The organism is Sphingomonas fucosidasi (genome assembly GCF_036663855.1).
Classification (GTDB): domain Bacteria; phylum Pseudomonadota; class Alphaproteobacteria; order Sphingomonadales; family Sphingomonadaceae; genus Sphingomonas; species Sphingomonas faeni_B.
This window is the reverse complement of the sequence record NZ_JAXOJR010000007.1, coordinates 56,886-172,228: the sequence shown is the minus strand read 5'-3', so window position 1 is coordinate 172,228 and position 115,343 is coordinate 56,886. Positions and strand designations below refer to the sequence as shown.

The following is a 115,343-nucleotide window of genomic DNA, read 5'->3' as shown; positions in this document are numbered from 1 at the left end:
CCGCAGGTGGTTGAAGAATGCCTGCAGATCGCCCTGGAACTTCACGCTGCGCATCACGCCGTCCATCCGCCCACGGATCTTGGCGATCTCGGCGAGCCCGAGCGCGTGGATCTGCTCGGGGGTGATATCCTGCGTCGTGTATTCGCGGATTTTTGACAGGTAATAGGCCTTGCCGTCGGGCAGGTCGTACGCCGCCAGCCCCTCGCGGGCATGCGGGATATACTCCGTGCGCAGGAACTTCAGCAGCGTCGCATAAGCCGGCACGACCGCCTGCGAGATCGCCGCCGTCCCTTCCGCCCTGAGCGCGGCCTGCTCGGCGGCGGGGATCGTCGACGGGAAGGTCTTGAACGGTTCGTAGAACGGCGAGTCCTGCGGCGTCTTAGCCTCGGCGACCTGCGCGACACCGTCGTCGCGCCCCTTCAGTGTAACCCGCGCCGGGGTGAACCCGCGTGCCAGCCCAGCTCGCATATCGCCCGTCTGCTGGTCGAAATAGCGCGGGATCTGACGCATCACCGCGATGTAATCGCGATAGTCCTTCACCGACTTGAAATTGCCGCGCGCACTCTCCGCGACATCGCCCCAGAAGCTCGTATCCGCAGTCAGCGGCTTCTCGTAATCGCGATAGCGTTGCTCGGCGAGCAAGGCGTCGATCTGCTGCGCATAGACCGCGTAGTTGATGCGGTTGGCGGGCGACAGGCTGGCCGGTGCGATCGCCGCGAGTTGCCGCGATACGTCGGTCCAGCGCGCGAGCCGCTCGGCCTGCGCTTTTGGGCCGACATCGGGCAACCGCGCCGCGGCGGTCGGATTGTCCTCGCCCTGCGCGAACTGAAGCTGCCGCCACGCATATTCCGACGTGTAGAGCGCCTTGAACCGCGCGTCCGCGGACATCGCAGCCGCCGCCTTCGGAGTTCTTGAAGGCGCCGCCCCAACAGCCGTCGAACCGAGCGCGAGCAACAGGATAAAAGCCTTCATCGTCATTCTCCTGGAACCAGCGCCATGATGTCGCGGTACAGGGCGGCGGGTATAACCACCCCCTCGGTCAGACTGCGCGCCCGCGCCGCATACCGCCGCTGCGACGGCAGCCGAGCGCCCTGCCCCTCGATCGCCGCGAACATCGCTTCCGCGCGCGCGAGGTGCTCGGCAACCGCATCGCCGAGGAACCCGGCAGGATCGATCGCGATGATCAACTCCCCACCAATCGGCGATCCGTCACGCGCGGCGTCGGCCTCCAGCGATTCCCGGCTGGTCATGTCACCGATCAGCGGCCCCGCGAGCAACTCGACCATAGCCGCCAGCGCCGATCCCTTATGCCCGCCGAACGTCCGCATCGCGCCGTTCAACACCGCCGCCGCGTCGGTCGTCGGCTGCCCGTCCGCATCATAGCCCCAGTCATCGGGAACAGGCTTCCCCGCGCGCCGATGCAGCTCGATCTCGCCGCGCGCGACCGCGCTGGTCGCGAAGTCGAACACGAAAGGATGCCCACTCGCCCGCGGCCAGCCGAACGCGATCGGATTGGTCCCGAACACGGGCAAGGTACCCCCCGCCGGTGCGACCCAGGCATGGCTCGGCGTGACCGCAAGCACGACCAGCCCGTCCTCCGCCAGCGCCTCGACCTCCGGCCACAATGCCGCAAAATGCACGACGTTGTTCAACGCCAGCGCAGCGATCCCATACGCCCGCGCCTTCTCCGCCAACCGTTGCCGTCCCCGCTCGAACGCGAGTTGCGCGAACCCGCCGCCGCCATCCACCCGCACGAGTGCGCGCGCCGGTTCGCTCACCACCGGTTCGGGATCGAGCGCGACGACACCCTTGGCGATGCTGTTCGCCGCGACCAGCAACCGGTAGATGCCGTGGCTCGCACAGCCGTCGCGCTCGCCCGCAACCATCGTCTCCGCAACCGCCTCGGCATGCGCCTGCGACAGGCCCGCGCCGAGCAACACCTTCCGCGCAAGCCCCCGCACCTCGTCGAGCGTCAGGTGAACGCCGTCGCTCACGCGGTCGTACCCGGCTTGGCGGTCACCATCCGCACCCCGAACGCTGGCCCGGCGGACGACCGGTCATGCGGCACGAACCGCACCTTCACGCTCGCCTTGCCCTTGGTCACCCCGATCGGCAGCGGATAGTCGACATCGAAGAACTTGCCCGGCTGGTCCGCCTCCAGATGCTGCGTCGCCACCTTCACGTTATCGACGAGGATATCGAAATCGCGCGCGCGTTCGTCGCCCCAATAGGTCGCCTGCAACACCAGCAGTCCGGCGCGCGTCTTCATCGCGAACTCGAAATACCCGCCCGACCGCGCGTCGCGCCCGTTCCGCCCGCGATAGCTGACCGGATACGAGATTTCGGACGTCAGCGCGTGATCGCGCTCGGGCTGCATCTCGCCGAGGTGCATCACGTCGACTGACCTCGCGGCGAGATCCTTCAGCCGCGCCTGATCGGTCAGGAACGCCGCCTCCTGCGTCTTCCACGCCGCCTCGCTGAAACGCTTGAAATACACCGCGCTGCGCCGGTCATGCTGGCTGTAGAACGGTACGAAATTCAGGTCCGCCGGACGGATGATCCCCTTTGTCGCATAGGTCGCGCGATCGGTTGGCGTGAACGCGGCAAGCAAATCCGCGCCGACCATCGCCGGATCCGCCTGCTCCCATTTCGCCTCGGTCGGCCCGAGATCGGCGGCCATCACCAGCGGCCCGCGCAGCACCGCGACCGTGTCGACGTCGCCCGGTGCACTCTCCAGCCGCAGGTCGAGCGGCACGCTGATCGCGACGACATCGCCCGCCTTCCACCGCCGCTCGACGATCGCATAACCCTTCGCCAGCACCGGCTCGACCGCCTCACCGTTGACCGTCACCGTCGCACGCCCAGCAGCCCACCCCGGCACGCGCAACGCGATCGGAAAGCGCCCCGGCTTCCCCAGCTTGGTCAACGTCACCCGCGATTCCGGCTCGAACGGATAGCGCGTGTCGAGCGTCAGCACCGCACCCCTGGTTTGCCAGCGCGCCTCCGCCGGGATGTAGAGATTGACCAGCAGCGTGCCGTCGCCCTCCCAGAAGATCGCCTCGCCGTGCTTGGCATGGCTCTCCATCCCGCTGCCGACGCAGCACCAGAACGCATCGTCCTTCGCCGTCGAATACTCGCGGACCGAGCCCGTCATCAGCGGCGTCATATAGCTGAACCCCGCAGTCTTCGGGTTCTGCGCCGCCATCACGTGGTTCAGATGCGCGCGCTCGTAATAATCGAACAGCGCGCCGTCCGGCTGCCAACCGTACAGATGCTGCGTCAGCTTGAGCATGTTGTAGCTGTTGCAATGCTCGCACGTCTGCTCGGTGATGTGGTTCGCGATCGTATCGGGCCCGGAGAAATACTCGCGGTCGGCATTGCCGCCGATCACATAGCTGTGATGCTGCGTGACGGTTTTCCAGAAGAACCGCGCGGCGTTGGCAGGCGCGGGCTTGCCGTTCAGTTCGTGGATCCGCGCCAGCCCGACCAGTTTCGGCACCTGCGTATTAGCGTGAAAGTTGGCGAGCCTGTCCTCGCCCGCGACCATCGGATCAAGCATTTTCCGATCGTACAGCCGCTCCGCAACGTCGAGCCATTGCTTGTCGCCGGTCCGCGCCGATAGCTCGGCATAGCTCTCGTTCAACCCGCCATATTCGCAACCCAGCAAGGTCTGCATCTGCGCATCGTCGAGCGCCGCGAACACTTTGGCGAAATACGTCGCGAGGCCCGTCGCCACGGTCAGCGCCTGCGTGTTGCCCCACGCGCCATGCACGTCGAGCAGCCCCGCGAACACCTTGTGCACCGTATACAGCGGCGACCATGACCCGTTTAGATCGAACCCGCCCGACTTGATCTCGCCGCGCATCACTTCGGGGAAGATCTCCTCGCCGTCGACGATTCCGCCGTCCTTCCGCTTGCGCCCGAGCGCACCGACATAGCCCGTCCCGCGCTTCGCCTGCGCCCGCGCCAGTTCGGCAACGATATAATCCGCGCGAGTACGGCACTCCGCATCGCCGGTCTGCGCGTGCATCAGCACCAGCGCGGTCAGATAATGGCCGAGCGTATGCCCGGCGATCGTGTCGCTTTCCCATCCGCCATAGATTGGCGCCTTCGCGGGCAGCCCGGCATAGACCATGAAATTGTGCAGAAACCGGTCCGCGCTCAACCGCAGCAGGTACGTGCGATTGACCTCGACCGCGGTCGCATAGGCCGAGGGCAGCAACCGCACCGCCGACAACGGCAGCGGTTTCGTTCTGGCCGGCAGCGTGGCCGTCCCCCTGCCAAACGCCTGTTCGCCCACCGACAACAGCGCCACAGCCGTCGTCCCCATCAACACATCCCGGCGGTTTGCGAACATCTTTATCTCCATTCGGATATCGTATACTATACCTCCGACAGAGCAGCGCAAGTGACACTTTATCCTAACCTTTGACCCGAGCGAGCAACGCCATGACAGCCTTCCGCCTCCTGACGCTGCTCCTGGCAACGACCACGACGCTGCCCGGCGATGCGCAGACCAAGCCCGCCAAGCCCAGTTACCGCCCGATCGCGCAGACAGCGATTCGCACCCCCGCTTTCCGCCTCGCGCTCCGTAGCGATACGCAGACGCTCGCCCGCCTCTCGCCCGCCGCCGAGCCCGGCTTCGACTTCGTCCCCGGCGCCCGCGAGGCCGAGCGCGCGGGCGACGGCTATGTCCATATCGGCGACATCCACCTCCGCGTGCGGCCACCCGGCGGCGCATGGACCGACTTCGCCTCCGCGCAGCATCGCAAAGCCATCCGCCGCCTGCCCGCGACCGGCACCACGCTCGCCGCCGCCGACATCACCGCGTCGCTCGGTGCTGCCAGTCCCTTGCGCGTCGAGCGCCGCTGGATCGACGACCACGGCGTCCTCGCGCTCCGCTTCACGCTGACCAACACCACGAGCGCCCCCGTCGAGATCGGCGCACTCGGCCTGCCGATGGTGTTCGACAACATCATCACCGGCCGTAGCCTCGAACAGGCGCATGCGCAGGCGAGCTTCGTCGACCCCTATATCGGCCGTGACGCCGGCTACCTCCAGGTCACCCGCCTCAACGGTGCCGGCCCCGCGTTGCTGGTACTCCCCGAAAAAGGCGCCCCGCTCGAGGCCTACCGCCCGATCGTCGAAGCCGCCAAGGCGCCCAAGGGCGACATCTTCACCGACCGCAGCAAGCGCGGCCAGACCTCCGAAGGCTTCTACGACTGGACCGTCGCCAGCAAAGCCTTTGCCGAGAAGGAATGGGCCAAGGCTGGCGAACAGTGGAACACGCCGACCAGCTTCACGCTCGCCCCCGGCGCAGCGCGCACGATCGGCGTCCGCTTCGTCACCGCGCCGTCGATCGCCGCGATCGAGGACACGCTCGTTGCCAACCACCGCCCGGTCGCGGTCGGCATCCCCGGCTACGTCGTCCCGACCGATCAGGAAGCCGCGCTGTTCCTGAAGACCCCGCAGCCGATCGCCAAGGTCGAGAGCATGCCGGTTGGCGCACTCGTCGCAACCCCGGTCGCCGGCGCGAAAGGCTGGGCCCGCTACACCGTCCGCAGCAAAGGCTGGGGCCGTGCGACGCTCGCGATCACCTACGCCGACGGCAGCGTCCAGACCGTCAGCTATTACATCACCAAACCGCTCGACCAAACGATGGCCGACCTCGGCCGCTTCTCGACGATGCAACAATGGTACGAGGACAAAGCCGACCCGTTCGGCCGCAACCCCGCGATCCTCACCTACGACCGCGAGGCCGGTAAGGTGGTCACGCAGGACCCTCGTGTCTGGATCTCGGGCATGAGCGACGAAGGCGGTGCCGGCAGCTGGGTCGCGGCGATTGCGAAGCAGCTCGACAACCCCGACCTCGCCGAGATCGCCAAGCTGCAACGCCTCGTCGACGAGACGATCCAGGGCGACCTGCAAGTCCCCGACGGCCCGCACGCCGGCGCGGTCCGGAAGAGCCTGTTCTACTACGATCCCGCCGCGCATCCCGGCTATTACGACTCGACCGTCGACTGGAAGACCTGGACCTCCTGGTCGAAGAAGGACGCCGGCGATCTCGGTCGCGCGTACAATTATCCGCACGTCGCGATCGGCCACTGGGTGCTGTACCGCGTCGCGCGCAACCATCCCGGTCTCGTCACCGCACATCCGTGGCGCTGGTATCTCGACCACGCCTACCAGACGACCACCGCGATGATGCGCGACGCGCTCTATTACACGCAGTTCGGGCTGATGGAGGGCGACGTGTTCGTCGACATCCTCAAGGACCTGAAGCGCGAGGGCCTGACCGCGGAGGCGACCGAAATGGAACGCCTTATGAAGAAGCGCGCCGATCATTGGCGCACGCTGCGCTATCCGTTCGGCAGCGAGATGGCGTGGGATTCGACCGGCCAGCCCGAGGTCTACGCGTGGATGCGCTATTTCGGCTATCAGCCGCAGGCGGACGTCACGCGGCAGGTGATCCTCGCCTACGATCCGACGATCCCGAGCTGGGGTTATAACGGCAATGCGCGGCGCTATTGGGACTTCCTCTACGGCGGCAAATACCCGCGGATCGAACGCCAGCTGCATCACTACGGCTCGACGCTCAACGCCGTCCCGCTGTTTGACGCCTACCGCGCCGACCCGACCGACCTTCGGCTGTTGCGGATCGCGTATGGCGGCATGATGGGCGGCATCACCAACATCGACCGCAACGGCTTCTCGTCGGCCGCGTTCCACTCCGCACCCGACATGATGCGATGGGATCCGTATAGCGGCGACTACGGCATGGGCTTCTACGGCCACGCGATCACCGCCGCGAGTTATCTGGTGAAGGACGCGACCTTTGGCTGGCTCGGCTTCGGCGGCAATGTCGACCAGACGGCGGGCGCGGTCAGCATCACCCCGAAAGACGGCGCCCGCACCCGCCTGTTCATCGCGCCCGCCGGACTGTGGATCACGCTCGAAGCCGGGAAGATCGCGCGCGCGGCGTATGCGCCGGGGACCGGCGCGGTCACGCTGACGCTCGATGCGGCGACTAAGATCAATCCGACCGCGCGTGTATTCGTAGAAACGACAACGAAGGCTGGCCGCCCGTACACCGCAAGGGGAGCGCAGATCGAACGCGGCAGCTACACCGTTCCGCTGGGATCGGCTCCGAGCGAGCTCACCCTGTCACCCAGTTGATCCTCCCCCACAGGGGGAGGTGGCTGGCGCTTGCCAGACGGAGGGGTATCGCGCTCTCGGTAGCGAGCCACCCCTCCGTCAGCCCAAGCGGGCTGCCACCTCCCCTCAAAGGGGAGGATTAAGCGACACCGCATTCCAATCCGGCACCTTCTCTCCCGCAAGCTCCCGCACGAAAAACCAAAACTGCCGCCGCGCGACATAGTCGATCGGCCCGGTCGAGCGTCCGACGCTATGCTCGCCCCCCGGTACCGCCAGCAGCTCGAAATCCTTCCCCGCACGGATCAGCGCATCGGCCACCTGCATCGTCGAGGCCGGGTCGACATTGCTGTCCTGCTCACCGACGATCATCAGCAGCTTGCCCGTCAGTTGCGCGGCATGATCGACGCCCGAGGCGGCGGCATAGCTCGCATCGACCGGCCAGCCGAGCCACTGTTCGTTCCAGCTGATCTTGTCCATCCGGTTGTCGTAGCACCCGGCATAGGCCACCCCGACCTTGTAGAAATCACCGTGGAACAGCAACGCGTTCAGCGTGCTCTGCCCGCCCGCCGACGCGCCGTAGATGCCGACCCGGCCGATATCGTAGGATGGGTCCTTCGCGGCCATCGCGCGGTGCCACGCGATCCGGTCCGGAAAGCCCGAATCCGCGAGGTTCTTCCACGCGACGTCGTGAAATGCCTTCGAGCGGTTGGCGGTCCCCATCCCGTCGATCTGCACGACGATGAAGCCGAGGTCTGCCTGCTCCTGCATGCCGATGACCTTGTCGCCGCCGGAATGGTACCCGAACGGCCAATATTGCTTGGGCACGAAACTGTCGTGCGGCCCCGCATAGATGTTCTCGATCACCGGATAGCGCTTGCTCGGATCGTAATCGTGCGGGCGGACGACGACGCCCCAGATGTCGGTCTTGCCATCGCGCCCCTTCGCGACGAACACCTCGGGCGGCCGAAACCCCGCCGTGCGCAATGCGCTGTCGTCGCCTTTCGTAACCGTCGCGACCAGCGCACCGTCGCTCGACCGATGAAGTTCGCTGACGGTCGGCAGGTCGACGCGCGAATAGGTGTCGACATACAGCGTCCCGTCCGGCGAGAACCGGGCGTCGTGATCCGCCTTGGCGGGCGTCAGTGCGGTCAGATGGCGACCGTCGAAATCGATCCGGTAGACATGGCGGAAATACGGGTCCTCACCCGCGTTCATCCCGCTCGCCGAGAACACGATCTGTCGCTTGGCATCGTCGACGGTGATGACGTCGCGCACGACCCAGTCGCCGGTCGTGATCCGGCTTTTCACGGCCCCGGTGCGACCGTCGATCAGGTACAGATGGTTCCAGCCATCGCGCTCGGACGCCCAGATGATCTCGCGACCGTCCGTGCCGACATCGTGCGCATAGCGGCGATCGGCATAGACGAACGTCTTCGCATCCTCGGTCACCGCGGCATGCGCAGCGCCCGTCTCCGCATCGACCGCGACGATCCGTGCCTGCCCAAAACCGCGCCGGACATAATCGAACGCCACGCTCCGTCCGTCACTCCGCCAGCGCGGCGCGGAGAGTTCGTACGCATTGGAGAAAAGCGCGGCGTCGATCACCGTCTGCCGTCGCGAGGCGACGTCGAACAGCACCGGCCGTTCCTGGTCGATCGCATCGCCGGGCTTGGGATAGAGCTGGCTTTGCAGCTTCGGCTGGAGTTGGTCGCGCGGCGACGACTCCGCGCGGAGGACGCGCCGCTGATACCCTGGACGAACGCGGTAGATCATGATGTGGCGACTGTCGGGCGACCAGCGCAGCGTCTCGGGATCGTAGAAATCGCCCGCGCTTCCATCGACGCTGAGCGGCACGATCGTGGTGTCGCCGGTCTTGCGCACGACGAGGTTGTCGCCCTGTACGAACGCGGTCCAAATCCCATCGGGCGAAGCCTTCGGGCTGTTGTCCGCCGGCACCGCCATATCGCGCACCACGCCAAATCCGCGCGGCCGGCTCCGATCGACCGCCGCCTCGCAGCGATACACAACGATCCCGCACTGCCACCGCGTCTCGTCCAGCGAGAACGCGATCGCCTTGCCGTCCTCCATATAGTCGAACGCGGCAAACGGCAGGTGCATCGGATCGACCGCCTCGTGCCGCGCATCGCCCAGCGCCGCCGCGAGCTTGGCCGTATCGAACGCCGCCGACTTGGCCAGCGTCTTCGCATCCACCGTCTCGAATGCGAACCCGCCCGCTGCCGTCTTGCGATACGAGAAGCGCCCCCCGTCCGGTGTCCAGCGCGCTGGCCACGCGACCTCGCGCGTCAGATCCTGCCACGCCTTACGCAGTCCGATCGACCGTCGAAACGCGGCCTCGTCGGGTGTGGCCTGCGCCGCCGCCGAAGCGCACAACAGGATCAGCGCGAGCGCCCGCGACGAACGACGTACAGTCATGGGATATCCTTGGTCAGACCGATGAGCGGCAGCATCGCCGGCGCGAGGCCGTCGCCACGCGCTTCGAGCCTAATCGGCCCGCCATTCGCACCCGCCTGCACCAGCGCCATGCACAGCCCGTTGAATGCCGAGCGCGACGTCGCATGATCGGGCTCCAGACTCCGCGGATCGCCGTTGCCGACGCCAAGCAGTGTCGCATCGCCCGTCAGCGTGAACGACACGCGATTGGACGCGGTAGGCATTTCGCGCCGTTTCGCATCGAGGATTGCCACGCGCACGACCGCGACCTCGCCCGGCGCCAGCTGCCGCCGGTCGCTCGACAGGCCGATCCGTGCCGGCGCGCCGGTGGTCTCGCGCACCGCGTGCATCACGCGTTTGCCGCCGCGATACCCGTGCGCCTCGATCCGCCCTGGCGCATACGCCACCTGCCATTCGAGATATGTGTTCTTCACCACCGCCTGCCGCCCGAGACTCCGTCCGTTCAAGACCAGCTCGACCGCCTCGCAATTGCTGTGCACCCACACCGAGACCGGCTGGCCCTCGCGCCCCACCCAGTTCCAGTGCGGGAACAGGTGCAGCACCGGCTCGCCGCTCCACCACGCGCGGTAATAGTGATAATTGTCCTTGGGGAAGCCGCAGAGGTCCATCTGCCCGAAGTTCGAGACATTCTCGGGCCAACGCTCGAACGGAGTAGGTTCGCCGCGATAGTCGAACCCGGTCCACACGAACCCACCGCTGAGGAACGGCCGCGCGTCGTAGAAACTCCACCAGGTCTCCGCGGTGGTCGCCCATTTGGGGAACTCGCGATCGTAGGCGGGCACGAAGCCCTGTTTGTCGTCGCGCGCATATTCGCCGCGGGTCATCACCGTGCTGCCCGTCTCGGTACCGATCATCGGCATGTCGGGATGCGCGGCGTGGTACGGATCGATCGCGTCGAGGTAATAATTGCACCCCATCACGTCGAGCACGCGCGACGCCCCCTCCCCGAACTTGCCGTTGAACGCCTCCGTCACCGGCCGCGTCCCGTCGAATTCGTAGACCTTGCGCTTCATCGTTTCGGCGATCCGCGCGCCGGTTTCGGTGCCGCGGTGGATTTCCTCGTTGCCGATGCTCCATATGATGATGCTTGGGTGATTGCGCCCCTGCCGCACCATCCGTTCGAGCTGGCCCAGCCCCTCGACATTGCTCGACATCTGCCGCGTCTCGTCGATCATCAGGATACCCATCCGATCGCACGCATCGAGGATCGCGGGCGACGGCGAATGATGCGTCGAGCGATAGGCGTTGCTGCCCATCGCCTTCAGCCGTTCGAGCCGCCAGACGTGCAGGCTGTCGGGCACCGCGAAGCCGACCCCGGCGTGATCCTGATGGTTGCAGGTGCCCTTGATCTTGACCGGCTTGCCGTTGAGGAAAAACCCGCGGTTCGCATCGAAGCGGATCGTGCGAATCCCGAAGCTGCACGTGTCGCGGTCCACCACCACGCCATCGACCAAGATCTCGCTGACCAGCGTGTAAAGATGCGGCGTTTCGAGCGACCAGAGCGCAGGCGCGACAATACGCGTCTCCTGCATCGCGGTCGTCTCGCCCCAAGCCGGCAGCGCGAGCGGATCCGCGAACAGCACCAGGCTCTTCCCGTCGGGGCCGGTGACCGTAGACCGTACCCGCGCTTCGCTTGCCGCACCGTCATTCGCGATCTCGGTCGCAATCCGAGCGCTCGCACCCCTGGCATCAACCGAACAGCGCACGGTCGCACCCCAACGCCGGACGTGAACCGGCGACGTTTTCACCAGCCGCACGTCGCGGTAGAGCCCCGCCCCCTCGTACGACCACGCCTCGCCCAGACTCACGTCGCAGCGGATGACGAGCACATTGTCCTCACCCGGTTTCGCAAAGTCGGTGACGTCGATCTCGAACGGCGCATAGCCACTTTCGTTGGATCCCACGACGAAGCCGTTGAGGATCATGACGCAATCGCGCGCCACCCCGTCGAACTGGAGCAGCAACCGCCGCCCCGCGTCCGCCTTGGCCAACGGGATCACGCGACGATACCAGCCCACACTGGTCGCCGGCCACATCCGCCCGACCGGCTTGAACCCCTGGAACGCACCGGTACGATCCGCCTCGCTTCCCGCCGGTCCGAACTGCGCGAACGGCAGGTCGACTGCCCAGTCGTGCGGCAGCGTCACTGACTCCCAAGCGCTGTCGTCGAATTTCGCTTCGGCAACCGGCGTGCCGACATCGCCCGACTTGGCATAGGTATCGTGCGAACGGCCGAAGCCGAAATCCTTCGCCGGATCGCTCGCGTGCCCCAGATGAAACCGCCACCCGGTCCCGAGCGAGACGATCTCGCGCGGGCCGACCGAGGGAGACGTCCCCGCCGCAGCGATCGGCATTGCGGGAACGATCGCAGCAAGCGCGGTCACGCCGCCCGTCTTCAAAACGTCGCGGCGGACCAAGCTCGTCATACCATTACCCCAGCGGTCACCGTCAGAAATTCACCGTGGCGCCAACGAACATCGTCCGCCCCAGCGTATCGTACACGCCGGGATAGGTATTGCCGTTACCGAACGACGACAGGATGCCGGCCGCGATCGCCGGTGGATCCTTGTCGAACAGGTTGTTGACGCCGGCGCGCAACTGGAGCCCCCGCCCGACTGCGACGGTACCGGCGAGATCAATGTAATTATAGGCCGAGATCTTCTTGTTAATGACGCTCGGCGTGCCGGCAAGGAAGCTGTTGTCGGACAGCGACGACAGCGTGACTGCATCGGTATGGCGCCACGACACCGATACCGATGCACCCTGCGGCATCTGCCAGGTCGTCCGCATCGCATGCCGCCATGTCGGATTGGGCTGGCCGCAGGTATAGCCGTACAGCCCCCTGCAATCGTAGCTGCCCAGCCCCGCCAAGGGTTCGGCGGCCTGCTCGATCAGGCGCGTGCCGACGAGGTTGAGGTTGATCTTGCCGAGCGCGCCGATGCCGAACGTGTAATCGGCGGTGATGTCGACCCCGGAGGTCGTCAGCGATCCGGTGTTGTACGTCGTCGAGACGATATAGCCATTGGTGCCGAAGATCGCGCCCGAGCGCGGATCGCGCGTGAACAGCCCGCAATAGAACGGATCGCCGCCGGCCACGCATTGACTGATCGCGAGCGATGGATCGACCGAGCTGATATAGTCCTTCACCTTCACGTGGAAATAATCGACGGTCAGCGTGAAGTTGCGCAGCATCCGCGGGGTCAGCACGATACCCGCGGTATAGGTGTCCGCCTTTTCGGGCTTCAGCGCGACGTTCCCGCCAAACTGTGCCGAACACGTATCGGACGGACATTCGATGATGCTGCCATATTGTGCCTGCGTCACCCCGGTCAGCCGGCACACGTCGAGCGATGCGGTCGGCGATGCGCCGGAGCACGGATCCTGCGCGGCGACGTTGCCGATCGATCGCGATCCGAACAGCTCGCCGATATTAGGCGCGCGGATCGCGCGGTTGTAGCTTAAGCGAAGACGCGCATCTTCGGATGGCGCCCAGCTCGCTTCACCCTTGTAGGTCCAGACATTGTATTTCGACTTCAGTCCGGTCGATTGCTGGTCGTTGCGATACGCCGAATAGCGAAGGCCGCCGTTGATGGTCAGCGCATGCGCGAACGGCAGGTTCTGCAGGATCGGAATTTCGATCTCACCATACGCTTCGTTGACGGTGATGCGGCCGTCGGAGTCGGTCGCGCCGCCCTGTTCAGCCACCGCGTCCGCGGTGTAGTTCAGCGTCTCGCGGCGACGCTCGGCGCCGATCGCGATATTGACGCCACGCTTGGCCCAGGGGCTGGTGATGCCGAACGTGCCGAGATCGCCGTTGACGTTCGCGGAGATCACCGTGAGCGCATTGCGCGACGCGGTGTTGCTCTCCGAAAACAGATAGGCGGCCTGCGTGTCGGTGATGGCGTTGGGCTGGAACACGTTGACGGGTATGCAGGCCGGATCGCTGCCGTCGATCACCGAACGACAGGTCGGTACGCCGTTGACGTTGACCACGTCGAGCGCGCGCTGCGCCTTCACATTGTCGACGTTGTTCATGTACGTCTCGTTGAACTTCACCAACGAATGCAAATAGTTCACGTCGTACTGGAAACCGTGGCCGAGATCGCCGCGCACACCGGCGGAGTAGCGGTAATCCTGATGGCGCAGGTCGTCGCGGCGTGACTGCCCGTCGCCGAGCCGGTAGCCGATCAGCGTGTCCTGCGTCGCCGATGTCCCGGCGGTCGCGCCGCACAACGACTGTTGTTGCGCCGCGCTCATCAGCGGGTTGTCGCACGGCACGGTGAAGCTCGTTCCCAGGAACAGCGCGGATGGTGCGACCTGCGAGAAGGTGTGGTCCTTCATGTACATGAAGCTGCCATAGACTTCGGCGATCGGCGCGATCTCGAACTTGGCGAACGCACCGCCGATGTAGCGATCGTCGGACCGCTGGAGATAGTTGGTCGGCGAGTAGTTATAGGCGTAGGCGGACGTGTAGGGCACCCAGGTCTGCGTGCCGTTCATGGCGTTGGTCAGCGTCTTGCCGGCATTCGGCCCACCGAGCGGGGCGAACGTGCCGTAGGGCGAGTTACTCGATCCGCCGCAGACCAGACCCGTGCCGGGATCGTCCGCCTGGTTCAGCGCGCAGGCCGAAACGTCGCGGTTCGCCTGCAACACCGGATCGGTGTGACGATACCCACCATAGACGGTGACGTTGCCGCGACCATCGGCGAAGTTCTTGCCGTACGCCGCGTTGATGTCCTGCTTGCCGCCATCGGCGACGCGGCGCGGCGCATTGGCATAGCCGCGCGTGTTGATGATATCGCGCACCGCGCCGTTGTCGTTGGTGTGCACGCCGAGCCCGGCCTGCACATCGATCCGCAACCCGTCGAGGTGATCCTTCAGCACGAAGTTGACCACGCCCGCCACAGCGTCGGACCCATACACCGCCGACGCGCCGCCGGTCACCACGTCGACCCGGTCGATCAGCGCGGAGGGCACGAAGTTCAGATCGATCGCCTGTTGCGGCAGCAAACGCTGGCCGTTGAGCAGGATGAGCGTCCGGTTGGAGCCGAGGTTGCGCAGATTGATGTTGGCGGTGCCGTCCGAGCCGTTCGAGACGTTCTCGTTAGCGTCGGCGGTGAACTGCGGCAGGCGGTTCAGCACGCTCTCGACGTTGACCGCGCCCTGATATTTGATCTCCTGGTCCGTCACCGACGTGATCGGACTGTTGCTCTGCAGATCGGGGCGGCGGATGCGCGTGCCGGTCACGACGATTACGTCATCGACGCTCGGCCCAGCGCTGGCTCCATCGCTCGGCTCCGGCGCAGGCAAAACCTGCGCATAGGCGCTGGACGAGAGCAGCATCGCGACCATGGCCCCGACGCCCGCCCGACCCCGTAGTTTCTTGACCAAATATGTCATGACTGCCCGCGTCCCTGTTTGGATGTTGCGCGCAGTCCATCACGTCACCGAAACTATGTCAAATATAATATACGGTATTCTATATTCAAAGTCTGTTGCGGGCTGCGTCAGGTGCGATGATGTCCACGGCACGCCTCAATCGAAGGCGACCTGCGCGAATATCACGGGGTGCCGACTGCCAGACTTGTTCGGGTAAAGGATCAACCGGATTGCTCGGTTACGTTGACCCTGCGTCGCTCCGGACGAACGCCAAGGTGGACGGCGCCGCATGCCAAATGCGAACGCGCCTGCGGCACGATGCATAACCGCGCGAGGCTCCGATGCTTAGTCGAAGACCCGGCGTGAAGACGATACGCGAGACGGCGCGCTTCCGGCCAACCTGCGTGCGATCGGCGGCAGTCTCAGTTCCGCTGCGTGCGCCTGCGCCAGGCTTTGCGCGGGGCGTGCGATCCGGCGTCGTAATAGTCGGTGGTAGTGGTCGTCGTGGTCACCATCGGCGCGGACTGGACCATGATGGTGGTCGAACCGGCCGGATAGACGCTGCCGCCGGTCGTCGTCACCGTCGTCATGCCGTCGGGCGAAACCCATGTGCCGCCCGGTGCTGCCGCATAGCCACGCGGTTGCGGATAATCGCCCCCGTAGGATTCCTCCGGCGCATAATCCGGTTCGTAAGCCGGCGGTTCCGCATAGCCAGCGTAAGCTGGCGGCGGCGCATAGCCAGCGTAAGCCGGCGGCGGCGCATAGCCAGCGCCGTACCCTGCCCTCGGCGGCGGCGCGGGACGGCGCCGGTCCTCGGTCTTGTCGATCGCATAGCCTGCCGCCGCACCGACGCCCGCGCCGACCAGCGTACCGCCAAGGCGATTGCCGCGCCCAGCGATGACGTTGCCCGCGACGCCGCCGGCGACCGCGCCGATCGCGGCACCACCGAACCCGGTGTCGCGCCGAGGCGCACCGCGGTCGTCGTAAGGTGAAGCGTAGCCGCGGTCGCCTGGGCCGGCATAGACCGAGTCGCTGGCCGCATAGTCGCGCGGGCTGATCGCGACGTACCCGTTCGAGTCGGAGCGATCCCAATCGATGTCGCTCGCCGTGTCATAGACCGATCCGCGCGAGTCGATCAGCACCGCGTCGTCGTAATAGCGCGCCCAGTTATAGCCCTGCGGCGGCTGCGAAAGGCCGTAGGTCGACCAGTCGCCGATGTAGAAGCGCGGTGCGTTCCAATAGGTCGGCACGGCCCAGCCGCGATGTGGGCGACGGTATCCCGCCCAGCCGCCGGGCGCGTTGGCACCACCCCACCAGCGCCCGCCGATCTTGCTGCCCCAACGCGGCTGGCGACGCGGTGCGACCTGCTGCGATTCGACCGGTCGAGAGGACGTGTGAACGATGGGCGGACGCGCGGCGATCGGTCCCGGCCGACGGGGATCTGCCATCGGTGCCTGCATCGTCGCGCCCGGCACGCCGTAGCTGGCGCCGGGGCGCTGCTGGGCCTGCGCTGCGCCGTCACCGGCGATGGCAAGCCCTGCGCTCGCGATCAAAAGGCTCCGCATGTCCGTCTCCCTGGTTCCGCCACCCGATCCCGCGCAAACGCCGGATGTCTTGACGGGTTGCTTACCAAAGCCGCAGGCGAGTCACCAGCAAGCGTACCGTCCCGAAACGGATCAGCGCTACAGCCGCTGGCCGAGCAGGGCTGCCAGCGCCTCGCAGCCTGCCGCGTCCTCCGCGTCGAACCGCGCCGGTTCGGGACTATCGAGATCGAGGACCGCGATCAGCGCACCGTCCTTCGTCACCGGCACGACCAGTTCGGAGCGGCTCGCGGCATCGCAGGCGATGTGGCCGGGGAACGCGTGCACGTCCTCGACCAGTTGCGTCGTCAGCGTGGCGGCGGCGGCACCGCAGACGCCCTTGCCGACTGGGATGCGAATGCAGGCGACCTTGCCCTGGAACGGCCCGAGCACGAGTTCGCCGCCCTGTGCCTCGGGGACGAGCCGGTAAAAGCCCGCCCAGTTCAAGTCGGGCAGATATTCCCACACCAACGCGGCAGCGTTCGCCATGTTGGCGATCGGATCGCGCTCGTCCGCGGTCAGCGCGTCGAGGGCGGCGAGAAGGTCGCGGTAGAGATCGGCCTTGCTGCCGGCTGAGATGTCGAACTGGTACATGGCGTCTTCCTTGGTCGGCTTCGCGCCGGATGATCGCGGAGATAGGGTTTGGGGAACTGGAAAACAGGGCTTGGGGGAATCGAGAGTGTTTGAGATCGAACACGACGCCTCCGACATCCAACCGACAATACCCAACGGTTACCCGCCCGTGACCATCCTCAACCACCTTCGTCACCCCAGCGAAAGCTGGGGTATCATCGAGGCGCGGGCGGCGCACACCACGGGGATACCCCAGCTTTCGCTGGGGTGACGGACTTGGGGTGACGGAGTTGGTGGGGGAGGACAAACCGACGGGCTAACGACTTTGCCGATCTGACGAGCTTGGCCGGGAATGACGAGCGTGGCTGAGAACAGCCCACCCCCCTCAATCGTCGCGGACCTTACCGCGCCCGGCCTTGACCCCACTCCGCACCTTCTTCGTGTCGACGCGTCGGGCCTTCGCCGCCTTGGACGGCTTGGTCGCGCGCCGCGCCTTGGGGACGATCGTCGCCTCCTTGATCAACGCCACCAGCCGTTCGCGGACTTCCTGCCGGTTGAGCAGTTGCGACCGCGAGCCTTCGCTCCGCAACACAAGCACGCCGTCGCGGGTGAGGCGCGATCCCGCGAGCACCGCGATGCGGTTCTTCACCGCCAGCGGCAGGCCGGGCGACAGGCCGACGTCGAAGCGCAGGATCACCGCGCTGTCGGTGGTGTTGACGTGCTGGCCGCCGGGACCGCCCGAGCGCGTGGTGCTCTCGATCAGCTCGTTGTCGTCGATCGAGATCGACCGGGTGATTGGGATCGCGACCATCAGCCCCTCCCCTTGGCTCTCAGCCGTCGGTGGGGTCGGGCGTCGTCACCGCGTCGGCATTCGGTGCGCCCTCCGCGACCGGAGCAGCCTCGTCCGCGAACCCGGCCTTGGCGAACCGCTCGGGCAACGGCGCTTCGGCGAGCACGTCGGGCTTGCCCGGACGCGGCACGATCAGGCGCTGCGCATGGAGCATCATGCCCAGCCCGTCCGCCTTGCCGTAGACGCCGTCGCCGACCACCGGCGCGCCGAGACCGCTCGCGGCATGCACGCGGATCTGGTGCGTCCGCCCCGTCTCGGGCAAGAACTCGACCAGCGAGCGGCCGTCCTTGATCTCCAGCACGCGCCACTTGGTCCGCGACTTCTTGCCGTCCGGGTCCTCGACCATCCGCCAGCCGGTTTCAGCCGTGCTGACCTTGCCGAGCGCCATCTCGATCAGGCCGGACGTCCCCTCGACCACGCCGTCGAGCAGCGCGACGTAGCGCTTCGAGACGAGGCCCTGCTCGAACGCCTGCTGCAACCGGGCATGCGCCTTCGGATTGCGCGACAGCAGCAGACAGCCGCTCGTGTCGCGGTCCAGGCGGTGGACGGCTTTCGGCCAGCGCTGGAAGCCGAACTTCAGGCTTTCGAGATGATTTTCGAGGCTCAGCGAGCCATCGCGGGGCGGATCGACCGGCAACCCCGCGGGTTTGTCGATTACCAGGGCCTCGCCGTCGAGGAAGAGTACGCGTTCACCATGCATGCCGCCGCCCTTGCCATCATTAGCGCCTGCGTGCCAGAGCCGTCGCGATGTTGCACCGTATAGTTGCCCTTGTGCTGGTCCTGGCACCGACCGTCGCCGAGGCACAATTGTGCGAAGGCCAGAGCGCCGCGATCAGCGCCGATGGCCGTGCGTTCGGGCATCTTCCCTACGGCGATGCCGCGGAAACCGAACTCGTCACGCTGCCCTCGGACTATTCGGTGGGCAACCCGTGCGTCGTGCGCGCGGACATGCTGCCCGACCTGTTGCGCCTGTTCGCGGCGGCGCAGGGCGATCCGTCGGTCATGGGGCAGTTGAAGGCGCTGTCGTGCCAGCGCTCGATCGCCCGGCAGCGCGCGGTATTCTGTCGCGGCGGCGGCAGCGATCCCGCCGACCGCGCCATCTCGGTCGCGCCCCCCGGCTATAGCGAGCACTCGACCGGCTATGCGCTCGACTTCGCGGTCCGCCCGGCGAACGGATGCCCCGATGCGGAAGCGTGCATGGCGGCAACCCCCGCTGCACGCTGGCTGCTGCGGAACGCGCCGCGCTTCGGGTTCGAACAGAGCTTTCCCGGCAGCAACAAACAGCACGTTAAGTGGGAACCCTGGCATTGGCGCTGGGTCGGCCCGACCGCGGCAGCGCCGGGTGCCGCCAAGGCGCGCTTCGTGTTCGCGCGGGCCCGGTCGCTCTATCCGGCGAGCCCAGCGGTGCAGCCGCTCGTCGTGAAGATCATAGCGCAGCCACCGCTACCGACGCCGACCGCGCCCCCGGCCACCACGAAAAAGAAGCGACGCCGCTAGCCTCGATCGTGGCGTTTCCCCCGATCAGTGCAGAACGAGGCTGCCGGCCGGCACTACGCCGTCCTGCAAGGCGTGATCGTACAGCAGCTTCGTCTCCAGCTTTACCTGCTCCGACAGCCGGTTCATCATCGACTCGGCCTGGATTCCGAACAGCTTCCAGTCGCCCGGCTTGATCACCGGCAGCCAGCGACCGATGAACGCCTTCCAGTCCGAACGCAGGATATCGAGATCCTCTTCCATCATCGCAATCGTGTCCGCCGAGCAATGCGCCTCCATCGCGACCACGGTGCGATCGATCACTTCGTCCTCGACCTTGAGATGATCGGCCACCGAAACGGCCAGCTCGATCAGCTTGCGCGATGCTAAACCACTCTCGGCGCTAGACTTTTGCGAAAGTGCTGCGAGCCCTGCGCATTGATCCGCGATGCGTTCATGGTCGCCGATCAACCGCGCCCAATTTGCCCGGTCCTGGTCCGATACTGTTATCATATCGCTCATTCCGCCCTCAACTGTACCGAACATACGATCGAACTCTCGTGAAGGATGCGCCTAATGCTATCGACTATGTCCAATCTATAGTATTTCCGACAGTCTGAATGAGGGATATCGACCCACTGCGCGGTTTCGATCCGCGCTCGACCGGCAGGGACTCCCGTTGACAAGACGCCGCCCCGCGCCTAGATCCGCTCTTCACCACAGCATCCGGGAAATGACATGCCGTCGCGCAGCGTGTCGATCGTATTGGATACCGAGGTTTCATACGCTGAGAGCCGCCGCACCTGATGCGCGCGGCCTTTTTGTGTGAACGTGCGTCCCGCTTGGGGGTTCCCAAGCACGAAATTACGACTGATCCGTCAGTTTTTATAGGGCGAAACAAAACCTATGGCTTCCAAGGCGATCGAACACGGCACTGCAAAGCGCCGCATCCGCAAGGTTTTCGGCAACATCCACGAAGTGGTGCAGATGCCGAACCTGATCGAGGTCCAGCGCGAGAGCTACGAGCAGTTCCTGCGCTCCGACAAGTCGATCGGCCACGTCTCGGGTCTCGAGAAGACGCTGCGCAGCGTATTCCCGATCCAGGATTTCGCCGGCACCGCCTATCTCGACTTCGACGATTACGTCCTTGAGCCGCCGAAATTCGACGTCGAGGAATGCCGCCAGCGCGGGATCACCTATGCAGCCCCGATGCGCGTCACGCTGCGCCTGACCGCATTCGAGGTCGATCCCGATACCGAGGCCAAGTCGGTCATCGATATCAAGGAGCAGGACGTGTACATGGGCGACATGCCGCTCATGACCGAGAACGGCACGTTCTTCATCAACGGCACCGAGCGCGTCATCGTCAGCCAGATGCACCGTTCGCCGGGCGTCCTGTTCGACCACGATCGCGGCAAGACGCACGCATCGGGCAAGTATCTGTTCGCCGCGCGCGTCATTCCGTATCGCGGTTCGTGGCTCGATTTCGAGTTCGACGCCAAGGACATCGTCAACGTCCGCATCGATCGCAAGCGCAAGCTGCCCGTCACGGCGCTGCTCTACGCGCTCGGCATGACGTCGGAAGAGATCCTCAACTATTTCTACAACCGCGTGACGTTCGTCCGCGGCCAGGGTGGCTGGATCGTTCCGTTCCAGGTCGAGAACTGGCGTGGCCAGAAGCCGATGTTCGACATCGTCGATGCGAAGACCGGCGAAGTCGTGTTCCCGAACGGCCAGAAGATCAGCCCGCGCGCTGCGAACAAGGCGTTCAAGGACGGCCTCACCGACCTGCTGATCCCGACCGAGGAGATCTTCGGCCGCTATTCGGCATACGACCTGATCGACGAGTCGACCGGCCGCATCTACATCGAAGCCGGTGACGAAGTGACCGCCGAGAACCTCGAACTGCTCGACCAGGCAGGCATCGAGCGTCTCGACCTGCTCGACATCGATCACGTCGCGACGGGCCCGTGGATCCGCAACACGCTCAAGGTCGACAAGGCCGAAGAGCGCGAGCAGGCGCTGTCCGACATCTACCGCGTGATGCGTCCCGGCGAGCCGCCGACGCTGGAAACGGCCGAGGCCCTGTTCTCGGGTCTGTTCTTCGATCCGGATCGCTACGACCTGTCGGCCGTGGGCCGCGTGAAGCTGAACATGCGTCTCGACCTCGACGTCGAGGATACCGTGACGACGCTGCGCACCGAGGACATTCTCGAGGTCATCAAGACGCTCGTGAACCTCAAGGACGGCAAGGGCGAGATTGACGATATCGACAACCTCGGTAACCGTCGTGTCCGTTCGGTCGGCGAGCTGCTCGAGAACCAGTACCGTGTCGGCCTGCTCCGCATGGAGCGCGCGGTGAAGGAGCGCATGTCGTCGGTCGACGTCTCGACCGTCATGCCGAACGACCTGATCAACGCGAAGCCTGCGGTTGCCGCGGTCCGCGAATTCTTCGGCTCGTCGCAGCTGTCGCAGTTCATGGATCAGACCAACCCGCTGTCGGAAGTCACCCACAAGCGTCGCGTGTCGGCACTTGGACCAGGTGGTCTGACGCGTGAGCGTGCCGGCTTCGAAGTCCGCGACGTTCATCCGACGCACTATGGCCGCATCTGCCCGATCGAGACGCCGGAAGGCCCGAACATCGGTCTGATCAACTCGCTCGCCAGCTTCTCGCGGGTGAACAAGTATGGCTTCATCGAGACTCCGTACCGCAAGGTCGTCGACCACAAGGTGACCGACGACGTCGTCTACCTGTCGGCGATGGAAGAGGCCAAGCACACGATCGCGCAGGCCAACGCCGAGCTCGATTCGTCGAACGGCTTCGTCGAGGAACTGGTGTCGTCGCGTCAGGCTGGCGAATTCCTGATGGCGCTGCCCGACAACATCACGTTGATGGACGTCAGCCCCAAGCAGCTCGTCTCGGTCGCCGCATCGCTCATTCCGTTCCTGGAAAACGATGACGCCAACCGCGCGCTGATGGGCTCGAACATGCAGCGTCAGGCGGTGCCGCTCGTCCAGGCCGAGGCGCCGTTCGTCGGCACCGGCATGGAAGAGACGGTCGCACGTGACTCTGGCGCAGCGATCTCGGCCAAGCGTGCGGGCATCGTCGACCAGGTCGACGCGGCGCGTATCGTGATCCGGGCGACCGGCGAGATCGATGCCGGCAAGTCGGGCGTCGACATCTACACGCTGATGAAGTTCCAGCGTTCGAACCAGTCGACCTGCATCAACCAGCGTCCGCTGGTGAAGGTGGGCGATGCGGTTCGTGCCGGCGACGTGCTCGCCGACGGCCCGTCGACCGAGTTCGGCGAGCTGGCGCTGGGTCGCAACAGCCTCGTCGCGTTCATGCCGTGGAACGGCTACAACTACGAGGATTCGATCCTGATCTCCGAGCGGATCGTGAAGGACGACGTGTTCACGTCGATCCATATCGACGAGTTCGAGGTGATGGCTCGCGACACGAAGCTTGGGCCTGAGGACATCACGCGCGACATCCCGAACGTCGGCGAGGAAGCACTTCGCAACCTCGACGAAGCGGGCATCGTCTACATCGGTGCAGAGGTCGAGCCGGGCGATATCCTCGCCGGCAAGATCACGCCGAAGGGTGAATCGCCGATGACGCCGGAGGAGAAGCTTCTCCGTGCGATCTTCGGCGAGAAGGCCAGCGACGTGCGCGATACGTCGCTTCGCCTGCCGCCGGGCGTGTCGGGTACGGTCGTCGACGTTCGCGTCTTCAACCGTCACGGCATCGACAAGGACGAGCGCGCGATGGCGATCGAGCGCGAGGAGATCGAGCGCTTGAAGAAGGATTCGGACGACGAGCGTTCGATCCTGAACCGTGCGACGTGGTCGCGTCTCCGCGAGATGCTGCTCGACCAGACCGCCACCTCGGCGCCGAAGGGTGTCAAGAAGGGCGTCGTGATCGACATGGATCTGCTCGACAGCGTCGACCGCCACGAGTGGTGGAAGTTCGCGGTCGCCGACGACAAGGTCCAGAGCGATCTGGAAGCGGTCAAGATCCAGTATGACGACGCAGCCAAGCTGATCACGGACAAGTTCCACGATCGTCGCGAGAAGCTGGAGCGTGGTGACGAGCTGTCGCCAGGCGTGCTGAAGATGGTCAAGGTGTTCGTCGCGGTGAAGCGCAAGCTGCAGCCGGGCGACAAGATGGCCGGCCGTCACGGCAACAAGGGCGTCATCAGCCGCATCCTGCCGGCTGAGGACATGCCGTTCCTCGCCGACGGTACGCCGGTCGATATCGTGCTCAACCCGCTGGGCGTGCCGTCGCGCATGAACGTCGGGCAGATCTTCGAGACGCATCTGGGCTGGGCCGCACGTGGCCTGGGCCAGTCGATCACCGCGGCTCTCGAGACGTGGCGTGAAGAGAATCCGGACGCCAAGCCGGGTGCGATGCCCGAGGCGGTCCGCGATCGTCTCAAGACGGTGTACGGCGAGCAGTATCACGCCGAGATCGACGCCCGCACGGGTGACGAGATCGTCGAGCTGGCCAAGAACCTGAAGGGTGGCGTGCCGATGGCGACGCCGGTGTTCGATGGTGCCCGCGAAGCCGATGTCTCGGCGATGCTGGCGCTGGCGGGCCTCGACACGTCGGGTCAGTCGGACCTGTTCGACGGCCGCACCGGCGATCAGTTCGATCGCAAGGTGACGGTGGGCTACATCTACATGCTGAAGCTCCACCATCTGGTCGACGACAAGATCCACGCACGGTCGATTGGGCCGTACTCGTTGGTCACGCAGCAGCCGCTGGGTGGTAAGGCGCAGTTCGGTGGGCAGCGCTTCGGCGAGATGGAGGTCTGGGCACTCCAGGCCTACGGCGCTGCGTACACCTTGCAGGAAATGCTGACGGTGAAGTCGGACGACGTTGTCGGCCGCACCAAGGTCTACGAGGCGATCGTCAAGGGCGACGACACGTTCGAGGCCGGCATCCCGGAGAGCTTCAACGTGCTCGTCAAGGAAATGCGCTCGCTCGGCCTGAATGTGGACCTGAAGCAGTCGGAGCCCGGCTTCGACAGCGACGGCATCCAGATCGCGGCGGAGTAGTTCCTTTGCCCTCCCCTCCCGCTCGCGGGAGGGGACCGAGGGGTGGGCTCCCGGCCGGCAGCGAAGCGCGACGTCGATGCCGGGCGCCCACCCCCTCCCAGCCTGAAGAGGCTGGGCCCCTCCCCCTCCCGCAAGCGGTAGGGGGGAAGATTTTTCCTAAGGACAGCTCATGAACGAGATGACCCCCTTCGCCAATCCGGTCGCCAAGACCGAGACGTTCGACCAGATCCAGATCGGCATCGCGTCCCCGGACAAGATCCGGTCGTGGTCGTTCGGCGAGATCAAGAAGCCCGAGACCATCAACTATCGCACGTTCAAGCCCGAGCGTGACGGCCTGTTCTGCGCGCGCATCTTCGGTCCGATCAAGGATTACGAGTGCCTGTGCGGCAAGTACAAGCGCATGAAGTACAAGGGCATCGTCTGCGAGAAGTGCGGCGTCGAGGTTACCGTCTCGAAGGTCCGCCGCGAGCGGATGGGCCATATCGAGCTGGCCGCCCCGGTCGCGCACATCTGGTTCCTGAAGTCGCTGCCGTCGCGCATCGGCCTGCTGCTCGACATGCAGCTGAAGCAGCTCGAGCGCGTGCTGTACTTCGAGGCGTACATCGTGATCGAGCCGGGCCTGACCCCGCTCGAAAAGTACCAGCTGATGACCGAGGACGAGCTCCTCGACGCGCAGGACCAGTATGGCGAGGACGCGTTCTCGGCCGGTATCGGTGCCGAAGCGGTCCGCATCATGCTCGAATCGCTCGATCTCGTCGGTGAGCGTACCGCGCTGCTCGAAGAGCTCGCGGTCACCAAGTCCGAGCTGAAGCCCAAGAAGATCATCAAGCGCCTGAAGGTCGTCGAGAGCTTCATCGATTCGGGCAACCGCCCCGAGTGGATGATCCTCGAAGTCGTTCCGGTCATCCCGCCCGAGCTGCGCCCGCTGGTGCCGCTGGACGGTGGTCGTTTCGCGACGTCGGATCTGAACGATCTGTATCGCCGTGTGATCAACCGCAACAACCGCCTGAAGCGCCTGATGGAGCTCCGCGCGCCGGACATCATCGTCCGCAACGAGAAGCGCATGCTCCAGGAGGCCGTCGACGCACTGTTCGACAATGGTCGCCGCGGTCGCACGATCACGGGCGCCAACAAGCGTCCGCTGAAGTCGCTGTCCGACATGCTCAAGGGCAAACAGGGCCGCTTCCGCCAGAATCTGCTCGGCAAGCGCGTCGACTATTCGGGTCGTTCGGTCATCGTGACCGGGCCTGAGCTGAAGCTGCACCAGTGCGGCCTGCCGAAGAAGATGGCGCTCGAGCTGTTCAAGCCGTTCATCTACGCGCGTCTCGATGCGAAGGGTCTGTCGATGACCTTGAAGCAGGCGAAGAAGTGGGTCGAAAAGGAGCGCAAGGAAGTCTGGGACATCCTGGACGAGGTGATCCGCGAGCATCCGGTCATGCTGAACCGTGCGCCGACGCTTCACCGTCTCGGCATCCAGGCGTTCGAGCCGGTATTGATCGAGGGCAAGGCGATCCAGCTTCACCCGCTGGTCTGCTCCGCGTTCAACGCCGATTTCGACGGCGATCAGATGGCCGTGCACGTCCCGCTGAGCCTCGAGGCCCAGCTCGAAGCACGCGTGCTGATGATGTCGACGAACAACATCCTGTCGCCGGCCAACGGCAAGCCGATCATCGTGCCGTCGCAGGACATGGTCCTCGGTCTCTATTATCTGTCGATGATGAAGGAGAACGAGCCGGGCCAGGGGATGCTGCTCGGTGACATGGCCGAAGTGCATCAGGCGCTGAACGCGCAGGCGGTCACGCTGCACACCAAGGTCATCAGCCGCGTTCCGCAGACCGACGAGAAGGGCAAGCAGTACCTCAAGCGGTACGAGACGACCCCAGGCCGCATGCTGCTGGGCGAATGCCTGCCGCACAGCCACAAGGTGCCGTTCGACACCGTCAACCGCCTGCTCACCAAGAAGGACGTGGGCGACGTGATCGACGAGGTCTATCGTCACACTGGCCAGAAGGAGACCGTGCTGTTCGCCGACGCGATCATGTCGCTCGGCTTCCGCCACGCGTTCCGCGCCGGCATCTCGTTCGGCAAGGACGACATGATCATTCCGGACGCCAAGGTTGGTCTGGTCGACGACACCAAGGCGCTCGTGAAGGACTTCGAGCAGCAGTATCAGGACGGTCTGATCACGCAGCAGGAGAAGTACAACAAGGTGATCGACGCCTGGAGCCGTTGCGGCGACCAGGTCGCGAACGCCATGATGGACGAGATCCGTGCGGTGAAGGTCGACGAGGAAACCGGCCGTGAAAAGCCGATCAACTCGATCTACATGATGGCCCATTCGGGTGCTCGTGGTTCGCAGGCGCAGATCAAGCAGCTTGCCGGTATGCGTGGCCTGATGGCCAAGCCGTCGGGCGAGATCATCGAAACGCCGATCATCTCGAACTTCAAGGAAGGCCTGACCGTCCTCGAATACTTCAACTCGACCCACGGCGCTCGCAAGGGCCTCGCGGATACGGCGTTGAAGACGGCGAACTCGGGCTACCTGACGCGTCGTCTGGTCGACGTGTCGCAGGATTGCGTCATCATCGAACCGGATTGCGGCACGACCCGCGCTCTGGAGATGAAGGCCATTCTTCAGGGTGGTTCGACCATCGCATCGCTCGGCGAGCGCATCCTCGGTCGTACGACCGCGGAGGACATCGTCGATCCGAAGACCGGCAAGGTCATCATCCCGTCGGGCACGCTGCTCGACGAGCCGATGATCACGACGATCGAAGGCTTGGGTACGCAGTCGTGCAAGATCCGCAGCCCGCTGGTCTGCGAATCGAAGATCGGCGTCTGCGGCAAGTGCTACGGGCGCGATCTCGCCCGCGGTACGCCGGTCAACATCGGTGAAGCTGTCGGCGTCATCGCCGCGCAGTCGATCGGTGAGCCGGGCACGCAGCTGACGATGCGTACGTTCCACATCGGTGGCGCGGCGCAGCTCAACGAAACGTCGAACCTCGAGGCTCATGCCGACGGTACGGTGCAGTTCCGCGATCTGCGTATCATCGTCGACCAGCGTGGTCGTCGCGTGGTGCTCAGCCGATCGGGTGAAATCGCGATCGTCGACATGGACGGCCGCGAGCTCTCGGTCGATCGCATCCCGTACGGTGCGTACGTGCTGTTCGACGATGGTCACATCGTGTCGCGCGGCGATCGGATGGCCGAGTGGGATCCGTTCACCATGCCGGTGATCACGGAGAACCCGGGCACGATCAAGTATGTCGACCTGATCGAGGGCAAGACGCTCACCGAGCAGACCGACGAAGCCACGGGCATCGCCCAACGCGTCGTGATCGAATATCGTGCGGCGACCAAGTCGAAAGAGGATCTGCGTCCGCGCATGACCCTGCTCGACGAGACGTCGGGCGAGACCGGTCGTTACATGCTGGCGATCGGCGCGACCTTGTCGGTCGAGGATGGCGCACAGGTGTTCGGCGGCGACGTCGTGGCCCGCGTCAGCCGCGAGAGCGCCAAGACGCGCGACATCACCGGTGGTCTGCCGCGTGTTGCCGAGCTGTTCGAGGCACGTATCCCCAAGGACTCGGCGATCATCGCCAAGATCTCGGGCCGCGTCGTGTTCGGCAAGGACTATAAGGCGAAGCGCAAGATCGGCATTCAGCCCGAGGATGGCGGCGACGTCGTCGAGTATCTGGTGCCGAAGTCGAAGGTCATCGACGTCCAGGAAGGCGATTACGTCAAGCGTGGCGATAACCTGATCGGCGGCTCGCCCGATCCGCACGACATCCTCGAGACGATGGGCATCGAACCCCTCGCCGAGTATCTCGTGTCGGAAATCCAGGAGGTTTACCGTCTCCAGGGCGTAAAGATCAACGACAAGCACATCGAGACGATCGTTCGTCAGATGCTGCAGAAGGTCGAGATCACCGACGGCGGCGATACCACGCTGCTGAAGGGCGAGCAGGTCGATCGCGAGGAAATGGACGCGACCAACGAGAAGCTCGAGAAGAAGCAGACCCGCGCACAGGGCAAGCCCATCCTGCTCGGCATCACCAAGGCGTCGCTGCAGACCCGCAGCTTCATCTCGGCGGCATCGTTCCAGGAAACTACGCGAGTGCTCACCGAAGCAGCCGTGCAGGGCAAGCAGGACATGCTGATGGGCCTGAAGGAGAACGTGATCGTCGGCCGGCTCATCCCGGCAGGCACCGGTGCAGGCCTCAACCGCCTGCGGGTCGTGGCCAACAGCCGCGACGCCTCGATGCGCGTCGCGCAGCGCAAGATGGCGGAGGTGTCGATCGTGGCACCGATGTCGGCTGCCGACGAGCACGCCGCCGAACTCGCGCGTAGCCCGCGTGACGCTGGTGGCGTGGGTGAGGATCCGCTTGCCGCGGTCGTGACCTCGGGCACCGGCACCGACGCGGATGCCGGCGAGTATCTGAACACGCCCGAGTAATCGGGTTCGTCAGCGACTGGCACTAAAAGGCCGTCGTCCGGGACACCGGGCGGCGGCCTTTTTCGTTTGCGATGTTACCGGGTGGATCTGACATCCTCGCCCTTCCCATCCGGCAAGCGCTGGATCTTGCTCCTGCTACCCTGCGAATGAACTCTTGGTCATCAGGCCGCTGGCATGTTGCGGGGCGGGCGCGGGAAGGCTAGGCGAACGGCAGATGCGGTCGGCGTACCATCCTTCGTCGATCGAGACGCGCGTTTCCACGCGACGCCGCAGTGCCGCGTTCGTGCTGACGGTGATCGCGCACATCCTGATCATCCTGATGCTGGTGCGACTGGCCCCCTCGGCGGTCGTCAAGCCCGAGGAACGGAGCGAGCCGATCACGTTCCAGATCGCGCCCGATCAGAGCACCCCGACCCCGGCGAAGCGCACGCCGTCGCCGACCAAGCAGAAGCGCGCCAGCGGTGGTTCGCCGCCGCGGGCCGCACCGCGCGCCGAGTCCGCGCAGGCGCCCCCTGCCCCGCCGAAATCTCCACCCCCGCTACCGATCAAGATGCTGGGCGGGATGGAGATGTTCGACGCGGCCGACATCTCCAAGATGCCCGCGCATCCCGAAGACCAGCTTGCGGGCGGGGATGGGGGGAGCGGGTCGGGGAAAGGTCAGGACAGTGGTTCGGCCTATGGTCCTGGCGAGGGGCCGGGCGGGCAGCGGCTGTACAATGCCGAATGGTACCGCGAGCCCACCCATGCCGAGCTCGCCGAGTTCCTGCCCAACGGTGCGCCGCCGGGCGGCTGGGCGTTGATCGCATGCAAGACGATCGCGAATTACCAGGTCGAGAATTGCCGATCGCTCGGCGAATCCCCGATCGGGTCCGGACTCTCGCGGGCGATGCGGCAGAGCGCATGGCAGTTCCGCATCCGCCCGCCCCGCGTCGGCGGCAAGCCGATGATCGGCGCCTGGGTGAAGATTCGGATCGACTTCACGCAAGGCGGCCACAAGAAATAAGTGCGCGACACGGACCATCCCGCAGAAATATCCCCGCAACTATGGATATCCGCACCGACCCTGGGCATTTTCATCGCATGACGACCGATCCGAGCGACAAACCGCCCTCGCTTGCCCGTGCGACGCGGACGAGCGTGATGCTGAGCGCGGATATGTTTCGCGTCGACCGCGACGGGGCCAGCCAGCACCGCGTCACCAACATCTCGGAAACCGGCCTCTGCATCGCGCAGGCCGGGGACCTCGTGACGGGCACCGTCGTCGTCGTCGCGATCGGGTCGATCGCGCCAACCGCCGCCAATGTGGTGTGGGTCAGGAGCGGGCTGGCGGGGCTGGCGTTCCAGACGCCGATCGACGTCTCCGAAGCGCGCCGCCGGCGGGCCTCCGGCAGCACCTTGCGCCCGCCCGCCGCCGGCTGGCTCGCCGAACTCAACAACCCCTATAACAGCTGACCTACAGCGTCCGCGGCACCGTCACGAACCGCCCGCCTACGACGCGGATCTCGTTGAACGCCGGCGGACTGCCACGCGTCCGCTTCGACAGGGTGCCCGCGCCGATCATCCGGATCGTTCGCCCTTCGCGTTCGATCGGAATGTCGAACGGATCGTGGACGTGCCCCGACAAGACCGCATGCGCGCCAGCCTCCGCCAGCGCAGACAGCGCCGCGTCGCCGTGACGCGTCTTCGCGGTCCCGGTCGTGCCGCCTTCGATCAGCGGATGATGCGCGCCGATGAAGATCAGATTGCCCTTCGGCACGTCTGCGATCATCGCCAGCGCGCGCTTCAGCGATCCGGCGCTGACGCGCCCCTTCGACCAGTTCCACCGCCACTGCGCCCGCGCGGTCGTCTTCAGCGGCACCACCGTGACGCCGGGCAGCTCCAGCGGCCGCTCGATCATCTGCTCCACCGCGGCATAGCGCTGATAGGGCGCGAACAACCGCCGGAACGGGTCCCAATAATAGGGGATGTCGTGGTTGCCGACCTCCAGAGTCACCGGCACGCCGAGCGACTGGAGCCAGTCGCCCCCCTGCTGGAACTCGTCCTTGGTCGCACGCATGGTCAGGTCGCCGGTCATGATGACCGCGTCCGGCTTCTCCTCCGCCACGCGTTCGGAGAACCAGGCGATCGCCGCCGGATCCTCCGCACCGAAATGCACGTCGCTGACGTGGAACAGCTTCAGATTATGCCCCCCCAGCGTCATGTCAGGCGAGCTCGGACAGCTTTGCCGGCTGGTGCATCGGGCAGCCGTTGAACTTGCCGCGGAAGTCCGCCGACTGCTTGTACGTGTCCTTGCGCACGCGGTTCACGCCGCCGAGCGGCTGATGCGCGGTGATCCCATGCCAGATGCTGTACGACAGCGCGTCGTCGGTATGATCGGTGACGCCCTGTTCCCACGAAAGCTGTGCCGGCACGTCAAGCGTGGCAACCGTCACGAACGGGCTCTCCGCCTCGTCCCAGACCACCGACGCGTCCTCGATCGGCATCTTCTCGAGATCCGTGTTGAGCTGCACGCGGAACTCCCACTTGCCGCCATGCTCGACCAGTTCCTCGCGGACGACCTCGCGCAGCGCGTCCGGGCGCGCGCTGATGTCGACCAGATCGCCGGTCAGCCGCGTCAGCTCGGGCGAGACCGGGAACAGCGCGACCTTCGCGATATAGTCGCCGAAGCGGAACGGCGTCTGCGAATAATAGGTCTCGCCGAGCGGATGGACAGGCTTTGCGCCGCCGAGCGTGGTGAGCGTCGCCGACTTACCGCCGACCGCCTCGAGTGCGGACTCGACGACGCGGAAGGTCGCCGACATCGCCTTCTTCACGCCCTCGAACCGATCGGTCGTCTTCGCCAGCAGCTTCAGGTTCTTGGCGAAGGACTTGGGGTCCGCCGCGGAAAAGGCGGGACCGTTGACCATGATGAAGTCCTGCGTCGTGTCGCCTTCCGATCCCGGGAGGCGTGCGCCCTCGACATCGAGGATCTTCAGCGCGAGGCCGCGTGGCAGGCTGATGCTGTCGTCGAGGATATCGCCGGCGTTGGTCGAGATACGGATGATCGCCTCATGCTGGCCCGGCGTCGCGAAGATACCCTGCGCCAGTTCGGGCGGCAGGCCATCGGCGACGGTGAAAGTGCCGCGCGCGATGCCGTGCGCCTTGGCGTGGACCGACCGGACCGCATGGCCGTAATCTTCCGAGGTGGTCTCGAGGATCTCCTGGAACGAGTCCTTCATGCTCTGCAGCGTTTCCTGCTCGTCGGGCGCGATCGTCTCGACCGACGGATCGAACCGCACGGGGTTGGTGCTGGGCATTGGGGTATCTCCGGTTGGTGCCTAGCCGTAACCCGTCGACCCGACAGACGTTCCGGGTCCGTTGCCCCGGCCGGTCGTTGCAATGCAGGCGCCCGACGTCGATGTAGGCGGGCAAAGGAGCCATCATGCACATTCCCACGATCACCGCCCCGACCGTCGCCATCGCCGGCTCGGCCGATCGCTTCCCGGTCCGCCGGATCTTCTGCGTCGGCCAGAACTACGCCGATCATGCACGTGAGATGGGCTCCGACCCCGACCGGCAGGAACCGTTCTTCTTTTCCAAGCCCGCCGACGCGGTGGTGGAGAACGGCAGCGCGCTGCCCTTCCCGCCGCAAACCGAAGACCTGCATCACGAGGTCGAACTGATCGTTGCGCTCGGCAAGGGCGGCAAGGACGTCGCGGTCGCGGATGCGGCGGCGATGATCTTCGGCGCTGGCGTCGGCATCGACCTGACGCGGCGCGATCTGCAGGCGGCGGCGAAGAAGATCGGACGGCCGTGGGATATGGCGAAGGGCTTCGATCGCTCCGCCCCCGTCGCGGCGCTGACGCCCGGCGTGCCCGCCGCCTCGGGCAGCATCGCGCTCACCATAGACGGCGAGACGCGCCAGTCGGGCGACCTGTCGATGATGATCTGGAGCGTCCCCGAAATCATCGCGACGCTGTCCACCTTCGTCGAGCTGGTACCGGGCGACCTGATCTTCACCGGCACCCCCGCCGGCGTCGGGCCGATCCAGCGCGGACAGACCGTCCGCGCGACGATCGAAGGGTTCGAACCGCTTGAGGTGACATTCACCGCCTGATCGGCCATCGTCCGCGAATATAAGCGAATAAACGGGGGATTCATGGCTGACACGCGGGAATACGGCGAACGAGATTCGAGCGCGGACGGCTTTCTGAGCCGGGCACGCACGGTTGCAGCGCCCGGCTTCAACCGCTGGCTCGTGCCGCCCTGCGCGCTCGCGATCCACCTGTGCATCGGCATGGCGTACGGGTTCAGCGTGTTCTGGCTGCCGCTGTCGCGTGCGATCGGGATTTCGGACCCGGTCGTCTGCCCCAACCTCTCGCTGATCGGCGCACTGACCACGACGGCCTGCGACTGGCGCGTCAGCGATCTCGTCTGGACGTATACGTTGTTCTTCGTCGTGCTCGGCGCGTCGGCCGCGATCTGGGGCGGTTGGCTCGAGCGCGCCGGACCGCGGAAAGCCGGCGTCGTCGCCGCGTTTTGCTGGTGTGGCGGCATGGGCATCGCCGCGATCGGCGTGTCGATGCATCAGCTCTGGCTGATCTGGATCGGGTCTGGCGTGATCGGCGGGATCGGGCTGGGACTTGGCTATATCTCGCCGGTGTCGACGCTGATCAAATGGTTTCCCGATCGGCGCGGGATGGCGACCGGCATGGCGATCATGGGCTTTGGCGGCGGCGCGATGATCGGCGGACCGCTCGCCGACCTGTTGATGAAGCATTTCGCCAGCCCGACAGGGGTCGGCGTGTGGCAAACGTTCCTGGTCCTCGCGAGCGTCTATTTCGTGTTCATGATGGCCGGCGCAATCGGCTACCGCGTGCCCGCCGAGGGCTGGGCGCCCGCCGGCTGGACCGCGCCGACATCGGCCAAGGCGTCGATCAGCCGCTTCAACGTCGCGCTCTCGAACGCGCATCGCACGCCGCAATTCTGGCTCGTGTGGCTGGTGCTGTTCTTCAATGTCTCCGCCTCGATCGGGATCATCGGCATCGCCTCGCCGATGTTGCAGGAGCTGTTCGGCGGACGGCTGATCGATGCGCCGGGCGTGCTGTTCACGGCGTTCGACGACGACCAGAAAAAGGCGGCCGCGGCGGTCGGCGCGGGGTTCGTCGGCGCGATCAGCCTGTTCAACATCGGCGGACGGTTCTTCTGGGCATGGCTGTCCGATCGGATCGGGCGCAAGCCGATGTTCGCGACCATCCTCGTCGCCGGCGCGCTGCTTTATGGTCTGGCAGCACCGGCGCTGGCGGGCACGACGCTCGGCCTGTTCATCCTCGTCTTCTGCATCCTCGCGTCGATGTACGGCGGCGGGTTCGCGACGGCGCCGGCGTATCTCGCCGATCTGTTCGGGACGAAATATGTCGGTGCCATCCATGGGCGGTTGCTGACCGCGTGGTCGACGGCAGGCGTGGTCGGGCCGTTGCTCGTCGCGAACATGCGTGACCGCGCGATCGCGGCGGGCGTGCCGCGTGGCGATATTTATCCGCCGATCTTCTGGGTGCTGGCGGCGATGCTGGTCGCCGGGTTCGTCGCGAACCTGTTCGTCCGGCCGGTCGCAGCCAAGTTCCACATGCCCGCGGACGACAGGCTGATCGCGGTCGAGACGGTGGCCGGTGGCGGGACGGTCGCGGCGGAAGGCGGCACCTCGCCGGTAATCGTCTTCGCGTGGCTGGCGGTCGGGCTGCCGATCCTCTGGGGGATCTACATGACGCTGTCGAAGGCGTTGATCCTGCTCAAGTAGAGCGCAACCCGATCGATCGGCCGTCGGTTGCCCCTGTTCCCCCCAGATAGGAGCACCCCATGGCCGACCGGCTTACGATGCAGGATCCGCGCACGCAATATCCGCAGCCCCCCTTCCCGCAGCAGCCGCAGGAAGCCCCGGGGATCGCGTCGAAGATGGATCCGAAACCCGATCACGGCGAGACGAGCTACAAGGGCTCGGCCAAGCTGGACGGGCGGAAGGCGCTCATCACCGGCGGCGACAGCGGCATCGGTCGCGCCGCCGCCATCGCCTATGCGCGCGAGGGCGCCGACGTCGCGATCGTCTATCTCCCTGCCGAGGAGGCCGATGCGAAGGAGGTCGTCGCACTGATCGAGGCCGAGGGTCGCAAGGCGCTCGCGCTGCCCGGCGACGTGAAGGACGAGGCGTTCTGTCGCGCCGCGGTCCAGCAGACGGTCGATGCGTTTGGTGGTCTCGACGTGCTGGTGGTCAACGCCGGACGCCAGCAGACGCGGCCGACCGTCGCCGATATCTCGACCGACGATTTCGACCAGACGATGAAGACCAACGTCTATGCGCTGCACTGGTTCGTGCAGGCCGCGGTGCCGCATCTGCCCGTCGGCGCGGCGGTGATCACGACCGCGTCGGTGCAGGGCTATGATCCGTCGGACAATCTGCTCGACTATGCGACCACCAAGGCGGCGATCGTCGCGTACACCAAGGGGCTCGCCAAGCAGCTGATCGAGAAGGGTATCCGCGCGAACGTCGTCGCGCCGGGCCCGTTCTGGACGGTGTTGCAGCCGAGCGGTGGCCAGCCGCAGGAGATGGTCGAGACGTTCGGGTCGAAGAGCCATTTCGGGCGTCCCGGCCAGCCGGTCGAGATCGCGCCGGTGTATGTGCTGCTGGCATCACAGGAGGGGAGCTATATTACCGGTGAGGTGTACGGCGTGACGGGCGGCGCGGGAGTCGCTTAGTCCTTAATCCTCCCCCGCCAGGGGGAGGTGGCTGGCACTTGCCAGACGGAGGGGGAGGTCAGGATCACCGCGGTTGCGCATTCCTCCCCCTCCGTCACCTTCGGTGCCACCTCCCCCTGGCGGGGGAGGATCAGTCGACGAAGCACCTACCCTCACATCGCTATTGCACATCGTTATCAAATCTGTACCTGTGTGCCGGTGACCATCCGCCAGCGCCTTTCCCTCGACATACCCGTGTTCCGCGCATGACCCGTGGCACGATCAAGGCCTGGTATCTCGTCCACAAATGGACGAGCCTGATCTGCACCGCGTTCCTGCTGATGCTGTGCGTGACCGGCCTGCCGTTGATCTTCGAGGAGGAGATCGACGGGTGGATCAACCCGCCCGCGCCGATGGCCACCTTGCCCGCCGGCACGCCGTCGCTCTCGCTCGACACCATTCTCGCGCGGGCGGCGAAGGCGGCTCCCGGCGAGGTGCCGCTCTACATCAGCTTCGACGAAGAGCGGCCGATCGTCTACGTCACGACTGGGCCGACCCCCGACGCGGTGCCCGCGGCGATGCATTTCCACGCGTTCGATGCGCGCACCGGCGCGAAGATGCCGCCCTATGTGCCGGGCGTGATGGCGTTCATCCTCGAACTCCACACCGACATGCTGCTCGGCTTCTGGGCGGAGATATTCCTCGGCGTGATGGGCCTGCTGTTCTTCGCGGCGATCGTCTCGGGCGTCGTGCTCTACGCGCCGTTTATGGCCAAGCTCGACTTCGGCACGTTGCGGCGCGGACGCAGCAAGCGGCTCGGGTGGCTCGATCGCCACAATCTGCTCGGCATCGTCACGCTGGTGTGGGCGAGCGTCGTCGGCGTGACGGGGACGATCAACACCTTCGTCGTGCCGATCACCGCGATCTGGAAGGCGAATGGCCTTGCCGAGATCATCGCCAGCGAGACGCGTACGCCGCTCGGGTCCCAGCGCGCGTCGGTGCAGGCGGCGCTCGACGCGGTGCGGCGCGAGGCGCCCGAGATGGAACCGCAGTTCATCGCCTTCCCGGGCGTCGTCTTCAGCAGCACGCATCACTACGCCGTGTTCCTGAAGGGCGCGACGCCACTGACGTCGAAGCTGTTGCTGCCGGGCTTCGTCGATGCCGCGACCGGGCGGCTCGACGCGGTCGTGCCGATGCCCTGGTACATGCAGGCGATGCTGCTCGCGCAGCCGCTGCATTTCGGGAATTACGGCGGCCTCGCGATGAAGATCGTCTGGGCGATCTTCGACATATTGACGATCATCGTGCTCGGCAGCGGGCTGTATCTTTGGCTGCGTCGTCGCGGCGGTCCGAGCGACCAGCGCGTCCGCGAAGTCGTGATGGCGGGAGAAATCGCATGAGCCACAAGACCAACCGCCAGATCTTCGCGATGCCGATCCTGCTGGGCGTGTCGACCGTCGCGGGGCTGGGCGCGGGATTGATCGGCGACGGTGTATGGGACGTCGGCGCGGGTCTCCTGCTCGCGCTGCCACTGGCGGTGACCGGCCGCTACTGGGTCCGCCAACCCGCCCCGCAATCGCGCCAGACCGAAGCCCCAAGGGTCGCGTCGATCGCCCGCTGAGCGAATTCTCCCCCGTCAGGGGGAGGTGGCGCCGAAGGCGACGGAGGGGGAGGACACGGAACGGCAGTTACACCTTACCTCCCCCTCCGTCAGGCAAGAGCCTGCCACCTCCCCCTTGCGGGGGAGGATCGTGAAACCTGCGCAGGGATGACGGTGTCTTTGCCGCGCGGTTTCGATGCTGCCTGGAACGGGAAATGGAGCCGATTTTACCCGGCTCCATCCTAGTCACGTCGCTGGCGTAGCCTGCGGAGCCGGTGCCGTCGTCGGAGCCGCCACGCCTGCCGGAGCACCCGGGGCTGGGGCCGCACCCGCAGTCATCGGCGGCGGTGGCGGCGCCATGCTGGCTGGGGGCGGAGGTGCACCCGGACCGCCGGGGCCACGAGGACCGTCATGCCCCGGACCACCCGGACCATGCGGCGGACCGCCGATCGGGCCGAGCGCGGTCACCTTGCCGCCCGCCCCGACCAGGAACGAGGCATGGACGAAGCCATTCTCGAATCGGCCCTGGATCGTCACCGGCTGGCCGGCGGTGACGAGAGTGCCGTCCTCGCCTTCACGGCCCAGGTCGACCAGCGCGCGGCCGGTGGGGTCGGCCATCACGAACTTGTTGCCGTAGATTTCGGCGACGGTGCCGCGGATCGTGACGATGCCGTTCGACCGGCCGTCCGACTGGAGCGAGCGGATCGCGACCGGGGTGGCAGGCGCCATCGTCACGCTGGGGCGGGTCGCGGCGACCGTAACGGCACCGGCGGCGCCGCCGACCGCGAGCAGGCCAGCCGCGGCGAGCGCCAGGCGGTTGCGGCGAAAATTAAAGCCTTTCGGGGGCAGCGGGTGGGCGGGATGCTCGGACATGATAGTCTTTCCTCTCATTGGTTGACGAATCACCGTCTAGGCGCGCGCTGCCGACGCCCGCTGAACCAAGCCGTTCAGATTCCGTTGGGGTCTCGGACATAGGGACGATCGCATGCGGGTATTATTGGTCGAGGACGATGCGGCGATCGCCGACGGGCTGGCGCGGGCACTGCGCGCGGAGCATTTCGCGGTCGACGTCGCGAGCAACGGCGAAGACGGCGGGCATCTCGGCGCGACCGAACTCTACGACGCGGCGGTGCTCGACCTCGGCCTGCCCAAGCGCGACGGCTTGTCCGTGCTGCGCGACTGGCGTGCAGCGGGCCGCGATCTGCCCGTCCTGATCCTCACCGCGCGCGACGGCTGGTCGGAAAAGGTCGAGGGCTTCAAGGCCGGTGCCGATGATTACGTGGTCAAGCCGTTCCGCGTCGAGGAGGTGGTGATGCGACTCCGCGCGCTGGTCCGCCGCGCCGCCGGTCATGCCGCGGCGCGCGTGATTTGCGGTCCGCTCGCCTTCGATGCGCAACTCGGCACGTTCGAGCTCGATGGGCTGCCGTTGAAGCTCACCGCGTTCGAATGGCGGGTGCTGTCCGCGCTGATGCTCCGCCGCGAAGTGGTGATCGAACGCGCGGACCTGATCGAGCGGGTCTATGAGGGCGATGCCGACGTGGACTCGAACTCGATCGAGGTGATCATCGGCCGGTTGCGGCGGAAGATCGGCGCGCAGATGATCGAAACTGTGCGCGGCCGCGGGTACCGGCTGACGGCGGATGGGGCGTGATGGCCATAGCCTCCACCCCGGCGAAGGCCGGGGCCCAGTTGGGAGACGCTGTTAACGGAGCGTTGTCTGCCATTAGAAAAGCCTTTCCAACTGGGCCCCGGCCTTCGCCGGGGTGGGGTTCAGTAGGTGGATGGCTACACTTGGAAGCACATCAGCGATGACCCGCCTCCGCCTCATTCCAAGATCGCTCTTCGGGCGAATGCTCGTCATCGCAGCCCTCTCAACCGGGTTCGCTCTCGTCTTCGCCGGGATCACGATCGGCAACGTGCTCGAGCGCTTCGTCATGCGCGGGCTCGACGAGCGGCTCGATGCGCAGGTCGCGGTGCTGGCGCGCGCGGTGCGCCCCGACGCGACGCTCGACCGGACCCACGCGGTCGACCTGCCGGAGTTCGGCGTGCCCGGATCAAACTGGTCGTGGCAGGTCGAAGGCCCCGCAGGTCGGGTCGACAGCGGCACGACCCGCCCCCTGCCCCCGATCACGCCCCCCGCTCCCAACCCGGCGCCCCCGATCGACGCAGCGCCCCCAGCGCCGCGACCCGATCCTGAAGGACCACCTCGTCCTCCCGGCCCCGGCGGCCGCGAAGATCGTGCACTCCATGCCGGCGACACGCGCGACCGCAGTGGCGAACGCCTCCACTCTCGCACCCTGGACGTCACGACGCCGCGCGGCACCGTGACGATCACCGCGATCGGTCCCCGTCGGATCGTCGAGGAGCCATTGCGCGAGGCGATGATCCCGCTGCTCGGCTCGCTCGCACTGCTCGGCGTCGGGCTTGCGCTGGCGACGCTGCTCCAGCTCCGGTTCGGCCTGCGTCCGCTGCGCGATCTCCGCACGTCACTCGCCGCGGTCCGCGCCGGCACCGAACGCCACGTCCCCGACGACCAGCCCGGCGAGCTGCAACCGCTGGTCACCGAACTCAACGCGCTGATCGACCAGAACGCCGCCGGGCTCGCCCACGCCCGCCAGCATGTCGCCAACCTTGCCCACGGCCTGAAGACCCCGCTCGCCGCGCTATCGCTCAAGCTCGCCGAGGCGAACGCCGACGACGACGTCCGCGACATGGTCGACCAGATCGACCGCCGCGTTCGCCATCACCTCGGCCGTGCCCGCGCCGACGCGACCGGTGGCGCCCGCACCCGGACTCCGATTGCCCCCGCCGTCGACGATCTGGTCGCGGTACTGCGCCGCATCCACGCCGATCGCCCGATCGCGCTCGACATCGCCATCCCCGTCGATCTCGCCGTCGCGATCGACCCGCAGGACCTGGACGAGATGACCGGCAACCTGCTCGACAACGCCTGGCGTCACGCGCGCGCGGCAGTCGCGATCGGCGCCACGTCGATCGATAACCATGTCACGCTAGAGATTGCCGACGACGGCGAGGGCCTGGACGATGTGGCGATGGCGCAGGCGATGCTGCCCGGCCGACGTCTCGACGAAAGCAGCGATGGCCATGGCTTCGGCCTGTCGATAACCCGCGAGCTCGCCGAGCTGAACGGCGGGACGCTTACCCTCGGTCGATCGGCGTCGGGCGGACTCGTCGCACGTCTCGACCTGCCCGCGCGCGTGTGATGCGGCGATAGCAGGTCGCATGCGTTCGGCTCGCAACACCTGATTGAAAGGATATAGCATGAACGTCGGATTCATCGGCCTCGGCCAGATGGGCAGCGCGATGGCCGCCAATCTGGTCGCGGCGGGCCATGACGTCACCGTCTGGAACCGCTCTCCCGACAAGGCGAAGGCGCTGGTCGAGGCGGGCGCCACGCTCGCCAAAACCCCGGCCGCCGCCGCACAGGGCGACGTGGTGATGACGATGCTCGCGGACGATCGCGCGCTCGAGGACGTCGTCTACGGCCCTGACGGCATCCTCGAGTGTCCTGCGCTGCACGTTTCGCACAGCACCATCGGTGTCGCGCTGGCCGACCGCCTTTCGCAGGATCGGCAAGACTATGTCGCGGCACCCGTCTTCGGTCGCCCGCCAGCAGCGGAGGCGGGCAAGTTGTTCGTCGTCGCCGCCGGGGCCGACGACCTGCTCGACCGATGCGCGCCCCTGTTCGAGGCGATCGGCCAGCGCGTGTTTCGAGTCGGCACCACGCCGTCGGCGGCCAATCTGGTCAAGCTCAGCGGCAATTTCATGATCATGGCCGCGGTCGAGGCGATGGCCGAGGCGATGACGCTGGCGGAGAAGGGGGGCGTCGATCGCGCGACGTTGCTCGAGGTCCTCACCGGCACGCTGTTCTCCGCGCCGGTCTACAAGACCTATGGCGACATGCTGGTTGCCGATGCGTTCAAGCCCGCCGGGTTCGCAGCGCCCCTGGGCCTGAAGGACATGAACCTGGTCGACGCCGCAGCCGGTGCCTCACGCACGCCGATGCCGCTGCTCGGCATCGTCCGCGACCATCTGCGCACCGCGATCGCGCTCGAGGGCGAGGATGTCGACTGGGCCGGCGCAGGGCTCGCGGTGCGTCGTGCCGCCGGGCTCGACTGAGGCTACCAATAGCGGCTGCCGGGCACGCCCTTGAACGGCCCGGCAAGATCGCGCGTGATCCACCCGCCGTAGAACCCACCGGGTTGCGGGACGACCCGCTCGCCATCCACGTAGCACGCGTCCAAAGGCGCCGCGTAGAAGGCGAGGTGATCGCGCAACGCCGCGAAGGCGCGGGTCGGGGCGGGATAGCTCCAGGCGATATCGCGGAGAATCTCGCCGTCGACCACGAGGTCGTAGTAGACCGCGTCGCCCTTCCATTCGCAGAACGATCGATGCGTCGATCGCCGCAACAGCGTCATCACGACGTCGTCCGGCGGGATGTAATAGCTTGGCGGATGGCTGGTCTCCAGCGTCCGCACGCTCGCCCCCGTCTCGGCGACGACATGACCGCGGTGCTCGATGCGGATATGGCGCGCACTTGGTTCGGCGATTGCGGGCCGGGGAAAGTCCCAGACGCTTACTTGGCCCGGCAGCGCGGAATCGCGAGCAACCGTCATTGTCCGGCAGCCTCACGCCGACGCATCACGCCCTGGAGCTTGGGCCGGACCCGCAGGAAGGCGACGTAGAGGCGTTCGAGCAATCGCAATGCGACTGGGTTGCGCGCCGCCATTCCCAACGGCCGCAAGATCGGGATCGCGCGCCACATCGCCGCGAAGGCAGCGGCGCCCGACAGCATCTGCCCATTCTCACGCGCATGGAACCGCGCGAGCAACGCGCCGCGATCGATCGGGCAGGATGCGTCGCCGTCCGTCGCATCGACGAACTCGATCGCGCCGCGACGGTCGAGACGCCGCATCAGCGCAATCTCGCGGCGGCACAGCGGGCAATCGCCATCATGCCAGACGGTCAGCCGGTTCATGATCGCGACTCGTTGCGACGACCGATTCCCGCCGCCAGCACCGTGGCAAAGCCGAGCCAGGCGACGAACGGCACGCCCAGCCCCGCCGCCGGGCGATCGACCTTGGCAGCGGTCGCGACATAGGCGGCGCCGGTGACGACCATCGCCCCCGCCGCAACCGTGCTCGTATCCAGCGCGCGCTTGCGAAAGAACAATTCGGTCCAGCCGCCGATCATCGCCGTGTTCAACAGCCACAGCCCCACGGCGGCATTGCGACGCGGGTCGGCGGGCGCGCGCATCAGGCGATAGCCGCCGACCGCGAGCCCGATTTCAAGCACCGGCCAGACCGCGCCGAAGACCGCATCGGGCGGCGTGAAGTCGGGTTTGTCGAGCCGTTTATACCAGCGCCGCGTCCTGGGGTGCGACGGGTCGGGCGCATTGCGCCGCCCGACGAGCGCGCTGGCACCGAGCACGCCGGCGACGATCAACGCCGCAACCGGCCGCGACAATCCGGTCCGCGACGGCCCGGTCCGCGACGGCCCGATCCGCGACGGTCCGGTCCGCGGCAGATCGGCCGGCTGAAGGTCCGACGGGTCGGCGTGGATCGGTGTGGAGGTCGGCATGCCTTGGTCCTTTGGGGCATCGTGCCCGTGCTGCTACAGCGCTGTACGCCCGCGGACGTTCCGTGCGCGCATGACGCTTGAACTTCGCGATCGTGCCGGGTACGGACGCGGCACCGCGCCGCCACACGGCGCGTGTATGCGGGTGTAGCTCAATGGTAGAGCTTTTGCTTCCCAAGCAAGTGACGAGGGTTCGATTCCCTTCACCCGCTCCAGCCCGACCGGCAATGCCAGCCTTCGCTCCGCCAGTATCGAAACCTGCTACCGGTGCCAGCCCTCTACGCTAACCGACCAGCGAGATAGGGAACGAACGGTGGGCCAGATGTCTCGCTGGAAGCCAAATCTTTACGGTTGGCGTGCATCACGTTGGCATGTCTGTGTTTTCCCTGTCATCGCTATCCGCGCGGATCGGCTGGCTCGGCGCGAGCGTGTCGATCGCGATGCTTGCACTGGCGGTGTTGCTGATCGATGCGAGCGCGCGGATGAAGACGTCGCTCGACTGGGTCAGCCAGACCGAACAGCTTATCCAGAAGATCGACGAGACGATGGCCGACCTCCGCGAGGCGGAATCGGGCCAGCGCGGATTTCTCCTCACCCGCGACACGAGCTACGCGCGGAGTTTCGATTATCGCACGGTCGAGGCGACCAACGATACCGCCGCGCTGGTTGCCCTGACGCGCGACAATCCCGCGCAACACGACCGGGCTGTGGGGCTACAGCGGATCGCCGCGCGAAAGATCGCATCGCTCCGGATACCGCTGTCGCTCGGCCAAAGCGGGCATTTCGACGAGGCGATCGCGATCGTCGCCAATGGGCATGGCCGGGACCTGATGGACGATGTTGCGCGCCGTGCCGAGCGGCTACGGCAGTCCGAGCGCGACTTGTTGTCGGTGCGCCTCTACGCCGCGCAGCAACAGTCGAGCTGGAACCGGCAATTGCCGCTGATCGGCGGGCCCGCGATCATCGCGCTGCTCGCGATGGCGGTGACGCTGATCATTCGTGGCGTGCGACGGCCGACCCGGTCGATCCTGCACTCGATGCACGCGTTCGGCGACGGCGATCGCGACGCGCGCGTGACCGACACGATCGGCACGTCCGAATTCCGCGCCCTCGCCGAGGCCTATAACGAAATGGCCGACAGGCTGGCCGTCGCAGGATCGCTCCAATCGATAAGCGACGCCGATCTGCAGCGTGCCAATAGCGAGCTGCGGCGCAATGCAGACACGCTGCAGGCGCGCAGCGAGATGATCGAGCTGCTCGGCGGGATGTCGCACCGGATGCAGACGGCGCGCACGGATGGCGAGCTCGCCGCGGTCATCCAGTGTTTCGTGCCGCGTGTGCTCCCCGCGATACCAGGGGCGCTGTATGCGCATAATCATTCGCGCAACCTGTTGGTCAGGCTTGCGAGCTGGGGCGATCTGACTCTGACACAGGAGGCGTTTTCGCCCGAGCAATGCTGGGGATTGCGCCGCGGCCAGGGCCATTGCGTCGTCGCGCCGGGAACCGACGTCGTCTGCGCGCATGTCGACGATCCTTTGGCCGTCTATCACTGCGAACCGCTGCTCGCGGGCGGCGAGGTCATCGGCCTGCTGTATCTGGAAGGCGTGGTCGAGGCCGAGAGCCGGTTCCGTCTTGCGGTGCTCACCGAGAACATCGCCTCCGCGCTGCTCAACCACCAGTTGCAACGCGGCTTGCGCGAACAGACCATCCGCGACCCCCTGACCGCGCTGTTCAATCGGCGGTATATGGAAGAAGCGCTGGCGATCGAAATCGCGCGGGCGTCGCGAACCGGCGAGCCGCTGGGACTGGCGATGTGCGACATCGATCACTTCAAACGGTTCAACGACGAGTTCGGCCACGATGCCGGCGACGTCGTGCTGCGCGCGGTGGCAACCGAGATGACCCGGCATTTCCGGGATGGCGACGTGGTCTGCCGCTATGGCGGTGAGGAGTTCACGATCATCGCGCCCGGCGCGATGCTGCCGGCCTTGGTCGAACGGGTCGAACGCCTGCGCATGGCCGTCGCCGAAACCTCGGTGCGGCACGGTGATCGCTCGCTCGGGGCCATTCGGATGTCGTTCGGGATCGCCGCCTGGTATCCCGAGATGGAGCGCAACGGGTCGACCCTGATCCAGCTCGCGGACAACGCCCTGTACCGCGCCAAGCGTGGCGGGCGCGATCGGGTGGTGGTCGCCGATCAACCGCCAACCCTGTCGATCGCGGCGGAGTGACGCGATCGACAGCGGCCCCTCAGCGGAGTTTCAGCGCCTGTCGCACCGCGTCCCAGCTGACATATTTGAAGTTCTGCGTGGCCGGGGCGTTGTCGCCGTCCTGCGCTACCAGCAACCCGCGCGGATAGGCCGGTCCGAAATCGCCGAGCATCAGATCGATGCCGTCGGTATCGCTGGTCCCGTCGATGCCGCCGCCGCCGATCCGGAAGCGACCGGCATAGGTGACGCCCGGCAGGCGGTAGAGCGTGTAGGCGTTGTCGCCCTGGCTCGACACGACGAGATAGCCGCCGGTCCTACCCGACGGTGCGAGCGCGAGGCCCTCGGCGTCGGCGACCAGCGTCTTGCCGTCGACCTTGGCGATCGGCGTTGCGGTCACCGGTGCGGAGGGGTCGGCGTCGAAGCGCCAGAGGCCGACATCCTCTTCCGCGACGTAGAGCTGCCCGGTGCGATCGTCGACGACGCAGCCTTCGGACTGGGTGCCGAGCTTCATCGAGCGGACCGTCGTGACCTTGGGCGATGCACCCGACAGGTCGATCGCGACCTGGTCGATGCGACCGTCCTTCAGCACGAGGAAGCCGAACAGCGCCTTGTCGCTGGCACGAGTCCAGAGGCACATGCCGTACGCCTCGCCCGCGCCGACCGGGAAGCGGCCGAGCGGGACGAGCTTTGCCGCCGCCGTGTCGAGCGTGAAGAGCGACACATGCGCGGTCGCCGCATCGGCGCGGTCGCTGGCCGCGGCGATCACCCGCCCGCCGAGATCGCGCAGATCGACGTTGTTGAGGCGGGCGGCGGGCGTGAAGCTCAGCCGCTTGCCGATCAGGCTGTAGACGTGGATGCCCGCCTTCTTGTCGGTGCCGATGACGAGGCTCTTCGACGGATCGGCAGCGTTGCGCCAGATCGCGGGATCGTCTGCGGCATCGGCCGCGGTATCGACCGGCTCCGTCTCCGCGGTCGCAGCGACCATCGGCGCCTCGACCGCCACGGGGGCCGAGGTCGTCGCGCACCCCGCGAGCAGCATCGCGGCAAAGGGAAGCGCGCGCATCAGAACGTCACCCGCACGCCGCCGGTGTAGCGCCGCCCGAACGTCTCATGCTCGATCGTGTACGCCGACGTCCCGACATAGCGGCGGCCCGGACCATTCAGCAGGTTAGCGAAATCGGCGTAGATCTCAGAATTGCCGTTGATCGCGTAGCGGAGCGATGCGTCCAGTTCATTGTCCTTGGCCCAGTAGAAATCGCCGCCATCGACGCCGCGGACGGTGTCGCCGACCTTCGCAACCGAGCCGATCGCGTCGAGCCATGCCGAGCGGTTCTGGTACGAGACGCGCGCGGAGAAGCCGTATTTCTCGTAATAGCCGATCAGATTGTAGATCGCGTCCGACGCGCCGGGCAGCGGCACTTTCCGCGACGGGATATCAGCCGTGCCTGGCGTATCCGCGCGGCTCTTGTTGATCGTCGCGTTGAGCTGGATGCCGAAGCCGCCCATCCAGTCCGGCAGGCCGAGATCGGCGGTGAACGGGTCGAGCTGTTGCTGGATCGCGCCCTCGATCCCCATGATATAGCCCTTGCCGCCGTTCAGCACGGTCGAGAACTGATATTGCGAACGATCGCTGCCGCCGCTGTTGAGGATATTGCTGCCGAAGGTCTGCACCGAATCGAACAGGACGTTGGTGACGTCCTTGTAATAGGCGCCGATCGACAGGAAGCCGCGCGGCATCGTGTAATATTCGACATAGGCGTCGACCCCCTTGGCCTTTTCCGGCTTCGCGTCGGGGTTGCCGCCGGACACGGTCAGGTTCGCGTCGTTGTAGGTCAGGTTGGGACGCAGCTGATCGTAATCGGGCCGCGCGGCGCCGGTGTTGAACGACAGGCGCGCCTTCATCCGATCGTTGACGTCCCAGTTCAGATGGAGGCTCGGATAGACCAGCGTCTGACTCGACTTCGCCTCGACCGACGTCGCCACGCTGGTCGCCGCGTCGATCGAGAAGGCGCGCGCGTCGTTGCGGATATGCTCGACGCGGGCGCCGCCGACGATGCTGCCCCAGTTGGTCGTCGTGGTGGCCATCGCATAGGCCGAATAGACCCGCTCGCCGACCTCGTAGAAATTGGCGTCGACCGGCGCGTAGTTGGCGACGCTCTTTGCTTGGTCGACCAGCCCGAGCACCTTGTCGCGGTCGAAATACTGGAAGGTGTAGCCGAGCGGGATCTTGCCCTGGAACCCGCCGGGCTTGGCGATCGCGGCATAGTTGGTGGAGATGCCCGCAGCGGCGAACTGCGCCGCGCTGCTGATGTCGAGCAGATCCTCGTTCGCGGTCTTGGTGCGGTCGTCATAGCGGACGCCGGCGGTGAACACCGTCTGCGCCCCGAACAGCGACGCCTCGCGGCTGACGTCGAGCTTGGCGGTATAGGCCTCGGTCACGTCCTTTGCCTTCAGCGAGCGCAGGCGGGTCAGCGACGTCGGGAAATCCTCGATCGCGGTCACCTGTGCGCCGCGCGAGAACGTCCCGTCGGCGTTGCGGATCGTGCGGAACAGCTGGACCTTGGCGAGCTGCGGATCGGTCAGGTCGTAGCCCACGGTGAGCCGATTGGTGGCGTTCGCGAAGCTGGGGCTTTCGTAGTTCAGCTGTGCCGGCTGCGTTCGGTCGTCGATCGAGCGCGTGAAGTTACCGCGCCATGCGACCTTCCACTCGCCGAGTTCGTGATCGCCGCCGACCGTGTTGGTAAAGACCGACTGCTTGTATTTGCGCACCGTGAAGTTCGCGTTGAGATCGACGCCGTAGACGGTGCCGAGCAAGGGCGTATTGCCGGTGCAGATGTCGGCATAGCCCGTGGTGCCCGACGCAGGCCGTGCGTTGACGGTGCAGGGGGCGCTGCCGGTCGGCGCACGCGACTGCTGATCGTCGAGATCGAAGATGTAGTTGTTACGCTGCTCGTCGTCCGCGAACGCCGAGTAGATCGTCTCCGCGAACAGCTTGTGGCCGGGCGCCGGGCGCCAGTCGAGCCGGGTCGAGAGCGAGTAGTTCTTGCGCGTCAGGCGATACAGCTTGTTCTCGGTCTCGCGCGCCCAGTTGCGCGTCTGATAGCCGGGCCGCTTGTCTTCCTTGACCGCCTCGAAGTCGGTCTCGAAATTGTCGGTGACCATGCCGCGACGGTACAGGCTGGCGGACGAGACGATGCCGAACTCGCCAATGCCGGTGTCGATCCGGTCGGAGATGACGAGCGAGCCTTCATACTCGGTCTTCTTGCCGAGTTCGACATGGCCGAGGCCGCCCTTGGCCTGCACCTTCATGCCCGGATAATCGAACGCGGAGCGGGTGATGATGTCGACATTGCCGGCGATCGTCTCGCCGGTCATGTCGGGGGTGACGGCCTTGCGCACGACGATCTGCGAGGCGATCGCCGACGGGATCGAATCGAAGCGGGCGTCGCGACCTTCGGGGCTGACGACATTGATGCCGTCGATCGACAGCGTCGTCCAGTTGATCGGGGCGCCACGCAACGTGATGTAGCGCGCCTGGCCCTGGTCGCGCTGGACGCCGACGCCGGGGAGGCGGCTGACCGCCTGTGCGACGTTCTGATCGGGCAGGCGACCGATCGAATCCGAAGCGATGACCGAGACGAGCGACGGGCTGGTGCGCTGGATCTGGAGTGCGGCGGCTTCGGATTCCGCGATCGGGCGCGAGCCCGAGACGACGATCTCGGCCCCCTCGCCTGCGCCCGCATCCGTGCCGACGACCGCGGTCATCGCGACGTCGAGCGTGACCGGGGCATCGGCGACGGTCACGGTCCGGCGCGCATCGGGGAAGCCGACATAGCGGATCACGAGTTCGTGCGTGCCGGCGGGAACGCCGACCAGCGAGAACCGTCCGGTGCGATCGACCACGGTCGACAGGTCGAGTGCGGGGATCGAGACCGAGGCACCATCGAGATACTCGCCGCTGCCCGCCTGCGACACGGTGCCGGTGATCGCCCCAGGCGCGCGCGGCGCGCCGACCGGTGTCGCTGCGTCGGGACGCGCATGGGCGCTCGCAACGGTCAGCGGGCTCAGCGCACAGCCGGCGAGCAGCGCATGCGCGACGACGCGACCGCGAACGCGGTTCGACAGGTTCGATTTCATGGTATTCCCCCGGATGGTCCCGACTTCTTCAGCCGGCTTGGGAGGCGCGGTAGCGGTCGCGCATGGCAGCGCCGTTACGTCAGCATGACAGCACGGTGACAGCGGCTTCGGCGGCTATCCCATCGTACGATCGCGCGAACGATTCCACATCGAACCAGCATTGAAAGCGCCGGACACGCGATGGCTATAATCGTTAGCGGACGTCCACGACCGCGCCGCCTGTCGCGCCCAGGGCGCGAAGGCGCAAAGAGGCCAGAAGAATGGGTTCACGCGGAGACGCGGAGACACGGAGGTGCTGAATACGGGACCAACGGCCCCCCCTCAGCATCGACGGCCGAAATGTGACGCGACGGTCGTACCGCTCGGGACACCTCCGCGTCTCCGCGCCTCCGCGTGAGTCACCCCTCCTGCGCTAACGCGCGGGTTACGGCAGCAGCAACGTGCTACCCGAAGTCGCCCCGCTCTCGATCGCGCGATGCGCTTCGACGGCATCTTCGAGCGGGAAGGTCTGGCCGATTTCGGGAGTGATCGCGCCGTTCTCGATCATCGCGAACAGGCGCGCGATGCCCGCTTTCCGCTCGTCCGGCGTGACGTAATAGTCGAACAAGGTCGGACGGGTCACGAACAGCGACCCTTTGCGCGCGAGGATGCCGAGGTTGACGCCGTCGACCACGCCGCCGGCATTGCCGTAGCTCACGATCAGGCCGCGTCGCGCCGCGCTGTCGAGCGATGCATTCCAGGTCGCGCCGCCGACGCCGTCGAGGATGATCGGCACGCCCTCGCCGTCGGTGATCGCGCGGACCCGGGCCGCGATGTCCTCGGACTTGTGGAGGATGACGTGGTCGGCGCCGGCTTTGCGGGTGCGTGCGGCCTTCTCCTCGCTGCCGACGCTGGCAATGACGGTGGCGCCGATTGCTTTCAGCCAACCGACGAGGATGTGGCCGACGCCGCCCGCCGCCGCGTGAACGAGCACGGTCTGGCCCGCCTGCACCTTCGCGCAGCGTTCGACCAGGAACTCGGCGGTGCAGCCCTTGAGCAGCATCGCGGCGGCGGTGCGGTCGTCGAGCGTGTCCGGCAGCTTGAAAAGATCCTTCGCGGCGACGTTACGCTCGGTCGCATAGGCGCCGCGCGATGGGCCGAAGGTCCCGACGCGGTCGCCGGGCGCGAAGTCGGTGACGCCTTCGCCGACCGCCATCACGACGCCCGCCGCCTCGCTGCCGAGGCCCGAGGGCAGGTCGATCGGGTACACGCCGCCACGGTGATAGGTGTCGATGTAGTTCAGCCCGACCGCGGTGTTGCGCATCCACACCTCGCCCTTGCCCGGCGGCGGCAGCGTCACGTCGCGCCACTGGATCACCTCGGGGCCGCCGGTCTTCTCGATGAATGCCACTCTCGCCATGCCGGCCTCCTGATCAATTTCCGGGTTACCCTACGGCATGCGTTTCGGGTTGCAACCGATCTCCGGCGAGCCCAAACCTTTGCGAGACAAGATGCGGAGAGGCACGATGAAAAGCTATTTGAAGCAGTATATCGACGGCGCGTGGGTCGAGAGCGAAGGCGGCACCGTCTATCAGGTGATCGACCCGTCGACCGAACAGCAGTGTACGGAAATCACGCTCGGTACCGCAGCCGATGTCGACAAGGCCGTGGCCGCGGCCCGTTCGGCGTTCGAGAGCTGGAGCCAGACCAGCGTGCAGGAGCGGCTCGATGTGCTCGGCCGGATCATGACCGAATACAAGGCGCGGATGCCCGATCTGGCCAAGGCGATGTCGCAGGAAATGGGCGCACCGATGGCGCTGGCGTCGATGGCGCAGGCACCCACCGGGCTCGCGCATTTCTCGGCGACCGCGAAGGCGCTGGCGGCGTTCGAATTCTCGGAAGTCATCGGCAAGGCGACCGTCGTGCACGAGCCGCTCGGCGTCGTCGCGATGATCACGCCGTGGAACTGGCCGCTCAACCAGATCTGCGCGAAGGTGGCGCCTGCGCTGGCGGCGGGCGACACGATGATCCTGAAGCCGTCGGAGGAAGCGCCGTCGTGCGCGGTGATCCTGGCGGAGATCATGGATGCGGCGGGCGTGCCGGCGGGGGTGTTCAACCTCGTCAACGGTGATGGGCCAGGCGTCGGCGCGGCACTGTGCGCGCACCGCGACGTCGACATGGTGAGCTTCACGGGGTCCACGCGCGCCGGCATCGCGGTCGCGCTGGCGGCGGCGCCGACGGTCAAGCGCGTGCATCAGGAGCTTGGCGGCAAGGCGGCAAACCTCGTGCTGGAAGGCTCCGATCTCGCGTCGGTTCTTCCGCCGACGGTGGCGGGCGTGCTCGCCAATTCAGGCCAGAGCTGCATCGCGCCGACCCGCCTGCTGGTCCATGCGAGCCAGGTCGCGGAGGCGACCGCGATCGTGAAGTCGATGATGGAGCAGACCAAGGTCGGCGATCCAGCCGAAATGGGCCAGCACATCGGCCCGGTCGTCAACAAGGCGCAGTTCGACAAGATCCAGGGGCTGATCCAGTCGGCGATCGACGAAGGCGCGACCCTGGTGACGGGCGGCGTCGGGCGGCCGAACGGACGCAATGCGGGCTTCTACATCCAGCCGACGCTGTTCACCGACGTGCGGCCGGACATGCGGATCGCGCAGGAGGAGACGTTCGGACCGGTCGCGACGATTACGGCGTACAACGACCAGGACGAAGGCATCCGCATCGCCAACGCGACCGAATATGGGCTGTCGGCGACGATCTCGGGCGACCCGGCGGCGGCGGCAAAGGTCGCGCCGAAGTTGCGCGCGGGGCTGGTGACGATCAACTCGTGGAGCCCGGACATCGGCGCGCCGTTCGGTGGCTACAAGCAGTCGGGTAACGGCCGCGAGAACGGGCGCTATGGGCTGACGGACTTCATGGAGGTGAAGACGATCAGCGGCCTGCCGGGTGACGTGCGCGAAGGTAAACCAGCCGAATCAGGCGCGTAACTCCCTTTCTCGGAGGGAAGCGGAATCTTCTTCTGATCCTCCCCCGCCAGGGGGAGGTGGCGCCGTAGGCGACGGAGGGGGAGGATACGGAACGAGGGTTTGCCCTTTCCTCCCCCTCCGTCTGGCAAGAGCCAGCCACCTCCCCCTGGCGGGGGAGGATCGTTAGGTCCCGTTCAATGCATCGGCCAGACCGCGACGATCAGCGGCGTGCCGACCAGCAGCACCAGCAGCGACAGCGGTGCGCCCAGTCTCGCGTAATCGCCGAACTTGTACCCCCCCGGCCCCATCACCAGCGTGTTGCACTGGTGCCCGATCGGCGTCAGGAAATCGCACCCCGCCCCGACCGCGGTCGCCATCAGGAACGCCTCGGGCCGGAACCCGAGATCGCCCGCGAAGGTCGCCGCGATCGGCGCCATCACCAGCACGGTCGCGGCGTTGTTGAGGAACGGCGTTACGGCCATCGCCGCCGCCAGGATCAGCGCAACCGCGCCCCAGGGCGGCAAGGTCGCCGCGGTCGAAGACAGCCACGTCGCGATCACCTCCGACGCGCCGGTGGTACGCAGCGAATCGCTGACCGGAATCAGCGCGCCGAGCATGATCAGGATCGGCCATTCGACATGGTCGTACGCCTCGCGCACCGGCAGCACGCCGGTCGCCATGATCAGCCCCGCCGCGGCGAAGAACGCGACCGCCACCGGCACGAACCCCAATGCGGTCGCGCTCATCGCCACCGCGAGGATGGCGATCGGCAGCCAGCTCCGCTTCGACACGCCGAGCCGCATCTCGCGCTGCGCCAGCGGCAGACAGCCGAGATCGCGCAGCTTGCTGGGCAATTGTTCGAGCGGGCCCTGCAGCACCAGCACGTCGCCGGCCCGCAATTCGGTGTTGGCGAGGCGCCGCGAGAGATGCTCGCCCTGCCGCGAGATCGCGATCAGATTGACGCCGTAGCGGGCCTGCAACGCGAGCCTCGCCGCGGTTCGACCGACGAGTGGCGAATCCTGCGCGATCACCGCCTCGATCACGCCGACCTCGTCATCGTCGTCCTCGTCGGCCTTTTCGCGGTCCTCGCCTTCCAGCTTCAGCCGGTCGCGCGCGATTACCCGTTCGAGCGCATCGGGCTCTCCGCCGAGGATCAGCGTGTCGCCGGCGCGCAGATGCGTGTGGTCTTGCGGCGCGCTGCGCATCCCGGCGCGCAGGATCCGGGTGATCGTCACCTCGCGGTCGTGGCGGTCGAGGAACGCATCGACGGTCTCGTCGACCGCGGGCGAGCCGTCGGGGATCATCGCCTCGGTCACATACCCCTTGATGTCGAGCGCCTCGCCCATCGTCGGCGCGGCACGGCGATCGCGCGGCAGCAGCCGGTACGCGAACCGGAGGTAGATCAGCCCCATCAGCGTCAGCCCGAGCCCGACCGGCGCATAGTCGAACATCCCGAACGGATGCCCGGTCATCTGCTCGCGCACGCGGCTGACGATGATGTTCGGCGACGTCCCGACCAGCGTGATGAGCCCGCCGAGCAGCGATGCCGACGCCATCGGCATGAGGAAGACCGAGGGCGAGGTGTCGTTCTTCTTCGCCATCTGGAACGCGGCGGGCATCAGCATCGCCAGCGCGCCGATGTTCTTGACCAGCGCGGAGGCGAACCCGACCGACGCGGTCAGCAGCAGCAATTGCGAACGGACCCGCGTCACCCGCTTGGCGAACTTGGCGAGCGCGCGTTCGATGATGCCCGAGCGCTGCACCGCCGCCGAGATCACCAGCGCCGAGCCGACGATGATGACGATATCGTCGGAGAAGCCCTTGAACGCCTCCTTCGGGCTGACGATGCCGAGCGCGATGCTGGCGAGCAGCGCGAGGATCGCGGTGACGTCGTAGCGGAACCTGCCCCAGACGAAGAGTGCCATCATCCCGAACAGCGTGGCGATCGAAAGATACTGGGGAACGGTCATCGGGTCTCCGCATGTGGACCCATGGTAAGCGCAGGCTCGCGGCGGTTGTTCCGCGCGCGAGCCCGGACCTTAGTCGAGATTAGGACGAAGCCAGCGTTCCGCGGTCTTGAGGTCCGCGCCACGGCGTGCGGCGTAATCCTCGAGCTGGTCGCGACCGACCCGCGCCACGCCGAAATACTCGGCCTGCGGGTGGCCGAAATAGAAGCCCGAAACCGCCGCGGTCGGGAACATCGCGAAGCTTTCGGTCAGTTCGAGACCGGTCGCGGTCTCGGCATCGAGCAGGTCGAACAGGATCGGCTTGAGGCTGTGGTCCGGGCACGCGGGGTAACCCGGTGCCGGCCGGATACCGCGATACTGTTCCTTGATCATCGCCTCGTTGGTGAGCTGCTCCCCCTCGGCATAGCCCCACAGGTCGGTGCGGACATGCTTGTGCAGCCGTTCGGCGAACGCTTCGGCGAAGCGGTCGGCGAGCGCCTTGAGCAGGATGTCGTTGTAATCGTCATTGTCCGCCTTGAAGCGCGCGATGTGGTCGTCGATCCCGTGGATGCCGACCGCGAAGCCGCCGAACCAGTCGTCCTGGGTGTCGACGAAATCGGCGAGACACATGTTGGCGCGGCCCTCGCGCTTGGCGATCTGCTGGCGGAGCATGGGTAATCTATATTCCTCCCCGGCACGGGGAGGGGGACCATCCGCAGGATGGTGGAGGGGGGCCTCCGCGAGCGGGGCGCTGTGTTGCACGCCCCCTCCACCGCTGCGCGGTCCCCCTCCCCGTGCCGGGGAGGATACAAGTACATCATCCCCTTCGCGCCGCGCCGGCCACAGCCCCGCAACCCCGCGCGGCGTCAGCCACTTCTCGGCGACGATCGTATCGAGCATCGCCTGCGCGTCCGCATATAGCGCGCTCGCGCTCTCGCCGACCACCTCGTCGGTCAGGATCGCCGGGAAATTCCCCGCCAGCTCCCACGCACGGAAGAACGGCGTCCAGTCGATATAGTCGCGCAGGTCGGACAGGTCCCAGTCCGAAAACACATGCACGCCAGGCTTCACCGGCGCGGGCGGCTTGAGCGAAAAGTCCGCCACGAACTTGCGCTCCCGCGCGGTCGCCAGCGGCAGCAATTCGCTCTGCCCCTTGTTCGCGCGCGAGATCCGCACCGCTTCGTATTCGTCCGCGGTCTTCGTCACGAACTCGTCGCGGATCGTGTCCGACACCAAGGTCGACGCCACACCCACGGCCCGGCTCGCATCGAGCACATGCACCACCGGCCCGTCATACGCCGGCGCGATTCTGAGCGCGGTGTGGACCTTCGACGTCGTCGCGCCGCCGATCAGCAGCGGCATCGTCATCCCCGCCCGCTTCATCTCCTCGGCCACCGTTACCATCTCGTCGAGCGAGGGCGTGATCAGCCCGCTCAGCCCGATCATATCCGCATCGTTCTCGTTCGCGGCCTCCAGGATCTTCGACCACGGCACCATCACGCCGAGATCGACCACGTCGAAGCCGTTGCACTGCAGCACCACGCCGACGATGTTCTTGCCGATGTCATGCACGTCGCCCTTGACGGTCGCCATGATGATCTTGCCCTTGCCGCGCGCGCCGGGCTCCTTGGCCGCCTCGATATACGGCAGCAGATGGGCCACCGCCTTCTTCATCACGCGCGCCGACTTCACGACCTGCGGCAGGAACATCTTGCCCGATCCAAACAGGTCGCCCACCACGTTCATACCGTCCATCAGCGGGCCTTCGATGACCTCGATCGGGCGCCCGCCATTGCCGGCGATGATCAGCCGCGCTTCCTCGGTATCCTCGACGACGTGGAGGTCGATGCCCTTCACCAGTGCATATTCGAGCCGCTTGTTCACGCCCAGCGAGCGCCACTCCGCCGCCGCCTTCTCGGCGACCACGTCGGTGCCGCGATAGCGTTCGGCAAGCGCCACGAGGCGGTCCCCGGCCTCGGGATCGGTGTTAAGCACGACGTCCTCGACCGCCTTGCGCAATTCGGGATCGATGTCGTCATAGATGTCAAGCTGGCCGGCGTTGACGATCGCCATATCCATGCCCGCGGGGATCGCGTAATATAGGAACACGCTGTGCATCGCCCGGCGCACCGGTTCGTTGCCGCGGAACGAGAAGCTGAAGTTCGACAGCCCGCCCGAGATGTGGACATGCGGGCAGCGCGCCTTGATCTCCTTGCACGCCTCGATGAAGTCGACGCCGTAGTTGTTGTGCTCCTCGATCCCGGTCGCGACCGCGAACACGTTGGGATCGAAGATGATGTCCTCGGGCGGGAAACCGATCCCGACGAGCAGCTTGTACGCGCGCTCGCAGATCTCGACCTTGCGGTCCTTGGTATCGGCCTGCCCGACCTCGTCGAACGCCATCACCACGACGGCGGCGCCGTACGCCATGCACTTCTTGGCCTGCGCCAGGAACTGCTCTTCGCCTTCCTTCATGCTGATCGAATTGACGATCGGCTTGCCGCTGACGCACTTCAGCCCGGCCTCGATCACGCTCCATTTCGAGCTGTCGACCATGAACGGAATGCGCGCGATGTCGGGTTCGGCGGCGATCAGTTTCAGGAAAGTCGTCATCGCGTGGTGCGCGTCGAGCAGCCCCTCGTCCATGTTGACGTCGAGCACCTGCGCACCGCTCTCGACCTGCTGGCGCGCGACCTCGACGGCGGCGGGATAATCTCCCGCCATGATCAGCTTCTTGAAGCGCGCCGAGCCGGTGACGTTGGTGCGCTCGCCAATGTTGACGAAGGAGGAGGAGGAAGTCGTGGTCGTGGTCATCGCAATCCAAATTCCGTCACCCCAGCGGAAGCTGGGGTATCGTGGTGACAGGTCACTCCCTCACCACCGGGAGATCCCAGCTTTCGCTGGGATGACGTCAAATCTCAGGTCAGGCCGCCATCGTGAACGGTTCGAGGCCGGCGAGCTTGGTCCGCACCTCCGGCCGCGCAACCGCACGTGGTTCAAGCCCGCGCACGCCATCGGCCATCGCCTTGATATGCGCCGGCGTCGACCCGCAGCAGCCGCCGAGCACGTTGACCTGCTTGGCCACCGCCCACTCGCCGACCAGCCCAGCCGTCGTCTCGGGCTGCTCGTCATACTCGCCGAGTTCGTTGGGCAGGCCGGCATTGGGATAGATCATGATCAGCGTGTCCGCGATCGCGCTCAGCGTCTTCACATGCGGACGAAGCTGCTCCGCGCCGAACGAGCAGTTCAGCCCGATCGTGATCGGCTTGGCATGCCGGACCGCGTGCCAGAACGCCTCGACCGTATGCCCCGACAGGTTACGCCCGCTGAGATCGGTCAACGTCATCGACATCATGATCGGCACGTCGCGGCCGAGCGCGTCGCCCGCCTCGATCGCGGCCATGATGCCGGCCTTGGCGTTGAGCGTGTCGAACACCGTCTCGATCAGGATGAAGTCGACGCCGACCCCCTCGCCGCCTTCCAGCAGCGCGTCGATCTGCTCGCGGTACACGCCCTTGAGATAATCGAAGTCGATCTCGCGATAGCCGGGATCGTTGACGTCTGGCGACAACGACAGCGTCTTGTTGGTCGGCCCGATCGCGCCGGCGACGAACCGCGGACGGCCGTCCTTCGCCTCGTATTCGGTGGCGAGCGCACGCGCGATCCGCGCGGATTCGACGTTGATCTCGCGCACCAGATGCTCGGCGCCGTAATCGGCCTGCGAAATGACGTTCGCGCTGAACGTGTTGGTCGAGACGATGTCCGACCCGGCCTCCAGATATTCGCGCGTGATCGTTTCGGGGACTTCCGGCTTGGTGATCGCCAGGATGTCGTTGTTGCCCTTCTGGTCGTGGCTCAGGCCAAGCGAGCCCGCATAGGCAGCCTCGTCGAGCTTCCAGTTCTGGATCTCGGTACCGAACGCGCCGTCGGTGATCAGGATGCGCTTGGCGGCTTCCGCGTTGAATCGTTCACGTGGTGTCATCGTACCTATCCCCGTCATCCCAGCGAAAGCTGGGATCTCGTGCCGCGAGGGCACGCTGTATTACCGTGAGACCCCAGCTTTCGCTGGGGTGACGGATTGTTCGTCAGGCCGCGGCGACCTTTGTCGCAGGTTTCGCGCGCACACCGAGCATGTGGCAGATCGCGTACGCCAGCTCCGCGCGGTTGAGCGTGTAGAAGTGGAAGTCCTTCACGCCCCCCGCGTAGAGCCGCCGGCACATCTCGGCCGCGATCGTCGCCGCCACGAGCTGCCGCGCCGAAGGATGATCGTCGAGCCCCTCGAACAACCGGTCCATCCATGCCGGGATCTCGGCCCCGCACAGTCCCGCGAACTTCCGCGTCTGCGCAACGTTCGACACCGGCAGGATACCCGGCAGGATCTGCGCGGTGATCCCTGCGGCTGCAACCCGGTCGCGAAACCGGAAATACGCTTCGGGCGAGAAGAAGAACTGCGTGATCGCGCGGCTCGCACCGGCATCGATCTTGCGCTTCAGATTGTCGATATCCGCGTCGTGACCGCCCGATTCAGGATGGCATTCCGGATACGCCGCGACCGAAATCTCGAACGGGTGCAGCTTCCGCAACCCAGCAACCAAGGCCGCGGCATTCTCATACCCGCCCGGATGCGCCTGATATGGCTGGCCGAGCGTCGGCATGTCGCCACGCAACGCGACGATGTGGCGCACGCCTGCTGCCCAATATTCCTCGGCAACCTGGTCGATCTCGGCCTTGGTCGCCTCGACGCAGGTCAGGTGCGCCGCCGCGTTCATCGACGTCTCGCGCTGGATCCGCGCGACCGTTGCATGCGTCCGCTCGCGCGTGGAACCGCCCGCGCCATAGGTGACCGACACGAAATCGGGACCGAGCGGCTCCAACGTGCGGATCGCCTCCCAGAGTTGCGTATCCATCTTATCGCTTTTCGGCGGGAAGAATTCGAAGCTGATACCGACATCGCCCGCCAGATCCGCGAACAGCGGTTCCTCGAGCGCGCGGCGCGCTTCGGTCGGGTTGGGGGCCAATTGGGAAATCGAAGAATTCGTCATGCCGCCTTCACCTCACGCAAGCTCGCGCCGATCTTTCGGCCGAGCCATAGTTTCACCGTCAACTCACCGCCCTCGAGCGTCTCCACGCGCGCCGTCTGCAAGCCCGCCGCCTCGAACCACGCCGCCATCTGATCGTCCGCGAAGCCGAGCCGCGTATGCGCATCGCGCACCCGCAATTCCTCGCGGTCGTGGCTGGCGAAATCGGCGATCAGCAAGCGACCGCCTGGCGCCAGTACCCGCGCGGCCTCGCTCACCGCAGCGCCCGGCTGCTGCGCGAAATGCAGCACATGGTGCAGGATAGCGACGTCCGCCGCCGCATCCGCCATCGGCAGCGCGTACAAATCCGCCTGCCGCAATTCCGCGTGGGTCATGTCGTGCAGCTTGGCGCGCGCCAGCCGCAGCATTTCCGAACTGCGATCGATCCCGAGCGCGACCGTAGCCCGCCCGCCGAACAGTTCGAGCATCCGCCCGGTGCCGGTCCCGATGTCGATCAGCGTCCCGATCGGCGCGTCACCCAGTACCGCGGCCATCGCCGTCTCGACCTCGCTGTCGGCGACATGCAGCGACCGGATCGCGTCCCACTCGTCGGCATGCCCCTCGAACCACGCCGCCGCCGAGGCCGCCCGGTCGGCGCGCACCGCGGCCAGACGCGCCGCATCCGCGACCGCCCAATGGTCCGGCTCCGCCTTTGCCCAGGCATCGAGCGCCGCCGCGACCGGCTCGACCGAAGCGGGCCTGCCCAGTGCCACGAACACCCAGCTGCCCTCCTTGCGACGCTCCGCTAGCCCGGCATCGCACAGGATCTTCACGTGGCGGGAGACACGCGGCTGGCTCTGCCCGAGCACCTGCGCGAGTTCGCCGACCGACAGCTCCATCCGCCGCAACAAAGCGAGCATCCGCAGCCGGGTCGCGTCCGCCAGTGCACGGAATATTTCGAGCGCCATCGTCATGACAGGTCATATAAAGATTTCTTTATATGAGGTCAACGCGGGCGTAAGCGTCTGCGACTTATCGCATCGTGCGCGATCGTGACGGATCGGAAACGCTCGACCGGCGTTCGATTGCGCTATGGGCCAGACGTTTGCTGGTCCACAAGGCGATGCCCGTCCGGGCCGAAGCCGATTTACGGGAGTAGATAGTATGAAGAAGTTCCTGATCCCCGCCCTGGCGCTCACCGCCGGTCTCGCCGCCTGCAGCAACAACGCGCAGGACCAGACCGCACAGGCCGCCAACGCGATCGCCGCCGACGCCAGCGCGACCACGGCCAACGCCGTCGACGACGTCAGCGCCGCCAGCGACCGCGCCCTCGGGTCGGCCGAGCGCTCGCTCGACAACACCGGCGCCAAGCTCGACAACGCCACCGACAACCTCGACGTCAAGGCCGACCGCGCCGGTGACCGGATCGAAGCCGGTGCCGACCGCGCAGGTGCCTCGATCGCCAACGGTGCCGACCGCGCCGCCGACGCCACCGGCAACGCGCTGACCCGCGCCGGCAACGCGATCAAGGACTAAGCCTTGCCAAGGCGCCCCCACCTCCCCGTCATCCCAGCGGACGCTGGGACCTCCCGGTTAGGCTCACGACGACCTACACGGAGAGATACCAGCTTTCGCTGGCATGACGGTGTGATGGTGGGGGCGCTGTTTGCTGTTTCCACCCTCGCGGCCTGCTCACCGGCCAGCGAACCCGGCGCCGTCACCGCCGACGAAGCGCACCAGTTGAACGAAGCCGCCGCGATGCTCGATGCTAACAGCGTCGACCTGAACGCGATCGCTGCCGCTCCTGGCGATACAGAGCTACCCTCGAATCCCGAACTACCCTCGAATCCCGAACTACCCTCAAATCCCGAACTACCCTCGAATCAAAGCGATCAGACTCGATGACCCTTCGCCGCCTCGGCTCGACCGATCTGAAGATCGCCCCCCTCGTCCTCGGCGGCAACGTGTTCGGCTGGACCGCCGACCGCGCCGCCAGCTTCGCCGTGCTCGACGCGTTCGTCGCCGGTGGCGGCACGATGATCGACACTGCAGACGTGTATTCGGCGTGGGTCGACGGTCATAAGGGCGGCGAGTCCGAGAGCATGATCGGCGAATGGCTGAAGGCCAGCAACAAGCGCGACGACGTGCTGATCGCGACCAAGGTCGGCATGCTCCCCGGCGAAGGCGGCGAGAAGCTCGCCCCCGCGCGCATCGCCGCGGCCGCCGAAGCCTCGCTCAAGCGCCTCGGCACCGATCGCATCGACCTGTATTACGCGCACCAGGACGACGATTCGCAGACGCAGGACGCCGTCCTCGAAGCGTTCGGTAAGCTGGTCGATGCGGGGAAAGTCCGCGTGATCGGCGCATCGAACTTCCACGCCGCCCGCCTCAAGTCCGCGGTCGAGGCCGCGAAGACGTCGGACCTGCCGCGCTATCATGTGCTTCAGCCCGAATATAACCTCGTCAGCCGGACCAAGTTCGAAGGCGAACTGCAGGATTACTGCGTCACTGAGAATATCGGCGTGCTGCCCTATTACGGTCTCGCCTCGGGCTTCCTCACCGGCAAGTACCGGACTAAGGACGATCTCGGCCAGAGCGTTCGCGGCGGCCGGATGGGCGAATTGCTCGAAGGCAAGGGCAAGACCGTGCTCGACGCGATGGATGCAGTCGTCGAAGCCACCGGTGCGACGCACGCACAGATCGCATTGGCTTGGCTCATCGCACAGCCGGGCGTGACGGCGCCGATCGCCAGCGCCACGAGCGTGAAGCAGATCGAGGACCTGCTGCCAGCGATGACGCTGGACCTGACCAAGGACCAGCTCGACGCCCTTACCGAAGCTGGCGCCTGACCCCACGATCCTCCCCCGCCAGGGGGAGGTGGCTGGCCCTCGTCAGACGGAGGGGGAGGCAGGCGAAACGTCTGGCCCGTATCCTCCCCCTCCGTCACCTTCGGTGCCACCTCCCCCTTGCGGGGGAGGATCATCACCGGGCGGCGGATCCTATTACGATCCCCAAGGGCTCGCCGTCTTGGGCACCGACACACCCGGCGTCTTCGCGGAAACGCCATCCAATCCGGCGAGCGGCAACGCATCCGCCGCATTCCCGCTCGCGACCGGCACCGACACCAATATCGCGATATCCGCCGCCGTCTCCGGATCGGTCAGCCGGTGGACGACATCGCGCACCGTCGCCACCTCCCAACCATCGTCATACGCGATTGCGATCTTGTGACCGACCGCCGGCAGCGCATCGAACGCGTAATCCTCCTGCCGATCTGCCGCAGCCCAGCTCGCGCCCATGAAAATCCGAACCAGCATCCGCGTACCTTCTCGTTTAGATCCGGCACCGCTCGGAGTGCCGGTTCGTTATTTAGCCAGCCCAAGTTGTTGCAGCATGAACGCCTGCCACTCGGAATTCTGGCGATAGCGCTCGAACCGGCCGGACTTGCCGCCATGCCCCGCCTCCATGTTCACCCGGAACAGCAGCGGGTTCGTGTCGGTCTTCAGTTCGCGGAGCTTGGCGACCCATTTGGTCGGCTCGTAATATTGGACCTGGCTGTCCCATAGCCCGGTGCCGACATACAGCGCCGGATACGCCTTCGCCTTGACGTTGTCGTACGGCGAATAGCTCAGCATGTAATCGTACGACGCCTTCTGCGCGGGGTTGCCCCATTCGTCATATTCGAACGTCGTCAGCGGGATGGACGCGTCGAGCATCGTCGTGACGACATCGACGAACGGCACCTGCGCGATGATCAGCTTGTAATCCGTCGGCGCCATGTTCGCGACGCCGCCCATCAGCAGCCCGCCCGCGCTGCCGCCCATCGCCGCGACGCGGTCCTTGGCGGCGTATTTCTGCGCGACGAGATAGCGGGTGACGTCGATGAAGTCGGTGAAGCTGTTCTTCTTGTTGAGCAGATGCCCGTCGTCATACCAGCCGCGGCCCATCTCCTGCCCGCCGCGGATATGCGCGATCGCGTAGACGACGCCGCGGTCGAGCAGGCCGATCCGGCCCGGGTCGACGGCGGGGTCGCTCGATATCCCATAGCTGCCATAGGCGTATTGGAAGAGCGGCGCGGTGCCGTCGCGCTTGGTGCCCTTGGCGTAGACCAGCGACACGGGAATCCGCGTGCCGTCTCGCGCGGGTGCCCAGACGCGTTCGGTGACGTATTTTGCGGGGTCGTAGCCCGGCACCGGCGCGACCTTCAGCACGCGCCGCTCGCCGGTCTTCGCGTTGACCTCGTAGGTCGTCGTCGGCGTGACGAGCGATCCATAGGTGTAGCGAACCCAAGGCGTCGCCGTCTCCTCATTGACGTCCAGCGACATCCGATAGGCAGGTTCGTCGGCGGTCACCGCGGTCGACTTGCCCGCATCGCTCAGCACCCGGATCATCCGGTTGCCGCCCTCGCGCTGGTCGATCGCGACGAACCCGTCGAACGGCTTGAACCCCTCGATGAAGACGGTGTCACTGGCGGGCGTGAGGTCGCGCCAAGCCGCCGTGCCCTTGGCCAGATCGGCGTCGGCAACGGTGACGAGCTTGTAGTTCTTCGCGTCCTTGTTGGTGCGGACGATCCAGCGATTACCGATATGATCCGCGCTATAGCGAAACTCGCGTGCCCGCGGTGCGACGATCGTGAAATTCGTCGGTGCAGCGGCCGGTGCGCAGCGTTGCTCGTCGCTGACCGTGCTGCCGACGCCAATGCAGACGAACTTGTCGTCGGACGTGCGCGAGACCTCCATCGAATAGGTGTCGTCCTTTTCTTCGTACAGCAACCGGTCGCTGGCGACGGGCGTGCCGAGGACGTGTGCCTTCACGCGGTAGCCGCGGAGCGTGACCGGGTCCTTCTCGACGTACAGCAACGTCTTGTTGTCGTCCGCCCAGACGACGTTCGGCTCGATGTTCGAGAGCGTGTCGGCGATCGTCGCGCCGGTCGTAAGGTCCTTCACCTTGAGCACATATTGCCGTCGCCCGACGGTGTCCTCGGCCCAGGCGACGCGGGCGTTGTCGGGGCTTACCGCCCAGTCGCTCAGCGCGAAGAAGCTGTGGCCCTTCGCCATCGCCGGCTCGTCGAACAGCGTTTCGGCGGGCGTGGTGCGGCTTCCCTTGCGGCGCTCGAGGATCGGGTAATCCGCGCCGGTCTGGAACCGCGAACCGTAATAATAGCCGTTCTTCGCATACGGCACCGAACTGTCGTCCTGCTTGATATGCGAAACGGTCTCTTCATACAGCTTGGCCTGAAGCGGCTTCAGCGACGCGAGTTGCGCATCGGCATAGGCGTTCTCCGCGGCGAGATAGGCGAGCATCTCGGGGTTCTTCCGCGTGTCGTCGCGCAGCCAGTAATAATCGTCCTCACGCGCGCCGTTGGGCGACGTCACCTGGAACGGCTTCTTCGCAACGCGCGGAGGCTGGACCTGCGCGACCGCCGCGGTCGAGACCAGCGCCACGCCGGCAAGCATCATGTACCGTATCGTCATTGTGCTGCTCCCTGCGCCGTTGCTGCTGCCGGCTTCCGATATCGATCGAACCAGGCAATGATCGCCGATGCCTTGGCCGCGGATTGTGACGGGCGGGCGGCGAGGCCACCGTGGCTCGCGCCCGGCACCTTCACCAGCGCTGTAGGGACGCCGCGGATCTGGAGCGCCGCATAATATTGCTCGGATTCGCTGACCGGCGTTCGGTAGTCGTCGCCCCCGACCACGACCAATGTCGGTGTCTTGACGTTGCCGACGATGCTCAGGGGCGAGCGGTTCCAATAGCTCATCGGATCCTCCCACGGCAGCTTGGTGAACCAGTAGCGCGAGGTGAACAGCGTGTTGTCCATCGTCAGCGCCTCGCTGATCCAGTTGATCACCGGCTTCTGCGTCGCGGCGGCCTTGAACCGGTCGGTCTTGCCGACGATCCACGCGGTCAACAGCCCGCCGCCCGATCCGCCGGTCACGAACAGATTGTCGGGATCGGCCGTGCCCTCCGCGATCGCCGCGTCGACCGAGGCGATCAGGTCGTCGTAATCGGCCGCCGGATAGGTCTTGTCGATCAGGTTCGCGAACTCGGCCCCGTAGGAGGTCGAACCGCGCGGGTTGGTCCACAGCACCGCATAGCCAGCCGCGGCGTAGAGCTGCATGTCGGTCGCGAAACCGGGGCCGTAAGCGGCGTTCGGACCGCCGTGGATCTCGAGGATCAGCGGCACGCGCTGCCCTGCGACACGGCCCGGCGGGGTGGCGAGCCATGCGTCGATCGGGCGACCATCGGGCGCGGTCACCGCGATCTTCCGGACCTGCGCGAGCGCCTTCGATCCGGTCAGCACGGCGTTGAGCGTCGTCAGCCGCCGCGGCTTACCGCCGGCCAGCACCCAGACGTCGGCAGGCGCGCTCGCATCGCCGCCGGTATAGGCGATCGTGCCGCCCTTCGAGACGGAGAACTCGCCGCCGGTATAGGGCCGGTCGAGCCCGCCGCCCGCGACATTGTCGATCAGCGGCGTGACGCGACCGTCGACGCCAATGCGCGCGACGCGGCGCTGGCCGTGGTCGTCATAGCTCGCATACAGGCTACGGCCATCGGCGGACCACACCGCGTCGTCGATCGCGCGGTCGAGCGTGGCGGTCAGCGAACGTGGCGAGGCGGCGTCGCGGTCGCCGACATAGAGCTGCGTGTTCTCGTAGCTGCGGCGCTTGTCGTCGAAACCGAGCCACGCGATCTTCGAGCCATCCGGCGACACGCGGGGCTGCGCATCGGGACCGTCACGCGTCGTCAGCGTCCGCATCGTGCCGCTGGTCGCATCGACCGCGATCACGTCGGAGTTCATCACCTGGCGGTCAGCGGCGGGTCCGCGGATCGCGGCGAAGACGATGCTGCGGCCATCGGGCGTCCACGACAGCGGGCCGCCGTCGTCGAACTTGCCGTAGGTGAGCTGCCGAGCCGCGCCGCCGTCCGCACCGACCACGAACAGATGGTCGTAGCCCGGCTTCACATAGCCCGGCCCGTCGTTGCGGTAGTTGACGCGGTCGATGATCGTCAGCGGCTCGGCCCATTTCGCGCCCTCGGGCTTGGGCGGCTGCGTGCCGAGCTTGGTCCCCTCGCCCGCTACGGTGGCGATGTAGGCGAGCTTGGTCCCGTCCGGCGACCAGGCAAGCGCTTGCGGATCGCCGGGGAAACTGGTCACGCGCGCGCTCTGCGCACCGCCGATCCAGCGGACGAACAGCTGCGATCCCTCGCCGTCGCGGGCGGCATAGGCGATCCTTGCCCCGTCGGGCGACCAGCGCGGGCTGCTGCCGTCGGTCGCGAACGGGGTCTGGCGACCGCTCGCGACGTCGATCAGCCAGAGCGACGATTGCATCTTGTCGGTCATCACGTCGCCGGTGCGGCGGACATAGACGATCGTCTTGCCGTCCGGACTGATCTGCGGATCGGCGGCGATCGTCAGGCCGAACAGGTCGCTGCCGGTGAAGCTGCGCGTCGGGCCGTCCGGCGTGGGCGCGGCCGGCTGTTGCTGGGCAAAGGCCGGCGTCGCCGCGAGCAGGAGTATAGCTAGGGTCAAGCGCAACGGGCGGCTCCTTCGAATGAACCGCGTTACGATGACACATTATTACGTGGAGGCAAGCGGTACGAACGTCACCGGCAAACCGTCCTTCGGGCGGGGGATCGGGAAGACCTGCCACGCGTCGCCGCTGCCCGCTGCCGCCTCGATCCGGTAGCGCGTGAGCAGGTGTGCGATCAGCAGCCGCATCTGCATCGTCGCGAAGTGCAGCCCGATGCACATATGCGCGCCGCCGCCGAACGGCACCCACGCGAACCGGTGGCGGCCCTTCGATGCTTCGGGCGTGAAGCGGAGCGGGTCGAACCGCTCGGGATCGGGCCAATATTCGGCCATGTGATGCGTAAAGGTGATGCCGACGCCGACGCTGGTCCCCGCCGGAATGTCATACCCGCCGAAACTGAAAGCCTTCAGTGCTCGACGCGGGATCGACGGGACGGGTGGCATCATCCGCAGCGATTCCTTGAACGCATATTCGGTGAGGATCAGGCGATCGAGTTGCTCGGTCAGCGGCACGGCGGGATCGAGAGCGGCGACTTCCTCGCGCAGCCGCTCCTGCCAGTCCGGGTTGCGCGCGAGCAGCATGACCAGGCTGGTCGCGGACGAGGTTATGGTATCGTGCGCCGCCATCATGAGGAAATTCATATGGTCGGCGATCGCCAGCGCGGTCAGCGGCGCGCCGTCGTCATCGGTCGCGCGGCAGAACTGCGAGAAGAAATCCTGGCCGTTGCCGGCGCGTCGCGCGGGGATCTCGCGCTCAAAGAAATCGAGCAGATAGGCGCGTGCCTTGACGCCCTTGCGCATCTGCGTGCCGGGCCAGGGCTTGCGGATCGGCGAGACGCTCGCCTGTACCTCGTCGACGAACGCCTGGTTGATCCGGTCGGCCTCCGCCCCGAGCGGCACGCCCAGGAAACTGGTCGCGGCGAGATCGAGCGTGAGCTTTTTCACCACGTCGTAGAAGCGCAATGTCTGCCCAGACCAGCCGCCGATCGCCGCCTCGATTCCCGCATCGAGTTCGGTCGCGTAATGCCGCATCGGTTCAGGCTTGAAGGCGACCGACAACGTCTTCCGGTCGGCGCGATGCTTGTCGAAGTCCATCAGCATCAGGCCGCGCGGGAACAGCAAATTGAGGATCGGTCCCCAGCCCTGTTCGGACGAAAAGATCTTATCGCGGTCGAACAGGATCAGCTCGTTCGCGTCGGGGCCGAGCAGCATCAGGCCGGTCCCGCCGAGCGCGGTGTTGCGATAGACCGGCCCGAACCGCGCCACCATGCCGCGCGAAAACCCGATCGGATCGGCGAGCATCTTGAAGGTGTTGCCGAACAGCGGAAGGCCGTCGTCGCCGGGAATATGATCGAGCGCGCCCTTGGGCTGGCGTGGCAACCAATGCGGGCTGGCGTTCTGCAACAGCGCTTCAGTCATCGTCGGATCCCCGTGCGACATGCCGGCTTGGCAAGCTGCGAATACGAGCATAACTAATGTTCTGCAACCGGGGCGCGGATCCCGGGGCTTTGACAGGAGAGATGCATGGACCTCGCAAACAGTGCTGCCGTGGTGACCGGCGGCGCGTCGGGATTGGGCGCGGCGACCGCGCGCGCGCTGGCCGCCAAGGGGGTGAAGGTGGCGATCTTCGACCTTCAGGCGGACAAGGGCGAAGCGCTCGCCGCGGAGATCGGCGGGGTGTTCTGCAAGGTCGACGTGACGTCCGACGACAGCGTCGATGCGGGGTTCGCGGCGGCACGCGCGGCGCATGGGCAAGAGCGGATCCTGGTCAATTGTGCGGGGACCGGCAATGCCGCGAAGACCGCTGGGCGATCGAAGCAGGACGGTTCGATCAAGCACTTCCCGCTCGATGCGTTCGACCGGATCATCCAGATCAACCTGGTCGGCACGTTCCGCTGTCTCGCCAAATCGGCGGCGGGAATGCTGACGCTGGAACCCGGCGAGGATGGCGAGCGCGGCGCGATCGTTAACACGGCCAGCGCCGCGGCCGAGGACGGCCAGATGGGGCAAGCCGCGTACTCTGCTTCAAAGGCCGGCGTGGTCGGCATGACCCTGCCGATCGCGCGCGACCTGATGAGCGAGGGGATCCGGGTGAACACGATCCTGCCTGGGATCTTCGATACGCCGCTGCTGGCCGCCGCGCCGCAACAGGTCCGCGATGCGCTGGCGGCGTCGGTGCCGTTTCCCAAGCGCTTGGGGCGGCCGGAGGAGTTTGCGGCACTCGCGCTGACGATGATCGAATGCGGGTATTTCAACGGCGAGGACGTGCGGCTCGATGGCGCGATCCGGATGGCGCCTCGGTGATCTAATCCGCCCTCACCTTTCCCACGGCGATGAGTGAGGATGCGGCCGGCTAGGCGGTCAAGTTCTTGTCCTCCCCCGCCAGGGGGAGGTGGCTGGCCCTTGCCAGACGGAGGGGGAGAAAAAGGAAACGCCTGTTCCGTGTCCTCCCCCTCCGTCACCTGCGGTGCCACCTCCCCCTGGCGGGGGAGGATACAAATACCGACCGTGCTAGGCCGCGCGCGCCAATTGCCGCCCCTTGATCATGTCCGCCGCCTTCTCCGCGATCATGATCGTCGGCGCGTTGGTGTTCGAGCCGATCAGCGTCGGCATCACCGAGGCGTCCACCACCCGCAGGCCCTCCAACCCGCGCACCGCGAGCGTCGCGTCGACCACCGCCATGGTGTCGTCAGCCGTGCCCATCTTGCAGGTGCCGATCGGGTGGTAGATCGTCTCCGCGGTCCGTCGGACCCAGGCGTCGATCTCGTCGTCAGTCCGCACATCCTCACCCGGCGACAATTCCCCCGCCCGGTACGGATCGAGCGCCGCCTGCCGCGCGACCTCACGACCGATCCCAACGCACGCCCGCATCACCCGCCGATCCTCCGCCGTCGCGAGGTAGTTCGCGACGATCACCGGATCGGCGAAAGGATCGGCCGAGCGCAGCCCGATCCGCCCGCGGCTCTCCGGCCGCAACTGGCACAGGTGCAGCGTGAAGCCGTCCTCGGTCGCCTTCACCTTGCCATGGTCCCGCATGATCGCGAGCACCGCGTGGATCTGTACGTCGGGCCGCGACAGCCCCTCGCGCGATGACACGAACGCGCCCGCCTCGAGGAATTGCTGCCGCCCTGCCCCCTTGCCGCGCAACAGGTAATTGAGGCCGACGCCGATCATGCCGACACCCTTGGTCATCGCATAGCCGGTCCGCAGCCCGCTCGATTTCCAGTTCATCACGACGTCGAGATGATCCTGCAGGTTCTCGCCGACACCGGGCAGCGAATGGACGACACCGACCCCCGCCGCGGTCAGCCGATCCGGATCGCCGATCCCCGACAGTTGGAGGATCTGCGGCGACTGCACCGCCCCCGCGCACAACAGCACTTCGCGCGTCGCGGTCACCGACTCTGCCCGCACGCCCTTGTCGAGCACATAGTCAACGCCGGTCGCACGCCCCTTGTCGATCCGGATCCGCGTCGTCCGCGCTCCCGTCACGCAGGTCAGGTTACGCCGCGCCAATACCGGCCGAAGATACGCTGCCGCAGTGCTCCAGCGCTTGCCGTCCGCGACGGTCAGGTCGTAGCGGCCGAAGCCCTCCTGGCTCGCGCCGTTGAAATCCTCGGTCACCGGATAGCCGGCCTGCCGCCCCGCCTCGACTAATGCGTCGTAGAACGGACTGTCGGACTCTCCGCCGGAGATCGTCAGCGGCCCCCCGCCGCCATGCAGATCGCACTCGCCGCGATGATGCCCTTCGAGCCGCTTGAAATACGGCAGCACGTCGTCGAACGACCAGCCGGGCAAGCCCATCTGCCGCCACTCGTCGTAATCCTGCGGGTGGCCCCGCGTGTAGATCATGCCGTTGATCGACGAACTCCCGCCCAGCCCCTTGCCGCGCGGCCACCACAGGCGGCGGTTGTCGAGATGCGGCTCGGGCTCGGTCGAGAAGCCCCAGTTGCTCGCATTCTTGCTCTTGATCAGCTCCCCGACGCCCGCGGGCATCCGCACCAGCACGCCGTCGTTGCGCCCGCCCGCCTCGAGCAGCAGCACCGACACATCGGGGTCCTCGGTCAGCCGCGCGGCGAGCACGCAGCCGGCAGAGCCCGCGCCGATAATTACGTAGTCATACGTCTGCATACCCGCATCCTCCTCATAACGCTCCGCTTTTTTTCGGAGTCGCATCACCGCGATACGCTAGCGCTCGCACAGTAGCGTAAGCAACCCGTTGCGCAGCACGCCGCGATCGAGTCCCTCGACCGGATGCACTTCGCTCAGGCCCACGGCGAGCAGCGCATAGCCGCGAATCCCCGCTTCGACGGAATCGAAACCGTGCGCGGTCAGTTGCTCGACGAGGAACGCCATCACCTTGTCGTCATGCTCGCGGATCGCCGCCGCCGCGCGCGCGTCGCTCTTCGCCCAGGCGCGCATCGCCAGCGCGAGCTGCGACATGTCGTGATCGCGGACATGCTCGGCGAACGCGCGGATCCGCTCGACCGGCGCGAGGTCCGATGCGGTCAGCGACGCCAGCAACGGATCGATCTGCGCCTCCGCAAAATACGATGCGAGCGCCGCGTGATAGCCGTCGAAATCCTTGAAATGGTGATAGAAACTGCCGGTCGACGCCCCCGCCGCCTGCGCGAGGCTGCGGAGTTTCAGCGCGCGAAGACCACCGCTCTTTAGCAACGCCTGCCCGATCTCCAGCCAGTCGCGCGGCGCCAGATCCGCGCGGGGTGCAACGGCGTGTTCAATCGATACCGTGCTTGACAAGCCACTCTCCATAACGAATGTTACGTCGGAACGAAGCCGGACGCAATCCGGCATCAGGCACCACGACCGCACCAAAGCGGCGGGTGTAACAGGAGAGAGAGTGTGGCCGAGGCATTGATCATCGACGCCGTCCGTACCCCGCGCGGGATCGGCAAGACGGGCAAGGGCGCGCTCGCGCACATGCACCCGCAACATCTCGCCGCGACCGTTCTCAAGGCAATTGCCGAGCGAAACAAGCTCGATACCGCCGATGTCGACGACATCATCTGGTCGACCTCGACGCAGCGTGGCGAGCAAAGCGGCGATCTCGGGCGGATGGCCGCGCTCGATGCGGGCTATGACGTCAAGGCGAGCGGGACGACGCTCGACCGGTTCTGCGGCGGCGGGATCACCGCGGTGAACTTCGCGGCGGCGCAGATCATGAGCGGGATGGAAGACCTCGTCATCGCCGGCGGGACCGAGATGATGTCGCTCACCACGACGATGATGCAGGACGACATGGCGGCGGGCAAGCGGCCGCTCGGGATCGGCTCGGGCAACGCCAGGCTCGACGCCGCGCATCCGCAGTCGAACCAGGGCATCTGCGCCGATGCGATCGCCAGCATCGAGGGGATCGACCGCGAAACGCTCGAAGCGCTCGGGCTCGAAAGCCAGCGCCGCGCCGCGGTGGCGATCGCCGAAGGGCGGTTCGATCGCAGCCTCGTCCCCGTCACCGATGCCACCGGCGCATTGGTGCTGGAGAAAGACGAATATCCGCGCCCCGACACCACCGCCGAGGGCCTCGCCGCACTGCGCCCCTCGTTCGCCGGGATCGCCGACGTGCCGCTCGACGACAAGGGCACCACGTATCGGAAGCAGATCAACCGCCGCTATCCCGACGTCGATATCAAGCACGTCCATCACGCCGGCAATTCCTCCGGTGTAGTCGATGGCGCCGCCGCGATCCTGCTCGCCAGCGCTGAGTACGCCGCCAAGCACGGGCTGAAACCCCGTGCGCGGATCGTCGCGATGGCGAACATGGGCGACGATCCGACGCTGATGCTCAACGCCCCCGTCCCCGCGGCGCGGAAGGTGCTGGCGAAGGCCGGGTTGACGGTCGACGACATCGACCTGTGGGAGATCAACGAGGCGTTCGCGGTGGTCGCCGAGAAGTTCATTCGCGACCTGAAGCTCGACCGCGACAAGGTGAACGTCAATGGCGGCTCGATCGCGCTGGGCCATCCGATCGGCGCGACCGGCGCGATCCTGATCGGGACGATATTGGACGAACTCGAACGCCGCGACCTGAAGCGCGGGCTCGTGACGATGTGCGCGGGCGGCGGGATGGCCCCGGCGATCATCATCGAGCGCGTCTGATGCATCCCGTCGCGCATGCGCTGACGACGCCCGACAAGCCCGCCTACATCATAGCGGCGACGGGCGAGACGGTGACGTATCGCGACCTCGACATACGCGCGAACCAGGGTGCGCATCTGCTCCGGTCGCTGGGGCTGAAGCGCGGCGACGGCATCGCAGTGCTGATGGACAATTCGCCGCGCTATCTGGAGGTGATGTGGGCGGCTGAACGGACCGGCGTCTACTGCACCTGCCTCTCGTCGAAACTGACCGCGGGCGAGGCGGCGTACATCATCCGCGACGGCGATTGCCGGGTGCTGATCGTGAGCAAGGGATGCGCCGAGGTTGCGGCGGCACTGGTTCCGATGCTCGACGACGTGCGGCGCTACGTCGTCGACGGCGCGATCGACGGGTACGCGGCGTACGAAGCCGCGCGCGACGCGATGCCGCCAAACCCGATCGCAGACCCGTCACCCGGCGGCATCCTGCTCTATTCCTCGGGCACCACCGGCAAGCCCAAGGGCGTCAAGCACGCACTGTCGGACGAGCCGTTCGGGACCAACGTCTCGCCGCTCGTGATGCTCGGCAAGGGGCTGTACGGGTTCACGCCCGAGATGGTCTATCTCTCGCCCGCGCCGCTGTATCACGCCGCGCCGTTGCGCTGGTCGATGGCGGTGCATCAGGTCGGCGGCACCGTCGTCGTGATGGAGCATTTCGACCCGGAAGCCGCGCTCGCCGCGATCGAACGGTTCCACGTCACGCATGCGCAATGGGTGCCGACGCACTTCATCCGCCTGCTCAAACTGCCGACCGAAGTCCGCGCCCGCTACGACGTATCGTCGCTGAAAGCGGTGTGGCACGCCGCAGCCCCCTGCCCGCTCCCGGTCAAGCAGGCGATGATCGACTGGTGGGGCCCGATCATCGGCGAATATTACGCCGGCACCGAAGGCAACGGGTTCTGCGCAATCTCCAGCACGGAGTGGCTGACGCACAAGGGCTCGGTCGGCCGCAACCTGACCGCGCAGACGATGATCTGCGACGAGGATGGCAACGCGTTGCCACCGCGTGCGGAAGGCGACGTCTATTTCGCGGGCGGCGGCGGGTTCGAATATCACAACGATCCCGCCAAGACCGCGGAAGCCGCCAACGCACATGGCTGGACGACGCTCGGCGACGTCGGGTGGCTCGACGAGGAGGGCTATCTCTACCTCACCGACCGCAAGAGCTTCATGATCATCTCGGGCGGCGTGAACATCTATCCCGCCGAGATCGAGAATTTGCTCGTCACGCACCCGAAGGTCGCCGACGTCGCGGTGATCGGCGCGCCGGACGACGAGATGGGTGAGCAGGTGGTGGCGATAATCTGCCCCGCCGACCCAACCGAAGACCGCACGCAACTGGCGGCCGAGCTCAGCGCTTTCGCCCGCGCGAACCTCAGCCATGTGAAAGCGCCGCGCCGGATCGACTTCCGCGAGACGCTGCCGCGGCACGAGACGGGGAAACTCTACAAGCGCCTGCTCCGCGACGAATATTGGGCGCATTCGAAGGAGTCCGCATGAACTTCGATTATTCCGACGACCAGAAATTCCTCAAGGACGAAGCACGCAAGTTCCTCGGCGCGCATTGCGGCAGCGACCGCGTCCGCGCAGTTCTCGACGATCCCGCCAAAGCCTATGACGCGACGCTCTGGAAAGCGGTGGCCGCGCAAGGCTGGCTCGGCGCGGCGATCCCCGAGGAGTTCGGCGGGCTAGGCCTCGGCCATATCGAACTTTGCGCGATTGCCGAGGAACTGGGGCGAGCCTGCGCGCCGATCCCGTTCGCCTCGACCGTCTATTTCGTCGCCGAAGCGCTGATGCTCTACGGCAGCGACACCCAGAAAGTCCGATGGTTGCCGAGGATCGCGGCGGGCGACGTCATTGGCGCGTTCGCGACGTCGGAAGGTGCCGGCCCGGTCACCGCACGCTCGGTCCGCACCACCGTCTCCGGCGGCACACTTACCGGCGAGAAGATCCCCGTCACCGACGGCGACGTCGCCGACCTGATCGTCGTCCTCGCGCGCGACGGCCTCTACCTAGTCGAGCAGGGCGCGGGCGTTACCACAGAAGTCCTCGAAACCCTCGACCCGACCCGCAGCGCCGCTCGCCTCACCTTCACCGACGCGCCTTGCGAAAGGCTCGGCACCGACGACGGCATCGCCGCGATGCAGGCGGTGTTCGATCGCGCGGCCGTCCTCCTCGCATTCGAACAACTGGGCGGCGCGGATTGCTGTCTCGATATGGCAAAGGGCTATGCGCTCGATCGCTACGCGTTCGGCCGCCAGATCGGCGGGTACCAGGCGATCAAGCACAAGCTCGCCGACATGTACGTCAAGAACGAACTCGCGCGCTCGAACGCCTATTACGGCGCGTGGGCGCTCAATGCAGGCGCCGCCGAACTGCCGCTCGCCGCCGCCACCGCGCGCGTTGCCGCGTCCGACGCCTATTGGTTCGCGTCGAAGGAGAACATCCAGACGCATGGCGGAATGGGCTTCACCTGGGAGTCCGACTGCCACCTCCATTACCGCCGCTCGCGCCAGCTCGCGCTCGTCGCCGGCAGCCCCGCCGCGTGGCGCGAACGCCTCGTCGGCCAACTCGAAATGCGCAACGCCGCCTAGCTGGGCCGCCTGAAAGGACGATCATGGACTTCAAGGACAGCGACGCCGAAGCCACGTATCGCGCCGCCGCACGCACGTGGCTCGACGCGAACATCGCCGAGCACGACGCCGGCCACTACCCCGACGACATGGCCAAGGCGAAGGCTTGGCAGGCGCGTAAGGCGGCGGGCGGATACGCCTGCATCACCTGGCCGCAGGAATGGGGCGGCGGCGGTGGCACGCCGATCGAAAGCGTGATCTTCGGCCAGGAAGAGGCGAAACACGCGGTCGATGGCAGCTATTTCACGATCGGGCTCGGGATGTGCGTGCCGACCGTGATGGCCTATGCCGACGACGCGACCAAGCACCGCTTCGTCAGCCCCGCGGTGCGCGGCGACGAGATCTGGTCGCAGCTCTTCTCCGAACCCGCCGGCGGCTCCGACGTCGCCGCGATCCGCACGCGCGCGGTGCGAGACGGCGACGACTGGGTGATCAACGGCCAGAAGGTCTGGACCTCGGGCGCGCATTACAGCGACTATGGCATCGTCCTCGTCCGCACCAACCCCGACGTCCCCAAGCATCAGGGCCTGACGATGTTCTGGCTCGACCTGAAGGCGCCCGGGATCGAGATCCGCCCGATCCACCAGATGTCCGGCGGTTCGAGTTTCAACGAAGTGTGGTTCGAGGACGTCCGCATCTCCGACGCGCAACGCCTCGGGCCGGTCGACGGCGGCTGGAAAGTCGCGCTGTTCACGCTGATGAACGAGCGTCTCGCGATCGGCACGAGCGGCGGCGTCGGCCCCGAGGATATCCTCGCCTTCGCCGCCCAGGCCAACGGCGCAGACGGCCCGCTGCTGAAAGACGCCGCGTTTCGCCAGACGCTCGCCGACTGGTGGGTGCAATCTGAGGGCCTGCGCAACACCCGGATGCGGACGATCACCGCACTGTCGAAAGGTCAAGTGCCCGGCCCCGAAAGCTCGATCGGCAAGATCGTCGCCGCCAACCAGTTGCAGGCGATCGGCAACACCGCGGTCGAGGCAGGCGATCAATACGGCATCATATCCGACCCTGCGCTAACCCCGCTGAAAGGCGCGTTCCACGCCGCGACGATGTGGGCGCCGGGCCTGCGCATCGCCGGCGGCACCGACGAAATCCTCAAGAACATCATCGCCGAACGCGTCTTAGGTCTCCCCGGCGAAATCCGCGTCGACAAGGATCAGGCGTTCCGGGATTTGCCGGTGGGGGCGTAAAGCTTACCGATATTCGCGGGAACATGTGGACTAAAGTCGATCCGAAGCGATATTTCAGGGACGCGTACGCGGCGAGGCAGACGCTAAGCGACTACGGGGGGAAACGATGTCGATATTTTTGGCGCTGTTGATGGCACCGGTCGCATCGGCGGCAGACGAACGCCTCCTGCGGATGACCAAATTGTACCAAGACATCTGTCTTGTCCGCTTTCCAGATGACAAGGCCGTTGAGGCGATGATGATCGCACGTGGCGCCCGCGAACTCTCCAAGGCCGAAGTAAAGGTGACGATGCGTGATGATCCGGCACGCGCCTGGGACCTGAACGATGGCGGGGCCACGCTGTGGATCGAATATCCTCCCTTCCACGCGTGCTCCGTTCGTTGGAACGCACCGGAGATCGGTAACATGGACGCCTATCGTGCGATTGCGAACGCGTACGAAAATGCGATCGGAGGGTTCCGGCCGATGCGCCCTATGGAAGGCGATCAGGGTGACATCCACATTCATGCCATAGGCGAAGAGCGTGTACTGCCGGACAGGACGACCGAGACGCTGTTTTTCTTCGACCAGACCATCAGCGATCCGAAACGACGCGCGGCTGGCGAAACCGGCTTCTCCTTGAGGTTCGTGCATCAATATGCACCTCCCGAACCAACCGCTTCGCCTGGTCAAACCTGATACCGCTTCACCCGTCAGAGCTCTCCCAAGAGGATGCCCCCATTGACCGATATGATGCAGACCATCCTCGCGACGCAGCGCGAAGCTTTCATGGCCGAAATGCCCGTAACCAAGGCGGTGCGCCTCGACCGGCTCAAGCGTGCGGCGGCGATGGTGCGGGATAACGCGGCGCGGTTCTGCGATGCGGTGTCGGAGGATTTCGGCCATCGTAGCCGCGAGCAGACGATGATGACCGATATCGGCGCGTCGCTCGCACCGATCGCGCATGCCGCCAAGCATCTCGACCGCTGGATGAAACGCGACCGCCGCCCGGTCCAGTTCCCGCTCGGCCTGCTCGGCGCAAAGGCGTGGGTCGAATACCAGCCCAAGGGCGTGATCGGCATTATCGCGCCGTGGAATTTCCCCGTGAACCTGCTGATCGCGCCGCTTGCGGGGGTGTTCGCCGCGGGCAATCGCGCGATGGCGAAGACGAGCGAATACACCCCCGCCACCGCCGCGCTGTTCGAGGAGATCGCGCCGAAGTATTTCGCGCAGGACGAACTCGCTATCGTGTCCGGCGACGCGGAGGTCGGTAAGGCCTTTTCCGCGCTGCCGTTCGACCATCTGATCTTCACCGGCGCGACTGCGATCGGCCGGCACATCCTCCACGCCGCCGCCGACAACCTGACCCCGGTCACGCTCGAACTCGGCGGCAAGTCGCCCGTCATCCTCGGCGCCTCGGCGGATATCGCGCGCGCGACCGAACGCGTCACGCTCGGCAAGATGATGAACGCCGGGCAGATCTGCCTCGCGCCCGATTACATGCTCGTCCCCTCGGCGGACGAGGCCAAGGTCGTCGACGGCATCAAGGCCGCGGCCAGCGCGATGTACCCCACCCTGCTCGCCAACGCCGACTACACCTCGGTGGTCAACGATCGCCACCACCAGCGCCTCACCGACTGGATCGCCGACGCCCGCGCGAAGGGCGCCACGGTCGAGGTCGTGAACCCCGCCGACGAGGATTTCGGCGCCGCCAATTCGCGGAAAATGCCGCTGCACATCGTCCGCGACGCGACCGACGACATGATCGTCATGCAGGAAGAGATCTTCGGCCCGGTCCTGCCGATCCGCCGCTACGACGGCATCGACGACGCGATCGCGCAGGTGAATCGCCGCGACCGCCCGCTCGGACTCTATTATTTCGGCAGTGACGAGGCCGAGCGCCGCCGCGTGCTCGACCGCACGATCTCGGGCGGCGTGACGCTCGACGACGTGATCTTCCACGTCTCGATGGAGGACCTCCCCTTCGGCGGGAGCGGACCGTCCGGCATGGGCGCGTATCACGGCATCGACGGCTTCCGCACGTTCAGCCACGCGCGTGCCGTCTTCAAGCAATCGAAGCTCGATGTCGCCAAGCTCGCCGGGCTCAAACCCCCGTACGGCGCGGCGGCGGCCAAGACGATCGCCCGCATGATCCGCTGAAGGCCTAGTCGACCGCGCGCAGTTTCGGCCGCCCCGCCGGCGACTGCCGCAACAATTCGTCGACCCGCGCGGCCAGATCGACCTGGCGAAACGGCTTGGCGAGCCGGGGGATGTCGTCGGGCACGTCTTCTCCCGCCGCCGCATACCCGGTCACGAGCAGAGCCGGCATGCGGATACCCGACGATCGCAGCTCGCCGATCAACTGGCCGCCGGTCATTCCCGGCATCAGGTAATCGCTGACCAGAATGTCGGCGTCGACGCCCGATCGGATCGCCGATAGCGCCTGGCTGGCCGATGCCATCTCGACGACGACATAGCCGATGTCGCGCAGCATGTCGGCAGTTGCCGCACGAACGAGATCCTCGTCGTCGACCAGCAGCACTTTTGCGCCGCGCCGGGCCTGGACCGGTTCCGGTGAACTCTCGATCGTGTCGACCGGCGCCTCCTCGGTCGCGGGAAGCCATAACTCCACGGCGGTTCCCGCGCCCGGCTCGCTCGTCAGGCGAAGCGTGCCGCCCGATTGCGCGGCCAGGCCATGGACCATCGACAGCCCAAGTCCGGTGCCCTTGCCGACACCCTTGGTCGAGAAGAACGGTTCGGTCGCACGCGCCAGCGTCGCACGATCCATCCCGGTCCCGGTGTCCGCCGCGGTCAGACGGATATAGCTTCCCGCGGCCAGACCGATCAGGTTGCGATCGTCGACCACCGACTGGCTGACCGACAGCGTCAGGCGCCCGCCGCCCGGCATCGCGTCGCGCGCGTTGATCGCCAGGTTGAGCAACGCGAGTTCGAGCTGGTTCGGATCGACCCGCGCCGACGACAGATGGCGTGGCACTTCGAGCACGACGGTGATCGATGGCCCCAGCGAGCGCCGGATCAGGTCGACCAACCCGTCGATCAGCGCGCCGATATCGACCGCACGCGGCTGCAATGCCTGCCGCCGCGCGAACGCCAGCAAGCGCTGCGTCAGCGTCGCGGCACGCTCGGCGGCCTGCAACGCGCCCCCGATCATCCGCTGCGTCCGCTCGTCGTCCTTGTGTCGCCGCCGCATCAGGTCGAGGCTGCCGACGATCGGGGTCAGCAGATTGTTGAAGTCGTGCGCGACGCCGCCGGTCAGCTGGCCGATCGCATCCATCTTCTGCGCCTGGGCGAGTTGCGCATCGGCTTCCTTGCGATCGGTCACGTCGGAAACCACGCCGGACATCCGCACGGCTGCGCCCTCCGCATCGTGGAGCACGCGCCCCTTGAGGACGATCCAGCGCTTGACGCCATCCGCCGCGGCGATGCTGCATTCGAGATCGAGCGTCCCGGTCTGCCACGACTCTTCCAGCGTACGCTTCACCGCTGCGCGCTGCTTCGGATCGACCTGGTTCAGAAACGCTTCGAGGTTCCACACCGCCACCCCGTTCGGATAGCCGAAGATGTCGTCATGACGCTGCGTCCGGCGTGTCTCGCCGGTCTTCAGGTCGAAGTCCCAGCTGCCCATCCCGGCCGCCTCGAGCGCGATCTCCAGGCTCTCGCGCGCCGACCGCAATTCGGCGGTGCGATCCTCGACCGCGCGCTCCAGCGTCACCGCGACATCGCGTAGTTCATATTGCCGGCCTCGCGCCGTCAACGCCGATCGGATCGCGCCGAGCATCGCCTCCGCATGCAGGGGCCGTTCGAGCAGCACGACGTTGCCGAGATCGCTGAGCCGTTGCGTCGCGTGCAACGTCCGCGGTGTCTTGGTGCCGTTCGTCAGCACGACGAACGGGATGTCCGCCCAGCTCGGTTGCGCGGCGATCCACTCGGTCAGCGCGGTCGAATCCTCGGCCGTCAGCGCCTCCTCGGTGAGCAGCACCGCGCCGGCCGCAACCTTCAGCTCCCGGAGCAGCACCGCCTGATCCTCGCAGATCTTCGAAACGATCGAATTCCTGTCGAGCAGGTCCGCCGCGATCGCCGCATCGCGCCCGCGTGGCGCGAGAATGAGGACGCGGTCCTCCATGTCAGAGAGTGGTGCTCTCGGTCCCGTTCCGGCTGGCCATGAGTGTCGTTCCTTCACCGGAGAATGTCGGCACGCCGGTCAGGACGCCCTGGAAATGCCGCAGCGGTTCACCAACGTGCAGCCCGCTACCACCGATCTGAAACTCCCGGATCGTCCTTTCGTGCCGTGCGGTACGCGTCTTGATCACCGAAATCGCCTGCCGCACTTCGCCATGTGCTTCGAAATAGCGCAGCTGGACGATCGTATCGGACAGATAGCTAAGGTCGACATCGGACCGGACGTCCCCGGTGATCCCGTGCAGCCCGAGGATCAGCAGGCTGACGATGCCCTTCTGGCCGAGATAGGTCAGCATCTCGTGCATCTGCAGGATCAGGAACTGCTCGTTCGGCATCGCTTGCAGGTACGCGTTCAGGCTGTCGATCACGACGACCTTGGCACCGTGCACCTCGACCGCCGCGCGCACCGCGTTCGAGAATTCCCCCGGCGACATTTCGGCAGGGTCGATCGCGCGCAACAGCAATTGCCCGCTGTCGACGAACGGCGCCATGTCCATGCCCAGCGCGGCACTTCGCTTGAGCAACGTCGGCAGCCGCTCGTCGAACAGGAAATAGGCCGCGCGCTCGCCGCGCTTCAGCGCTGCGATCATGCTCTGCACTGATGCGGTGGTCTTGCCGACGCCCGCCGGGCCGGTCAGCAGCGTGGCCGTGCCGGGAATGAGCCCGCCGCCGAGCAAAGCGTCGAGTTCGTTCGACCCGGTCGACATCGCCTCGTCGGAATAGGGATCGCCATGCTCCGACGCGACCAGCCGGGGATAGACGCACAGCCCGCCACGCTCGATCTCGAAGTCGTGATAGCCGCCGCGGTACCGCACGCCGCGCATCTTGACGACGTGCAGCCGACGCCGTTGCGCACCGAACCCGGACAGCGTCTGCTCGAGCGACACCACGCCGTGGGCGATGCTGTGCAACTGGAGATCGCTGCCGCTGCCGCTCTTGTCGTCGAGAAACAGCACGGTGCAATCGCGTGTCGAGAAAAAGTGCTTCAGCGCTAGGATCTGGCGACGATAGCGGATCGGGCTCTGCGCGAGCAGGCGAAGTTCGGACAGGCTGTCGATGACGACGCGGGATGGCCGGATCTCGTCGACCTTCGCCATCACGGCGCGGATCGTCTCGCCGAGTTCGACCTCGCTCGGGTGCAGTAACGTCTGTTCGTGATCTTCGCTGAAGCCGTCAGCGGGGACCATCTCGAACAGGACCAGCGGATCGAGCGACCAGCCATGCGTCTTGGCTACCGCGCGCAGTTCCACCTCGGTTTCGGCGAGCGTGATGTACAGGCCGATCTCGCCGCCCGCCAATCCGGCAAGCAGGAAACCCAGTCCCAGCGTGGTCTTGCCGGTGCCGGGCGTGCCCTCCACCAGATACATCCGGTCCGGGGTAAGCCCCCCGTTGAGAATATCGTCGAGCCCTTCGATCCCTGTCCGTGCCAATGTCGGCAGGTCGTCGTCTTGTGCCAATTGGCACTCCTTCCTATCGCCCGGCGCGCTAGTATCGGGCGCCAAGACCGGATTCACATAGGATATTCCGCCGTATTTGCAAAGGCGTACGACATTTGCGACGCGGCCGATCCTGATATGCCCCGCGCGTCTAGGCCGGCCGACCCAGGAACACGATGCCCGGCACGGACCGGGTCTCGCCGGTCGGCGTCAGACGGCCATCGCCGGCCACCCGGAATACCGCCAGCGTCCCAGACCGCTCGTTGCCCACGACCAGCCGCCGCTCGTCGTCGAGCAGCACGAAGACGCGCGGCCAGTGCCCACCGCTGGGACTATGCTGGAGCAAGGTCGGGGTGCCCGCGGCATCGAGCGCGAACACCGCGATGCTGTCGTGTCCGCGGTTCGAGACGTACATCCGCCGACCCGCGCGATCGATCGCGATGTGCGCGGCCTGCGACGCGCCGGCATGGCCCTTGGGCAAGGTCGAGATGCTGTACCGCGTCACGAAACGCCCGTCCGTGCGGGCGTCGAGCGTATACAGCGCGTTCGACAGTTCGCAGACGACATAGGCCAGCGCCAGTCGTGGATGCCGCGCCATGTGTCGCGGTCCTGCCCCCGCCGGCGCCTGCCATGCGACCAGCGGTGCCGCCACGGTCCGCGCCCGTGGATCGAACCGATAGGCGAAGATCGCGTCGGCACCTAGATCGACTGCGTGCAGCCAGCGCCGGTCGGGACTGAACCCGACCCAATGCGCGTGCGGTGCCTCCTGCCGGTCATGATTCCGGCCGCGACCGCTGTCGGTTTGCGCGCCGATCTCGACATCGGCATGGCGGAACACCCCGGCGGGTGTGGGCAGGCCCGTGCGGCGGTCGAGCTGGTAGAACGCGACGCTGCCGCTCGAATAATTCGCCACCGCGAGACAGGCGGATCCTTGATCGAGCGCGAGATGGCACGGGTCGGCGCCGCCGGTCGACACCGTCGCGCGGCGAGCCCAGCCGGCCGCATAGACCGACAGTTCGCCCTGCGCCTGTTCGCGGACCAGATACCAGCTGCCGCCGGGACCACCGCCGATCCCGAACGACGCGTCGACGATGTCGCCGACCGGCGTACCGATCTGCCACCGATCGGCCGCACCGGTGATCGGATACAGCCCCTTGCCACCTTCGCGCGCATAGGTGCCCGCCAGCAACGCCGGCATGCGGCCTGCGGTCCCGGCTTTTGCCGCCGCCGCTCCCGCTGCGATCGGCAAGGCGAGGGTCGTGCCCATCGCACCGAGCCCCATCGTGCCTAGCATCGTCCGTCGCGTCATTCCGTCGGTCATCCGGCCCTCCACCTTCCCGCATCCTCTTCGTGCGTTCCGTCAGTATCGGTCAACCCTGCAGACAGGGCACGCCATGAATTAACCATAAGGACTCGATGTGGCGGCCTCGTAAGATAGGAAATCCGGCGCCGGCTATAATCCAGTGGAGCGACAGTCCCGATCGGATATTGGCATGAGCGAGTTTGGTTCAAATTGGACGTTTCGATGTCTTGATGAAGACCCGGTCGGGCATCCTGCCATTGAACAGGTGGCTGCGAGGATTTTGCCATCACTTGGGGCGCATTATTGTGAGCGCACGTGATCCGCCGATGGTCGCTTTGCGCCACCACCGAACGGCTTGACCGCTGGCGCTACCGGAGCCAGATCCTTCACAATATTGGAAAAATTGAACGCCTCGGGGGCGCGACTCATCAAGCGTATCGTCACCGTATTTGCGACACTTCACTGTCTGGCCTTCATCGATCGCACCATGATCGCGGGAGCGCTGCCGTTGATGCGTCTGGATGTTGCGATGAGCGACGCCCAGGCGGGTTGGATAGTCGGGACCGCCTTCGCGATACCGTATGGAATTACCGCGCTCACGCTGGCGGCAGTCCTCCGTGGGCGACAGGCATCGATCGGCTGGTTGATAGGCGGCGTGGTCGTCTGGACCACAGCGACGCTCGTGACCGGCACTGCACAGTCGAGCGCCACACTGACGGTGGCGCGCGCCGGGCTCGGGATCGGTCAGGCCATGTTCGTGCCAGTCGCGATCGCCTGGCTCGTCGACACAGCCGGCACTAACGATCGAGCGCGTGCACTTTCCCTCTTTACCAGCGGATCGACGATCGGGCGAAGCACGGCATTGTTGACGGTCGGCGCCTTGCTGTCGGCATTGGCGGTCATGGCGCGCGACGCCCCCGGAAGCCTGCTTGGCGATGTCGCACAGTGGCGATGGCTCTTCGTGATCACGGCTCTGCCTAATATCATCATGCTTCCACTGCTCGTCAGTATTCGAACGCCGACACGCGACGCGCTGGCCGCCCGTGCCGCCGATCGCCCTGATCCAGATCCGCCGCGCGGTCCGCGGGACGCTTCAGTGTCTACCGAGGTCCATTGGTGGACATTTGCGCTGTTTTTGGCAGCGGCGATCATGCCCATTCTTTTGATCCAGGCGATGGGCGCCTGGCTGCCGACCCTGTTTGTGCGCGATCGCGGCCTGCAGCCCGCTCAGGCGGCAATCCTTCTGGGCGCGATCACATTGTTTGCTGCACCCGCGGGTCAGCTTGCGGCCGGCTGGCTCATGACCCGTTATGCGTCGTGGCATGGTCACATCCCGGCGATCATCCTGGCCGGGCTAGCCACGGCGTTGTTGCCGCTGGCGGGGCTGATCTGGGCTCCCGGGCTGACTGGCGCGGTTATCGGCGTCGCGCTGACAAACCTCATCCTGGGGATCGCGTCGTTCTGCGGACTGTTCGGCGTCCAGTTGCTAAGTCCGGCCGCGACGCGCGTTACCGTCAACGGCATTTTCCTTGCCCTCGTCACGCTCTTCGGTGTCGGGGTCGGACCGCTGCTGACAGGCGTATTGGCCACGATCGCCGGCACTGGCACGGCCGGTACCAGTATCGCTACCGGTGCCACCGGCGGGGCGCTCGGAACCGCATTGTTCGCGACCGGCGTCATCGCCAGCGGCGTCTGCGGCCTCGCGGCGGTGGCGGTGCGGCACCGCTATCGCCAGCAGTACGCGGCATGACGAGTCACGAAACGCCCGAACGGGTCGCGTTCGACAGCGAAGCGTTGCCGCAGGACCAGCGAATGGATCGCTACCGCGCGCTGTATGCAATCGGCGCCGATGTTACGCAGGTCGGCCCGAATCCGCGTGCGGCATTCGAGGCATGGCGGCTGGATCGAGCACTGCTCTACAACCGACGGCTCAACGATATCAGCCATAGTCGGGGCGAACAGCGCGTGGGCCGCGATGGGTTCACGCACTGGACGGTCACTCTGGTGTTCGAAGGTCTGTTGCAGATCGACCTCGGCGATGGCGTCCGCAATATCAACGCCGGCGAGATCGTCCTGATCGATGTCAGCCGAGCGACGCGCAACATGATGCGCGATGCGCGGATCGCGACGCTTGCGATCGCCGAGGACCGGATCGAGGAAACCGTAGGGCCGATCGGCGGTCTTCATGGCCTGGTGCTCGCAGCCGACCACTGCCGCCTTTACGCCGATTTCGTCCGGTCGCTGTTGTCGAACCTGCCGATGATGAAGACCTCGTCGTTACCGGCGGCGACGTCCGCCCTGTGCACGCTGTTGAAGGTCGCTCTCGAAGCGCATGGCCTGCACGACGCGGTCGTCGAAGCGGGCCGCGACGGGCGGCGGCTCGGCCAGCTTCGCATGTTGATCGATGGGCGGCTGGGCGATCCTGGTTTCGATGCCGAGACGGCGATTGCGGAAAGCGGCGTCTCGCGCGCAACGCTCTACCGATTGCTGCGACCACAACAGGGGATTGCAGCCTTCATTCTCGCACGTCGGCTGGAACAGGTTCGACGTGCGCTCTCGAAGCCCGCCGAACGACGGTCATTCGCGGAGATCGCGATCGATGCGGGTTTCGTCACGGAAAGCCATGCCAGCCGTGCGTTCCTGGCCCGATACGGGCTGCGTCCCGGTGGCTATCGGTCGGCGATCGCAACCGCGATTGCGGAAACGGACCCGATCGAGCAGATCCGGTTGTGGCAGCAGGAACTACGCTGAAGGCCGGCTACCGCTAGGTCCTCGCGCTCCATGCGAGCCACAACCATCCGCCGATCAGCAGCGCGCCACCGATCGGCGTGATCGGGCCGAGCCAGCGCCCGCCGCCCATCGCCAAGCCGTAGAGCGATCCCGCGAACAGCGCCCCGCCGACGACGAACAGCCACGCTGGTCCGCGCGCCTCCATCCGGATCGCGACCAGCGCCGCGACGACGTGCACCAGCTGGTATTGCGCACCGGTTTTCAGCCAATCAGCCGCCGGCCCGCTCGCGCCGTGTGCTCCGAACGCCCCCGCCGCGACCGCGATCGCGCCCGACAAGGCGGCAAGTATAGCGATAATCATGACGGGATCATGTCGCGTCGTTCCCCCATGGAAAGCGTTCGGCGGTCTCGGCCCGCGCCGCGCGCATGTCGCCAGAATCGATCTGGAGCTGCAACCGCTCCTTGTCTCGCGCGCGGTACATGTCCTCGGCACGATCGATGTCCGCGCTGGCGACGCCCAACCCGTCCATCGCCAGCCGCGCCATCTTCACCGCCGATTCCAGCACTTCGCGGACGACATACGAGGCCGACGTGTTCTTCAGCTTGACCAGTGCGCGGCGGTCGAACGCACGGACATAGATCGCGGCATTCGGGAACGCCTCGTGCACGCCTTCGATGGTATCGGGTTCGAGCTGGTCGCCGTCCATGCAGAAGCAGATCAGCTCGGCCTCCGCCGCGCCCGCCTGTCGCAACAGGTCGAGCCGCGTGCCGTCGCCGTAATAGACCTTGGCGCCGAACTCGCCGGCGATGTCGATCATCTCGATATCCGTATCGATCAGCGTCACCGGAATATCCTGCGTCAATAGCATCTGGCCGACGGTCTGCCCGAACCGGCCATAGCCGACGATGATCGCGTTCGAGCCGTCGGTCTTGGGCCCGTCGCGCTCCTGGTCCTTGGCGAGCGGCTCGGTCCGGAAGCGCTTGGTGATCCCCATCAGGAACGGCGTGGTCGCCATCGATAGCGTGATGATCGCGCCGAACAGGCTCGCCGCCTGTGGTTCGATCAGCAGCCCCGCCTGCGCCTGCGCGAACAGCACGAAGCCGAACTCGCCGCCCTGGCTCAGCAGCAGGCCAAGCGCGAACGCCTGCCGCCAGGTCATCTTGAACGCCATGCCGATCAGCATGATCACGCTCGTCTTGGTCAGGATCAGCGCCGCGGCCATCGCCATCACGAAGACCGGGCGCTCGGCGATCGCGTTCAGGTCGAGCACCATGCCGACCGCGAGGAAGAACAGCCCGAGCAGGATCGAACGGAACGGCTCGACATCAACCTCCAGTTCGTGCCGATACGGGCTGTCCGCGAGCATTACGCCGGCGATGAACGCGCCGAGCGCGGTCGAAAGCCCGAGCCATTCCATGATGGCGGCGCTGGCGATGACGGTGAACAGCCCGGCGAAGACGAACATCTCGCGCTCGCCGAGATTGCCGATCAGGCGGAAGAACGGGCGGAGCAGGAAGCGCCCGGCGATGATCAAGCCACCGACCGCGAGCACCGTGTAGATCGCCAGCAGCCACCCCGGCGGCGCGTTGGCGTCGGCCGGATTGCGGCTCATCGCTGCGACGATCGTGATCAAGGGCACGATCGAGAGGTCTTGGAACAGCAGGATCGAGAAGGCGCGTTCACCGAACGGCGTCCGCATCCGGCCCGACGAGCGCAGCATCGGCAGCACCTGCGCGGTCGACGACAAGGCGAGCGGGAGGCCGAGCGCGAGTGCGGCGGGCAGCGAGAACTTCGCGCCGATCCACACGATCGCGGTGATCGCCAGCCCGCAGACCACGACCTGCAACAGCCCCAGCCCGAAGATTTCCTCTTTCATCCGCCACAGCCGCGACGGATTGAGTTCGAGCCCGACGATGAACAACAGCAGCGTGATGCCGAGTTCGGCGAACCCGAGCTTCGACTCCGCATCGCCGACCAGCCCGAGGACATGCGGCCCGACGACCGCGCCCGCGACGAGATAGCCCAGCGTGGCACCCAGCCCGAGCCGCCGGAACAGCAGCACGAACATGAGGCCGAACCCGAGCAGTACGACACCGTCCCGCAACAGCGACGGCGACGCCTCGGCCATCAGACTTTCGCCTTTGCAGCGGTATCGGCGGCCTCGGCCGCGGCTTCGAATGCGAGCCGGATCGAGGGGTGACGCGCGGTGTAGTCGAGCGCGGGGGTGAATATATCCATTCCCGGCCAATCGGGCGCATCGCCCTCGCGCGCAAGCCATGCGGTCAACGCATCGCGGGTCGCGGCGAGTTCGGCGGGGGTGCGGCCGAGGATATTCGCCGCGAGCAACGACGACGATGCCTGGCCGAGCGCGCAGGCGCGGACCAGCAGGCCGACCTCGCTGACCCGCCCAGCATCGTCCACCGCGACGTCGATCGTCACCCGGCTCCCGCAGATCGGCGAGCGTTTCTCGGCGGTCGCCATCGGCTCGGGAAGGCGTTCGTGATGCGGGATCGTGGCTGCGAGGCGCAGGATCTCGGCATTGTAGAGGGGAGCGCTCATGACTTCGGCTCGCTTGCGTTATCGGATCTGGAAGGCGGGGTGGTTGCGCCGAAGACGGGTTTGCCACGACGGCGGCGGTCGACGAAATCGGCGATGCTCGCGCTGGTCGCGTTGAGCAGCGGATAGGTGCGCGACGTCGTCATCCAGCCGGGCCGGCGCGAGGCTCCGCCGCCCATCGTGTCGATGACCAGCGTCGCGAGCAGGAAGACGAGGCTGGCGAGAATCAGGCCCTTCAGCGCGCCGAACCCGAAGCCAAGCGCACGGTCGACCGGGCCGAGGATCGAGGTCCGCGTCCGCGCGCCGATCGCGTTGGCGACCAGCCGCCCACCGATATAGGTGACGCCGGTGATGATCGCGAACGCGAGCACCGCAGCACCGCCGACCGTGCCGACAACCGGCGATAGCGCGGCGGCGAGCGGGATGTGGAACAGCTTCAACATCGCCACCATCGCCACCCAGGCGAACATCGACAGCACTTCGGTCACGAACCCGCGGACCAGCCCCAGCACCGCGGACCCGGCGACGGCGATCAGGACGACGATGTCTAGGGCAGTGAGGTTCATGCGCTCTGGAATAGGGACGCAGGGGCCGAACCGCTAGTGCATGCTGCGACCGACGCGTCCTAGCGGTTCAAGCCGAACACGCCGTAGCGTTCGCGCCATGCAGCGACTTCGTCCTGCAAATGCGGAGGTGCAGCCTCTCCGGAGAGGACGAAGCGGGCGACGTCGGTGTCGGGATGCATCAGCATTTTCTTCGACCCGTCGCTGAACCAGACCGGGACCAGCTGGTCGCACACGCTGTCGAGCACGGTCGCCGCCATGCCGTTCGCGATCGCGTCGCTGCCGGCGAGCACGCGGACGTTGATCGATACGCCTTCCAGGCAATTCTGCGGTTTGTTGACGAAATTGAGCGAGACGAGAAGCCCGGACCGGTCGGGCCGTGCTTCGTCGGGCAAGCTCGCGACCCGTCGCCAGGCGCAGAACCAGGTTCGGCAGATGCGCGGGCGGACGGCATGGATGCCGCAGCCCTGTTCGCAGAGGTGGATACACGGCGTGCCAGCGGGTTTAGCGAACTCGGGCGTATCGACGGTCAGTTCGGTGCAGCACGCGGTGCAATCGCCGCAGCTCCGATCGGGCAGGATCGGCCCCAGCAGCGTGGTTTCCAGATCGGCTTGGGGCTGCATCTGCGCGCGCGGGTCCGTCGGGGTCGGGGTGTCACGCCGATCCACGGTTCAATTCCCTTCGGAATCCACCGTGAAGACCATCGGCTTGCCGCGCGACATCGGCTCCCACCCCGCGGCCAACGCCGCCCGCACGCCGCGAGCGATCGTCGCGTCGTCGATCTGGAGCCGCCCGCGCGGCAAGCCCTTCAACAGGCGTTTCGGCGCGGGGAACTCGAGCAGGGCTTCGCGTTTGGCATCGTCCTGCAACAGCGAGATCGTCATGCCCTTCCAGCCATCGGCATCCGTGTGTTGCGGCTCGCGCTGGAGGTGCCAGTCGTATCGGGTGCCGTCGACCTCGACGGTACCGGTGTTGCTTTTGGTGTTCGACATGCTGGCGTCATAGCATGGCTGGCGTGAGAGGCCATGCGTTCGGGTTGTCGGGGATTTGCGGGTTGGGGATGCCGTTGTGTGGGTTCGACCACCCGGTGCCTGGCAAACGCAGTTAGTGCACCACCCCGGTACCGCACCACCCCGGTACCGCACCACCCCGGTACCGCACCGCCCCGGCACCGCACCGCCCCGGCACCGCACCGCCCCGGCACCGCACCACCCCGGCGGAGGCCGGGGCCCAGTTGGGGGACGCTGCTGGCGACCGTTGCGCTTGATTACCACGACCTTTCCACCTGGGCCCCGGCCTCCGCCGGGATGGGGCTGGAGCTATTGGGTATCAGTGCCAGACGAGTCCACGATGACGCGGTACGCTGGATTGGAACGCAGCCACCCCGATCGGACCGACCGCACGGTCCCAATACGATCACCACCGTTGCCCTGTTCTCCCGCGAAGGCGGGAGCCCAGTCTGGGTCCCCGCCTTCGCGGGGAAACACGGTTTGGATCGCCTACCCACGCCCCATCATGTGATCGACGAACGACGCCAGCGTCTTGAATCCCGAGAGCTTCATTCCGCTCTTCTCCCCCGTCATCGACGCCGGCACCAGCGCGCGCTCGAAGCCGAGCTTGCTCGCCTCCTTCAACCGCAGCGGACCATGCGCGACGGGGCGGATCTCCCCCGACAGCGCGACTTCGCCGAACGCCACCGCGTCGACCGGCACCGGGCGCTCCGACATCGCCGAGATCAGCGCAGCCGCGACCGCCAGATCCGCCGCCGGATCCTGGACACGGTAGCCGCCGGCGATGTTGAGATAGACTTCGGCGTTGGAGAAACTCAGCCCGCACCGCGCCTCCAGCACGGCCAGGATCATCGCGAGACGCCCGGAGTCCCAGCCGACCACTGCGCGCCGTGGCGTCGCGCCGGACGCCAATCGCACCGTCAGCGCCTGGATTTCGACCAGCACCGGCCGCGTGCCCTCCAGCGCCGGGAACACCGTCGCACCGGTCATCGCATCGTCGCGGTGCGTCAGAAACAGCGATGACGGATTGCCGACCTCCGCCAGCCCCTCAGTCTGCATCGAGAACACGCCGATCTCGTCGGTCCCGCCGAAGCGGTTCTTGATCGCGCGGAGGATCCTATACTGGTGGCTGCGTTCGCCCTCGAACGACAACACCGTGTCGACCATGTGCTCCAGCACGCGCGGTCCGGCGATCGAGCCGTCCTTGGTGACATGCCCGACCAGCACCACCGCCGTCCCGCGCTCCTTGGCGAACCGGATCAGCTCCTGCGCCGAGGCACGAACCTGGCTGACCGTCCCCGGCGCACCCTCGATCAGGTCGGAGTGCATCGTCTGGATCGAATCGATGACCAGCATCGCCGGCGGCTTGGTCTGCAAGGTCGTCAGGATATCGCGCGTCGACGTTGCCGCCGCCAACTGCACCGGCGCGTTGCCCAAGCCCAGCCGTCGCGCGCGCAGGCGGACCTGGTCCGCCGCTTCCTCGCCCGAGACGTACGCGACCGACTGCCCCGCCAGCGCCATCTTCGCCGCTGCCTGCAACAGCAGCGTCGACTTGCCGATCCCCGGATCGCCGCCGATCAGCGTCGCCGAGCCCTCGACGAAGCCGCCGCCCAGCGCGCGGTCGAGTTCGGCAATGCCGGTCGCCATCCGGTCGGGCAGCTTGATCTCCGCATCAAGCCCGACCAGCTGGATCGCACGCCCCCCGGTCTGGAGATTATGCTTCGAATGGAACGGCGTAGCGGCGGTGTTCGCCTCCTCGACCAGCGTGTTCCACTCGTTGCAGTCGGCGCATTGCCCCGCCCAGCGGTGCGACACCGATCCGCAAGCCTGACACACATAACGCTTCTGGGGTTTCGCCATGCCCCGATGTACGAGAACGATACGGGAACATCAATGGCCGGCATACGACCTATGTTGCGGATTTAGTGGCGCTTGACGGCGCACGGCGTTATCCGCGCGATGATGCACGCCACCGACCTGCGCATCGCCCTGTTCAGCGGCAACTATAATTACGTCCGCGACGGCGCGAACCAGGCGTTGAATCTGCTCGTCGGTCATCTGTTGTCGAAGGGCGCGACGGTACGTGTCTATTCGCCGACCAACGCCAAGCCTGCCTTCCCGCCGACCGGCGATCTGGTCGCGGTGCCATCGCTGCCGTTGCCGGCGGGGCGCGGCGAATACAAGATGGCGCGCGGGTTGCCCGCCGCGATCCGTCGCGACCTCGATGCGTTTGCGCCGAACATCGTCCACGTGTCAGCGCCCGATTTCCTGGGGCATCGCGCGATCAGCTATGGGCGCCGCAACGGCATCGCCACGGTGGCGTCGCTGCACACGCGGTTCGAGACGTATTTCCGCTATTACCGGATGGCGTTCTTCGAGCCGATCATGGTGAAGATCCTGACGCGATTCTACAACCGCGTCGACGAAGTGCTGGTGCCGGGGCGCGGCATGGCCGAAATCGTCCGCAGCTGGGGCGTGACGACGCCGACCGCAATCTGGTCGCGCGGCGTGAACCACGACCGCTTCACGCCGACGCGCCGCGATCTCGACTGGCGGCGCGCGCGCGGGATTGCGGACGGCGAGGTCGCGGTCGGGTTTCTCGGGCGGCTAGTGAAGGAGAAGGGGCTCGACGTCTTCGCCGACGTGATCCGGACGCTGGAGCAGCGCGGCGTGCCGCACAAGGTGCTGGTGATCGGCGAGGGACCCGCGCGCGACTGGTTTGCCGCCCGCGTGCCGGGCGCGGTGTTCGCGGGGTTCCAGTCGGGCGACGATCTCGGCCGCGCGGTCGCGTCGATGGACGTGTTCTTCAACCCGAGCGTGACCGAGACGTTCGGCAACGTGACGCTGGAGGCGATGGCGGCGGGTGTGCCGGTGATCGCCGCACGCGCGTCGGGGGCGGTCGGGCTAGTCGACGACGGCGTGACCGGGTTCCTCGTGCTGCCGACCGACATCGGCGGGTACGCCGACGCGATCGGGCGGATCGTTTCCGAGCCGGGGCTGCGGGAGAGGATGGGCTGGGCCGGGCATGACAAGGCGGCCGGGTATCTGTGGGATACGATCAACCAGACGGTGCTCGATACGTATCTGGAAGTGATGGCGCGGCGGGGCGGCTAAGTTGTCTGCCACGTGTACCTTTCGAATTCACCTTCCCCCCGCTCCCCTCCCCGTCACCCCAGCGAAAGCTGGGGTATCCCTGTTGGCGGGCGCCGCGACCCGAATGGGGAAATCCCAGCTTTCGCTGGGATGACGTCGGGGGGGGGCGGGAGCGCGGGTTAGAAAAGAGGCCCTAAACAGTCACCCAATCAAACGTCAGCGGCGCCTCGCGGAACGCGAAGCGGTCGAGGTGGCTCGATACCACGCCGCGCATCCGGTCGACGTCCTCGCTCTCCGGCACGGACAGCGCGACGTCGAGCGTCTCGATGTCCGCGCGCATCTCCAGCACCGCGCCGTTCGGGAAGGCGATGCGGCCCTCTTTTTCCGAGAAGGTGACCTCCATCTTGTGGCTCCAATGCTTGGCCAGTTGCTGGAGATACTTGCTGGCCGAATGCGTCGGCACGCGTGCGACCGAGACGCTCACTTGAGGCGCTCGATCTTCTGCGCGGCCTCGTCGAGCAGCGCCGCAACGTCGTGCAGCGTGTCCTCGTTGACGTCGTCGCGCATCAGCCGGTGCTGGAGGACCTGCCGAAGATTGCCCATCGCCCGCCGGATCGGCGCGCCATCGATCCGCTCGGACTCTGCCCCGACCGCCGCGAGCCGGGCGAACAAGCCATCCACCACGGCCGCATTCTCGGCCAGATGCGCGCGCCCCTCGTCGCTCGCCGCAAAGCGCTTCTTCGCGCCCACCGACTGCTGCTCCTCGATCAGGCCCATTTCGTCGAGCATGCTGAGCGTCGGATAGACGACGCCCGGGCTCGGCGCATAGCCACCCCCGGTCAGCCCCTCGATCTCGCGGATCAGGTCGTAGCCGTGGCGTGGCGCGTCCGCGATCAGCTTCAGCATGACGAGCTTGAGTTCGCCACCGTCGAACAGCCGCCGCCGACCACCCGGGCCGCCGCGATGACCGTGGCGCCCGTGACCTTCGTGCCCAGGCCGACCACGGCCTTCACCGTCACCACGAGGGCTGCCAGTCCAAGCTCCATATCCCATACCAAAACGCATTTGAGTGTTCTCCGATATATCTTCATCAATGATCGACGATATATCGCAGACTGTTTCTGGTTCAAGATGCCCGTCAAAGATTCGTCACCCCGGACCAGTTCCGAGGTCCACCGTCCCGCAAACTCGCCATCGATGATCGTGCGGGAGATGGATGCCGGAACGAGCCCGGCATGACGGAGTGTGGGTGGCAACGGATGGGCAAACCCGGCCCCCGCCCCTATCTTCCGCGCATGGCTGATCTCTTCGCGGGCTTCGAACCCGCCGCTCCTACCGAAACGCATCCCGAAAACGCACCGCTCGCCGACCGCCTGCGTCCGCGTACGCTCAGCGAGGTGGTCGGGCAGGATCACATCACCGGCCCCGAAGGCGCGATCGGTAGGATGGTGTCGGCCGGACGGCTGTCATCGATCATCCTCTGGGGGCCCCCAGGCACCGGCAAGACCACCATCGCACGGTTGCTAGCCGACGCCGTCGACCTGCGGTTCGTCGCGATCTCGGCGGTGTTCTCCGGCGTCGCCGACCTCAAGAAATCCTTCGCCGAAGCACGCGAGCACGCCAAGATCGGCAAGCGCACCTTGTTGTTCGTGGACGAGATTCACCGCTTCAACCGCGCGCAACAGGACGGCTTCCTCCCCTATGTCGAGGACGGCACCGTCACGCTCGTCGGCGCGACCACCGAGAACCCCTCGTTCGAACTCAACGCCGCGCTGCTCAGCCGCGCGCAGGTGCTGATCCTAGAACGCCTCGGCCGCGGTGCTCTCGAACAGCTGCTCGACCGTGCCGAGACGGAGATGGAGCGCCCCCTCCCCCTCACTCCACCCGCCAAGGACGCGCTGATCGCCAGCGCCGATGGCGACGGCCGCTTCCTGCTCAACCAGGCGGAGACGCTGTTCTCGGTGAACCTGCCCGAGCCGCTCGATCCCTCAGGCCTGTCGAACTTCCTGCAACGCCGCGTCGCGGTGTACGACAAGGATCGCGAGGGGCATTACAACCTCATCTCCGCGCTCCACAAATCGATCCGGGGGAGCGACCCGCAGGCCGCGCTCTATTATCTCGCGCGGATGCTGACGGCGGGCGAGGAACCGCTGTTCCTGCTCCGCCGCCTGACCCGCGCCGCGGTCGAGGATATCGGCCTCGCCGACCCGCAGGCGCTGGTCCAGTGCATCGCCGCCAAGGACACCTACGACTTTCTCGGCAGCCCCGAAGGCGAACTCGCGATCGCGCAGGCGTGCGTCTATCTCGCCACCGCGCCCAAATCGAACGCGGTCTACAAGGCGCAGAAGGCTGCATGGAAATCGGCGCGCGAGACGGGCTCGCTGATGCCGCCCGCGGCGATCCGCAACGCGCCGACCAAGCTCATGCGCGATATCGGCTATGGCAAGGGCTATGCCTATGATCACGACACGGAGGATGCGTTCTCCGGCTCGGACTATTGGCCCGACGAAATGAGCCCGCAGACTTTCTACACGCCGACCGAACGCGGCTTTGAAAAGCGCCTGTCGGAACGGCTCGCCTATTGGGACGGCCTGCGCGCCGAGAAGAATGGCTGAGACGCGCTTCACGCGGTTTGCAGCGATCGACTGGTCCGGCGCGCAAGGGCACCGGCACAAGGGCATCGCCGTCGCGATCTGCGATACAGGCGATGCCGCGCCGGCGCTGGTCGAGCCACCGGAAGCTGCAGCATGGTCGCGCGACGATGTGCTGGCGTGGTTGCTCGACCAGACCGAGCCGACGCTGGTCGGCCTGGACCTCTCCCCCGCATTCCCGTTCGTCGATCGGAACGGGTATTTCCCCGGCACGCCCGGCAGTCCGCCCGACGCCCGCGCGCTCTGGGCGATGGTCGACCAAGCCTCCACCACCGACCCGCATCTCGCAGTGTCGACCCTGCTCACAGATCCGGAAATCCGCCGCCACTTCCGCCAGCACCGCGACTGCGGCGACCTGTTCCCCGGCGGCGCGGGCCGGATGCGCGTCTGCGAGCACGGCCAGCGCGCGATGGGCCTGTCGCCGACGAGCTGCTTCAACCTCGTCGGCGCGGCGCAGGTCGGCAAGTCGAGCCTGACCGGCATGCGTGTGCTCCACCGCCTTGCCGGCCGCGTGCCGGTCTGGCCGTTCGATCCGCTACCGACGGATGGGCCGGTGATCGTCGAGATTTACACCACGATCGCCGCCCGCGCCGCCGGTATCCGCAAGGGGCTCAGCAAGATGCGCGACGCGGCCGCGCTCGACGCGGCGCTGGCCAATCTGGGGACCCGTCCGCACGCACCGCTTGCACGCTACGACGATCACGCCACCGACGCGATCCTCACCGCCGCCTGGCTTCGTGTCAACGCGCACCGCCCCCACCTCTGGACACCGACGACGATGACGTCACATATTGCGCGAACCGAGGGCTGGACCTTCGGCGTGTCTTGAAGCATTGGGTCGCGACGCACCGGGCAACGCCCGACGCAAGGGCCGGTTTAGCTCAGTTGGTAGAGCGCCAGTTTTGTAAACTGGATGTCGCGGGTTCGATTCCTGCAACCGGCACCATTTTTTACCGCCACCGACGGTCAAAGCCCTCCAAAAAGCCTAGAAAACAGCCATTTTGGGGGGGTTCTGTTGCAGTCAAAAGCCGCCATTGTCCGCCAAGACTGGCGGGGGCATTCGGGGGCATTATGGGGGCACGGTTTTCTAGCGGTGGGGGCATCGCGTGCTGACGGATCTGAAGTGCAAGTCGCCGCCAGCGGTTGGGAAGTCGAAGCTATTCGACGGCCACGGGCTCTACCTAGAGATTTTAAAGTCGGGCGCTCGCTCCTGGCGGTGGAAATATCGCATCCACGGCAAGGAAAAGCGACTCACGTTCGGCCTGTATCCGGACGTCTCGCTGAAGAAGGCGCGAATCGCGCGCGAGCAGGCCGCGGCGCTACTCCGGACGGGTGTCGATCCGTCGATCGATCGGGTGCTGCAGGCGGCGCAGGCAGCAGCTGCGGGAGAACATACGTTCAAGTCGGTAGCGCTGACGTGGCACGCCAGTCAGGTACCGCTATTCAAACCGCGTCATGCGGCGCACGTTCTGCGTACCCTGGAGAACGACGTGTTCCCGGCGATTGGCAAAATGCCGATATCGCAGGTCACCTCGTCACAGATCGTCACGCTGTTGCGGAAGATCGAATCGCGGGGTTCGGCCGACGTCGCGCATCGCTGCCGGCAGCGGATCTCCGACATCTTCGTACATGCGATCGCCAGCGCGATCGCGACCAGCAACCCGGCAGCGGAAATGGGCAAGGCGCTCGGCCGGGTTCGGCACCGTCATTATCCGGCGGTTCAAACGATCGAGCGCGCGCGGGAATTGCTCCGGGTCGTGGAAGCTCGACCGGTCTTTCCGCTGACGAGGCTGGCGTCGCGGCTGTTGGCGCTGACGACGGTGCGTTCGGGCGTGCTGCGCTTGGCGGAGGTGCACGAGTTCGAGGATCTGGACGGCGATGCCCCGATCTGGCGGATCTCCGCGACGAAAATGAAACTGGCGCAGGAACGGCGGAACGATCCGGCATTCGAGTTCATCGTGCCCTTGTCGCGTCAGGCGGTCGATATCGTGAAGATCGCGATCAGCTTCAGCGGCACTACGGGACTGATCTTCCGCTCGATCAGGTTTGCCAAGCGACCGCTGAGCGACAGCACGATCAGCAAGCTGTATCGGGAGGCAGGCTACGCCGCCATTCACGTCCCGCATGGTTGGCGCGCAACGTTCTCTACCGTCATGAACAGGCTCGCGGCCGAGGAAGGACGGAAGGGCGATCGGGAGGTGATAAATCTGATGCTGGCGCACATCGATGGCAGCGTGGAAGCGATCTACAATCGGTACGCGTACATGCCCCGACGGCGCGAGATCGCGCAAGAATGGGCGGACTTGCTGACCGTCGATCTGTTGGAGCCCGATCAGCTAATCGAGGGGCCGCGGCACTCCTGACGAGTGCCGCGCTGTGAGCGCGGCCATTGGTAAAGCGCCGACCGCGCAGGCGGTCCGCAATCTGATCCGCGGCACCGGTGCCAGCCTTTCGGAAAAGGCGCGCGGCCCTGATCATGGCGAAGGCCGGCGTGTGCCGCGGCGGCTTAGCTATGACGTCGACGATCTGCGCGCCCAGCCGTGGAAGAAGGTTGGCGACGGATCACATGCGCAGGCCGTGATTTATGGCGAAGCGCTGGTGCAGAGCGCCAAAGAGCAACGCCGGCAAGATTGGAAGGAACTACCTAATCGGAAGCTGCGCGAGGTCCGCGAGCTGCGCGACGCGATGGCCGCCGAGCTGGCGATGTTGATCGCCGAGGGGCAGGCACCCATCGGTCGACCGGCGACGCTGCGACGCGAGATCGAGCGCCTAGACGCGACGATCGCGCGAGCCGACGAACGGCTCACGCGTATCGACGTCACCATCCTCGAGGCGTTGCTCTCGAAGATCGACTTCGCGACAGGCGCCCTCTTCCCGTCATACGACACGATCGCCGCCTGGGCGGTCTGCAGCCGGAACGCAGCGATCGACGCGGTGAAGCGGCTGAAGGCCCGCGGCTTCGTCGACTGGGTGCGCCGTAGCATCCGGACGAACAACGAAGGCGAGTTCGCCCCCCAGCGCGAGCAAACGTCGAACGCGTATTACTTCGACCACCGGCGCAGCATGGCCCCTCGAACGTGGCAGCGGTACATGCAGATCCTGGTGGCCAAGCTGCGCCGCCTGGGGGCCGTCCCAGCCGCGGTAGCGCCCGGAGCGCCCGTCACGCCACGCGAGATCCAATACGCGCCCCTGCGTGCCGCTCTCGCTAGTGCGGCTTCTTCGTTCAATAACGCGAGTACATGAAATGTGCTCTATCCTGCATTCAGGTATGAGGAATAAGGAACGTCTCCGCTGAGCGCGGAGCCGGCGCTAGTTTGATATTACCCCAGAGCCGAAACGGCACACCTCAAGCACCCGACCGCCAAGTCCCGGCTGTCGGAGCGAGGCGGCTTGCGCCGCCCCGGGCTGTCGATGGGGGAAATGTGCGAAAGTCATTGTTCTTTTCTTGCGTCGCGCACGCGGCGCTGGATCAGAGATCGACTAACAAATCCGCCCACTCCTGGAACAGATCGCGCTGACGCTGGAGCCGCTCGCTCCGATCGTACGCAGCCTTGACCTTGTCCTTCGGCGAATGTGCCAGAGCCCGCTCGATGTCAGCGCCGTCCGCGCCCCGCTCGTTCATCACCGTCGAGAACGATGCGCGCCAACCGTGCGGCACATGGCGCCCGGCGAAACCGGCGCGATCGTACAACGCGCCGATCGACTTCTCGCCGATCGTCCGGCCGGCGCCGCAATCAAAGATGAAGCCATGCATATTTGCATTGTCCTGATGCATATTCGCGCGGATCTCGCGAAGCAGCGCGACCGCCTGGCGCGACAGCGGCACCAGGTGATCGTTCTTCGCATCGAGCTTCTTCGCTGCCGCCAGCTTCATCCGCGCGGCCGGCACCCGCCAGAGCGGCGCGGCCCCGTCGAGATCCTCGACCTCCTCCCAGCGCGCGCCGCGTACTGCGGCGAATCGTACTGCGGTCAGCGCAAGGAACCGCGACGCGCGTTTTACCACCGGCGCGACGTCGACGAGATCGGCAGCGGCGAGCAGTGCGCGCGCGTCCTCGATTTCTAGCAATGCGGGATGATGCTGCGCCGGTGCTGGCGGCGTAAGCGCCCGGCTGACGATCGCCGCGGGATCCTGGTCGACCAAGTCCTCCGCCATCGCGTAGGCAAATACGGCCGACATCCGCTGGCGCACGCGGCTGGCCGTAACCAGGCTGCCGCGCTTCTCTATGGCGCGTAGCGCGTTCAGAATTACGGGCACCGTGACGGCGCCGATCGGCATCGCGCCGATCGCCGGGAACACGTCGCGCTCCAGGCTGGCGAGAACATCGCTGGCATGCACCTCCGTCCAGCGCCGGCGCACGTGCGTATGCCACTGCCGGGCGACGTCCGCGAAAGCACGAGCCCTGCCGGGTTGCGCAATCTCGCAAGTCCGAGGATCCTCGCCGCGGCAGAGCTGCTCGCGCACTTGGTCGCACCGGGCCCGGGCGGCATCAAGCGACACTTCGGGAACAGCGCCGATCGTCAGCAGCAGCTCCTTGCCGCCAAAGCGGAACTTGATCCGGAAGGACTTCCGCCCATTCGGCGCCACGTAGAGGTGCAGGCCGCCTTGGTCGAAAAGCTTGTAGGCGGTCGCGCGCGGCCGCGCGGCTTTCACCGCGGCGTTGGTCAGCATACAACTATCCTTTTTAACGGGTGAAAAAAATGACCGAAACGACGCCAGCGCCGGATAACGGCATTTTCGAGCCTTTGACGGCCTTACAAATGTTTGGTGTAGAAACCGGTGCGACACTCAAGATTGAACGTACCAACTTACATTTTGCGGAGCTGCAGCGTTCGATTTCCGCATACATGGCCACGAAACCATTTCGCCTCACAATTGAGCCCGACGTAGCGAACTCGGCCAAGCATGTTCGGTTGCGCATCAATCAGGAAGTACCGTCTAGGCTTGGGGCAATGGTGGGTGATACAATACATAACCTGCGATCTGCACTCGATATACTTGCCTGTGATTTAGCACGTGCAAACGGCAATGGTAGCTTATCAGCTATTCGTGAGACTTATTTCCCGATTTCTGCGAATAGTGAACTCTTTGAGAAGGGAATACGCAATCCGGTAAGTGGGGAATGGCATCAGGCCGCTAAGAAGAAAATTCGGCGATTGAGCGCCCACCATCAGCAAATCATTAGTTCTATGAAACCATATCAGGGTGGCAACGATGATCTTTGGCATCTTCATCAAATGGACATTCTCGACAAGCACCAGTTGCTTGTGCCCGTGGCACGTCGGCTGATTACATTCACAGGTCCTTTGGGAATTCAAGACACCGATGACGCCGGGGTATATATATACGCACCGACGCGTGAAATACGCGATATGGTAGACGGTGAGATACTGGCTACTTATCCCTTGAACACCGCCTCAAGCGATTGTTGGGCAGATGCCGGAACAATTCTTTCTCTGGGTTACGGGGAACTAGCGAATGAACCTTTGATTCCAACATTGCTCAGAATGGGCAATGCTGTTGTTGAAGTGTTAGGGAAGCTGGGCTTCCCCGTCATATCAAAGGACGCGATTATGAGGCGGTAAAGTGAATTTGACGTTGGAGAAAGCCGTTTTGAACGTGTTCCGCCTCAAACAACGGCGGAGAATCCCTCCGCCGCAATGACGGTTTTCTGCCGCTTACAGTGGACGATGTACCCCCTTCTCGGTAGACAATACCCTACCCGAGGACCGACCGCCGTCATTCTGCCGTCGTTATAATTGTACAAAAGGGTTAACGCGATCCCGTCGCCTGGATCCAATACCGGCTTTCCCACGTACCTTTGCACTTAAACTTCGAAACGAAGGTTGGGATGCCAAACAAATCGTGGAAACGGTCTGGCACCATGGCCCACGCTAAGCGTGAAGCCATCGTATCAGCGCTGAAGGCAACTAACTACAATCTCTCTGCCGCTGCCGTACGATTGGAAGTCGGTCGATCTACGCTCTACCGATTACTGGAAAAATATCAGATCGAGCTCGAAATCGATCCGACAGCGCAAAATGAATTTTTGGAAGAGGTCGTCGCCTTTTCGATCGCGACTACGTCGGGAAAGAGTGGCTCCAACCCCGCGAACCGTAGACCGACCCGCCTCGAGATTCGCGATGGCAAGCTAGTTTTAGTCGGTATCATAGACTGATCGCTCGGAACGGATGGAGACGATTTGAGCGGCTGAGAAGACCTCCGCTGCCTTCAAGGTTTTCTGCAAGTTACACTTGATAGCGTACCCCGCATTCGGTGTCCCCGTGCCGCACAACAACAACATTCAAGCCGCCGAATAGCCATTAGTTTTTTACAAAAACAAATGCTTCGCCTCGATTGTGGAACCAGCAATCACGCGATGAGTCCTTTGTCATCACCAGCGATGGAAAAGATATGGTCGATAAGTATTCAATGCGCGCGGACCTGTCGCATCGTTTACCTCGCAATGCGCCGCGTCATCCCGTTCAATTCGTCGCGACACTCAGTGACGGCGTGCTGGGTGAGCGTACGGTAAACGTTCGGGACCTGTCTCGCCTTGGTTGCGGAGTCACGCTTAGAGGCGAATTGCCCGCAGGCGCGATGGTGACACTCAGCCTGCCTGCGCAAGCGCCTATACCTTCGCGGGTCGTCTGGTCTGACGGGGAAGCATCCGGCATTAAGTTCGTCAGTCCTTTAGACATGTGCAAAAGGTTTGACATGTTGGTGGACCCAAATCGTGGGGATTTGGGTAGGATTCGAACCGGTCAGACAAACGATACTTCCCCGATGGACGCACAGAATGTGGAGTCGTTGCGAGCTGCAATAGCGTGGTCACTTGATTTGGCGGCATCCACCGAACAGGTACCGATTACTGTATGTCTTGCAGAAGCGCTGGACCTCGCAGAAAGGTTGACACGCCAATCTCCGAACTAAAAGCAGCGGAGAAGTCCTCCGCCGCAATAACGCTTTTCCGCGGGTTTCACTAACCCATATACCCCGCTTTCGGGTACCCGATACCCCGGCATGCGCGCCGGAATAGCTACTCGAAAGCACGAACTTTTCCGGATTGAACGGGCCGGTTCCTGATAATCAACTCCGTGACCTTGCCGGCGCGATCAGGGGCGGTGCGGGACACCGTCCAGGTCGTTTCGACCTCCTCGATCGAGAACGTCGCGAAGGTCTCACGGATAAAGGGGGTGTCGTTGATCGACATGATGAATTCGCCGGCGATCGTCGCCAGCTGCGCGGCCATCGCAACATAATCCCCGCGGCCGAACTCGACGCCGTAGCCGGTCGTCTCGTCATAGGGCGGGTCCAGATAGAAGAGGGCGCCAGGATGATCGTAGCGACGAATGACGTCCTGGTAGGGCAGTCGCTCAATTGTCACCGGCTCTAAGCGCCGGCTCAATGCCTTTAGCTCCGCGCGCAGACGGCCAAGCTGGATCCGCGACGACTGGCCCTTTCGAACACCGAATGTCCGGCCGTGAACCTTGCCGCCAAAAGCCAGACGCTGGACGTAAAGGAACCGGACGGCACGCTCGATATCGGTCAACGCGTCTGGATTGAGCCGCAACTGACGATCGAACTCGTCCCGACTAGCGGGCAGAAAAGCCAGCTCGTCTACGAGCGGTTGATAGTGCCGGCGCACAACGCGGAAGAGGTTGGCGACGTCGCCTGATAGGTCGTTGAGGATTTCGGCCGCCGGGCGGCGCGATCGGCGAAGGAAGACGCCGCCCATGCCCACGAAGGGTTCGATATAGGCTTTGTGCGGGGTGGCATCGATCAGCGCACAGAGGCGCGTCGCCAGGTTACGCTTGCCGCCCATGTAAGGGGCGACGGGTCGGGAGACAGGTGCAGGATGCATGGGGAGGTGTGACCTTCATGACGAGGCACGGGCTACGCGCGCCATGATGGCCGCCGATCGATGCGATCGGCGGAGCCCTGGCCGTTCGGCCGCGGGATAGATAATGCGACGGTCGTCGCGAAACTGGTAGGAGGATCGCTGCGCGACTAACCGCCGGACGGACCGGGTGGTTAGCCGCGCAGACCCTGGGAGCTACGCCCCACGTATTTCCCCGAAGGGTTTTGTATTTGGTGGGCCACCCGGCGAACCGGTGACCCAGAGTTTCCGCGCGCGCGGGCCTGACCTCGCGGCTACGCTAGACAGGCGACGCAGTTATGGCACGACAGCGATCGCGGCGGAAGGCGCAACGGCCAGCCGAGGCCTTAGCGCACGCCCATTTCGAACGAGTGCGTCACCGACTGCCCCGGCGCCAGCGTGATGGGCGCGAACACCAGCTGCACAACGTAGTCGCCCTTCCGCGTCGCGCCGATCGCCAGCGCCGCGCCGATCTCGGCCGACTTGTTGTATGAGGCCGTGGCGATTGTTGCCCTGCCAGCGATGTCGCGTAGATAGAACGTGCCGCCCTTACCCTGCAACGTAGACTCGACGCCGCCCACGATCGCGGTGTTGGTCGTGTCGTAGAGGTCCGACTGGTCGGGATCCACTGCACGGAGATAACCGAGGGTAACAGGAGCGAGGCTGCGGTTGGTCAGATTCATGTCGAAGTGCACTGTCGGACCGTCGAGGCGAACGATCTGCTCAACCTCGACGCCCGCGACCAGGCCGAGCCAGCGCGACGGATCGGAAAACTTGCCGGGGATCTGCGTGAAGCCGGTCAGCTGGCCGTTCGCGTAGCGGCGACCGTTGATCGACAGCATGAACAGGTCAATCGCGCGGCCCTGCAGGATCACGTCGTCATGCTTGCCGTCAAACAGGCCGAGACGCTTCAGTCCAGTACGTACATCGGTGCGAAAAACGGGCGGCGCTGCGTTCAGCGTGCCGATCCCCCCGAACGGGTTAAGGCCGACGTCGAGCTTGTCATTCTGCAGGAAGACTTCGCCCGCAGGCGACAATGCAGTGAGCGTCGACGCATCTGGTACGACAACGGGGGCACGGGCGGAGTGACCGGCGGTACCGGCGGGGTTTCCGGCACGACGATCGGGGCGGGACAAGTAGCCGCCCTGGCTACATAGCTCGACGCCGGCGTGACGCTGGTTACCGGGCACAGCTTGATCACCGTACCCTTCTTGAACGGCGCGCGCGCGCTCGACAGGGTAATGTTTTGATCACCGCTGTTCGCCTTCAGCGGCGACGCGATGGTCAGCATGGGCGTAGCGGTCTGCGCAAACGACGCGCACGGCAATAGGCTCGCCGCGAGGGCGAGTAGCATGGTCCTAATCATATTAAGCTCCTGGGTTTGTGCGCCGACCGTTGATTACGGCGCCGGGACGTGTAAAGTTTGAAGCATGGGTATTACCGGAACGGCGCTAATCGCTTTGGGATCAACTATTGCGGCATTGCTGCTTGTTGCGGCGGTGCACTCTGCATTGGTCCACCTGCGTCGAAGGAAAATGATGCGCAGTTTTGCAAGTCGCCCTTCAGCATTCTAGTCATACAAACAGTCCAACCTTCGCTGCACGCAGTTCGATTGCTTCGTCCAAGTGGACACCGTTTGAGTTGTGGGTCAGATCGGGCGAGCCGCCCGAACGCCACTTGTAGCGGTCCGTTGGGCTGCGCCACGACTCAAAGTTGAGGAACTTGTCGATTCTGCCCGCTGCAATCTCGGCAGGGAGAAGTGCATAGAACTGCTCGACGTTGCCTCCGGCCTGCCAACCGGCGCCGATCGTCTGCGAGGCGTCGTCTGTGGAGTTGCCGCTCCCTCGCGTTTGTCCGCTGAGCTGAAGTATCTTTAGGACACCCTGCGTTTTGAGCAGCGCCCATAGCTTCCGACTGACATCCAAAGCCTCAGCCGGCGTTTTGCCCAAGCCGGTCGTAAGGAAGTCATTCGTCAGGCCGAAGCCCAAAGCGTACTTGGCGTATTTCATGTACGGCGTGGTCAGCTTCTCGGCGGTATTGAAGTGCGAGATTACGCTTCCACCCACCGCGATCGACACGAACGCGGTGAAGTTGGTGATCGTGCCGGCGTCATGCGTGGCCTGCGCGTTCCGGCCAGTACCCAGCGCGCCACCCTGCGCGGCAGACTGTGCCAGACCGACATCGATGCTGTCGCCGAAATGAAGTTCCGTGACCGGATCACCATCGACGAACAGGCCCCATAGATTAGGAAGGAAGCCAGACTGCGACGCATACTTCGCTCCCGCCGAAACAACGAATGCGGTTCCAGGCGACCGTAGGTTGGTAAGCGTCTGCGCCGTGCCAGTAACGCTTCCGTCCGTGTCGAGCCAAAGAGCTTCAACGCCAGCACCCGACGACCCCGCCTGAATGACCTGCGATGCGGGTGTAACCGCTGATGCACCACTGCGATGCAGCGTGCCGCGTAGCTCGACAAAGTCGCCTCTCGGGATTTGCGCCACACCGAATGCACCGGGCAGAATGGCATCGCACTTGAAGTCGGTCGCTCCAGACGGCACCGTGATAACAGGCGAACTGTCTTTGGTGACGATTACCTCTACGCCGTTATAGTACGCGTAGATCTCGAATACCGCGTCATTCGGATAAAGCGTTTCGGTGCCGCTGTTGCTGTACCAGTTGTGCAAGCCGACCGTGATCGACTTAACAGCCCCAGAACCGATATACTTTCGTGCTCGGAATGCATGCAGCTTGCGTCCTGCTCCGGTGCTAGACGCTTGGCCGATCATGTTGGCCGATACGGTTCGCAGTACACTCGGCGTAGGGGTCGGTGGCAGAGTGACGCCGCCAGCGATGGGCGTGCCGATCGCTGCCAGTACGCCGGCCAATGCACCGACCATCACGACGCTGTACGGCAAGAATACTCGAGACAACCCGCCCCCGTTCCTGCCATGTTGAATCATTACTTCAGTGGGCATTCCTGCGTCGAGCGCCCCACCTGCGCCAAGCTCGCCTGCCTCTGCCGGGTTCGCGGCCGCGGCGACGCCCGAACGAACGGCCGCTGCTGCGACGGCATCGTCGAGTGTCAGCCGCGTCGGTTTGCGATCTGGGAACCGGGGGTCCCAGAGGAGAATGGTTTTCATGGCTGTATCCTTGGTGGTCCGCGGGGAGAAAAGGCCATGACCGGCATGTCATCCGGTCTTCACGCTGCGGTCAGTCCAGCTCCGCTATGGCGGAGCTATGAAACGGCACACTTTCCGCGCGTATTCTTGGCGCGCTGCTATCGTCTCGCTCGGGTTATTCTGGGGTGGAGCAGCTATGTTCGCCGCCCACGAATTCCACGCTAGCCGAGTTGTCGGTCAGGTAGAGGAAGAGCTGGCTGCGAAGGGTGTGTTCGGGCGGCTACCGCGGCCACGAATCGACCGCCACCTGCCGTCGCGCGTCACAGAGCGCGAGATCGGCGCGCGCATCGCGAATAGCACCCTCGGCATCCGCGCTATTGGCTGAGCCGTCGACTTGCCGGCGCACCGGTGTCGCGGTGCAGGGCTTCCTCGCCTCCACCGGTACCGCCGGGATCGCGGGCGAATAACTCAGCGTCGAGCGCGTCGATCCCGCGCACGCGGTCAGCAGGAAGGCAGGCAGCACGGCCAGCATCAGTTTGCGCATAGGTCCTCACAGTGTCAGTGGATCGAAGGATGATGGGTTCTCGGTTCGCCAGACGGTCGGCGAACGTCGTCAGCGCCGTGCTTTGCTGGACGGCGAAGCGCATCTCCGCGTCGGCGCGCAGCTGCTCGGCCTTCGCTATCTCCGCAGTCCACGCCGCCCGTTCAGACCTCAGTGTCGCCGTGCGATCGGCAAGCGTCTCGCGCGTGAAGTGCAGTCCGACAAGCAAGCCGATCATCGGCGCTGCCCACCAGAACCGGCGAAGCAGGGCTAAACACGCCGCCCAGGTCATGCTTCGTTCGAAGATGAGGGGATGCCCGCGATCGCGGTCATCATCTTCGGCTTCCCGATGACTGCCCGGCCGATCGGCCAGCGGCGCGCAATGCACCGCGGCTTCTCCAGCCGCATGATGCTGACCCGGTCGCACTGGTTACCGCCCAGGACATGATAGCTAGTCCTGTCCTCGCCCACGTAGAAGCCGACATGACCACCACCGGAGCGTTCGAAGACGAGCACTGCGCCCGGCGCCAGGCGATCGGTCGCGAGGTTCGACCCCCACTTTTCCCAAGCCTTCGCACGGACTGCGATCGGTGCGGCCGGGATGCCGTCTTCAGCCAAACACGCGGCGACGAATAGCCCGCACCAGGGCACGCTGTCCGCGTTGTAAACCATGCCCAGAACCTTCGTGCCGAGCTTCTTCGCCCAACCCATGATCGTTGAGCTATTTGCCGGGCCGGGCGCTTCACGCGTGCCGAGTTTTGCCCGCGCAGCCGAAAGCCACGCCGGCTCTGATGCCGTCGTCATCGTCATTTCCTTCCTATCTGGGTCTAATTTGATCCTGAGCGGTTCTGATCGCGCTCGGACTCTTCAGCAGGTCAGGAGCCGGCCCGCCTCGCGTTCACACGGCGCTTGAGGCGGGCCGTTACTCGGCCGGCGCTGCTGGACCGGTCCCGGTAGTCTGAGGTGGTAGCTTGTCGACGAGCGTGCCGATCGTCGCATCCTGTTGCGAACTATTGCCCTTGCCGACGTTGAGGACCGCAGCGACCGCTGCGCCCACGATGGGCCCTAGGCCAGTGAAGAAGCCATCAACGAAGCGGGTGTTGTTCGCGGGGACCTGGTGAAAGAATGAGATCGCAGCGAGTCCGACGTATCCAACGATCAGGGTCAGCGCGATGACGTAGCGCCAATGGCGGTCGACGTCGGTCATGCTAGAGGCTCCTTCATGATCGGAACGAGGCGGGCCGCGGTGATCGCGCCCTTCTCGGCGATCTCGTTGGCCTCCTGGCGTTCGCGCATCTGGCGAACCCGGGTCGCAGAATCCCGGGCGCGGTCGGGGTCCAGTTCGATCAGCGCCAGCAGCATAGTCAGGCACTGGTCGAGGTTATTCATTCGGTGCCGCATGATTTGGAGCTCGGCTGCATGCTCCCGCCGCTCCTGTTCGATCTTCGCCTCGTGCTGGACGGACTGCCGATCGAGGCGCGCTTCCAATTCCGCGATGCGCTTACCCATGCCCTCGATGTCGGCGCGACGCTGGGTACCGGCGATCACCTGCCAGGGACCCCACTGACGAATTACGAGGGAGATGACGCCAATGCCCGCGAGCACTACGCCTGTCCACACGCCGGCGCGGATCGAGCCGCCCGATGCGGTTTGAAGAATAGGACTAGCCGCTTCCACTGCGGCTGCTGCTGTCGCGGTCATGCGTCATCGCTTCCTGCGACCGCCTTGGCCGCGAAGATCGTGTTGTTCATGGTCGTTTCCGTGAATTTAGAGAAAGGGCAGCAGCATCTTCATGCCGGCGCTGTCGTTGCCGGCGTATCCACCCGAGGGTTCGAGCGTGAACGGGTACGAGTTCGGGAAGCCCCCGCCCCATGTCGTCCAACCGATCCAGACGTCGGCATTGTCGCGCAGGAACTGGTAGGTCGCCGACACTGATGACGCGCACTGCTCCTGACCGGCAACCGCTGGGTTGCCTCCAGCGAACTCACCAAGGATGCCGCGAAAGCCGCGAGCGCGTGCCCAGGTTGTAAACTCGGCGAGCTGATTGTTGGTCGCGGTCTGAATGACGCAGGTGCCTTGCGTACCGCTTTGATCAGGATCGATGTAGTTGTGCGGTTCGAAAGCCAAGTTGCCGGCAGGATCGTAGAAGCCGTCGAATGCCGCAGCCACGCCGCCCGAGACCCACTTCTTTGCGTTAGAGTAGCTCGATCCCGCGACCACGACCTTATTCAGCGCGTCGGTCCTACTTCGGATGGCGTTGACGACGGCATGCATGTTGTCGCGCGTTCGGGTGGCCGTCGCGCCGTCGCCGCTGGGCTCATTCATGAGACCGAACCAGACCCGTGGGTTACCGCCGAAGACGCTGGCGAGGCGCACCCATACGTCCGACAGTGCCTCAACCGTCAGGCCGACAGGACTGTCATATTTGATCTTGTTCGATCGCACCGTGCCGTCCGGCAGCCGCTGCTGATATCCCATGTAGTTGTGCAGATCGAACAGGACGTGCCCGCCGAGTCCGGTCCAGTACGTGATCACTTCCGTGATCCGGCGCATGTCGAGATCATTGGTGGCGGTGAAGGGCTCGTCGGGACCATAGTAGAGCGGGCCGAAAAGAGCCGGCTGGATCCTCTCCCACTTAACCGGCAGGCGCATCATGCGGACGCCCTTCGACAAGAAATAGTCCATCTGGTCGTGCGCTGTCGCCGGCGTCTGCGGCTTGGACGGATAATAGTATCGGCCACTGCCGTAGATGGTTCGATTACCCGCGCTGTCGTAGACATCGCCGAACTCACCCCCGGCTAGGTTCACACCGTAGATGTTCGCCGGCTCTGCCGGAAGGACGGGCGCTGATAGGTAGACGCAGGCGTCGGGGATCACGAGGAACGAACCAGACGCGCCGTCAACCAGGTGCAGGGTGTGCTTGCCTGCCCCGGCATGCGGCACGGTGAAGGTTACCGCGCTGGCGTCCCGGCTAGTCGCCTGCGCCGTCAGGACCCCATTGGCGTAGACGATCGCCGCGCCTGCAGTCGTCGCGGCTTCCAGCGCTGCCTGAAACCCGGGCGGCGGGTTCGCAGAGATTAGCGAGACCGTCTCGCCAACTCGGCCGGTCGGCCCCTGTATCGTATAAGTGATGGTGCTGCCGTCGGTAGTGGCGCGCAGCTCCCAGTATCGCGCCGGCACATCGCGGAAGAACTTCGTCGTCGATAGCCCGAGGCTCTGCGTCCGAAGATATGTCCGCCAGCGATTAGTGTCGGATGGAGAAGCACCGCTGCCGTCATCGTCCGCGATGTAGACGTAGGTGCCGCCATCGACCGTCCAGGTCACCCAGTCGCCGAGCGTGTAGATTGCGCTGCCGGCATAATCACCGCGCGACCTGCCACCACCGAACTCGGCAAGATCACCATCCACTTCTAGGATGCCGATGATGTCGAATTGCTCGGTGGTCTCGTCTTCTGCGTCGACCTCGACCGTGAGGGTGAAGCGGATTGGTTGGGAGTTGTCATAGTCGTCGCGGAAGGTAATGCGCGCGCCATTGAAATAGTCAGCGGCGGTTGCCGGCGTCCACTTCGGGACGAAAACATCAACGCCTGGAACTTGCCGACCGGCGACCGGAAAAGCCGCCCGGACAGACGGCTTCACGTCGTTCTCGGCGTCATTCGCGGCATAGAACCGCAATGTCGTACCGCCGACGATGTTCGCCGTCGTGATCTCGACATCAAAGCTCGCGCCTTCGTTCAGGTTTCCAGCCGCTGCAACGCGAGTACCGGGCACGAAGGTCTGCAACCGGATCGTCGGCGTACCTTCGGGACGGCGCGAGGTGTCATGCACATCGATGAAGCCGCCGCCCGACGGCAGGCCAGCGGCGACGGTGCCGTACGCTGCGGCGTGTGCCGCCGCGCTTCCGAGGTTCGGCACCTGGATGCGCGATAGCAGGATCTGGAAACTACCCGCCCCGCCCCGTATCCCGTCTGCCTCACTCGCAGTGTTGCGCTTGTCCTTCCGGATCGTGTTGCCGAACGTCATCACCGTGCCGGTCCGGTAGCTCGGACCGATGGTGATGATCCACGACACGGTGCCGGTCTTGGCTGGTTGCGTGCTGGCAGAGGCCTTCAGGTACGTGCAGCCCGCCGCCTCGACGGCCGCACGCACGACGTTGTCCCGGCTGGTAAGCCAATTCCCTGCCGAGCCCATGCTCCCGCCGCCAGTCATCCAGAGCAGGACCTTGGCACCGGGGACGGCATTCAGACACTTCAACGTGAAAGTGACGTCGTCGCCCTCGTTGCGATCGCGCGGCGTCACGCGCTGGTATTGCCAACGCGGGTTGCCGGGGATCGGCATGATGGCAGCCGTCGGGAAGGCGGGGTTCAAAGTCATCAGACCGCCTTCGTGTCGCCGAACAGGCCCCAGGTGTTGTTGCCCTGTGACGATCGCACCCGGTTGACGATCGTCGCCATGCAATCCTGTCCGAAGATCGCGTTGTGGCTATGCCCGTTGCGCAGGTTCGCACCCGCAGCGGCGGTGAACACGTAGTTGCCCGTGCCAGCGGCAATGATCGAACAGGAGAAGCCTTGCCGAAGCGTGTTCGGCAGGATGATCGAGACGTTTGCTGTAGTCGTGTTGCCGAACAGATCGATCACCGAGCCATCATCGACTGACGACAGGGCGAGCGTTGTGTTCGATGCCGTGTATCCCTCGGTCAGACCCAGCTGCACGCGCTTGAAGATCAGCCGCGAGGCATCGGCTGCCTTGCGCGCGTCACAAGCTCGCCAGTGCACCAGGCCGGCCGGATCGGTCATTGGGTACCAACCGGGCGCAGGCTGCCCGGCTGGGTTGCCGATCACGGCATCGGCCGTGCCGTTGTCGAGCGAGCGCTGCTGATCGAGATAGACCTGCTGCGCATTCACGTAAGCGGACTGCTGATTGATGAACTCGGCTTGCGAAACCATGATCAGACGCTCCAGTTCACTTGGGCCGCAGCCTGCTTGGCGGCGATCGTCGGCGCGGCGCGGACCGCGCGCTTTGCCTTTTGCGCCTGCGCCTCGATCGTCGCGATCTTCGCCGACGACGCGGTAAGCCCGGCCTCGAAGCGGGCGAGCACAACGGCCAGGGTGTCGCCGGTTGCGAGCATCTCGGCATATGCGAACGGGTAGCGTTTCTGCTTGTCGGTCAGCGACAGCGCATTGAGCAGCGCGACCGTCAGACTACGGCTGTCGATCACCTCGACCGCCTTGCGGTTATAGACGTACTTCTTGGCACCGCCGTCCGTCAGCACGGTCATCTGCGCCCGTTCGCGCTCACGATCGAGCTGGGTCAGCACGCTGTCTTCCGTGGCAACGATGACGTCTGGCGGCAGGACGAGGGGCAACGCTGCAGCCGGCGGAAGTTGGTGGTCATGACGCCGTTGATGCGGATCATTCCCACCGCAGGGTCAGCGGAAACCGCGGCCGCGGACGACCGCTCGGACGTCGCCAGCGACGGTCTCGATCTCGTCGCGAAGACGATCGCTTGCCGAGTGGTCCCGCTGTGGCGTCTCTGCCAGATCTGCGAGGCGGTAGAGCTGATCGCCGGCATCGCGCAGCTGCTCGGCTACGGATCGGGCCTGTGGTGCGGCCATAGCCACCTCCGGAAGTTCGACATGCTTACGACTTCCTCCGCGACGCATCGCGGGGAAGTAATGGCGGGCGCGCAAGGGCCGGAGCCCCAGATCGTCTGTCCCGAGAACCGCTTAGGCGGCGAGGCCCAATGCGGCCGATGTGGTTGAGTCCGACGGCGATACCCGCCAACCCTCAATTTTCCATGAACACGAGCCGAAGCGTACCCACGCGTGCACACCGTCGCTGGCCTCCACGACACCAGCCACGCCTACCATCGCGTCCATTTCCGCAACCTCGATTAGGGTGCCAGGCTTGAACGGCCTGCGGGTGGCGCGCAGCGCTAGGCGCTGTGCCCGCTCCAGCTCCTTGGTGGCGCGACGCCGTGCCGTTTCCGTCTGCATCGCGGCGATACGGATCTTCTCCGCTTCGGCATGGCTCTCGGCATCACGCATGGCCTGAAGGACGGCGATCGTCCGTTCCTCCTCCTCACGAAGCCCCCTCACCTCTGCATCGCCTACGATCGGGATGCGGCCGCCATAATGGAAGATCGAGAAGCCGGGATGCAGGCACCCGCGGCCGCTCGTCAGATCCTCGACGATGTCGCCCAGCTTGGGGAGGTCCGCCTCACTGGCGAACAGGAACGTTGGCAGGATCGGCACCTCGGTATCGATCAGCCTAGTACCCGTTGGCGTCTTCGCCTTGAGGGCCCGGCGGATAGGCCTTGCCGGCGACCAGACGTCGAACCCTGCGTCGCGCAGGGAACGCATCAGCGGCAGCGTCTGACCGCCGCTGGTGCGTAGGATCGCCCACCGGGTCATGCCGAGGCAAGGTCCATCGAGACCGGTGTCCAGGCGGCGTCCGGCGTCGGCCGGTCGTAAAAGCGTACGTAAGTCTTCGAGCCGATGATCCGGATGCTGTCGCGGATTGCCGCCATGCCACGCAGCCAGCGCTCGTCGGTGATCCCGACGCGCAGCAGCATGAACAGGCCGGCATGGCTAATCTGGCCTTCCTTATCGACAGCGAAGACGCGGTCGACCAGCGCGCGGATCTCGTCGCGGCTGTCGGCCGACCATTCGCGGAGGCACTCGTCGATCAACTGCTTGGCAATCTGAAGTTCAGGCCCAAGCTCGACCAGGTCCGATACCGCAACCTGGACCTTCTTGCAGCCGTCGTACGACGTGAGGGTGATGTTGCCCTTCTTGCCGCCGATCTTCGCCTCGTACTGCTGGGCCAGTAGCGCCTGAAGCTCGCCGACGCTTTCGAACGCGTGAAGCTTGAACGCGGTCAGCGCGGCCGACAGCGCGTTGGCCTTGCCCACGACCGAACGTACCAGCTCGTCCATGAGCAGATCTTCGGGCTTCACCATGGCGATCGGGACGAGGCTGGCCTTGGCATCGCTCAGATACCATGCGCCGGCCACGTCGATCGCGGCGGGATGCGGCTTCTCGCTCACGCGGCGAGCGCCAGCACTGACGACGACATCGCTGCGATCGTGTGAATACGACGCAGCGTCCGCTTGGCGATTTGGCCGTTCTCGAGTTCGGTGAGCAACTCGTTGATCTGCGCCCGCGGTATGATCAGGCTGTCGCCAGGGATCGCCGCAATCTCAGCCTTGTACTGCGCAACGTCGATCATGTTCGCCCCGGACTATTCGATGTCGGGTAGGTGCCTGAACGGTGGTGAGATCGGCAGTGGGTAAAATGTGGGTGCGGCCGAACTCGCCTTGGTATCCATGACGATCACGCCTGCCTCGCGAAGCCGCTCGAGCATCTCGGCCGCTTCCGTCGTGCTAAGGCGGGACGGCGCGCTGGTCGCCCTCACGACGCCTTTGCGAGATCCCTTTTCTCGGTGAATAAGGCCGTCCCGCACTGCCCGCCGCACAGCATCGCGCGCCGTCGAGGTCTCGATCCCCATCGCCCCGCCAATCTCGCCATAACTGGGCCACTGCCCCCAGCGGCTGATGTACTGCTTCACGAAGCTGACAACCTGCAGCTTTCGTGACGTCATTCCTGGCGTTAG

General features: G+C 65.7%; 97 protein-coding genes and 2 tRNA genes (2 of these 99 cut by a window edge). 40 read left to right on the top strand and 59 right to left on the bottom strand.

What is annotated here, in order from left to right:
- The 3 genes in view from U1737_RS14110 to U1737_RS14100 are tightly spaced (at most 2 nt apart) and all read right to left on the bottom strand, a layout consistent with a single transcriptional unit that may run on beyond the window.
- A protein-coding gene (locus U1737_RS14110; protein ID WP_332797212.1) for a DUF885 domain-containing protein crosses the window boundary here: on the bottom strand, positions 1–972 show its 5' portion. The gene continues 792 nt to the left of window position 1, outside the view; the window shows 972 of its 1,764 coding nt (coding positions 1–972); it begins with the start codon at positions 970–972; its stop codon lies off the left edge, out of view.
- Between the two features lie 2 nt (positions 973–974).
- Positions 975–1,994 (bottom strand): Ldh family oxidoreductase, encoded by a 1,020-nt coding sequence (locus tag U1737_RS14105; RefSeq protein WP_332797211.1) that lies wholly within the window; start codon positions 1,992–1,994, stop codon positions 975–977.
- Positions 1,991–4,357, bottom strand: coding sequence for a beta-L-arabinofuranosidase domain-containing protein (locus U1737_RS14100; protein ID WP_332797210.1), 2,367 nt, complete (start codon positions 4,355–4,357; stop codon positions 1,991–1,993). The genes U1737_RS14105 and U1737_RS14100 overlap by 4 nt, the downstream gene beginning before the upstream one ends.
- A gap of 92 nt (positions 4,358–4,449) precedes the next feature.
- Between U1737_RS14100 and U1737_RS14095 the strand changes: the two genes are divergently transcribed.
- Positions 4,450–7,176: a DUF5695 domain-containing protein gene (locus tag U1737_RS14095; RefSeq protein ID WP_332797209.1), complete on the top strand. Its 2,727-nt coding sequence runs from the start codon at positions 4,450–4,452 to the stop codon at positions 7,174–7,176.
- Positions 7,177–7,281: 105 nt separating this feature from the next.
- On the opposite strand, the gene U1737_RS14090 is transcribed toward U1737_RS14095, so the two are convergent.
- The 5 genes from U1737_RS14090 to msrC form a co-directional block, all read right to left on the bottom strand.
- Positions 7,282–9,588, bottom strand: coding sequence for a DPP IV N-terminal domain-containing protein (locus U1737_RS14090; RefSeq protein ID WP_332797208.1), 2,307 nt, complete (start codon positions 9,586–9,588; stop codon positions 7,282–7,284).
- Positions 9,585–12,053: a beta-galactosidase GalA gene (gene galA, locus U1737_RS14085; protein WP_332797207.1), complete on the bottom strand. Its 2,469-nt coding sequence runs from the start codon at positions 12,051–12,053 to the stop codon at positions 9,585–9,587. Before galA ends, U1737_RS14090 begins: the two co-directional genes overlap by 4 nt.
- Positions 12,054–12,075: 22 nt before the next feature.
- Positions 12,076–15,027, bottom strand: coding sequence for a TonB-dependent receptor domain-containing protein (locus U1737_RS14080; protein ID WP_332797206.1), 2,952 nt, complete (start codon positions 15,025–15,027; stop codon positions 12,076–12,078).
- 401 nt (positions 15,028–15,428) lie between these two features.
- Positions 15,429–16,571, bottom strand: a complete 1,143-nt coding sequence (locus U1737_RS14075; RefSeq protein ID WP_332797205.1) for an RcnB family protein — start codon at positions 16,569–16,571, stop codon at positions 15,429–15,431.
- A gap of 117 nt (positions 16,572–16,688) precedes the next feature.
- The gene (gene msrC / locus U1737_RS14070; RefSeq protein WP_332797204.1) at positions 16,689–17,180 is read right to left on the bottom strand and encodes a free L-methionine (R)-S-oxide reductase MsrC; all 492 of its coding nucleotides are present in this window, start codon (positions 17,178–17,180) and stop codon (positions 16,689–16,691) included.
- Between the two features lie 85 nt (positions 17,181–17,265).
- On the opposite strand from msrC, the gene U1737_RS14065 reads away from it, so the two are divergent.
- Complete coding sequence (locus U1737_RS14065; RefSeq protein ID WP_332797203.1) at positions 17,266–17,430, top strand: hypothetical protein; 165 nt, start codon at positions 17,266–17,268, stop codon at positions 17,428–17,430.
- A gap of 114 nt (positions 17,431–17,544) precedes the next feature.
- Here the strand turns inward: U1737_RS14065 and arfB are convergent, their stop codons facing one another.
- Both arfB and U1737_RS14055 read right to left on the bottom strand, forming a co-directional pair.
- Positions 17,545–17,970 (bottom strand): alternative ribosome rescue aminoacyl-tRNA hydrolase ArfB, encoded by a 426-nt coding sequence (arfB, locus tag U1737_RS14060; RefSeq protein ID WP_332797202.1) that lies wholly within the window; start codon positions 17,968–17,970, stop codon positions 17,545–17,547.
- 19 nt (positions 17,971–17,989) lie between these two features.
- On the bottom strand, positions 17,990–18,709 hold the full coding sequence (locus U1737_RS14055) for an RluA family pseudouridine synthase (RefSeq protein WP_248523060.1): 720 nt from the start codon (positions 18,707–18,709) through the stop codon (positions 17,990–17,992).
- 47 nt (positions 18,710–18,756) lie between these two features.
- Between U1737_RS14055 and U1737_RS14050 the strand changes: the two genes are divergently transcribed.
- Positions 18,757–19,506, top strand: coding sequence for a M15 family metallopeptidase (locus tag U1737_RS14050; protein WP_332797201.1), 750 nt, complete (start codon positions 18,757–18,759; stop codon positions 19,504–19,506).
- Between the two features lie 24 nt (positions 19,507–19,530).
- Here the strand turns inward: U1737_RS14050 and U1737_RS14045 are convergent, their stop codons facing one another.
- Positions 19,531–20,004, bottom strand: coding sequence for a hemerythrin domain-containing protein (locus U1737_RS14045; protein WP_332797200.1), 474 nt, complete (start codon positions 20,002–20,004; stop codon positions 19,531–19,533).
- 384 nt (positions 20,005–20,388) lie between these two features.
- Between U1737_RS14045 and rpoB the strand changes: the two genes are divergently transcribed.
- The 4 genes from rpoB (at position 20,389) to U1737_RS14025 (ending at position 30,451) form a co-directional block, all read left to right on the top strand.
- Positions 20,389–24,543, top strand: a complete 4,155-nt coding sequence (rpoB, locus tag U1737_RS14040) for a DNA-directed RNA polymerase subunit beta (RefSeq protein WP_056051380.1) — start codon at positions 20,389–20,391, stop codon at positions 24,541–24,543.
- Positions 24,544–24,712: 169 nt separating this feature from the next.
- The gene (gene rpoC, locus U1737_RS14035; RefSeq protein ID WP_332797199.1) at positions 24,713–28,999 is read left to right on the top strand and encodes a DNA-directed RNA polymerase subunit beta'; all 4,287 of its coding nucleotides are present in this window, start codon (positions 24,713–24,715) and stop codon (positions 28,997–28,999) included.
- A 214-nt stretch (positions 29,000–29,213) separates the two neighbouring features.
- Entirely contained in the window at positions 29,214–30,002 is a 789-nt protein-coding gene (locus U1737_RS14030) for a hypothetical protein (protein ID WP_332797198.1), read from the top strand.
- A gap of 77 nt (positions 30,003–30,079) precedes the next feature.
- Entirely contained in the window at positions 30,080–30,451 is a 372-nt protein-coding gene (locus tag U1737_RS14025; protein ID WP_248523055.1) for a PilZ domain-containing protein, read from the top strand.
- 1 nt (position 30,452) lies between these two features.
- On the opposite strand, the gene U1737_RS14020 is transcribed toward U1737_RS14025, so the two are convergent.
- On the bottom strand, positions 30,453–31,199 hold the full coding sequence (locus U1737_RS14020) for a metallophosphoesterase family protein (RefSeq protein ID WP_332797197.1): 747 nt from the start codon (positions 31,197–31,199) through the stop codon (positions 30,453–30,455).
- Between the two features lies 1 nt (position 31,200).
- Positions 31,201–32,295, bottom strand: coding sequence for a catalase family protein (locus U1737_RS14015; protein WP_332797196.1), 1,095 nt, complete (start codon positions 32,293–32,295; stop codon positions 31,201–31,203).
- A 125-nt stretch (positions 32,296–32,420) separates the two neighbouring features.
- On the opposite strand from U1737_RS14015, the gene U1737_RS14010 reads away from it, so the two are divergent.
- The 5 genes from U1737_RS14010 (at position 32,421) to U1737_RS13990 (ending at position 37,328) form a co-directional block, all read left to right on the top strand.
- On the top strand, positions 32,421–33,095 hold the full coding sequence (locus U1737_RS14010; RefSeq protein WP_332797195.1) for a fumarylacetoacetate hydrolase family protein: 675 nt from the start codon (positions 32,421–32,423) through the stop codon (positions 33,093–33,095).
- A gap of 42 nt (positions 33,096–33,137) precedes the next feature.
- On the top strand, positions 33,138–34,775 hold the full coding sequence (locus U1737_RS14005; protein ID WP_332797194.1) for an OFA family MFS transporter: 1,638 nt from the start codon (positions 33,138–33,140) through the stop codon (positions 34,773–34,775).
- Positions 34,776–34,834: 59 nt separating this feature from the next.
- The gene (locus U1737_RS14000) at positions 34,835–35,728 is read left to right on the top strand and encodes an SDR family oxidoreductase (RefSeq protein ID WP_332797193.1); all 894 of its coding nucleotides are present in this window, start codon (positions 34,835–34,837) and stop codon (positions 35,726–35,728) included.
- Positions 35,729–35,973: 245 nt separating this feature from the next.
- Complete coding sequence (locus tag U1737_RS13995; protein WP_332797192.1) at positions 35,974–37,107, top strand: PepSY-associated TM helix domain-containing protein; 1,134 nt, start codon at positions 35,974–35,976, stop codon at positions 37,105–37,107.
- Complete coding sequence (locus U1737_RS13990; RefSeq protein ID WP_248523048.1) at positions 37,104–37,328, top strand: hypothetical protein; 225 nt, start codon at positions 37,104–37,106, stop codon at positions 37,326–37,328. The genes U1737_RS13995 and U1737_RS13990 overlap by 4 nt, the downstream gene beginning before the upstream one ends.
- A 225-nt stretch (positions 37,329–37,553) precedes the next feature.
- On the opposite strand, the gene U1737_RS13985 is transcribed toward U1737_RS13990, so the two are convergent.
- Positions 37,554–38,180 (bottom strand): hypothetical protein, encoded by a 627-nt coding sequence (locus U1737_RS13985; RefSeq protein ID WP_332797191.1) that lies wholly within the window; start codon positions 38,178–38,180, stop codon positions 37,554–37,556.
- A gap of 112 nt (positions 38,181–38,292) precedes the next feature.
- Between U1737_RS13985 and U1737_RS13980 the strand changes: the two genes are divergently transcribed.
- The 3 genes from U1737_RS13980 to U1737_RS13970 all read left to right on the top strand — a co-directional run bounded on the left by U1737_RS13980 (position 38,293) and on the right by U1737_RS13970 (position 41,447).
- Positions 38,293–38,958, top strand: a complete 666-nt coding sequence (locus tag U1737_RS13980) for a response regulator transcription factor (RefSeq protein ID WP_248523046.1) — start codon at positions 38,293–38,295, stop codon at positions 38,956–38,958.
- Positions 38,959–39,115: 157 nt separating this feature from the next.
- Complete coding sequence (locus U1737_RS13975) at positions 39,116–40,531, top strand: sensor histidine kinase (RefSeq protein WP_332797190.1); 1,416 nt, start codon at positions 39,116–39,118, stop codon at positions 40,529–40,531.
- 58 nt (positions 40,532–40,589) lie between these two features.
- Positions 40,590–41,447: an NAD(P)-dependent oxidoreductase gene (locus U1737_RS13970; protein WP_332797189.1), complete on the top strand. Its 858-nt coding sequence runs from the start codon at positions 40,590–40,592 to the stop codon at positions 41,445–41,447.
- A 2-nt stretch (positions 41,448–41,449) separates the two neighbouring features.
- Here U1737_RS13970 and U1737_RS13965 read toward each other — a convergent pair whose 3' ends face one another.
- From U1737_RS13965 to U1737_RS13955, 3 genes are read right to left on the bottom strand one after another with little or no spacing between them, the layout of a single operon-like run.
- On the bottom strand, positions 41,450–41,944 hold the full coding sequence (locus tag U1737_RS13965) for a DUF427 domain-containing protein (RefSeq protein ID WP_332797188.1): 495 nt from the start codon (positions 41,942–41,944) through the stop codon (positions 41,450–41,452).
- Positions 41,941–42,306, bottom strand: a complete 366-nt coding sequence (locus U1737_RS13960) for a thiol-disulfide oxidoreductase DCC family protein (protein WP_332797187.1) — start codon at positions 42,304–42,306, stop codon at positions 41,941–41,943. Before U1737_RS13960 ends, U1737_RS13965 begins: the two co-directional genes overlap by 4 nt.
- A complete protein-coding gene (locus tag U1737_RS13955) occupies positions 42,303–42,908 on the bottom strand; it encodes a TspO/MBR family protein (protein WP_332797186.1) in 606 nt (201 codons plus the stop codon). Before U1737_RS13955 ends, U1737_RS13960 begins: the two co-directional genes overlap by 4 nt.
- 138 nt (positions 42,909–43,046) lie before the next feature.
- Here U1737_RS13955 and U1737_RS13950 point away from each other — a divergent pair.
- Both U1737_RS13950 and U1737_RS13945 read left to right on the top strand, forming a co-directional pair.
- Positions 43,047–43,120 (top strand) — tRNA-Gly (locus U1737_RS13950).
- A 156-nt stretch (positions 43,121–43,276) separates the two neighbouring features.
- The gene (locus tag U1737_RS13945) at positions 43,277–45,136 is read left to right on the top strand and encodes a diguanylate cyclase (protein ID WP_332797185.1); all 1,860 of its coding nucleotides are present in this window, start codon (positions 43,277–43,279) and stop codon (positions 45,134–45,136) included.
- Between the two features lie 19 nt (positions 45,137–45,155).
- Here the strand turns inward: U1737_RS13945 and U1737_RS13940 are convergent, their stop codons facing one another.
- From U1737_RS13940 to U1737_RS13930, 3 genes are all read right to left on the bottom strand, one after another.
- Positions 45,156–46,178: a phytase gene (locus U1737_RS13940; RefSeq protein WP_332797184.1), complete on the bottom strand. Its 1,023-nt coding sequence runs from the start codon at positions 46,176–46,178 to the stop codon at positions 45,156–45,158.
- The gene (locus U1737_RS13935) at positions 46,178–49,252 is read right to left on the bottom strand and encodes a TonB-dependent receptor (protein ID WP_332797183.1); all 3,075 of its coding nucleotides are present in this window, start codon (positions 49,250–49,252) and stop codon (positions 46,178–46,180) included. The genes U1737_RS13940 and U1737_RS13935 overlap by 1 nt, the downstream gene beginning before the upstream one ends.
- Before the next feature lie 424 nt (positions 49,253–49,676).
- On the bottom strand, positions 49,677–50,651 hold the full coding sequence (locus U1737_RS13930; protein ID WP_332797182.1) for a quinone oxidoreductase family protein: 975 nt from the start codon (positions 50,649–50,651) through the stop codon (positions 49,677–49,679).
- Between the two features lie 106 nt (positions 50,652–50,757).
- Here U1737_RS13930 and U1737_RS13925 point away from each other — a divergent pair, with 106 nt between their 5' ends.
- The gene (locus U1737_RS13925) at positions 50,758–52,218 is read left to right on the top strand and encodes an aldehyde dehydrogenase family protein (RefSeq protein ID WP_332797181.1); all 1,461 of its coding nucleotides are present in this window, start codon (positions 50,758–50,760) and stop codon (positions 52,216–52,218) included.
- A 173-nt stretch (positions 52,219–52,391) separates the two neighbouring features.
- On the opposite strand, the gene U1737_RS13920 is transcribed toward U1737_RS13925, so the two are convergent.
- The 5 genes from U1737_RS13920 to U1737_RS13900 form a co-directional block, all read right to left on the bottom strand.
- Positions 52,392–54,167, bottom strand: a complete 1,776-nt coding sequence (locus U1737_RS13920) for an SLC13 family permease (RefSeq protein WP_332797180.1) — start codon at positions 54,165–54,167, stop codon at positions 52,392–52,394.
- A 69-nt stretch (positions 54,168–54,236) separates the two neighbouring features.
- Complete coding sequence (gene metH / locus U1737_RS13915; RefSeq protein WP_332797179.1) at positions 54,237–56,957, bottom strand: methionine synthase; 2,721 nt, start codon at positions 56,955–56,957, stop codon at positions 54,237–54,239.
- Positions 56,958–57,066: 109 nt separating this feature from the next.
- A complete protein-coding gene (locus tag U1737_RS13910) occupies positions 57,067–58,125 on the bottom strand; it encodes a homocysteine S-methyltransferase family protein (protein ID WP_332797178.1) in 1,059 nt (352 codons plus the stop codon).
- Between the two features lie 103 nt (positions 58,126–58,228).
- On the bottom strand, positions 58,229–59,185 hold the full coding sequence (gene metF, locus U1737_RS13905; protein ID WP_332797177.1) for a methylenetetrahydrofolate reductase: 957 nt from the start codon (positions 59,183–59,185) through the stop codon (positions 58,229–58,231).
- Positions 59,182–60,135, bottom strand: coding sequence for an ArsR/SmtB family transcription factor (locus U1737_RS13900; protein WP_248523032.1), 954 nt, complete (start codon positions 60,133–60,135; stop codon positions 59,182–59,184). Before U1737_RS13900 ends, metF begins: the two co-directional genes overlap by 4 nt.
- A gap of 190 nt (positions 60,136–60,325) precedes the next feature.
- Between U1737_RS13900 and U1737_RS13895 the strand changes: the two genes are divergently transcribed.
- The 3 genes from U1737_RS13895 to U1737_RS13885 all read left to right on the top strand — a co-directional run bounded on the left by U1737_RS13895 (position 60,326) and on the right by U1737_RS13885 (position 62,010).
- On the top strand, positions 60,326–60,697 hold the full coding sequence (locus U1737_RS13895; protein WP_332797176.1) for a hypothetical protein: 372 nt from the start codon (positions 60,326–60,328) through the stop codon (positions 60,695–60,697).
- A gap of 114 nt (positions 60,698–60,811) precedes the next feature.
- Positions 60,812–61,066: a hypothetical protein gene (locus U1737_RS13890; protein WP_332797175.1), complete on the top strand. Its 255-nt coding sequence runs from the start codon at positions 60,812–60,814 to the stop codon at positions 61,064–61,066.
- Entirely contained in the window at positions 61,063–62,010 is a 948-nt protein-coding gene (locus tag U1737_RS13885; RefSeq protein ID WP_332797174.1) for an aldo/keto reductase, read from the top strand. The genes U1737_RS13890 and U1737_RS13885 overlap by 4 nt, the downstream gene beginning before the upstream one ends.
- A gap of 153 nt (positions 62,011–62,163) precedes the next feature.
- On the opposite strand, the gene U1737_RS13880 is transcribed toward U1737_RS13885, so the two are convergent.
- From U1737_RS13880 to U1737_RS13865, 4 genes are read right to left on the bottom strand one after another with little or no spacing between them, the layout of a single operon-like run.
- Positions 62,164–62,478 (bottom strand): hypothetical protein, encoded by a 315-nt coding sequence (locus tag U1737_RS13880; RefSeq protein WP_332797173.1) that lies wholly within the window; start codon positions 62,476–62,478, stop codon positions 62,164–62,166.
- A 48-nt stretch (positions 62,479–62,526) separates the two neighbouring features.
- Complete coding sequence (locus U1737_RS13875; RefSeq protein WP_248523028.1) at positions 62,527–64,635, bottom strand: S9 family peptidase; 2,109 nt, start codon at positions 64,633–64,635, stop codon at positions 62,527–62,529.
- Complete coding sequence (locus U1737_RS13870) at positions 64,632–66,701, bottom strand: prolyl oligopeptidase family serine peptidase (RefSeq protein ID WP_332797172.1); 2,070 nt, start codon at positions 66,699–66,701, stop codon at positions 64,632–64,634. Before U1737_RS13870 ends, U1737_RS13875 begins: the two co-directional genes overlap by 4 nt.
- 42 nt (positions 66,702–66,743) lie before the next feature.
- A complete protein-coding gene (locus tag U1737_RS13865) occupies positions 66,744–68,114 on the bottom strand; it encodes a cytochrome P450 (RefSeq protein WP_332797171.1) in 1,371 nt (456 codons plus the stop codon).
- Positions 68,115–68,219: 105 nt separating this feature from the next.
- On the opposite strand from U1737_RS13865, the gene U1737_RS13860 reads away from it, so the two are divergent.
- Positions 68,220–68,999: an SDR family NAD(P)-dependent oxidoreductase gene (locus tag U1737_RS13860; protein ID WP_248523026.1), complete on the top strand. Its 780-nt coding sequence runs from the start codon at positions 68,220–68,222 to the stop codon at positions 68,997–68,999.
- A 207-nt stretch (positions 69,000–69,206) separates the two neighbouring features.
- On the opposite strand, the gene U1737_RS13855 is transcribed toward U1737_RS13860, so the two are convergent.
- Both U1737_RS13855 and U1737_RS13850 read right to left on the bottom strand, forming a co-directional pair.
- Positions 69,207–70,826: a choline dehydrogenase gene (locus U1737_RS13855; RefSeq protein WP_332797170.1), complete on the bottom strand. Its 1,620-nt coding sequence runs from the start codon at positions 70,824–70,826 to the stop codon at positions 69,207–69,209.
- A 57-nt stretch (positions 70,827–70,883) separates the two neighbouring features.
- Entirely contained in the window at positions 70,884–71,456 is a 573-nt protein-coding gene (locus U1737_RS13850) for a TetR/AcrR family transcriptional regulator (RefSeq protein WP_248523024.1), read from the bottom strand.
- A 102-nt stretch (positions 71,457–71,558) separates the two neighbouring features.
- On the opposite strand from U1737_RS13850, the gene U1737_RS13845 reads away from it, so the two are divergent.
- The 6 genes from U1737_RS13845 (at position 71,559) to U1737_RS13820 (ending at position 78,813) form a co-directional block, all read left to right on the top strand.
- Entirely contained in the window at positions 71,559–72,812 is a 1,254-nt protein-coding gene (locus U1737_RS13845; protein ID WP_248523023.1) for an acetyl-CoA C-acetyltransferase, read from the top strand.
- Positions 72,812–74,350, top strand: coding sequence for an acyl-CoA synthetase (locus tag U1737_RS13840; protein WP_332797169.1), 1,539 nt, complete (start codon positions 72,812–72,814; stop codon positions 74,348–74,350). Before U1737_RS13845 ends, U1737_RS13840 begins: the two co-directional genes overlap by 1 nt.
- The gene (locus U1737_RS13835; RefSeq protein WP_248523021.1) at positions 74,347–75,444 is read left to right on the top strand and encodes an acyl-CoA dehydrogenase family protein; all 1,098 of its coding nucleotides are present in this window, start codon (positions 74,347–74,349) and stop codon (positions 75,442–75,444) included. Before U1737_RS13840 ends, U1737_RS13835 begins: the two co-directional genes overlap by 4 nt.
- A 23-nt stretch (positions 75,445–75,467) precedes the next feature.
- The gene (locus U1737_RS13830) at positions 75,468–76,673 is read left to right on the top strand and encodes an acyl-CoA dehydrogenase family protein (protein WP_332797168.1); all 1,206 of its coding nucleotides are present in this window, start codon (positions 75,468–75,470) and stop codon (positions 76,671–76,673) included.
- A 106-nt stretch (positions 76,674–76,779) separates the two neighbouring features.
- The gene (locus U1737_RS13825) at positions 76,780–77,352 is read left to right on the top strand and encodes a hypothetical protein (protein WP_332797167.1); all 573 of its coding nucleotides are present in this window, start codon (positions 76,780–76,782) and stop codon (positions 77,350–77,352) included.
- Positions 77,353–77,403: 51 nt separating this feature from the next.
- Positions 77,404–78,813, top strand: a complete 1,410-nt coding sequence (locus tag U1737_RS13820) for a coniferyl aldehyde dehydrogenase (RefSeq protein ID WP_443027135.1) — start codon at positions 77,404–77,406, stop codon at positions 78,811–78,813.
- A 4-nt stretch (positions 78,814–78,817) separates the two neighbouring features.
- On the opposite strand, the gene U1737_RS13815 is transcribed toward U1737_RS13820, so the two are convergent.
- The 3 genes from U1737_RS13815 to U1737_RS13805 form a co-directional block, all read right to left on the bottom strand.
- A complete protein-coding gene (locus U1737_RS13815; protein ID WP_248523017.1) occupies positions 78,818–80,797 on the bottom strand; it encodes an ATP-binding protein in 1,980 nt (659 codons plus the stop codon).
- A 1-nt stretch (position 80,798) separates the two neighbouring features.
- Entirely contained in the window at positions 80,799–82,310 is a 1,512-nt protein-coding gene (locus U1737_RS13810) for an ATPase domain-containing protein (RefSeq protein ID WP_282580527.1), read from the bottom strand.
- Positions 82,311–82,440: 130 nt separating this feature from the next.
- The gene (locus tag U1737_RS13805) at positions 82,441–83,610 is read right to left on the bottom strand and encodes a lactonase family protein (protein WP_248523016.1); all 1,170 of its coding nucleotides are present in this window, start codon (positions 83,608–83,610) and stop codon (positions 82,441–82,443) included.
- A gap of 337 nt (positions 83,611–83,947) precedes the next feature.
- On the opposite strand from U1737_RS13805, the gene U1737_RS13800 reads away from it, so the two are divergent.
- Both U1737_RS13800 and U1737_RS13795 read left to right on the top strand, forming a co-directional pair.
- Positions 83,948–85,342, top strand: coding sequence for an MFS transporter (locus tag U1737_RS13800; RefSeq protein ID WP_248523015.1), 1,395 nt, complete (start codon positions 83,948–83,950; stop codon positions 85,340–85,342).
- Entirely contained in the window at positions 85,339–86,343 is a 1,005-nt protein-coding gene (locus U1737_RS13795; RefSeq protein WP_332797165.1) for a helix-turn-helix domain-containing protein, read from the top strand. Before U1737_RS13800 ends, U1737_RS13795 begins: the two co-directional genes overlap by 4 nt.
- Positions 86,344–86,356: 13 nt before the next feature.
- Here the strand turns inward: U1737_RS13795 and U1737_RS13790 are convergent, their stop codons facing one another.
- The 7 genes from U1737_RS13790 to radA form a co-directional block, all read right to left on the bottom strand.
- Positions 86,357–86,683, bottom strand: coding sequence for a DUF423 domain-containing protein (locus tag U1737_RS13790; RefSeq protein WP_248523013.1), 327 nt, complete (start codon positions 86,681–86,683; stop codon positions 86,357–86,359).
- Positions 86,684–86,690: 7 nt separating this feature from the next.
- Positions 86,691–88,451 (bottom strand): cation:proton antiporter domain-containing protein, encoded by a 1,761-nt coding sequence (locus U1737_RS13785; protein WP_332797164.1) that lies wholly within the window; start codon positions 88,449–88,451, stop codon positions 86,691–86,693.
- Positions 88,451–88,882, bottom strand: a complete 432-nt coding sequence (locus tag U1737_RS13780; RefSeq protein ID WP_248523011.1) for an iron-sulfur cluster assembly scaffold protein — start codon at positions 88,880–88,882, stop codon at positions 88,451–88,453. Before U1737_RS13780 ends, U1737_RS13785 begins: the two co-directional genes overlap by 1 nt.
- A complete protein-coding gene (locus U1737_RS13775) occupies positions 88,879–89,445 on the bottom strand; it encodes a CvpA family protein (protein WP_248523010.1) in 567 nt (188 codons plus the stop codon). The genes U1737_RS13780 and U1737_RS13775 overlap by 4 nt, the downstream gene beginning before the upstream one ends.
- A 59-nt stretch (positions 89,446–89,504) precedes the next feature.
- The gene (locus U1737_RS13770) at positions 89,505–90,065 is read right to left on the bottom strand and encodes a YkgJ family cysteine cluster protein (protein WP_248523291.1); all 561 of its coding nucleotides are present in this window, start codon (positions 90,063–90,065) and stop codon (positions 89,505–89,507) included.
- Between the two features lie 48 nt (positions 90,066–90,113).
- A complete protein-coding gene (locus U1737_RS13765) occupies positions 90,114–90,434 on the bottom strand; it encodes a hypothetical protein (protein ID WP_332746311.1) in 321 nt (106 codons plus the stop codon).
- Positions 90,435–90,941: 507 nt separating this feature from the next.
- Positions 90,942–92,312: a DNA repair protein RadA gene (gene radA, locus U1737_RS13760; RefSeq protein ID WP_056052850.1), complete on the bottom strand. Its 1,371-nt coding sequence runs from the start codon at positions 92,310–92,312 to the stop codon at positions 90,942–90,944.
- Between the two features lie 102 nt (positions 92,313–92,414).
- On the opposite strand from radA, the gene U1737_RS13755 reads away from it, so the two are divergent.
- On the top strand, positions 92,415–93,566 hold the full coding sequence (locus tag U1737_RS13755; RefSeq protein ID WP_332797295.1) for a glycosyltransferase family 4 protein: 1,152 nt from the start codon (positions 92,415–92,417) through the stop codon (positions 93,564–93,566).
- A 172-nt stretch (positions 93,567–93,738) separates the two neighbouring features.
- Here U1737_RS13755 and U1737_RS13750 read toward each other — a convergent pair whose 3' ends face one another.
- Together U1737_RS13750 and U1737_RS13745 are read right to left on the bottom strand one after the other, a co-directional pair.
- The gene (locus U1737_RS13750) at positions 93,739–94,029 is read right to left on the bottom strand and encodes a DUF2218 domain-containing protein (RefSeq protein WP_332797163.1); all 291 of its coding nucleotides are present in this window, start codon (positions 94,027–94,029) and stop codon (positions 93,739–93,741) included.
- Positions 94,026–94,610 carry a PadR family transcriptional regulator gene (locus U1737_RS13745; protein WP_332797162.1) on the bottom strand — a complete coding sequence of 195 codons (585 nt, stop codon included), beginning with the start codon at positions 94,608–94,610 and terminating at the stop codon, positions 94,026–94,028. The genes U1737_RS13750 and U1737_RS13745 overlap by 4 nt, the downstream gene beginning before the upstream one ends.
- Positions 94,611–94,840: 230 nt before the next feature.
- Here U1737_RS13745 and U1737_RS13740 point away from each other — a divergent pair, with 230 nt between their 5' ends.
- From U1737_RS13740 to U1737_RS13720, 5 genes are all read left to right on the top strand, one after another.
- Positions 94,841–96,160 (top strand): replication-associated recombination protein A, encoded by a 1,320-nt coding sequence (locus U1737_RS13740; protein ID WP_332797161.1) that lies wholly within the window; start codon positions 94,841–94,843, stop codon positions 96,158–96,160.
- A complete protein-coding gene (locus tag U1737_RS13735; protein ID WP_332797160.1) occupies positions 96,153–97,025 on the top strand; it encodes a hypothetical protein in 873 nt (290 codons plus the stop codon). The genes U1737_RS13740 and U1737_RS13735 overlap by 8 nt, the downstream gene beginning before the upstream one ends.
- 41 nt (positions 97,026–97,066) lie before the next feature.
- Positions 97,067–97,142: transfer RNA gene (locus U1737_RS13730), tRNA-Thr, on the top strand.
- 160 nt (positions 97,143–97,302) lie between these two features.
- Complete coding sequence (locus tag U1737_RS13725) at positions 97,303–98,559, top strand: tyrosine-type recombinase/integrase (protein ID WP_332797159.1); 1,257 nt, start codon at positions 97,303–97,305, stop codon at positions 98,557–98,559.
- A gap of 13 nt (positions 98,560–98,572) precedes the next feature.
- Positions 98,573–99,439: a hypothetical protein gene (locus tag U1737_RS13720; protein ID WP_332797158.1), complete on the top strand. Its 867-nt coding sequence runs from the start codon at positions 98,573–98,575 to the stop codon at positions 99,437–99,439.
- A gap of 226 nt (positions 99,440–99,665) precedes the next feature.
- Here the strand turns inward: U1737_RS13720 and U1737_RS13715 are convergent, their stop codons facing one another.
- Positions 99,666–100,865 (bottom strand): tyrosine-type recombinase/integrase, encoded by a 1,200-nt coding sequence (locus U1737_RS13715; RefSeq protein ID WP_332797157.1) that lies wholly within the window; start codon positions 100,863–100,865, stop codon positions 99,666–99,668.
- Positions 100,866–100,894: 29 nt separating this feature from the next.
- On the opposite strand from U1737_RS13715, the gene U1737_RS13710 reads away from it, so the two are divergent.
- The 3 genes from U1737_RS13710 (at position 100,895) to U1737_RS20760 (ending at position 103,127) form a co-directional block, all read left to right on the top strand.
- Positions 100,895–101,779, top strand: coding sequence for a hypothetical protein (locus tag U1737_RS13710; protein ID WP_332797156.1), 885 nt, complete (start codon positions 100,895–100,897; stop codon positions 101,777–101,779).
- A gap of 299 nt (positions 101,780–102,078) precedes the next feature.
- Entirely contained in the window at positions 102,079–102,372 is a 294-nt protein-coding gene (locus tag U1737_RS13705) for a helix-turn-helix domain-containing protein (protein ID WP_332797155.1), read from the top strand.
- A gap of 236 nt (positions 102,373–102,608) precedes the next feature.
- Positions 102,609–103,127: a PilZ domain-containing protein gene (locus U1737_RS20760; protein ID WP_443027129.1), complete on the top strand. Its 519-nt coding sequence runs from the start codon at positions 102,609–102,611 to the stop codon at positions 103,125–103,127.
- A gap of 106 nt (positions 103,128–103,233) precedes the next feature.
- Here U1737_RS20760 and U1737_RS13700 read toward each other — a convergent pair whose 3' ends face one another.
- The 3 genes from U1737_RS13700 to U1737_RS13690 all read right to left on the bottom strand — a co-directional run bounded on the left by U1737_RS13700 (position 103,234) and on the right by U1737_RS13690 (position 107,210).
- On the bottom strand, positions 103,234–104,019 hold the full coding sequence (locus U1737_RS13700) for a DNA adenine methylase (protein ID WP_332797154.1): 786 nt from the start codon (positions 104,017–104,019) through the stop codon (positions 103,234–103,236).
- Positions 104,020–104,420: 401 nt separating this feature from the next.
- A complete protein-coding gene (locus tag U1737_RS13695) occupies positions 104,421–105,209 on the bottom strand; it encodes a hypothetical protein (RefSeq protein ID WP_332797153.1) in 789 nt (262 codons plus the stop codon).
- Between the two features lie 438 nt (positions 105,210–105,647).
- Positions 105,648–107,210, bottom strand: a complete 1,563-nt coding sequence (locus tag U1737_RS13690; protein WP_332797152.1) for a hypothetical protein — start codon at positions 107,208–107,210, stop codon at positions 105,648–105,650.
- Between the two features lie 175 nt (positions 107,211–107,385).
- On the opposite strand from U1737_RS13690, the gene U1737_RS13685 reads away from it, so the two are divergent.
- Complete coding sequence (locus U1737_RS13685) at positions 107,386–107,574, top strand: hypothetical protein (RefSeq protein WP_332797151.1); 189 nt, start codon at positions 107,386–107,388, stop codon at positions 107,572–107,574.
- Here the strand turns inward: U1737_RS13685 and U1737_RS13680 are convergent.
- The 12 genes from U1737_RS13680 to U1737_RS13625 form a co-directional block, all read right to left on the bottom strand.
- On the bottom strand, positions 107,564–108,022 hold the full coding sequence (locus U1737_RS13680; RefSeq protein ID WP_332797150.1) for a hypothetical protein: 459 nt from the start codon (positions 108,020–108,022) through the stop codon (positions 107,564–107,566). The genes U1737_RS13685 and U1737_RS13680 overlap by 11 nt on opposite strands.
- Positions 108,019–108,534, bottom strand: coding sequence for a TIGR02594 family protein (locus U1737_RS13675; RefSeq protein WP_332797149.1), 516 nt, complete (start codon positions 108,532–108,534; stop codon positions 108,019–108,021). Before U1737_RS13675 ends, U1737_RS13680 begins: the two co-directional genes overlap by 4 nt.
- 118 nt (positions 108,535–108,652) lie before the next feature.
- Positions 108,653–108,937: a hypothetical protein gene (locus tag U1737_RS13670; protein ID WP_332797148.1), complete on the bottom strand. Its 285-nt coding sequence runs from the start codon at positions 108,935–108,937 to the stop codon at positions 108,653–108,655.
- The gene (locus U1737_RS13665) at positions 108,934–109,431 is read right to left on the bottom strand and encodes a hypothetical protein (protein ID WP_332797147.1); all 498 of its coding nucleotides are present in this window, start codon (positions 109,429–109,431) and stop codon (positions 108,934–108,936) included. The genes U1737_RS13670 and U1737_RS13665 overlap by 4 nt, the downstream gene beginning before the upstream one ends.
- Before the next feature lie 66 nt (positions 109,432–109,497).
- A complete protein-coding gene (locus U1737_RS13660) occupies positions 109,498–112,104 on the bottom strand; it encodes a glycoside hydrolase family 5 protein (protein ID WP_332797146.1) in 2,607 nt (868 codons plus the stop codon).
- Positions 112,104–112,676: a hypothetical protein gene (locus U1737_RS13655; RefSeq protein WP_332797145.1), complete on the bottom strand. Its 573-nt coding sequence runs from the start codon at positions 112,674–112,676 to the stop codon at positions 112,104–112,106. The genes U1737_RS13660 and U1737_RS13655 overlap by 1 nt, the downstream gene beginning before the upstream one ends.
- Positions 112,677–112,678: 2 nt before the next feature.
- Positions 112,679–113,095: a hypothetical protein gene (locus U1737_RS13650; protein ID WP_332797144.1), complete on the bottom strand. Its 417-nt coding sequence runs from the start codon at positions 113,093–113,095 to the stop codon at positions 112,679–112,681.
- A gap of 63 nt (positions 113,096–113,158) precedes the next feature.
- Positions 113,159–113,344 (bottom strand): hypothetical protein, encoded by a 186-nt coding sequence (locus U1737_RS13645; protein WP_332797143.1) that lies wholly within the window; start codon positions 113,342–113,344, stop codon positions 113,159–113,161.
- A gap of 111 nt (positions 113,345–113,455) precedes the next feature.
- Positions 113,456–114,142 (bottom strand): hypothetical protein, encoded by a 687-nt coding sequence (locus tag U1737_RS13640; protein WP_332797142.1) that lies wholly within the window; start codon positions 114,140–114,142, stop codon positions 113,456–113,458.
- Positions 114,139–114,777, bottom strand: a complete 639-nt coding sequence (locus U1737_RS13635; RefSeq protein WP_332797141.1) for a DUF3164 family protein — start codon at positions 114,775–114,777, stop codon at positions 114,139–114,141. The genes U1737_RS13640 and U1737_RS13635 overlap by 4 nt, the downstream gene beginning before the upstream one ends.
- Entirely contained in the window at positions 114,774–114,959 is a 186-nt protein-coding gene (locus U1737_RS13630) for a hypothetical protein (protein WP_332797140.1), read from the bottom strand. The genes U1737_RS13635 and U1737_RS13630 overlap by 4 nt, the downstream gene beginning before the upstream one ends.
- A 12-nt stretch (positions 114,960–114,971) precedes the next feature.
- On the bottom strand, positions 114,972–115,343 hold the 3' portion of the coding sequence (locus U1737_RS13625) for a LexA family protein (RefSeq protein ID WP_332797139.1). The gene runs 15 nt beyond the window's last position; only the last 372 of its 387 coding nucleotides appear in the window; its start codon lies beyond the right edge, outside the window; it ends in the stop codon at positions 114,972–114,974.

Coding starts and splice junctions, on each gene's coding strand:
- U1737_RS13835 (WP_248523021.1), top strand. CDS start 74,347: ATGAACTTCGATTATTCCGACGACCAGAAATTCCTCAAGGACGAAGCA.
- U1737_RS13700 (WP_332797154.1), bottom strand. CDS start 104,019: ATGGGCGGCAAGCGTAACCTGGCGACGCGCCTCTGTGCGCTGATCGAT.
- U1737_RS13825 (WP_332797167.1), top strand. CDS start 76,780: ATGTCGATATTTTTGGCGCTGTTGATGGCACCGGTCGCATCGGCGGCA.
- arfB (WP_332797202.1), bottom strand. CDS start 17,970: ATGGTCGCGATCCCAATCACCCGGTCGATCTCGATCGACGACAACGAG.
- U1737_RS13885 (WP_332797174.1), top strand. CDS start 61,063: ATGACCCTTCGCCGCCTCGGCTCGACCGATCTGAAGATCGCCCCCCTC.
- rpoC (WP_332797199.1), top strand. CDS start 24,713: ATGAACGAGATGACCCCCTTCGCCAATCCGGTCGCCAAGACCGAGACG.
- U1737_RS13685 (WP_332797151.1), top strand. CDS start 107,386: ATGTTCGCCGCCCACGAATTCCACGCTAGCCGAGTTGTCGGTCAGGTA.
- U1737_RS13945 (WP_332797185.1), top strand. CDS start 43,277: ATGTCTGTGTTTTCCCTGTCATCGCTATCCGCGCGGATCGGCTGGCTC.
- U1737_RS13815 (WP_248523017.1), bottom strand. CDS start 80,797: ATGGAGGACCGCGTCCTCATTCTCGCGCCACGCGGGCGCGATGCGGCG.
- U1737_RS13900 (WP_248523032.1), bottom strand. CDS start 60,135: ATGACGATGGCGCTCGAAATATTCCGTGCACTGGCGGACGCGACCCGG.
- metF (WP_332797177.1), bottom strand. CDS start 59,185: ATGACGAATTCTTCGATTTCCCAATTGGCCCCCAACCCGACCGAAGCG.
- U1737_RS13785 (WP_332797164.1), bottom strand. CDS start 88,451: ATGGCCGAGGCGTCGCCGTCGCTGTTGCGGGACGGTGTCGTACTGCTC.
- U1737_RS13780 (WP_248523011.1), bottom strand. CDS start 88,882: ATGAGCGCTCCCCTCTACAATGCCGAGATCCTGCGCCTCGCAGCCACG.
- rpoB (WP_056051380.1), top strand. CDS start 20,389: ATGGCTTCCAAGGCGATCGAACACGGCACTGCAAAGCGCCGCATCCGC.
- U1737_RS13660 (WP_332797146.1), bottom strand. CDS start 112,104: ATGACTTTGAACCCCGCCTTCCCGACGGCTGCCATCATGCCGATCCCC.
- U1737_RS13970 (WP_332797189.1), top strand. CDS start 40,590: ATGAACGTCGGATTCATCGGCCTCGGCCAGATGGGCAGCGCGATGGCC.
- U1737_RS13940 (WP_332797184.1), bottom strand. CDS start 46,178: ATGCGCGCGCTTCCCTTTGCCGCGATGCTGCTCGCGGGGTGCGCGACG.
- U1737_RS13985 (WP_332797191.1), bottom strand. CDS start 38,180: ATGTCCGAGCATCCCGCCCACCCGCTGCCCCCGAAAGGCTTTAATTTT.
- radA (WP_056052850.1), bottom strand. CDS start 92,312: ATGGCGAAACCCCAGAAGCGTTATGTGTGTCAGGCTTGCGGATCGGTG.
- U1737_RS14080 (WP_332797206.1), bottom strand. CDS start 15,027: ATGACATATTTGGTCAAGAAACTACGGGGTCGGGCGGGCGTCGGGGCC.
- U1737_RS14095 (WP_332797209.1), top strand. CDS start 4,450: ATGACAGCCTTCCGCCTCCTGACGCTGCTCCTGGCAACGACCACGACG.
- U1737_RS13805 (WP_248523016.1), bottom strand. CDS start 83,610: ATGACCGACGGAATGACGCGACGGACGATGCTAGGCACGATGGGGCTC.
- U1737_RS13925 (WP_332797181.1), top strand. CDS start 50,758: ATGAAAAGCTATTTGAAGCAGTATATCGACGGCGCGTGGGTCGAGAGC.
- U1737_RS13820 (WP_443027135.1), top strand. CDS start 77,404: ATGATGCAGACCATCCTCGCGACGCAGCGCGAAGCTTTCATGGCCGAA.
- U1737_RS13910 (WP_332797178.1), bottom strand. CDS start 58,125: ATGACACCACGTGAACGATTCAACGCGGAAGCCGCCAAGCGCATCCTG.
- U1737_RS13975 (WP_332797190.1), top strand. CDS start 39,116: ATGACCCGCCTCCGCCTCATTCCAAGATCGCTCTTCGGGCGAATGCTC.
- U1737_RS14000 (WP_332797193.1), top strand. CDS start 34,835: ATGGCCGACCGGCTTACGATGCAGGATCCGCGCACGCAATATCCGCAG.
- U1737_RS13655 (WP_332797145.1), bottom strand. CDS start 112,676: ATGGTTTCGCAAGCCGAGTTCATCAATCAGCAGTCCGCTTACGTGAAT.
- U1737_RS14020 (WP_332797197.1), bottom strand. CDS start 31,199: ATGACGCTGGGGGGGCATAATCTGAAGCTGTTCCACGTCAGCGACGTG.
- metH (WP_332797179.1), bottom strand. CDS start 56,957: ATGACCACGACCACGACTTCCTCCTCCTCCTTCGTCAACATTGGCGAG.
- U1737_RS13965 (WP_332797188.1), bottom strand. CDS start 41,944: ATGACGGTTGCTCGCGATTCCGCGCTGCCGGGCCAAGTAAGCGTCTGG.
- U1737_RS13680 (WP_332797150.1), bottom strand. CDS start 108,022: ATGACCTGGGCGGCGTGTTTAGCCCTGCTTCGCCGGTTCTGGTGGGCA.
- U1737_RS13930 (WP_332797182.1), bottom strand. CDS start 50,651: ATGGCGAGAGTGGCATTCATCGAGAAGACCGGCGGCCCCGAGGTGATC.
- U1737_RS13920 (WP_332797180.1), bottom strand. CDS start 54,167: ATGACCGTTCCCCAGTATCTTTCGATCGCCACGCTGTTCGGGATGATG.
- galA (WP_332797207.1), bottom strand. CDS start 12,053: ATGACGAGCTTGGTCCGCCGCGACGTTTTGAAGACGGGCGGCGTGACC.
- U1737_RS13980 (WP_248523046.1), top strand. CDS start 38,293: ATGCGGGTATTATTGGTCGAGGACGATGCGGCGATCGCCGACGGGCTG.
- U1737_RS13665 (WP_332797147.1), bottom strand. CDS start 109,431: ATGACCGCGACAGCAGCAGCCGCAGTGGAAGCGGCTAGTCCTATTCTT.
- U1737_RS13705 (WP_332797155.1), top strand. CDS start 102,079: ATGGCCCACGCTAAGCGTGAAGCCATCGTATCAGCGCTGAAGGCAACT.
- U1737_RS14005 (WP_332797194.1), top strand. CDS start 33,138: ATGGCTGACACGCGGGAATACGGCGAACGAGATTCGAGCGCGGACGGC.
- U1737_RS13795 (WP_332797165.1), top strand. CDS start 85,339: ATGACGAGTCACGAAACGCCCGAACGGGTCGCGTTCGACAGCGAAGCG.
- U1737_RS13895 (WP_332797176.1), top strand. CDS start 60,326: ATGAAGAAGTTCCTGATCCCCGCCCTGGCGCTCACCGCCGGTCTCGCC.
- msrC (WP_332797204.1), bottom strand. CDS start 17,180: ATGTACCAGTTCGACATCTCAGCCGGCAGCAAGGCCGATCTCTACCGC.
- U1737_RS13935 (WP_332797183.1), bottom strand. CDS start 49,252: ATGAAATCGAACCTGTCGAACCGCGTTCGCGGTCGCGTCGTCGCGCAT.
- U1737_RS13990 (WP_248523048.1), top strand. CDS start 37,104: ATGAGCCACAAGACCAACCGCCAGATCTTCGCGATGCCGATCCTGCTG.
- U1737_RS13735 (WP_332797160.1), top strand. CDS start 96,153: ATGGCTGAGACGCGCTTCACGCGGTTTGCAGCGATCGACTGGTCCGGC.
- U1737_RS14030 (WP_332797198.1), top strand. CDS start 29,214: ATGCGGTCGGCGTACCATCCTTCGTCGATCGAGACGCGCGTTTCCACG.
- U1737_RS13675 (WP_332797149.1), bottom strand. CDS start 108,534: ATGACGACGGCATCAGAGCCGGCGTGGCTTTCGGCTGCGCGGGCAAAA.
- U1737_RS13745 (WP_332797162.1), bottom strand. CDS start 94,610: ATGCGTTTTGGTATGGGATATGGAGCTTGGACTGGCAGCCCTCGTGGT.
- U1737_RS14100 (WP_332797210.1), bottom strand. CDS start 4,357: ATGTTCGCAAACCGCCGGGATGTGTTGATGGGGACGACGGCTGTGGCG.
- U1737_RS13840 (WP_332797169.1), top strand. CDS start 72,812: ATGCATCCCGTCGCGCATGCGCTGACGACGCCCGACAAGCCCGCCTAC.
- U1737_RS13775 (WP_248523010.1), bottom strand. CDS start 89,445: ATGAACCTCACTGCCCTAGACATCGTCGTCCTGATCGCCGTCGCCGGG.
- U1737_RS14045 (WP_332797200.1), bottom strand. CDS start 20,004: ATGAGCGATATGATAACAGTATCGGACCAGGACCGGGCAAATTGGGCG.
- U1737_RS13630 (WP_332797140.1), bottom strand. CDS start 114,959: ATGATCGACGTTGCGCAGTACAAGGCTGAGATTGCGGCGATCCCTGGC.
- U1737_RS13830 (WP_332797168.1), top strand. CDS start 75,468: ATGGACTTCAAGGACAGCGACGCCGAAGCCACGTATCGCGCCGCCGCA.
- U1737_RS13855 (WP_332797170.1), bottom strand. CDS start 70,826: ATGCAGACGTATGACTACGTAATTATCGGCGCGGGCTCTGCCGGCTGC.
- U1737_RS13865 (WP_332797171.1), bottom strand. CDS start 68,114: ATGACTGAAGCGCTGTTGCAGAACGCCAGCCCGCATTGGTTGCCACGC.
- U1737_RS13960 (WP_332797187.1), bottom strand. CDS start 42,306: ATGAACCGGCTGACCGTCTGGCATGATGGCGATTGCCCGCTGTGCCGC.
- U1737_RS13765 (WP_332746311.1), bottom strand. CDS start 90,434: ATGTCGAACACCAAAAGCAACACCGGTACCGTCGAGGTCGACGGCACC.
- U1737_RS13715 (WP_332797157.1), bottom strand. CDS start 100,865: ATGCTGACCAACGCCGCGGTGAAAGCCGCGCGGCCGCGCGCGACCGCC.
- U1737_RS13890 (WP_332797175.1), top strand. CDS start 60,812: ATGGTGGGGGCGCTGTTTGCTGTTTCCACCCTCGCGGCCTGCTCACCG.
- U1737_RS13640 (WP_332797142.1), bottom strand. CDS start 114,142: ATGACCCGGTGGGCGATCCTACGCACCAGCGGCGGTCAGACGCTGCCG.
- U1737_RS14090 (WP_332797208.1), bottom strand. CDS start 9,588: ATGACTGTACGTCGTTCGTCGCGGGCGCTCGCGCTGATCCTGTTGTGC.
- U1737_RS13995 (WP_332797192.1), top strand. CDS start 35,974: ATGACCCGTGGCACGATCAAGGCCTGGTATCTCGTCCACAAATGGACG.
- U1737_RS13860 (WP_248523026.1), top strand. CDS start 68,220: ATGGACCTCGCAAACAGTGCTGCCGTGGTGACCGGCGGCGCGTCGGGA.
- U1737_RS13710 (WP_332797156.1), top strand. CDS start 100,895: ATGACCGAAACGACGCCAGCGCCGGATAACGGCATTTTCGAGCCTTTG.
- U1737_RS13690 (WP_332797152.1), bottom strand. CDS start 107,210: ATGAAAACCATTCTCCTCTGGGACCCCCGGTTCCCAGATCGCAAACCG.
- U1737_RS14055 (WP_248523060.1), bottom strand. CDS start 18,709: ATGCATGGTGAACGCGTACTCTTCCTCGACGGCGAGGCCCTGGTAATC.
- U1737_RS14075 (WP_332797205.1), bottom strand. CDS start 16,571: ATGCGGAGCCTTTTGATCGCGAGCGCAGGGCTTGCCATCGCCGGTGAC.
- U1737_RS13770 (WP_248523291.1), bottom strand. CDS start 90,065: ATGCAGCCCCAAGCCGATCTGGAAACCACGCTGCTGGGGCCGATCCTG.
- U1737_RS13740 (WP_332797161.1), top strand. CDS start 94,841: ATGGCTGATCTCTTCGCGGGCTTCGAACCCGCCGCTCCTACCGAAACG.
- U1737_RS14010 (WP_332797195.1), top strand. CDS start 32,421: ATGCACATTCCCACGATCACCGCCCCGACCGTCGCCATCGCCGGCTCG.
- U1737_RS20760 (WP_443027129.1), top strand. CDS start 102,609: ATGGTCGATAAGTATTCAATGCGCGCGGACCTGTCGCATCGTTTACCT.
- U1737_RS14025 (WP_248523055.1), top strand. CDS start 30,080: ATGACGACCGATCCGAGCGACAAACCGCCCTCGCTTGCCCGTGCGACG.
- U1737_RS13670 (WP_332797148.1), bottom strand. CDS start 108,937: ATGACCGACGTCGACCGCCATTGGCGCTACGTCATCGCGCTGACCCTG.
- U1737_RS13755 (WP_332797295.1), top strand. CDS start 92,415: ATGCACGCCACCGACCTGCGCATCGCCCTGTTCAGCGGCAACTATAAT.
- U1737_RS14015 (WP_332797196.1), bottom strand. CDS start 32,295: ATGCCCAGCACCAACCCCGTGCGGTTCGATCCGTCGGTCGAGACGATC.
- U1737_RS13790 (WP_248523013.1), bottom strand. CDS start 86,683: ATGATTATCGCTATACTTGCCGCCTTGTCGGGCGCGATCGCGGTCGCG.
- U1737_RS13955 (WP_332797186.1), bottom strand. CDS start 42,908: ATGCCGACCTCCACACCGATCCACGCCGACCCGTCGGACCTTCAGCCG.
- U1737_RS13645 (WP_332797143.1), bottom strand. CDS start 113,344: ATGGCCGCACCACAGGCCCGATCCGTAGCCGAGCAGCTGCGCGATGCC.
- U1737_RS13875 (WP_248523028.1), bottom strand. CDS start 64,635: ATGACGATACGGTACATGATGCTTGCCGGCGTGGCGCTGGTCTCGACC.
- U1737_RS13880 (WP_332797173.1), bottom strand. CDS start 62,478: ATGCTGGTTCGGATTTTCATGGGCGCGAGCTGGGCTGCGGCAGATCGG.
- U1737_RS14050 (WP_332797201.1), top strand. CDS start 18,757: ATGTTGCACCGTATAGTTGCCCTTGTGCTGGTCCTGGCACCGACCGTC.